The organism is Planctomicrobium stercoris, assembly GCF_051465655.1.
Classification (GTDB): Bacteria; Planctomycetota; Planctomycetia; order Planctomycetales; family Planctomycetaceae; genus Planctomicrobium.
On record NZ_CP195791.1, the window covers coordinates 5,691,992 to 5,806,871 of the forward strand.

The 114,880-nt window shown below is 58.4% G+C and carries 109 protein-coding genes and 1 tRNA gene (2 of these 110 cut by a window edge); 51 read left to right on the top strand and 59 right to left on the bottom strand.

The window, feature by feature from the left end:
* The 15 genes from SH661x_RS23040 to SH661x_RS23110 form a co-directional block, all read right to left on the bottom strand.
* A protein-coding gene (locus SH661x_RS23040) for a DUF1549 domain-containing protein (protein WP_437226480.1) crosses the window boundary here: on the bottom strand, positions 1-505 show its start. The gene continues 2,528 nt to the left of window position 1, outside the view; only the first 505 of its 3,033 coding nucleotides appear in the window; it begins with the start codon at positions 503-505; its stop codon lies beyond the left edge, outside the window.
* A gap of 583 nt (positions 506-1,088) precedes the next feature.
* A complete protein-coding gene (locus tag SH661x_RS23045) occupies positions 1,089-2,591 on the bottom strand; it encodes an NADH-quinone oxidoreductase subunit N (RefSeq protein ID WP_437226482.1) in 1,503 nt (500 codons plus the stop codon).
* On the bottom strand, positions 2,575-4,242 hold the full coding sequence (locus tag SH661x_RS23050) for a complex I subunit 4 family protein (protein WP_437226484.1): 1,668 nt from the start codon (positions 4,240-4,242) through the stop codon (positions 2,575-2,577). The genes SH661x_RS23045 and SH661x_RS23050 overlap by 17 nt, the downstream gene beginning before the upstream one ends.
* 85 nt (positions 4,243-4,327) lie before the next feature.
* On the bottom strand, positions 4,328-6,319 hold the full coding sequence (nuoL, locus tag SH661x_RS23055) for an NADH-quinone oxidoreductase subunit L (RefSeq protein ID WP_437226486.1): 1,992 nt from the start codon (positions 6,317-6,319) through the stop codon (positions 4,328-4,330).
* A 119-nt stretch (positions 6,320-6,438) separates the two neighbouring features.
* On the bottom strand, positions 6,439-6,912 hold the full coding sequence (gene nuoK / locus SH661x_RS23060; protein ID WP_437226488.1) for an NADH-quinone oxidoreductase subunit NuoK: 474 nt from the start codon (positions 6,910-6,912) through the stop codon (positions 6,439-6,441).
* Positions 6,912-7,640, bottom strand: coding sequence for an NADH-quinone oxidoreductase subunit J family protein (locus SH661x_RS23065; RefSeq protein ID WP_437226490.1), 729 nt, complete (start codon positions 7,638-7,640; stop codon positions 6,912-6,914). The genes nuoK and SH661x_RS23065 overlap by 1 nt, the downstream gene beginning before the upstream one ends.
* Positions 7,640-8,311, bottom strand: a complete 672-nt coding sequence (locus tag SH661x_RS23070; protein WP_437226492.1) for a NuoI/complex I 23 kDa subunit family protein — start codon at positions 8,309-8,311, stop codon at positions 7,640-7,642. The genes SH661x_RS23065 and SH661x_RS23070 overlap by 1 nt, the downstream gene beginning before the upstream one ends.
* 107 nt (positions 8,312-8,418) lie before the next feature.
* Complete coding sequence (gene nuoH / locus SH661x_RS23075; RefSeq protein WP_437226494.1) at positions 8,419-9,663, bottom strand: NADH-quinone oxidoreductase subunit NuoH; 1,245 nt, start codon at positions 9,661-9,663, stop codon at positions 8,419-8,421.
* On the bottom strand, positions 9,660-11,339 hold the full coding sequence (locus tag SH661x_RS23080; protein WP_437226496.1) for a molybdopterin-dependent oxidoreductase: 1,680 nt from the start codon (positions 11,337-11,339) through the stop codon (positions 9,660-9,662). Before SH661x_RS23080 ends, nuoH begins: the two co-directional genes overlap by 4 nt.
* Before the next feature lie 12 nt (positions 11,340-11,351).
* Positions 11,352-12,686 carry an NADH-quinone oxidoreductase subunit NuoF gene (nuoF, locus tag SH661x_RS23085; RefSeq protein ID WP_437226498.1) on the bottom strand — a complete coding sequence of 445 codons (1,335 nt, stop codon included), beginning with the start codon at positions 12,684-12,686 and terminating at the stop codon, positions 11,352-11,354.
* Between the two features lie 121 nt (positions 12,687-12,807).
* Positions 12,808-13,281, bottom strand: coding sequence for an NADH-quinone oxidoreductase subunit NuoE family protein (locus SH661x_RS23090; protein ID WP_437226500.1), 474 nt, complete (start codon positions 13,279-13,281; stop codon positions 12,808-12,810).
* Positions 13,282-13,349: 68 nt separating this feature from the next.
* A complete protein-coding gene (nuoD, locus tag SH661x_RS23095) occupies positions 13,350-14,570 on the bottom strand; it encodes an NADH dehydrogenase (quinone) subunit D (protein WP_437226502.1) in 1,221 nt (406 codons plus the stop codon).
* A 6-nt stretch (positions 14,571-14,576) separates the two neighbouring features.
* Entirely contained in the window at positions 14,577-15,068 is a 492-nt protein-coding gene (locus SH661x_RS23100) for an NADH-quinone oxidoreductase subunit C (protein ID WP_437226504.1), read from the bottom strand.
* Positions 15,061-15,684 (bottom strand): NADH-quinone oxidoreductase subunit B, encoded by a 624-nt coding sequence (locus SH661x_RS23105; protein WP_437226506.1) that lies wholly within the window; start codon positions 15,682-15,684, stop codon positions 15,061-15,063. The genes SH661x_RS23100 and SH661x_RS23105 overlap by 8 nt, the downstream gene beginning before the upstream one ends.
* Positions 15,675-16,049, bottom strand: coding sequence for an NADH-quinone oxidoreductase subunit A (locus tag SH661x_RS23110; protein ID WP_437226508.1), 375 nt, complete (start codon positions 16,047-16,049; stop codon positions 15,675-15,677). Before SH661x_RS23110 ends, SH661x_RS23105 begins: the two co-directional genes overlap by 10 nt.
* A 596-nt stretch (positions 16,050-16,645) precedes the next feature.
* Between SH661x_RS23110 and SH661x_RS23115 the strand changes: the two genes are divergently transcribed.
* The 5 genes from SH661x_RS23115 to SH661x_RS23135 all read left to right on the top strand — a co-directional run bounded on the left by SH661x_RS23115 (position 16,646) and on the right by SH661x_RS23135 (position 23,589).
* Positions 16,646-16,719, top strand: a tRNA-Met gene (locus tag SH661x_RS23115).
* 638 nt (positions 16,720-17,357) lie between these two features.
* Positions 17,358-17,840, top strand: a complete 483-nt coding sequence (locus SH661x_RS23120) for a DUF2924 domain-containing protein (RefSeq protein ID WP_437226510.1) — start codon at positions 17,358-17,360, stop codon at positions 17,838-17,840.
* Positions 17,837-19,396, top strand: a complete 1,560-nt coding sequence (locus tag SH661x_RS23125; protein WP_437226512.1) for a recombinase family protein — start codon at positions 17,837-17,839, stop codon at positions 19,394-19,396. Before SH661x_RS23120 ends, SH661x_RS23125 begins: the two co-directional genes overlap by 4 nt.
* The gene (locus SH661x_RS23130) at positions 19,393-19,773 is read left to right on the top strand and encodes a hypothetical protein (RefSeq protein ID WP_437226514.1); all 381 of its coding nucleotides are present in this window, start codon (positions 19,393-19,395) and stop codon (positions 19,771-19,773) included. Before SH661x_RS23125 ends, SH661x_RS23130 begins: the two co-directional genes overlap by 4 nt.
* A gap of 90 nt (positions 19,774-19,863) precedes the next feature.
* Positions 19,864-23,589 (top strand): AAA family ATPase, encoded by a 3,726-nt coding sequence (locus SH661x_RS23135; protein ID WP_437226516.1) that lies wholly within the window; start codon positions 19,864-19,866, stop codon positions 23,587-23,589.
* Here the strand turns inward: SH661x_RS23135 and SH661x_RS23140 are convergent.
* A complete protein-coding gene (locus SH661x_RS23140) occupies positions 23,578-24,312 on the bottom strand; it encodes a hypothetical protein (protein WP_437226518.1) in 735 nt (244 codons plus the stop codon). The genes SH661x_RS23135 and SH661x_RS23140 overlap by 12 nt on opposite strands.
* Complete coding sequence (locus SH661x_RS23145; protein WP_437226520.1) at positions 24,302-24,883, bottom strand: hypothetical protein; 582 nt, start codon at positions 24,881-24,883, stop codon at positions 24,302-24,304. Before SH661x_RS23145 ends, SH661x_RS23140 begins: the two co-directional genes overlap by 11 nt.
* A gap of 12 nt (positions 24,884-24,895) precedes the next feature.
* Between SH661x_RS23145 and SH661x_RS23150 the strand changes: the two genes are divergently transcribed.
* The 6 genes from SH661x_RS23150 to SH661x_RS23175 all read left to right on the top strand — a co-directional run bounded on the left by SH661x_RS23150 (position 24,896) and on the right by SH661x_RS23175 (position 28,952).
* Positions 24,896-25,048, top strand: coding sequence for a hypothetical protein (locus tag SH661x_RS23150; protein WP_437226522.1), 153 nt, complete (start codon positions 24,896-24,898; stop codon positions 25,046-25,048).
* A 129-nt stretch (positions 25,049-25,177) separates the two neighbouring features.
* Positions 25,178-25,516, top strand: coding sequence for a hypothetical protein (locus tag SH661x_RS23155; RefSeq protein WP_437226524.1), 339 nt, complete (start codon positions 25,178-25,180; stop codon positions 25,514-25,516).
* Entirely contained in the window at positions 25,513-26,547 is a 1,035-nt protein-coding gene (locus tag SH661x_RS23160; protein WP_437226526.1) for an AAA family ATPase, read from the top strand. Before SH661x_RS23155 ends, SH661x_RS23160 begins: the two co-directional genes overlap by 4 nt.
* 315 nt (positions 26,548-26,862) lie before the next feature.
* The gene (locus SH661x_RS23165; RefSeq protein ID WP_437226528.1) at positions 26,863-27,027 is read left to right on the top strand and encodes a hypothetical protein; all 165 of its coding nucleotides are present in this window, start codon (positions 26,863-26,865) and stop codon (positions 27,025-27,027) included.
* A gap of 240 nt (positions 27,028-27,267) precedes the next feature.
* The gene (locus SH661x_RS23170; protein ID WP_437226530.1) at positions 27,268-28,581 is read left to right on the top strand and encodes a DNA modification methylase; all 1,314 of its coding nucleotides are present in this window, start codon (positions 27,268-27,270) and stop codon (positions 28,579-28,581) included.
* Positions 28,578-28,952 (top strand): DUF1937 family protein, encoded by a 375-nt coding sequence (locus SH661x_RS23175; RefSeq protein WP_437226532.1) that lies wholly within the window; start codon positions 28,578-28,580, stop codon positions 28,950-28,952. Before SH661x_RS23170 ends, SH661x_RS23175 begins: the two co-directional genes overlap by 4 nt.
* Positions 28,953-29,023: 71 nt before the next feature.
* On the opposite strand, the gene SH661x_RS23180 is transcribed toward SH661x_RS23175, so the two are convergent.
* The 4 genes from SH661x_RS23180 to SH661x_RS23195 form a co-directional block, all read right to left on the bottom strand.
* Positions 29,024-29,278, bottom strand: a complete 255-nt coding sequence (locus SH661x_RS23180) for a hypothetical protein (RefSeq protein WP_437226534.1) — start codon at positions 29,276-29,278, stop codon at positions 29,024-29,026.
* Positions 29,279-29,302: 24 nt separating this feature from the next.
* Entirely contained in the window at positions 29,303-29,599 is a 297-nt protein-coding gene (locus SH661x_RS23185) for a hypothetical protein (protein WP_437226536.1), read from the bottom strand.
* Between the two features lie 9 nt (positions 29,600-29,608).
* The gene (locus tag SH661x_RS23190) at positions 29,609-29,965 is read right to left on the bottom strand and encodes a winged helix-turn-helix domain-containing protein (RefSeq protein WP_437226538.1); all 357 of its coding nucleotides are present in this window, start codon (positions 29,963-29,965) and stop codon (positions 29,609-29,611) included.
* Between the two features lie 207 nt (positions 29,966-30,172).
* Positions 30,173-30,388 (bottom strand): hypothetical protein, encoded by a 216-nt coding sequence (locus SH661x_RS23195; protein WP_437226540.1) that lies wholly within the window; start codon positions 30,386-30,388, stop codon positions 30,173-30,175.
* Positions 30,389-30,586: 198 nt separating this feature from the next.
* On the opposite strand from SH661x_RS23195, the gene SH661x_RS23200 reads away from it, so the two are divergent.
* From SH661x_RS23200 to SH661x_RS23285, 18 genes are all read left to right on the top strand, one after another.
* Positions 30,587-31,261, top strand: coding sequence for a terminase gpA endonuclease subunit (locus tag SH661x_RS23200; protein WP_437226542.1), 675 nt, complete (start codon positions 30,587-30,589; stop codon positions 31,259-31,261).
* Positions 31,258-31,437: an NrdR family transcriptional regulator gene (locus SH661x_RS23205; protein ID WP_437226544.1), complete on the top strand. Its 180-nt coding sequence runs from the start codon at positions 31,258-31,260 to the stop codon at positions 31,435-31,437. The genes SH661x_RS23200 and SH661x_RS23205 overlap by 4 nt, the downstream gene beginning before the upstream one ends.
* A gap of 197 nt (positions 31,438-31,634) precedes the next feature.
* Entirely contained in the window at positions 31,635-32,081 is a 447-nt protein-coding gene (locus tag SH661x_RS23210; RefSeq protein ID WP_437226546.1) for an excisionase family DNA-binding protein, read from the top strand.
* Entirely contained in the window at positions 32,078-32,671 is a 594-nt protein-coding gene (locus tag SH661x_RS23215; protein WP_437231239.1) for a PIN domain-containing protein, read from the top strand. The genes SH661x_RS23210 and SH661x_RS23215 overlap by 4 nt, the downstream gene beginning before the upstream one ends.
* 140 nt (positions 32,672-32,811) lie before the next feature.
* Positions 32,812-33,009: a hypothetical protein gene (locus SH661x_RS23220; protein WP_437226548.1), complete on the top strand. Its 198-nt coding sequence runs from the start codon at positions 32,812-32,814 to the stop codon at positions 33,007-33,009.
* A gap of 2 nt (positions 33,010-33,011) precedes the next feature.
* Positions 33,012-34,475 carry a phage portal protein gene (locus SH661x_RS23225; RefSeq protein ID WP_437226550.1) on the top strand — a complete coding sequence of 488 codons (1,464 nt, stop codon included), beginning with the start codon at positions 33,012-33,014 and terminating at the stop codon, positions 34,473-34,475.
* Positions 34,435-36,357 (top strand): phage major capsid protein, encoded by a 1,923-nt coding sequence (locus tag SH661x_RS23230; protein WP_437226551.1) that lies wholly within the window; start codon positions 34,435-34,437, stop codon positions 36,355-36,357. The genes SH661x_RS23225 and SH661x_RS23230 overlap by 41 nt, the downstream gene beginning before the upstream one ends.
* 20 nt (positions 36,358-36,377) lie before the next feature.
* On the top strand, positions 36,378-36,584 hold the full coding sequence (locus tag SH661x_RS23235; RefSeq protein ID WP_437226553.1) for a hypothetical protein: 207 nt from the start codon (positions 36,378-36,380) through the stop codon (positions 36,582-36,584).
* A 3-nt stretch (positions 36,585-36,587) separates the two neighbouring features.
* A complete protein-coding gene (locus SH661x_RS23240) occupies positions 36,588-38,618 on the top strand; it encodes a phage tail tape measure protein (RefSeq protein WP_437226555.1) in 2,031 nt (676 codons plus the stop codon).
* Between the two features lie 15 nt (positions 38,619-38,633).
* Positions 38,634-39,422, top strand: a complete 789-nt coding sequence (locus SH661x_RS23245; protein ID WP_437226557.1) for a hypothetical protein — start codon at positions 38,634-38,636, stop codon at positions 39,420-39,422.
* Positions 39,423-39,425: 3 nt separating this feature from the next.
* Positions 39,426-42,131: a hypothetical protein gene (locus tag SH661x_RS23250; RefSeq protein WP_437226559.1), complete on the top strand. Its 2,706-nt coding sequence runs from the start codon at positions 39,426-39,428 to the stop codon at positions 42,129-42,131.
* 140 nt (positions 42,132-42,271) lie between these two features.
* A complete protein-coding gene (locus SH661x_RS23255; protein ID WP_437226561.1) occupies positions 42,272-42,925 on the top strand; it encodes a hypothetical protein in 654 nt (217 codons plus the stop codon).
* The gene (locus SH661x_RS23260) at positions 42,915-45,008 is read left to right on the top strand and encodes a glycosyltransferase family 2 protein (RefSeq protein WP_437226563.1); all 2,094 of its coding nucleotides are present in this window, start codon (positions 42,915-42,917) and stop codon (positions 45,006-45,008) included. Before SH661x_RS23255 ends, SH661x_RS23260 begins: the two co-directional genes overlap by 11 nt.
* Positions 45,005-45,874, top strand: a complete 870-nt coding sequence (locus tag SH661x_RS23265) for a polysaccharide pyruvyl transferase family protein (protein ID WP_437226565.1) — start codon at positions 45,005-45,007, stop codon at positions 45,872-45,874. Before SH661x_RS23260 ends, SH661x_RS23265 begins: the two co-directional genes overlap by 4 nt.
* A 189-nt stretch (positions 45,875-46,063) precedes the next feature.
* The gene (locus tag SH661x_RS23270) at positions 46,064-46,540 is read left to right on the top strand and encodes a transposase (RefSeq protein WP_437226567.1); all 477 of its coding nucleotides are present in this window, start codon (positions 46,064-46,066) and stop codon (positions 46,538-46,540) included.
* Positions 46,507-46,899 (top strand): transposase, encoded by a 393-nt coding sequence (locus tag SH661x_RS23275; protein WP_437226569.1) that lies wholly within the window; start codon positions 46,507-46,509, stop codon positions 46,897-46,899. The genes SH661x_RS23270 and SH661x_RS23275 overlap by 34 nt, the downstream gene beginning before the upstream one ends.
* Positions 46,900-47,367: 468 nt before the next feature.
* Positions 47,368-48,123 (top strand): AAA family ATPase, encoded by a 756-nt coding sequence (locus SH661x_RS23280; protein WP_437226571.1) that lies wholly within the window; start codon positions 47,368-47,370, stop codon positions 48,121-48,123.
* 104 nt (positions 48,124-48,227) lie between these two features.
* On the top strand, positions 48,228-50,750 hold the full coding sequence (locus SH661x_RS23285) for a S8 family peptidase (RefSeq protein WP_437226573.1): 2,523 nt from the start codon (positions 48,228-48,230) through the stop codon (positions 50,748-50,750).
* 24 nt (positions 50,751-50,774) lie between these two features.
* On the opposite strand, the gene SH661x_RS23290 is transcribed toward SH661x_RS23285, so the two are convergent.
* From SH661x_RS23290 to modA, 8 genes are all read right to left on the bottom strand, one after another.
* Entirely contained in the window at positions 50,775-51,689 is a 915-nt protein-coding gene (locus SH661x_RS23290; protein ID WP_437226575.1) for a plasmid partitioning protein RepB C-terminal domain-containing protein, read from the bottom strand.
* Entirely contained in the window at positions 51,686-52,579 is an 894-nt protein-coding gene (locus SH661x_RS23295) for a plasmid partitioning protein RepB C-terminal domain-containing protein (RefSeq protein WP_437226577.1), read from the bottom strand. The genes SH661x_RS23290 and SH661x_RS23295 overlap by 4 nt, the downstream gene beginning before the upstream one ends.
* Entirely contained in the window at positions 52,576-54,132 is a 1,557-nt protein-coding gene (locus SH661x_RS23300) for a recombinase family protein (RefSeq protein ID WP_437226579.1), read from the bottom strand. Before SH661x_RS23300 ends, SH661x_RS23295 begins: the two co-directional genes overlap by 4 nt.
* Positions 54,133-54,286: 154 nt before the next feature.
* Positions 54,287-54,787 carry a helix-turn-helix domain-containing protein gene (locus tag SH661x_RS23305; RefSeq protein WP_437226581.1) on the bottom strand — a complete coding sequence of 167 codons (501 nt, stop codon included), beginning with the start codon at positions 54,785-54,787 and terminating at the stop codon, positions 54,287-54,289.
* 348 nt (positions 54,788-55,135) lie between these two features.
* On the bottom strand, positions 55,136-56,068 hold the full coding sequence (locus SH661x_RS23310; RefSeq protein ID WP_437226583.1) for a MerR family transcriptional regulator: 933 nt from the start codon (positions 56,066-56,068) through the stop codon (positions 55,136-55,138).
* Between the two features lie 119 nt (positions 56,069-56,187).
* Positions 56,188-56,850, bottom strand: a complete 663-nt coding sequence (locus SH661x_RS23315) for an ABC transporter ATP-binding protein (RefSeq protein WP_437226585.1) — start codon at positions 56,848-56,850, stop codon at positions 56,188-56,190.
* On the bottom strand, positions 56,847-57,695 hold the full coding sequence (locus SH661x_RS23320) for an ABC transporter permease (RefSeq protein WP_437226587.1): 849 nt from the start codon (positions 57,693-57,695) through the stop codon (positions 56,847-56,849). The genes SH661x_RS23315 and SH661x_RS23320 overlap by 4 nt, the downstream gene beginning before the upstream one ends.
* A complete protein-coding gene (gene modA, locus SH661x_RS23325; protein WP_437226589.1) occupies positions 57,692-58,495 on the bottom strand; it encodes a molybdate ABC transporter substrate-binding protein in 804 nt (267 codons plus the stop codon). Before modA ends, SH661x_RS23320 begins: the two co-directional genes overlap by 4 nt.
* A gap of 270 nt (positions 58,496-58,765) precedes the next feature.
* On the opposite strand from modA, the gene SH661x_RS23330 reads away from it, so the two are divergent.
* Positions 58,766-59,710 carry a hypothetical protein gene (locus SH661x_RS23330; RefSeq protein ID WP_437226591.1) on the top strand — a complete coding sequence of 315 codons (945 nt, stop codon included), beginning with the start codon at positions 58,766-58,768 and terminating at the stop codon, positions 59,708-59,710.
* A gap of 15 nt (positions 59,711-59,725) precedes the next feature.
* Here SH661x_RS23330 and SH661x_RS23335 read toward each other — a convergent pair whose 3' ends face one another.
* The gene (locus SH661x_RS23335) at positions 59,726-60,694 is read right to left on the bottom strand and encodes a sensor histidine kinase (protein WP_437226593.1); all 969 of its coding nucleotides are present in this window, start codon (positions 60,692-60,694) and stop codon (positions 59,726-59,728) included.
* A 63-nt stretch (positions 60,695-60,757) separates the two neighbouring features.
* On the bottom strand, positions 60,758-61,585 hold the full coding sequence (locus SH661x_RS23340; protein ID WP_437226595.1) for a 3'-5' exonuclease: 828 nt from the start codon (positions 61,583-61,585) through the stop codon (positions 60,758-60,760).
* A 418-nt stretch (positions 61,586-62,003) separates the two neighbouring features.
* Between SH661x_RS23340 and SH661x_RS23345 the strand changes: the two genes are divergently transcribed.
* The 3 genes from SH661x_RS23345 (at position 62,004) to SH661x_RS23355 (ending at position 64,254) form a co-directional block, all read left to right on the top strand.
* Positions 62,004-62,234, top strand: a complete 231-nt coding sequence (locus SH661x_RS23345; protein WP_437226597.1) for a hypothetical protein — start codon at positions 62,004-62,006, stop codon at positions 62,232-62,234.
* Positions 62,235-62,739: 505 nt separating this feature from the next.
* Entirely contained in the window at positions 62,740-63,303 is a 564-nt protein-coding gene (locus SH661x_RS23350) for a DUF309 domain-containing protein (protein WP_437226599.1), read from the top strand.
* Positions 63,304-63,390: 87 nt separating this feature from the next.
* Complete coding sequence (locus tag SH661x_RS23355; RefSeq protein ID WP_437226601.1) at positions 63,391-64,254, top strand: hypothetical protein; 864 nt, start codon at positions 63,391-63,393, stop codon at positions 64,252-64,254.
* A gap of 95 nt (positions 64,255-64,349) precedes the next feature.
* On the opposite strand, the gene SH661x_RS23360 is transcribed toward SH661x_RS23355, so the two are convergent.
* Positions 64,350-64,739, bottom strand: coding sequence for a hypothetical protein (locus SH661x_RS23360; RefSeq protein WP_437226603.1), 390 nt, complete (start codon positions 64,737-64,739; stop codon positions 64,350-64,352).
* Positions 64,740-65,226: 487 nt separating this feature from the next.
* Here SH661x_RS23360 and SH661x_RS23365 point away from each other — a divergent pair, with 487 nt between their 5' ends.
* Entirely contained in the window at positions 65,227-65,430 is a 204-nt protein-coding gene (locus tag SH661x_RS23365; RefSeq protein ID WP_437226605.1) for a CsbD family protein, read from the top strand.
* 79 nt (positions 65,431-65,509) lie between these two features.
* Here SH661x_RS23365 and SH661x_RS23370 read toward each other — a convergent pair whose 3' ends face one another.
* Positions 65,510-65,779 (bottom strand): hypothetical protein, encoded by a 270-nt coding sequence (locus SH661x_RS23370; RefSeq protein WP_437226607.1) that lies wholly within the window; start codon positions 65,777-65,779, stop codon positions 65,510-65,512.
* The gene (locus tag SH661x_RS23375; RefSeq protein WP_437226609.1) at positions 65,776-66,234 is read right to left on the bottom strand and encodes an SRPBCC family protein; all 459 of its coding nucleotides are present in this window, start codon (positions 66,232-66,234) and stop codon (positions 65,776-65,778) included. The genes SH661x_RS23370 and SH661x_RS23375 overlap by 4 nt, the downstream gene beginning before the upstream one ends.
* 264 nt (positions 66,235-66,498) lie before the next feature.
* On the opposite strand from SH661x_RS23375, the gene SH661x_RS23380 reads away from it, so the two are divergent.
* The 3 genes from SH661x_RS23380 (at position 66,499) to SH661x_RS23390 (ending at position 68,829) form a co-directional block, all read left to right on the top strand.
* The gene (locus SH661x_RS23380; RefSeq protein WP_437226611.1) at positions 66,499-67,431 is read left to right on the top strand and encodes a hypothetical protein; all 933 of its coding nucleotides are present in this window, start codon (positions 66,499-66,501) and stop codon (positions 67,429-67,431) included.
* Between the two features lie 171 nt (positions 67,432-67,602).
* Positions 67,603-68,256 carry an adenylate kinase family protein gene (locus tag SH661x_RS23385; protein WP_437226613.1) on the top strand — a complete coding sequence of 218 codons (654 nt, stop codon included), beginning with the start codon at positions 67,603-67,605 and terminating at the stop codon, positions 68,254-68,256.
* A 30-nt stretch (positions 68,257-68,286) separates the two neighbouring features.
* The gene (locus SH661x_RS23390; protein WP_437226615.1) at positions 68,287-68,829 is read left to right on the top strand and encodes a macro domain-containing protein; all 543 of its coding nucleotides are present in this window, start codon (positions 68,287-68,289) and stop codon (positions 68,827-68,829) included.
* A gap of 7 nt (positions 68,830-68,836) precedes the next feature.
* On the opposite strand, the gene SH661x_RS23395 is transcribed toward SH661x_RS23390, so the two are convergent.
* The 4 genes from SH661x_RS23395 to SH661x_RS23410 form a co-directional block, all read right to left on the bottom strand.
* Complete coding sequence (locus SH661x_RS23395) at positions 68,837-69,481, bottom strand: bifunctional 4-hydroxy-2-oxoglutarate aldolase/2-dehydro-3-deoxy-phosphogluconate aldolase (protein ID WP_437226617.1); 645 nt, start codon at positions 69,479-69,481, stop codon at positions 68,837-68,839.
* Between the two features lie 96 nt (positions 69,482-69,577).
* A complete protein-coding gene (locus SH661x_RS23400; protein ID WP_437226619.1) occupies positions 69,578-70,063 on the bottom strand; it encodes a hypothetical protein in 486 nt (161 codons plus the stop codon).
* A gap of 224 nt (positions 70,064-70,287) precedes the next feature.
* A complete protein-coding gene (locus SH661x_RS23405; protein WP_437226621.1) occupies positions 70,288-71,298 on the bottom strand; it encodes an NAD-dependent epimerase/dehydratase family protein in 1,011 nt (336 codons plus the stop codon).
* A 163-nt stretch (positions 71,299-71,461) separates the two neighbouring features.
* On the bottom strand, positions 71,462-72,181 hold the full coding sequence (locus SH661x_RS23410; protein WP_437226623.1) for a metallophosphoesterase family protein: 720 nt from the start codon (positions 72,179-72,181) through the stop codon (positions 71,462-71,464).
* A gap of 228 nt (positions 72,182-72,409) precedes the next feature.
* Between SH661x_RS23410 and SH661x_RS23415 the strand changes: the two genes are divergently transcribed.
* A complete protein-coding gene (locus tag SH661x_RS23415; RefSeq protein ID WP_437226625.1) occupies positions 72,410-72,712 on the top strand; it encodes a hypothetical protein in 303 nt (100 codons plus the stop codon).
* 129 nt (positions 72,713-72,841) lie between these two features.
* On the top strand, positions 72,842-75,757 hold the full coding sequence (locus tag SH661x_RS23420) for a protein kinase domain-containing protein (protein ID WP_437226626.1): 2,916 nt from the start codon (positions 72,842-72,844) through the stop codon (positions 75,755-75,757).
* Positions 75,758-75,833: 76 nt separating this feature from the next.
* On the opposite strand, the gene SH661x_RS23425 is transcribed toward SH661x_RS23420, so the two are convergent.
* Entirely contained in the window at positions 75,834-76,577 is a 744-nt protein-coding gene (locus tag SH661x_RS23425) for a hypothetical protein (protein ID WP_437226628.1), read from the bottom strand.
* Between the two features lie 676 nt (positions 76,578-77,253).
* Between SH661x_RS23425 and SH661x_RS23430 the strand changes: the two genes are divergently transcribed.
* Positions 77,254-77,838: a cob(I)yrinic acid a,c-diamide adenosyltransferase gene (locus SH661x_RS23430; protein WP_437226630.1), complete on the top strand. Its 585-nt coding sequence runs from the start codon at positions 77,254-77,256 to the stop codon at positions 77,836-77,838.
* A 52-nt stretch (positions 77,839-77,890) separates the two neighbouring features.
* Here the strand turns inward: SH661x_RS23430 and murB are convergent, their stop codons facing one another.
* From murB to SH661x_RS23445, 3 genes are read right to left on the bottom strand one after another with little or no spacing between them, the layout of a single operon-like run.
* Positions 77,891-78,769, bottom strand: a complete 879-nt coding sequence (gene murB / locus SH661x_RS23435) for a UDP-N-acetylmuramate dehydrogenase (protein WP_437226632.1) — start codon at positions 78,767-78,769, stop codon at positions 77,891-77,893.
* The gene (murC, locus tag SH661x_RS23440) at positions 78,753-80,144 is read right to left on the bottom strand and encodes a UDP-N-acetylmuramate--L-alanine ligase (protein ID WP_437226634.1); all 1,392 of its coding nucleotides are present in this window, start codon (positions 80,142-80,144) and stop codon (positions 78,753-78,755) included. Before murC ends, murB begins: the two co-directional genes overlap by 17 nt.
* Before the next feature lie 31 nt (positions 80,145-80,175).
* Positions 80,176-80,373, bottom strand: a complete 198-nt coding sequence (locus SH661x_RS23445; protein ID WP_437226636.1) for a hypothetical protein — start codon at positions 80,371-80,373, stop codon at positions 80,176-80,178.
* A 382-nt stretch (positions 80,374-80,755) separates the two neighbouring features.
* Here SH661x_RS23445 and SH661x_RS23450 point away from each other — a divergent pair, with 382 nt between their 5' ends.
* Together SH661x_RS23450 and thiO are read left to right on the top strand one after the other, a co-directional pair.
* The gene (locus tag SH661x_RS23450) at positions 80,756-82,615 is read left to right on the top strand and encodes a c-type cytochrome domain-containing protein (protein WP_437226638.1); all 1,860 of its coding nucleotides are present in this window, start codon (positions 80,756-80,758) and stop codon (positions 82,613-82,615) included.
* Entirely contained in the window at positions 82,615-83,703 is a 1,089-nt protein-coding gene (gene thiO, locus SH661x_RS23455) for a glycine oxidase ThiO (RefSeq protein WP_437226639.1), read from the top strand. Before SH661x_RS23450 ends, thiO begins: the two co-directional genes overlap by 1 nt.
* Here the strand turns inward: thiO and SH661x_RS23460 are convergent.
* The gene (locus SH661x_RS23460) at positions 83,690-84,097 is read right to left on the bottom strand and encodes a hypothetical protein (protein ID WP_437226640.1); all 408 of its coding nucleotides are present in this window, start codon (positions 84,095-84,097) and stop codon (positions 83,690-83,692) included. The two genes, thiO and SH661x_RS23460, sit on opposite strands and share 14 nt — an antisense overlap.
* A gap of 253 nt (positions 84,098-84,350) precedes the next feature.
* On the opposite strand from SH661x_RS23460, the gene SH661x_RS23465 reads away from it, so the two are divergent.
* Positions 84,351-86,324: an AAA family ATPase gene (locus tag SH661x_RS23465; RefSeq protein WP_437226641.1), complete on the top strand. Its 1,974-nt coding sequence runs from the start codon at positions 84,351-84,353 to the stop codon at positions 86,322-86,324.
* A gap of 32 nt (positions 86,325-86,356) precedes the next feature.
* Here the strand turns inward: SH661x_RS23465 and SH661x_RS23470 are convergent, their stop codons facing one another.
* From SH661x_RS23470 to SH661x_RS23500, 7 genes are all read right to left on the bottom strand, one after another.
* Positions 86,357-87,607, bottom strand: coding sequence for a hypothetical protein (locus SH661x_RS23470; protein WP_437226643.1), 1,251 nt, complete (start codon positions 87,605-87,607; stop codon positions 86,357-86,359).
* A complete protein-coding gene (larE, locus tag SH661x_RS23475) occupies positions 87,604-88,467 on the bottom strand; it encodes an ATP-dependent sacrificial sulfur transferase LarE (protein ID WP_437226645.1) in 864 nt (287 codons plus the stop codon). The genes SH661x_RS23470 and larE overlap by 4 nt, the downstream gene beginning before the upstream one ends.
* A gap of 154 nt (positions 88,468-88,621) precedes the next feature.
* Entirely contained in the window at positions 88,622-91,273 is a 2,652-nt protein-coding gene (gene mutS, locus SH661x_RS23480) for a DNA mismatch repair protein MutS (RefSeq protein ID WP_437231240.1), read from the bottom strand.
* Positions 91,274-91,729: 456 nt separating this feature from the next.
* The gene (gene pyrE, locus SH661x_RS23485; protein WP_437226647.1) at positions 91,730-92,287 is read right to left on the bottom strand and encodes an orotate phosphoribosyltransferase; all 558 of its coding nucleotides are present in this window, start codon (positions 92,285-92,287) and stop codon (positions 91,730-91,732) included.
* A 271-nt stretch (positions 92,288-92,558) separates the two neighbouring features.
* Positions 92,559-93,584 carry an arginine N-succinyltransferase gene (locus tag SH661x_RS23490; RefSeq protein ID WP_437226649.1) on the bottom strand — a complete coding sequence of 342 codons (1,026 nt, stop codon included), beginning with the start codon at positions 93,582-93,584 and terminating at the stop codon, positions 92,559-92,561.
* Positions 93,585-93,596: 12 nt separating this feature from the next.
* Positions 93,597-94,997, bottom strand: coding sequence for an aminotransferase class III-fold pyridoxal phosphate-dependent enzyme (locus tag SH661x_RS23495; protein WP_437226651.1), 1,401 nt, complete (start codon positions 94,995-94,997; stop codon positions 93,597-93,599).
* Between the two features lie 73 nt (positions 94,998-95,070).
* Positions 95,071-96,321: a hydrolase gene (locus SH661x_RS23500; RefSeq protein ID WP_437226653.1), complete on the bottom strand. Its 1,251-nt coding sequence runs from the start codon at positions 96,319-96,321 to the stop codon at positions 95,071-95,073.
* Positions 96,322-96,658: 337 nt separating this feature from the next.
* Between SH661x_RS23500 and SH661x_RS23505 the strand changes: the two genes are divergently transcribed.
* The 3 genes from SH661x_RS23505 to SH661x_RS23515 all read left to right on the top strand — a co-directional run bounded on the left by SH661x_RS23505 (position 96,659) and on the right by SH661x_RS23515 (position 99,428).
* Positions 96,659-96,970 (top strand): hypothetical protein, encoded by a 312-nt coding sequence (locus tag SH661x_RS23505; protein ID WP_437226655.1) that lies wholly within the window; start codon positions 96,659-96,661, stop codon positions 96,968-96,970.
* A gap of 452 nt (positions 96,971-97,422) precedes the next feature.
* Positions 97,423-98,700 carry a serine/threonine-protein kinase gene (locus SH661x_RS23510; protein WP_437226657.1) on the top strand — a complete coding sequence of 426 codons (1,278 nt, stop codon included), beginning with the start codon at positions 97,423-97,425 and terminating at the stop codon, positions 98,698-98,700.
* A gap of 203 nt (positions 98,701-98,903) precedes the next feature.
* Positions 98,904-99,428 (top strand): DUF1643 domain-containing protein, encoded by a 525-nt coding sequence (locus SH661x_RS23515; protein WP_437226659.1) that lies wholly within the window; start codon positions 98,904-98,906, stop codon positions 99,426-99,428.
* A 71-nt stretch (positions 99,429-99,499) separates the two neighbouring features.
* On the opposite strand, the gene SH661x_RS23520 is transcribed toward SH661x_RS23515, so the two are convergent.
* The 4 genes from SH661x_RS23520 to tilS all read right to left on the bottom strand — a co-directional run bounded on the left by SH661x_RS23520 (position 99,500) and on the right by tilS (position 104,417).
* Complete coding sequence (locus tag SH661x_RS23520) at positions 99,500-100,243, bottom strand: Bax inhibitor-1/YccA family protein (protein ID WP_437226661.1); 744 nt, start codon at positions 100,241-100,243, stop codon at positions 99,500-99,502.
* A 100-nt stretch (positions 100,244-100,343) separates the two neighbouring features.
* A complete protein-coding gene (locus tag SH661x_RS23525; protein ID WP_437226663.1) occupies positions 100,344-101,906 on the bottom strand; it encodes a hypothetical protein in 1,563 nt (520 codons plus the stop codon).
* A gap of 125 nt (positions 101,907-102,031) precedes the next feature.
* Positions 102,032-103,219: an ADP-forming succinate--CoA ligase subunit beta gene (gene sucC / locus SH661x_RS23530; RefSeq protein ID WP_437226665.1), complete on the bottom strand. Its 1,188-nt coding sequence runs from the start codon at positions 103,217-103,219 to the stop codon at positions 102,032-102,034.
* A gap of 205 nt (positions 103,220-103,424) precedes the next feature.
* Positions 103,425-104,417: a tRNA lysidine(34) synthetase TilS gene (gene tilS, locus SH661x_RS23535; protein ID WP_437226667.1), complete on the bottom strand. Its 993-nt coding sequence runs from the start codon at positions 104,415-104,417 to the stop codon at positions 103,425-103,427.
* 238 nt (positions 104,418-104,655) lie between these two features.
* On the opposite strand from tilS, the gene SH661x_RS23540 reads away from it, so the two are divergent.
* From SH661x_RS23540 to SH661x_RS23550, 3 genes are all read left to right on the top strand, one after another.
* The gene (locus SH661x_RS23540) at positions 104,656-105,402 is read left to right on the top strand and encodes a lipoyl(octanoyl) transferase LipB (RefSeq protein WP_437226669.1); all 747 of its coding nucleotides are present in this window, start codon (positions 104,656-104,658) and stop codon (positions 105,400-105,402) included.
* Between the two features lie 76 nt (positions 105,403-105,478).
* Positions 105,479-106,372 carry a lipoyl synthase gene (lipA, locus tag SH661x_RS23545; RefSeq protein WP_437231241.1) on the top strand — a complete coding sequence of 298 codons (894 nt, stop codon included), beginning with the start codon at positions 105,479-105,481 and terminating at the stop codon, positions 106,370-106,372.
* A 498-nt stretch (positions 106,373-106,870) separates the two neighbouring features.
* The gene (locus SH661x_RS23550) at positions 106,871-108,256 is read left to right on the top strand and encodes a porin (RefSeq protein ID WP_437226671.1); all 1,386 of its coding nucleotides are present in this window, start codon (positions 106,871-106,873) and stop codon (positions 108,254-108,256) included.
* A gap of 33 nt (positions 108,257-108,289) precedes the next feature.
* On the opposite strand, the gene SH661x_RS23555 is transcribed toward SH661x_RS23550, so the two are convergent.
* The 3 genes from SH661x_RS23555 to SH661x_RS23565 all read right to left on the bottom strand — a co-directional run bounded on the left by SH661x_RS23555 (position 108,290) and on the right by SH661x_RS23565 (position 111,127).
* The gene (locus tag SH661x_RS23555) at positions 108,290-108,727 is read right to left on the bottom strand and encodes a helix-turn-helix domain-containing protein (protein ID WP_437226673.1); all 438 of its coding nucleotides are present in this window, start codon (positions 108,725-108,727) and stop codon (positions 108,290-108,292) included.
* 272 nt (positions 108,728-108,999) lie between these two features.
* A complete protein-coding gene (locus tag SH661x_RS23560) occupies positions 109,000-110,427 on the bottom strand; it encodes an ammonium transporter (RefSeq protein WP_437226674.1) in 1,428 nt (475 codons plus the stop codon).
* Between the two features lie 358 nt (positions 110,428-110,785).
* Positions 110,786-111,127 (bottom strand): hypothetical protein, encoded by a 342-nt coding sequence (locus tag SH661x_RS23565; protein WP_437226676.1) that lies wholly within the window; start codon positions 111,125-111,127, stop codon positions 110,786-110,788.
* 660 nt (positions 111,128-111,787) lie between these two features.
* On the opposite strand from SH661x_RS23565, the gene SH661x_RS23570 reads away from it, so the two are divergent.
* On the top strand, positions 111,788-112,318 hold the full coding sequence (locus SH661x_RS23570; protein WP_437226678.1) for a hypothetical protein: 531 nt from the start codon (positions 111,788-111,790) through the stop codon (positions 112,316-112,318).
* Between the two features lie 277 nt (positions 112,319-112,595).
* Here SH661x_RS23570 and SH661x_RS23575 read toward each other — a convergent pair whose 3' ends face one another.
* Entirely contained in the window at positions 112,596-112,877 is a 282-nt protein-coding gene (locus tag SH661x_RS23575) for a Sec-independent protein translocase subunit TatA/TatB (protein WP_437226680.1), read from the bottom strand.
* Between the two features lie 161 nt (positions 112,878-113,038).
* Positions 113,039-113,320 (bottom strand): Sec-independent protein translocase subunit TatA/TatB, encoded by a 282-nt coding sequence (locus SH661x_RS23580; RefSeq protein ID WP_437226682.1) that lies wholly within the window; start codon positions 113,318-113,320, stop codon positions 113,039-113,041.
* A 325-nt stretch (positions 113,321-113,645) separates the two neighbouring features.
* Between SH661x_RS23580 and SH661x_RS23585 the strand changes: the two genes are divergently transcribed.
* Positions 113,646-114,880 carry the 5' portion of an alkaline phosphatase family protein gene (locus SH661x_RS23585; RefSeq protein ID WP_437226684.1) on the top strand. It continues 142 nt past the right edge of the window, so 1,235 of the gene's 1,377 nt are visible here — the first part of the coding sequence; it begins with the start codon at positions 113,646-113,648; the stop codon falls past the right edge of the window.

Genomic DNA, 114,880 nt, shown 5'->3' on the forward strand with positions numbered 1-114,880 from the left:
GGCGAACGTAGGCCTGAGCATTCTCGCGATCTTCCTGCATCGCGAAATAGGCGTTGTCCACAGCCTTGATGAACTGGCCTTTCTCGAAGAACGAGTCCGACCGGAACGTGTACCCCATTGTGCGGAGATAGACGTTGCTATCTTCACGGCCGGGAGCTTTGATCGCTTCGTCAAAATCCTTCAGGGCAGCGTCAAAGTCCTTCTTCGCATTCAATGCGAGTCCGCGCGCAGCGTAGGCCGTAAAACTCGCTGTCGGAGCTGCGGTAATGGCGTCGGTACATTCCTTGATGACCTGATCAGCCTCTCCGGCAGCAATCCGTTTTTGATATTTTTCGATGTCCAGCTGAGCCTGACTTGGCTCTTTGACCTTTTTTTCATCAGCTTCGGCCGCCACCAGCGGCTTCGGGGCCAGAATCGGCATGACCCCCAGCGTCAGCGCGACGCAAGTGATTGTCAGGAAGGTGCTCTCGCTTCGGCAAAGTCTGCTCTTGCCCGGTTGGCGCATCGTGAAACCCTGTCCTAAGTGATTGAATCGCTGAAATTGAAGACATCGCCGAACAGCGTGCCTTCGCCAATCGATTCCGCAAACAACGTGACACCTGCCTGCTGATCGAATGGTCAATCTTCAGAAACAGCCCTGTTGCCGGCGGCGAAACGCTTTTTCAGATTCCCTCAAGATGGAATTCGACCGAAAACGTCAAAGACGACCGAACTGTTACAGGAAAAATCAGAGTTTTTAACAAAACACCAGAATTCTTCTTGGCAATCCGCATCGTCACCTTCGCAATGGCCTCACCGTTTTTCAGGTGCCAGACGATCGAAAACAATCTGACAACAATCTTATCGTATCGGTGTAGTGCGATCCATACTACGCCCGGCCGAATTTGTACGCCTGCGCACGATTCAAAGCACATCAAGCCGCTTTGAGGAAGAGAGCCCCTGTCTCAGGGGCAGATGGCGGCGACTCGGGCGATCCGGACAGCCCTCAACCGATTGTCCACAAACTGCGTGAAAAATCGATCAGGGGCCGCCCCCATCCAACGACCTCCCCAAGCAGGGAGTCCGCCATGCGACTACGCCCGCGTTCTTTATGTCGACGCTTTCAGGACAGCGTCCCACAACCACTGTGGAGCGACGAACAAGGCAATCGTCGCCAGTGTGCACAAAACCCCAGCCAGACCGGCGGTCGGCTCCATACGTGATTCCACATCCTCTTTTGGTGATTCGAGATACATCACCGCCACGAGCCGGAGGTAATACCACGCTGCAATCAGGGCGTTCACTGCCAGGAGGCCAGCCAGCCAGCGTCCCTGTTCCGTCCCTTCCGACCAGGCGGCGAAGAACAGATTCAACTTGCCCAGCAGACCAGCTGTGGGAGGCATTCCTGTCATACTGAACAGGCAGACAGACAAAAGGAGTGCAATCGCAGGATGGGTGCGGCCAAGTCCAGCCAGATCGCTGATGTTCTGGAGCGGACGGCCCGGCTGTGCGGCGCTGGCGATCAGCGCAAAGGCACCCACCGTCATCAGGCCGTAAATCGGGAGATAGAACAGCAGGGCAGAAATCCCTTTGACCGTCGTCCCGCCGTCACCGATCGTGAATCCGACCAGCATGTAGCCGGCGTGAGCCACGCTGGAATAGGCCAGAAGGCGCTGCAGGTTCGTCTGTCGAAGAGCCAGCAGGTTTCCACCAAACATCGTCACGATGGCCAGGATGGTGAGCAGGCACTCCAACGAGCCGACAGGCGCCCATTCCGCTGCGGTCAGCCCCCCGGATGCCAGGGGAATCAGGCGCAGCAGGGCCGCGAAGCCGACCACCTTCGGAATGAAAGAGAGCATGGCTGCCATGGAAGTGGTTGCTCCCTGGAACACGTCCGGGGCATAGAACTGAAACGGGACAGCTGTGATCCGGAAACCGAGACCGGCAATCAGCATCGCCAACGCCAGTTGCAGCATTCCGGAGCTCTTCGTCCCTTCAGCTCCTTTCAGAGCCGTTGCGATCCCTTCCAGATTGGTGGTGCCAGCCGCGCCGAACAGCCAGCTCATTCCGTACAGCACCAGGGCCGCGGAGAAGATGCTCAGCAGGAAATACTTCACGGTGGCTTCGCGCATCGCCCGATCGCGTCGTGGGAGGTAGAGCAGGACATAGGTTGGAATGCTGACGAGTTCCAGACCGAGAAAGAGTCCGACCAGGTCGTTGGCCAGAACCGTCAGATTCGTTCCTGCGATGATCGCCAGCAGACAGGCATGCGATTCCGCAGCGTGTGCGTCGCTGGTCTGATTCCACAACAGCAGCACGAGTAAGCCGCCGAAGAGCAGCGTGATGCCGCGGATGTAGCAGACGAATTCATCAGCGCGGAAAGGGCCTGTTCCAACTGCCTGAGGGTTCGTTCCATACCAGACCCAGCCGGCCACGCCGAGTGCCAGAAGTGACAGCACACCCCAGCGATGGCGCAGCCCGGACGAAGCCTGATTGGACTCGCCGACCAGAAACGGGCCTGCGAGAAACATCACGCATACGGTCGCCAGCAGGATAATTTCCGGAACGATCAAGCCTGCTGCGTGGTTGATCTGTTCAATTGCCGTTGCCACTGAGCAAACTCCTCTGAGCCTTCATCGGATTCGATGCCTGCGTGGCAGCCACCGAATGATTAAGAGATTGATCCTGTGCAAGCTCTGTCTGGACAGGCTGCTGATAAAGTGCTGTGACGGACTCGATGTCCGGACGAATGAGATCGACGAGGGGCCCGGGCTGAACGCCGATCCACAGGCATGCCAGTGCCAGCGGCAGGAAGGCACACATTTCGCGAAGATTCATATCGGTGATATTCGGCTCACGATGCTCCGACTCCTTCAGCGGGCCGAAGAAGAACACCTGAAGTGCGGAGAGCAGGTACCAGGCTCCCAGCACCACTCCCAGTGCCCCGAAGACTGCGTAAATCGTGTGTTGTTTGAACATCCCGCCCAGACAGAGGACTTCACCGACGAAGCCGTTCAATCCCGGAAGACCAATGCTGGCCATACTGATGAAGACCATGCTGCAGCCGATGAAGGGCAATCGACCCGCCAGTCCACTGAGTTCATCCAGCTGTCGTGTGTGGTAGCGGTCATAAACCATGCCGACCAGCAGGAACAGTGCCCCGGTCGAAAGGCCGTGATTCACCATCTGCAGGACGCTTCCGGTCACACCTTCAACGTTCAGTGCGAACAGCCCCAAGGTACAGAATCCCAGGTGAGCCACGCTGCTGTAGGCGACGAGTTTCTTCAGGTCACGTTGAGCCAGAGCACACAGCGAACCGTAGATAATGCCGATCACCGACAGGAATCCGATGGCAGGCAGTCCCAGAGAGAGGCAGGCTTCCGGGAACATCGGCAGACACAGACGCAGGAATCCGTAGGTCCCCAGCTTCAGCAGCACCCCGGCGAGCAGAACGCTCCCTGCGGTAGGAGCTTCCACGTGAGCCAGCGGCAACCACGTATGAAACGGGAAGACCGGAACCTTGATCAGAAACCCCGCCGAGATGGCCAGGAACAATGCCGTCTGCCATTCCGGTGAAAGAGGATGAGCCTGCAGCCAGGACGCGAGGGCCGGGATGGAGCAGGGAGTTGTCAGTCCGGCAGCGGAAACATGCAGGATCAACGAGATCACTCCCAGCAGAGTCACAAGACTCCCTGCCAGCGTGTACAGGAAAAACTTGACGGCTGCGTGACGGCGCTCGGTTCCTCCCCAGATCGCAATCAGGAAGAACAGCGGAATCAGTGTCAGTTCGAAGAAGACGTAGAAGAGAACGACGTCAAAGGCGCAGAACACCCCAATCAGTCCGGCTTCCAGAATCATCAACGCGGTATAGAACTCCGCTGCACGGTCCCGAATCACTTCCCAGGAAATCAGGATCGAAGAGCAGGTGAGCAGAGTGGTCAGAACGATCAGGGCGACGGAAATGCCGTCGAGCCCGAAATGCAGTTCCAGCTGGACCTGCCCCGCGCCTTCGGCATTGGGGGTCCCCAGAGTCAACCACGGGTGCTGATACTGCACCTGCGGCTGAATGGGCGCCCCGGGGGTGACAGTCTTCGGCAGCTGGGTGTAGCTGTTCAGCAACTGCAGCGACACAAACAGCGTTGCCACCGCCCCGACAAGTGCCGTGGCGCGGGCTCCACTGGGCGTCAGCGAGCTGCGGAACAGCATCAGCGAGAGTGCCGTCAGCAGCGGAATTGCCAGCGAGATGAACAGGAGACTGACCATTTTTGATGAACCTGTATTTTCGAAAGGGTCAGGACCGCTTGAACACGAATTCCTGAATCCTGGTTTCTATAGACTTCTCTTCGCCCTACGACCCCAGCAGATTGAGCATGAGGACCACGCACACAATCACGCCTCCGAACATGCACAGGGCATAGGTCGGAATCACACCGTTATGCAGTCCTCGGGGGACCACGCTGACCGCCCGGGGAATCATCGCGACAAACGCAATCAGTCCGTCGATCACATAACGATCGAACAGGGTGCAGAGCTTCGCGAGCATCTTCAGGGGCCAGACGAGGATGCCGTAATCGATCTCGTCCAGATAGAACTTGTTGAGTGACAGTTCATGCAGCGGACGCAGAGAGTTCTTCATCTGCACCGACAGATTCGGAGACTTCAGATACATCAGCCAGGCTGCTCCGATTCCGACCACAGCGATGATCGTACTCAGGATCATCACGCCGATGTGCATGCCGTGGGATTCAACGTGAGTCAGTCCCGGGGTCTGCTGCAGATAACCTGCGAACAGATGAGTCGGTCCGACAACGAGTCCGATCAGCACAGCGAACAGCGAGAGAATCCGCAGCGGCCAGGCCATGATCGGAGGAGCATCGTGAGGATGATGTCCCGCTTCTTCCGGGAACTTCTCTTCACCCCAGAAGGTCATGAAGTAAGCGCGGAAGGTGTAGAAGGCAGTCAGCAGTGCACTGAAGCTCGCGACAATCAGAATCACAAAGAAGTATGTCCCGTGGGCTTCATGATGCGAAGCTTCGGTCAGGACGGCGAGAATATCGTCTTTACTCCAGAAGCCTGCCAGCAGGGGGAAGCCTGCCAGGGCTCCGGCACCGCACAGGAACGCCCAGTGCGTAATCGGCAACGCATGTCGCAATCCGCTGAACCGACGCATGTCGATGACGTCTCCCATGGAGTGCATCACACTTCCCGAGGAGAGGAACAGCAACGCTTTGAAGAACGCGTGTGTGAACAGGTGGAACATGGCTGCTGTCACAGCGGGTGTTGCCAGTTCCGGAACGCCTGCTCCGGCCCCCAGTGCCATGAACATGAATCCCAGCTGACTGACGGTCGAATACGCCATCACGCGTTTCAGGTCGTATTGAGTCAACGCGATGAGTGCTGCCAGGAGTGCCGTTGCTGCTCCAATTCCCGAAACGGTCATCTGTGCGACCGGTGAGAGCACAAACAGCGGGGTGCAGCGGGCGACCATATAGACACCGGCGGTCACCATGGTTGCAGCGTGAATCAGAGCACTGACGGGGGTCGGACCTTCCATCGCGTCCGGCAACCAGACATGCAGCGGGAACTGAGCCGATTTCCCCATCGCACCGACGAACAGACACAGGCAGATCAACGTGATCTTCCAGGGTTCAACCTGAGCGACCGCTGCCAGCAACTGCGGGTCGCCCAGCACATCGGAAAAGTTCATGGAACCGAATGTGGTCCAGATCAGGAAGATTCCGATCAGGAAACCGAAGTCCCCGATTCGGTTGACCACGAATGCTTTCTTGGCAGCGGCTGCTGCACTCGGCTTGCGGAACCAGAATCCGATGAGCAGGTAGCTGCACAGACCCACAGCTTCCCAGAAGGCAAAGAGCATCAGGAAGCTGCCGGCCAGAACCAGCATGCACATCGAGAACACGAACAGGGACACGGCTGCGAAGAAGCGGGCGTACCCCGGGTCTCCGTGCATGTAGCCAGAGGCGAACAGTGCCACGAGGAAGCTCACTCCTGTCACCATGCTGAGCATGATGGCGGACATGGCATCCGCACGCAGATCAATCCGCACATCGAACGAACCGACCTTCAGCCACTGGAAACCGGGGGCCACGACGGAAACAGCTTCGTGGCCGTGTCCGTGAGCGTCCGGAGTCGAGGCACCGGGAATGATCACCGTCAGCAGGATCAGCGAACAGATGAATGAGGTCAGCAGGGCCAGCCAGCAAGGCCAGTGACTGCGGGACTTCATCACTTTCGGGCCGAAAAACGCGGTGACTGCCGCTGAAATCAGCGGTGCACACGGAATCAGCCAGAGTACGAGATGTTGCGTCGATTCGGACATGGATGATCTTGATCGATACTGATGAATTTGAAACGTTGATGATCTCGGGGAGCAGGTGCTGCGTTAATGGCCTGAACTGTCACCCTGCGATCATGAACCTCGTCGAATAGGAATCCTGATTACGTCACTGGTCCGGAGGTTGTCGTCCGGACGCCGCTTCGCAGTGCTGTCGGCAATTCCCCGTCGTTGATGACAGGTGCCCGTCCAGCTGGAGCCAGTCGCGGGAATTCCTGCTCATCTCCCGCCGGGAGCGTGGATGCTTGTTCCAGTTGCGGCCCCGGCAGATCCGGTTCACGCAGGCTGGACCAGAAGTCGACATCCAGCGTTTTGGATTGCTGGAAGAGTGCGAGAATCAGTGCCAGTGCCAGTCCCGCTTCGCAGGCGGCCACGGTCAGTGCAAAAATGGTAAATGCCTGACCTTCCAGCGTGTTGTGCAGGCGTCCGAACGTCACCAGCGTCAAGGAGACGCCGTGCAGCATCAGTTCGGCTGACAGCACGATCATGATCAGATTCCGGCGTGTCAGAAAGCCCAGGGCTCCCAGCACAAAGAGTGCTGCTCCGACAACCAGATAGCGTTCAGCGTCGCCCCCCATTATGTCACTTGTCCCTTCCGCGGCGCCACGATGATCGCTCCGATGCTGGCGATCAGCAACAGCGTTCCCGCGAGTTCCACTGCAAACAGATAATCACCAAAGAGAGAACGTCCCAGTCCCTGCAGGCTGCCCAGGGCTTCATCGCCTGTGGGATGACTGAGTGCGTTCGTTACAATGACATCCGCACTCGCCTGTTGAGTTTCAGCAGCGACGTGCAGATCGGTTTTTTCGATTGTTGCCAGAAGTGCGCCCAGCAGGACAAAGGCAGCACAGGTGGCCAGAAACGGCTGCCGTGAACGCTGATCGTAGATCGAAAGCCCGCTCTGCTGAGCGAGCATGATCACGAACAGGAAGGTTACGATGATGGCCCCGGCGTACACGATCACCGTGGCTGCCGCCAGAAATGGCGCACTCTGCAGCAGAAACAGGCCGCAGACCGACAGGGTCGCCAAGGCGAACCACAAGGCCCCGTAAACCGGATTGTGACTGCTGAGCATCAGAACGGCACTTCCGAGCGCGATGCCGCTGAAGAGATAGAACAGAAAATCTTCCGTCAGCGGGGTGCGGTCCGGAGCCAGAGTCGCCGCAAGGGAGACACCCCCAGCCAGGACGAGCAGCCAGCCCAACGGACGGGGAAGTGCTGCACGTTTCGGCAGGAGAATGAAAACCCCTGCCGCGCTCAGCACCAGTGCGGTCACCAGTAAAATATGTGCTGCGAACCATTCCATTATTTACGCCCCTTCGCAATCGAGTCCGGAGTCGGAGCGATCACCCCGCCGGTCGGTGCCTTGGCGGAACGGTCATAGGATGCCACCTGGGTGGCGGGAGCGAGCGGAGGGAGTGCCGAGAACGCCGCTGCAGGACCCAGCTTGCCGCGAGCGGTACGCACTGGATCTTTCGGATTGTTCTTGGTCTGATCGAAGACGCTGAGCAGCTTCTCGCGATTGAAGACCATCGACTCGCGGGAAGAACCGGTCATATCGTAGATGTGCGTCAGTTCGATTGCATCCACCGGACAGGCTTCTTCGCACATTCCGCAATAGATGCAGCGGAGTTCATCCAGCACGAAGGACTTCGGAAACTTGTCGCGGTCCGGCCATTCCGGAGGAGCTTCCTGAGCTTCAATGCTGATGCAGTGGGCCGGACAGACGGTCGCGCACAGCATGCAGGCGACGCACTTGACCCGGTCCTTTTCATCGCGATTGAGGCGATGCACACCACGGTAGTTCAGCGGCAGGTCCGGCTTCACTTCCGGATACTGCTGGGTCACCGGTTGCCGATGCGTGACGTGGCGAAACGTTGTCTTCAATCCCTCGACAATCGCGGGGACAAACATCGCTTCCCAGAAGTTCATCTCGGGTTCTTCAACCCAAGTCACGTCTTTGGATGAAATTGCCATATACAACTCGGACCGTTAATCAGGTCGAAACTTCAAGGCCAAGAACCCTCAGCCTGAAACCGAAATGTAAACCTTTATTGAACTCGCTGAGCCGGGGCTGATCACGTCTAGTGGCTGGCCAGTTCGGCATGGACCCCGTGAGAGTGCCCGATCGCCGGATGTCCACCTGACTCTCCGGAGGAATGATGTGCACGCACCCGGTGCTTGAGTTCTTTCTGCTTCGAGCTCACGCTGATCACGCTGGCGATGCCGATCAGGGCCAGCGAGCTTGGGAACAGCCACCACTTGCTCCAGTGGAACTGCAACACAGTCATGACCAGCAGAACGTTGCCCAGTGCCAGCGGAATCAACACCTTCCAAGCCAGACCCATCAGCTGGTCGAACCGGAATCGGGGAATCGTCCAGCGAAGGAGCATGATCAACACAATCACCAGACCCACCTTGGCGAGCAGGACTCCCACCTTCACCAGCCACGCACCAGCGTAGACGCTGGTCGGTTCGGCGATCCACGGGAAACTCCAGCCGCCGAAGAACAGAATCACGGTGAGGAAGGCTCCGGTGATCACATGGGTGTACTCACCCAGGAAGAACAGACCGAACTTCAACGCACTGTATTCCGTGTGGAATCCGCCGATCAGTTCCTGTTCGCATTCCGAAAGGTCGAAGGGAAGACGATTCGATTCCGCGAGAGCACTGATGAAGAAAATCAGACAAGCCAGCGGCTGAACCCAGACGTTCCATCCAGCGATCCCGGCATTCGCCTGATTCATCTGGATCGTTTCGAGATTCAATGTGCTGTTGAGCAGCGCGATCCCCAGGATCGACATTCCAAGAGGAAGCTCGTAGCTGATCACCTGGGCACTGGCTCGCAAGGATCCCAGAGCACTGTATTTGTTGTTGGACGCCCATCCCCCGAGGATCACCCCGTACACCGCCAGACTGGTGATGGCGAAGATAAAGACGATTCCGATATCCACTCCGGGAGCGATGATGAACCGGATCCATGGCGGGGAATTTGTCAGATCGCCGAAGGGGATCACCGAAAAGGCCAGGAACGTGGTGAAGACGGTGATGGTCGGAGCCATCACGAACATCACCTTGTCCACATGACCGGGGATGACTTCTTCTTTCAGGAGGAACTTCAGACCGTCAGCGACAGGCTGCAGCAGACCGAAAGGCCCCACGCGGTTGGGACCGATGCGGTCCTGCATCCAGGCGGAGAGCTTTCGCTCCAGATAGATCAGATACATACATGCGGTCAGGATCGCACCCATGACGATGGCAATCGCCAGCAGGGTGAGCAGATTGTCCTTCCCGACAACTTCAATCAGTTTATTCAGCAGGTCGATCACGCTTGCACCACCGGAATCTGAGCTGTGGTTTGTGTCGAGTTCAGGGGAACGCCGAGCTCACCGAGCTTGCCCGGCGTCAGTGCGGCGAGGGCAGGAATGGCATTTCCGATTTCCACGCGGAGATTCCCTGCGTGGAAGAGCCCTGTTCGTCCGGTCAGCTCCCAGAGAATACGGCCGTCCGGACGGGCGTTGCCGGGCGAACGAATGGACCTGTGAATCTCCTGCGCGAGGCCGGAGTGATTCACGAAGGTGCCGTCCCGTTCGGCGAACGAACCGCCTGCGAGCACGAAGCTGGCCTGCGGGAGAACGGGAGAAGCAAGCAGGTCCTGCACGATCAGAGTCTTGACCTTGCTGAACGCTTTGGCTTCCGTTTCGGAGATCCAGCCGGCCGGGTCACCGCCAACCAGGTACACCGCATCGTACTTCCCGTCTCCTGCTTCGCTGACAACTTCAGCAAACGGTTTGACCTTGCCTGCGAAGTGCTGCAGGACGTGTCCGACCCCTTGATGATTCGGGCACTTCTCGGAGCGGATCGTGAACTTGGCCGGCTGCACCGGTTTGCCGTGAACGTCCTTTGGATACGTATCGTCTTCGCCAACAACGCGTACGTGTCCCAGCGCCAGAGTCACCTGCGGCGAGAGCTTCTTGAGCCAGCTGGCGAGCAGATAGGCTTCTTCCACCGTCATCCACGGCGAGAGAACAGCAGCCACGCGTTGCGGCGACTTCTTCGCCGCCTGCACGATGGCTTCACGGGCTGCGTTGAGCACGACCGCCCAGTCACCGACAATCGAGTTGCCGTCGGTCCGCTGTTCCGGGCGGGTCAGACGTTCTTCAGCGTGAATGTACTTCCAGCCGAAACGACCTTCATCGCACATGAACGGGCCTTGAGCCAGCGGGTTCTCACGCGGCTTGAGGCGGTAAACTTTCTCTTCGTTCTGGTCGACGTTCACGCTGCAGCCGGTGCTGCAGTTGGGGCAGACGCTCTTGGCCGAATTGAGCCACCAGACACGCTGCTTGTACAGGAAGTCTTTGCTGCAGAGTGCTCCGACCGGACAGATATCGACGACGTTTCCGGCGAGCTTGTTGTTGCAGGGGTCGCCCGGGAAGATGTCGATTTCCTCGTGGGTCCCGCGATTGATGACCTGCAGCTCTGCAGTTCCGCTGATTTCCCGGGTGAACCGGACGCAGCGGGTACACATCACACAGCGATCGGTGAACAGGGTGATCTGATCGCCGATGTGTTCCTTGTCCGGCTTGATCTCTTTGGGCTCATCGAGACGGCTGTAGCTGCGACCGTATTTGAAGCTGTAGTCCTGCAGGAAACATTCGCCTGCCTGATCGCAGGTGGGGCAGTCCAGCGGGTGGTTGAGCAGAAGGTATTCCAGCGTCGCCTGCCGGGCGTCTTTGACCTTCTGGCTGTCGGCGACGATGACCGTCCCCTCTTTGACCGGCGTCTGACAGCCCGGAACGAGCTTGGGCTGCATGGCGACGGTGCCGTCCGGTTTGGTTTCGCCGACTTCGACGAGACACATCCGGCAGCTGGCCACCACGCTCAGCGAAGGGTGCCAGCAGTAGGCGGGAATTTCGACTCCGACACGGGCAGCCGCCTGAATGCAGTTCAGACGCTCTCCGGGAGCGAGTTCGACTGGCTTCTGATTAACTAAGGCTGTGGGCATCGTGCAATTGCTTCAGTGAGTGGCCATCAGTTCCTGGGCGGGGGTGATCGACCGGCGACCCTCGCGAATATACTCTTCAAACTCGGGACGGAATTTGGCGATGGCGTTCTTCACCGGCCAGGCGGCACCATCGGAAAGTCCGCAGATTGTCGTGCCCGGAATGATTCCCATCGATCCCGCGACTTCCTGCAGAAGATTCAGGTCTTCCAGCTTGCCGTTGCCGGACCGGATACGTTCGAGAATCTTCCGCATCCAGGACGTTCCTTCACGACACGGAGTGCACTGCCCGCAGGACTCGTGTGCAAAGAATCGGCAGCAGTTGTACAGCACATCCACCATGCTGGTCTGGTCATCCACGACGACAACCGCAGCCGTTCCCAGACCCATGCAGCCCACTTTTCCAGGACCGGCGAAGTCCAGCGGTGTATCCAGCTCGTCCGCAGAAAGGAATCCCATGCTGATTCCACCGGGAACGACAGCCTTGGCCTTCCGGCCTTTCCAGACTCCGCCCCCATGCACATCGATCAGTTCGCGGGCGGTGACACCCATCGGAAGTTCGACGCAGCACGGCTTATTCACATGTCCGCTGATGCAATACAGCTTGGGACCATAGCTCCCCGGATCGCGAGGATTCTTCGGGTCCGGTGGAACTCCCATCGACTTGAACCAGTCCACTCCCTTGTCGAGGATGTGGGTGACGCAGCACAGGGTTTCGACGTTATTGACGATGGTCGGTTTGCGGAAGAGACCTTCGATCGCTGGAAACGGCGGCTTGATTCGCGGCCAGGCACGCTTCCCTTCCAGACTTTCGATCAGTCCGGTTTCTTCACCGCAGATGTAGGCTCCTGCACCGCGGTGCAGCTGAATATCGAGATTGACGCCGGTTCCCAGAATGTTCTTGCCCAGCAGACCAGCGGCGTAACACTCCTGCACGGCCTGATAGAGAACGCGGTAGCTGCGACCGTATTCGTACCGGATGTACAGAAAGGCTTTTTCAGACTTGATGGCGTGGCAGGCGATCGCGATCCCTTCGATCAGCTGATGCGGATCCTGCTCCATGAGAATGCGGTTATTGAAGGTTCCCGGCTCGCTCTCGTCGGCATTGACAGCGAGGTAAATCGGTCCGGGATGATCTTTGGGAAGGAACGTCCACTTCAGTCCGCAGGGGAAACCGGCACCTCCGCGTCCCCGCAGTCCGGAATCCATCACCAGTTTGGTGACGTCGGCCGGAGCCATCCCCAGTGCTTTCTTATAAGCACTGTAGCCGCCATCCGCGCGATAGCCTTCCAGCGATGTGGAATCCGCTTTGTGAATGCGGGCCAGAAGGACAGGTTCAAATTGAGGCATGGGCCGAACTCTGGAATGATTATTTGTCATTTATCATTGGGGATTTGTCATTTGTCATTTTTGAAAATCCTCAATGACAAATCCTTAATCCACAATGACAAATCATTTAGTAAACAACGCTCTACAGCTTCTCAATTAACTTCGCGGCCGACTCTTCATTCAGATTCACGTGACACTCATCGTCGACAAGAATGCAGGGTGCCCCTTCGCAGGCCCCGAGGCATTCCGCGTATTCCACGGTGATTCTTCCGTCTTCGGTCGTTCCGCCCGGATGCACGTGCAGCTTCTCACACATGCTCTGCATCAGTTCCTCGCCCCCGCGGAGCATGCAGGAAATACTGCGGCAGAACCAGACGCGGCGTTTTCCGTAAGGATTCTCTTCAGTCCGGAAGATCCCGTAGAAGGACATGGTGTCATGCACTTCGGAGGGGTGCAGCTCCAGCAGCTCTGCGATCTCCCGGATCGCCGGAAGTGAAACCTGATGCAGAGCGTGATGCACAATGTGCAGCGCCGGAAGCGTGACGGCACGCTTGTTAGGATAATTCGGGAATTCCGCCCGAATCTGCTCGCGGATTTCTTCACTTAACACAGGCATCTGCGATTCCGGATTACAGTTATCAGTTCTCAGTCTTCAGTGCACAGCGATCAGCCATCGATGACAGCTTATCGATCCAGTTCAGCTGCAATGATGTTGATACTTCCCAGCACCGCCACAACGTCGCTGAGCAGATGCCCGCGGATCATATGGGGGAACAGGGAGAAATGAACGTACGATGGCGGTCGGGTACGGGCACGATACGCCCGGGTCGTGCCGTCTCCGACGATATAGAATCCGAGTTCGCCGTTGGGAGATTCCGTCGCAGCATAAATCTCTTCATGCGGAACGGTATAACCCCGGTTGGGCATCAGCACTTCAAAGTGCTGAATCAACCCTTCGATACTGCGGTAAACCGCAGGCTTGGCCGGCAGCACGATATCGCTGGAGGCATCAATATTGACCGGACCGGACGGGATATTCTCGATCGCCTGCTCGATGATCTTGATACTTTCGAGCAGTTCCCGCATACGCACGAGGTAGCGTGCATAGCAGTCGCCGCCCTGAGAGCAGATCACGTTGAAATCGAAGTCCGCATAGGCCAGGTAAGGTTCATCCTTACGCAGGTCCCGGACGACACCGCTGGCACGGGCAATGGGGCCGGTGGCGCCCATGTTGATGGCATCTTCCTTCGTCAGGATGCCGATCCCCTTGGTCCGCTCGATGAAAATTCGATTGCGGGTCAGCAGCTTGTCCACTTCGTTATAGACGGGACGGAAGCCCTTCACGAATGAGCGAACCTTCTCAACCCAGTCGAGATTCACATCGAACAGCACCCCGCCTACGCGGGTGTAACTCGTGTGAAACCGCTGCCCGGAAGCGTACTCGACAATGTCGTAAATCAGTTCGCGCTGCTGAAACGCGTACAGGAACGCGGTGAACGCCCCCAGGTCCAGCCCCGTCGTCCCGACGTTGAGCAGATGGTCATGCATCCGCATGAGCTCAGCGAGAATTGTCCGCAGGACTTTGCACCGGGGAGTCAGATCGATCCCCAGCAGCTTCTCGACCGCATTGTGCCAGGCAATCTCATTCGCCAGTGGCGAGAGATAATTCATCCGGTCGACAATGGTGACGTACTGGTTGAAGTCCAGGTGTTCGCCAAGTTTTTCGAAACCGCTGTGCAGGTATCCGATATCGGGAACCGCGTTAATGACGCGTTCACCATCCAGCGTCAGCACCAGACGGAGCGTGGTGTGCGTGGCGGGATGCTGCGGACCGAAATTCAGTGTCCACTGAAAATCCTGATCCGGCGACTCGGGTGGTGCGGTATCGAGCTGGGTGAGTGGCATCGCTGATCAGCTCTCCGCTCGGGTGATAACAGGGAAGTTGTGACGTTCGCCAATTCCCTTGAGCGGGTAATCTTTCCGCAGCGGGAAGGCGGTGAATTCTTCGGGCATCAGAATCCGACGCAGGTCGGGATGTCCCGGGAAAACAATCCCGAACATGTCGTAGACTTCGCGCTCCAGCCAGTTGCAGCTCTTCCAGAGCGGATAAACCGAAGGAAGTTCGGCATTCGGCGGATTAACGAAGGTCTTGACGATCAGCCGTTCGCCGTTTTCCGTATTCAGGAGGACATAAACCACGCCGAAGCGGTCGGTCGCTCCTTCGAACTCCAGGTAATCGACAGCTGTCACGTCGATCAGGGTGTCAAATCCCTGTTCAACCTTCAGACACTCAAGAACCGGATAGATCGAATGGGCCGGAACGACGATACGACGATTGTCACGGAACGTCGATTCGGTGATCTGATCACTGAACCGGGACCGCAGGATTGCGAGGTCAAACACGTTTGGCCCCCTGCTGAACCGCCTGCTCAAGGGTCGGCGGAGTGTAGATGTCGAGATTCACCAGGGGCTGCATTTCGCGAATTCGTCGCAGCTCATCCAGGTCGAACGGGGAAGGACCGGTGGGAGTCGTACGGCGATCAAACTCGCCTCCCATGATGGTCCCGGTCTGTTTGATGCGATTCTGCATTTCGATCAAAGCGGCCAGCAGCTGTTCCGGGCGAGGTGGGCAGCCGGGGACATACAGATCGACGGGAATGAACCGATCCACCCCCTGCACCACGGCGTAGGTGTCGAAGACACCGCCGGTACAGGCACAGGCACCCATGGAGATGCACCATTTGGGTTCGGGCATCTGCAGCCAGATTCGCTGGAGAACCGGCATCATTTTCATGACGACGCGGCCGGCGACGATCAACAGGTCGCACTGACGGGGGCTGAACCGCATCACTTCCGCACCGAACCTGGCGATATCGTGACGGGAAGCAGCGGTGGCCATCAATTCAATACCGCAGCAGGCTGTGGCAAACGGCATGGGCCACAGGCTGTTGGAGCGAGCCCAGTTGGCTGCGGCATCCAGCTGCGTGAGAAACACATTTTCGGGCAGACCTAACGCCATCGAAACACTCCCTTCCGCCACGCGTAAGCGTAGGCGACCACCAGCGTTCCCATGAACACGAGCATGACGCCAAAGACCGTATCTCGCAATTCCACGGGAATTCCCGCTTCACCGAAGGCACTGACCGCCCACGGATAAAGGAACAGCAGTTCCACATCGAAAACCAGAAACAGGATCGCCACCAGATAAAACTTGACGTCGAATGGCTGGCGGGCGTCTCCCACCGGATCCATCCCCGACTCATACGGCATCTGTTTGACTGCCGTTTTCTTGCGCGGACCGATGGCATGCGCAAGAATCAGATTGGTGATCACGAAGCCGACCAGAATGCCGGCGTAGATCAAGAGAGGTGGAATTGTGTCCATACTCAAGTATCGGATCGTTGGATGGAATGGAGGAGTTCACAGGGGGAGTTGCAGCTTCACCGCCTGGGGGGCAGCATCCACTGCAACGGTCACAAGATCGACTTCGAGTTCGTCAAAATCGACCTTATTATGCGGCTGGACCCGTGCTCATTTCACGGCCGCAAAGGAGGAATGAGTCATGCAGCACGGCCGAGCGACCCTGGGATCGATGGCCAGGATATCGACAGAAATCCTAATTCCGACCTGACAATCCACAAGAATCTCGAACGGGCTGAGGCTTTCTCACAACCCTGTAGGGGGGTCGATAATAGGCAGGGGAATTGGCGTCAGCAAGGGTGACTTTCCCGTTCTTGAAAATGGGCATCCAATTGTCGATTCCCGGACGTAAACAAAGACAACCGATCAAGTTTCGCTTGCGCAATGTCGCCGAATTGAACGTCCGGATTTGATATTCTCGTCCTCCCCCGAGGTTCATGGCGAGCCCGGCGGCGGCAGCGGAGAACCCCCTTCCACAAAGTTTGTCACAACTTCGGAAAAATTGACTGAATGACTGGGTCGACAATTCCGGGACGGTCGATAACATAGGCCTCTCATGACGCGGGGTGGAGCAGCCCGGTAGCTCGCGAGGCTCATAACCTCGAGGTCGTCGGTTCGAATCCGGCCCCCGCCACTAAAACCCCACGGAAGCGAAATTCGCGACCGTGGGGTTTTCTTTTGCGCCCCGCCGGAGACACGTGGCAGTATCCCAAGTGTTCGCCACGTGTTGCGACACTCGACGCCATCTTTCCGGCCTCCCCCTCGCCACCACAGAGACAATTTCGGTCGGCCAATCTACGCCGGATTGCCCCGCTCCAGCCCCGAAGTCTCTCCTTCCGGGCAGAGACAACCCGTTCGGGTTAAGTGGTGGTTCGCTTCGCTCGGGCAGTTTCCGGTTTTCGAAGAAGGGTTAGAAAAGCCCATCCTGCCGGGTTATCAGAACTGCGGACACCAAAGGTTTCGTTGGCATAGGTAACGAGAGACGCGACGACATGTGGCCGTCGCCGATTGAGTCTCTCCGAGCGCCAGTTCCGCCATGCCAGAAACTTCGACGTGGGCCGACGATCTCTCGCCCGAACAACGCATCCGCAACCTCGCCGCCATTCTTGCGGAAGGTGTCCGCCGTCATCGGAAACTGGCCCGCCGCACCGATTCCAGCGAGCCCAACAAATCTGCGGAATCAGGCGGCACATGCCTTGAGGCTCTCCGCGAAACGAGGCTCAGTGTGTCTCGTTTCCAGGGTTAACGGCTTTGAGCCAGAGAGGTATGTCCATGAACGTTGAAGAGGATCTCGCTGCGCTGCAGGAGATGACGACCGACGAACTCCGTGAACGGTACGCGGAGATCTTCGGGGAGGAACCCCGTTCGCGCCACAAGGCGTATCTGATCCGCAAGATCGCCTGGCGGATTCAGGCCGAGGCGGAAGGCGATCTGAGCGAACGGGCTCGCCGCCGGGCCGCAGAACTCGCCGTGGATGCTGAGGTGCGGACGACGCCACCGCGAACGCGCAGCGAGCGGAGTGCAAATAAGCCACGGACTTTGAAGAAAGTCGAGGTCTCCCGCGATCCACGCCTGCCGGCTCCGGGGACCGCGATCACCCGAAAGTACAAGGGGCGAACGCTGGAGGTCCGCGTGCAACGGGACGGATTCGAATACGAGGGCGAACGGTACAAGACGCTGTCTGCCGTTGCCAAGGCCATCACCGGATCGCACTGCAACGGGTTCCGGTTCTTCAAACTGGCGGAGGACAAATGATTCAAGCCAATGATTCTTCGCCCAAGATCCGGTGCGCCATCTACTGCCGCAAGTCCACGGAAGACGGACTCGAGCAGGAATTCAATTCGCTCGATGCCCAGCGGGAGGCCGGCGAAGCGTTCGTCACCAGCCAGAAGAACGAGGGCTGGGTGTGCCTGCCGGACCAGTACGACGACGGCGGATTCTCTGGCGGCAATATGGACCGTCCGGGAGTCCGGCAACTGCTGAAGGACATCGAAGCGGGCCACATCGACTGTGTTGTGGTCTACAAGGTTGATCGTCTGAGCCGTTCGCTGATGGACTTCGCCCGCATCATGGAGACTTTCGAGAAGCACAACGTCTCGTTCGTCTCGGTCACCCAGCAATTCAACACGACCCACTCGATGGGCCGGCTGACGCTCAACATTCTCTTGTCCTTCGCCCAGTTCGAACGCGAGATCATCGGCGAGCGTATTCGCGACAAGATCGCCGCCCAACGCCGACGAGGCCGCTGGGCGGGCGGGATTCCCGTGCTGGGCTACGACGTGGACCGAACCGGTCCGAGCCCGAAACTCGTTATCAATCCAGCGGAGGCGGTCCGCGTCCGGGAGATCTTCGATCTGTATCTCAATCTCGGATCGCTGCTCCCGGTCGTGGAAGAACTCCAGCGCCGCGACTGGCGGAATAAAGCGTGGACCACGAAGAAGGGCCGGCCCAAAGGTGATGGGTCGTTCGACAAATGTAGCGTGCATGCCCTGCTGACCAACCCGATCTACATCGGGAAGATTCGGCACAAGTCGGAATTGTTCGACGGCGTCCACGAGCCGATCGTTTCCGAGGACGTCTTTCGCCGCGTGCAAAAGCAACTGCAGCACAACAGCCGGACGGGTGGTGTCGAGGTCCGAAACCGTCACGGAGCGCTGCTGAAAGGCCTGCTGGTCTGCAAATCCTGCGACCGATCGATGACGCACACGTTCACTGGTAAAGGATCAAGACGATACCGGTACTACACCTGCACGCAGGCCATCAAGAACGGACGTCGAAGTTGCCCGAGCGGTTCCCTTTCTGCGCCGGAGATCGAACAGGCGGTCGTCGACCAATTTCGTGAGCTTGCCGCCAGCCCCGTTCTGCGGGCGGAAGTCTTGAAGCAGGCGGTCGACGCGGCAACGGCGGCGTCGGCTGCATTGAAGAAAGAACGGGAGCAACTGACGCGGCAGGTGGCTGCACACCACGCGGCAATTCGCCGGCTGGCGGTTTCCGGGGCCAACACGCCGGCGACAACCGCGGCAATCGCCGACCTGCACGACCGGATCGCTGCCGGAGAAAAGCGAATCGCGGAACTGGCCGATCAGATCCAACAGAACGAAGCGGAACGGCTCACGCAGGACGACGTGGACGCCGCGTTTGCAGACTTCGATGGCATCTGGAATACGCTCAGCCCGCGGGAGCAGGCACGATCGCTCGCCCTTGTCATCAAACGTGTTGAGTTTGACGCGGCAGACAGCAGCATTTCGATTGAATTCCACCCGGCAGCCATCAAGGCGCTGGCAGACAAACGACTGGAAGAAGCAGCATGATCAAGGTGAAACGAAAGGTAGAGATACGGAGGGGGCAAGGCCGCCGCACGCAGAAACGCGACGAGGAACGCCCGCAGGGGCGCATCCCACGCGTTTCCAGATTGATGGCACTAGCAATCAAGTTCGGCGGTCTGATCAACGACGGCACCATCGCCGATCAGTCAGAACTCGCCCGCCTAGCCCACGTCACTCAGCCCCGCATGACGCAGATCATGAACCTGATGAACCTCGCTCCCGACATTCAGGAACAGCTGCTCTTCCTGCCACGAGTGACCAACGGGCGCGATCCGATCCACGAAAAGATGCTGAGGCCGATCGCAGCTCAAATCTTATGGCACAAGCAGCGACGTGCGTATCGCAAACTGGTGGGTCACTAAATCGTGCGATGACCCCTCGGGGCATTTGTTTGGCTCATTCCCACGGGTTATGATGTCTCGTTCACTGTTCCGTAAACATGGACGAGCCCCATGCCACAGAAATACCCGCTTCGGCATCTATCCGTTCGCGTCCCCTGGCACGATACAGCATGGGATGGCCGCGTCTGTGCACAGCCTCACCTGAATGATTCATGCTTGCGTCTCAAGCGAATTGCCCAAAGCCGAGACGACGCCGCGGAATGTGCGGTTGCAGGCCAGTCGATTCAGGAACTGTCGGAAAACAAATGGCCGTGTTGTGTGGATGAGCGAGTCAGCTTCATGGCTCCCTTTGAATTCACAAAGCTGAAGAACCATCCCTACAACTACGGCGGCGACTGCGCGCATGCGCATTTTGACCCGACACCGCTGAGGCATCCCGCATACTCAGCGGCGGCGATCCCATTCGCATGGATGCTTGCCGACGCGATGCCGGCGCTCGGTGAAGAACACGGAATTGATGTTCAGGCAGAGCGCGAGCCGGATCTGGGTTTCCGGACGCAGTGGATTCAAGATTACCGGAACCATAAAGCGCTGCTGGACTGTTTTCGCGACCACATCGTGCCAGAGACGTCTCTCTGCTTCTTCTATGCCAAACAGGTTCCGTTCGTCGAAGACGCTGGCCTGAGCAGAATTCTGATAGGCGTTGGTCGTGTCATGCACATCGCACCGTGCCAGGAATACCGGTACTCGACGAAGGATCTGGACGACAAACTTCGTTCGATGCTCTGGGAACTGATGGTGCAGCATTCCATCCGACCAGGCTTCAAGGACGGATTTCTGCTTCCCTATCACGAGGCGATTGCACTCGCCGAACAGGATCCCGAATTCAACCCGGCTGACATAGCGGCCTTCTCCCCGGATGACCGAAGTCTTGAGTTTTCTCATGTGTCACAGCTGGTGACGCATGACGGGGCAATTGCGTGTCTGCTCGCATGTGCCGACTCACTGCGGAAGGCCAAGGAGAGGATTCCCGGCCCATGGGATGAGTGCCTGGCGTGGCTGGACCATCGCCTCGACGAACTCTGGAAGGTTCGGGGACCGTGCCCAGGTCTCGGGGCGGCTCTTTGCGCGTTCGGGCTCGAGCTGGGGACGTTTGTCGCACGGGCAATCGCCGACAAAGCTGGCGAAAACGTCAACCCATGGCCACTCGTTGACAAGGCCTTCGACGCTCCCGATAAGGTGCTTCCAAGTGATCTTGCCGGCGGCATCGGGAAAACGCTCCGAGAAAAATGGAAACGTCTGATTCCGGAAAAGCGAGCACTGTTGGAACTTCTCAGTCGCTTCGAGATCACCAAGGTGCAGGCAAAGACTCTGTACGATCCATTGGATCGCAAGAAAGCGGACATTGACCTCAATGAACAAACCCTTCTTGCCAACCCATATCTGATTTTCGAATCGACGCGACTGACGTCAGATCCAATCAGCATCTGGACGGTGGACCGAGGCGTATTTCCGGAGGAGACAATCCGAAAGAAACATCCGATCCCGGAGCCCAGTGCGCTTGATGCCGGTACGGATGCCAGACGGGTCCGTGCGCTGTCGGTCAAGGCTCTCGAAGACGCTTCTGGTTCTGGGCATACGCTCCTCCCGCAGGACAACGTCGTCGAGCGAATTCGCAGTCTAACTTTGAAACCTGGCTGTGACGTTGATTCAGACCTGATCGATGTTGCTAAGGACGACTTCGGTGACGCGATCGTCGAAGTGCCCATGGCAAACGATGAACCAGCGCTTCAGCTCGGTCGACTGGCGGACATGGGGGCAGTAATCCGCACGTCCATCACGAAACGAGTCTCCGGTGCGCGGCTGAAAGTTGACGCCGACTGGCGTGCCTTGCTCGATGAGCACCTGAAACGGAAAGGTGCCAAAGGGACTGACGAGCTGGAAGAAAAAGCCCGAGAGGAGAAGACGGCGGCATTGAAGGAACTCGCGGAGTCCCGCGTCTCGGTATTGATCGGACCAGCCGGAACAGGAAAAACAACTCTGCTTTCCGTGCTCTGTTCACAGCCGGAGATTGCCAAGGGCGGAGTTCTGCTTCTGGCTCCGACGGGCAAAGCTCGCGTGCGGATGGAACAGTCGACGCAGGATCTCAAGTTGAAGGGGTACACGATTGCACAGTTCCTCAGCCCCCACCGCTACGACGCTGCCACTGGACGATACAAGTTGTCCGACAAAGCAGCCGAAGCGGGAGCACGAACCGTTATTATTGACGAATCGTCGATGCTCACCGAAGAGATGTTCGCTGCACTGATTCAAGCATTGAAGGGAGTTCACCGGCTGATTCTCATCGGCGATCCTCGGCAGCTGCCTCCGATCGGCGCAGGCAGACCGTTCGTTGATATTACCAATCACCTGGCTCCCGAAGGCGGAACCGAACTTTTCCCACGTGTAGGCCCGGGTTACGCAGAACTCACCATTCGACGACGGCAGGCCGGTGAACAGCGAGAAGACCTGCAGCTGGCTGAATGGTTTAGTGGCTCCGCAATTGCTCCGGGTGAGGACGAGGTTTTTGATACGGTTGTGCGAGCCGGAAGCAGCGAGCACGTCCGGTTCGAGCAGTGGGATTCACCAGACGAACTTCGTGAGAAACTGATCGAGCTTGTCGTCGACGAATTGGCTCTTGATGGCCCCGACGACGTGGTCGGATTCGACAGGAAACTCGGCGGGACAGAATGGAACGACAAACGCTTCTTCAACTTCGGGGCTGCAGAGGCGTCGGAGTGCTGGCAAATTCTGTCACCGGTGAAGACGGGCCCACACGGAGCACCTGACATCAACCGCCAGATTCACAAGCAGTTCCGACAGCAGATGATTGATGAATCGCGGAAGCAGCGAAACCGCAAATACCCGAAGCCGATGGGGCCCGAAGAAATCGTCTACGGCGACAAAGTCATCAACCTGGCCAATACCGATCCCACACAGTGGTGGAACCGTCATCGCAAGGTGTTCCCGGAGAAGGAGAATCCGTACATCGCCAACGGCGAAATTGGGATGGTCGAAGGCTTCTTCTGGAAGAAAGGACTCCCCGACTTCCGGTGGAAACTGGAGGTCGAGTTCTCATCCCAGCCTCGGTTCAAGTATGACTTCACGAGTCGCGATTTCTCTGAGGAAGGCAACCCGATTCTCGAACTGGCCTACGCACTCACCGTCCACAAGTGCCAGGGGAGCGAGTTTGGGATTGTCATCCTGGTGATGCCCAATCCCTGCCGCGTCTTGTCACGCGAGATGCTCTACACCGCGCTCACACGACAGAAGGACCGGGTCGTGATCCTGCATCAGGGACCGCGGAGTGAGCTGCGAAAGTATTCTTCGGACGACTGGTCAGACACTGCCCGGCGATTGACGAATTTGTTTGTCGCGCCATCGCCCATCATCATCGAAGGGCGAATGTTCGAAGAGAACCTGATCCACCGCACTTCGAGCGGCTACATGGTCCGGTCGAAATCAGAGGTCATCATTGCAGACCATCTTGCTCGTCGTGGAATCGACGCTCTTTACGAGCATCCGCTGACGATCGACGGTGCGACCCGGTATCCCGACTTTACGATCGAGGACATTGAGTCCGGGTTGAACTACTACTGGGAGCATTGTGGGATGCTGCATGTCCCCAACTATCGGAAACGCTGGGAGAAGAAGCTGGCCTGGTACAAGGAGAACGGCATTCTGCCGCTGGAGGAAGGCGGCGGACCAAACGGGACGCTCATCATCACGCGTGATGAAGCCAATGGCAGCATCGACTCGGCACGAATCGAAAAACTGCTTGATGAATTAGGGCTTTGATTTCTTTCCTCGGGGAGCTTTCCCGGCAGGTCTGCGCAGCTGAACGGCAACAGTTTCCAGCAAATAAGTCAGAGCGCCGGCGGAGGTCAGGCTTTCGTTTTCAGCGTCATCCAGCGTGAAGACCGGCTGGCGGCGGTTGAGGCAACTCAGGGTCGTTGCCTCAACTTTTCCGCCTTGTGACGCATGGGGAACCAAAACGACCGTAGCCAGCGCGGCGACAAACTCGTTGCGCAATTGGGCGGTCTCTTTGCTTGCGCGACGGACATTTTCGGCAAAGGGGGACAGCAGGAGCAGCCGACCGGCATTCAATGCCCGCTTCCAGTCACTGCTGAAACGAGACGAAGGCGGATGCCGTGCCGGGCACACGATCACCGGCTGCTCTCCGCGCAGCAGGAAGTCGAGGCATTCCTGTTCCATCGGGGAATGATACCCGCCGGCGACAACAACTCCGGCGTCGCGCAGTTCGCGGACGGCATCAAAGGTTCGGATGACGATGCTCCCCGGGCATTTCACGGAGCACATCAGTCCCACGCAAGGCGACTGTAGAATCTCGGGGTTGCCGTATCCGTAGATCGTCCGCCAGCTTGCCGATGACGGATGGGACAGGATTTGGCCTGGAAACCCCGCGTCGGACACAGTGCGTGTCCAGATGTTGCCAGAATCGACTTTGGCAGGCGCGGTGGATGCGGTCTTTGGCGAACTCGCTCGCGTCTTACGCTTCATCGCCTGACCTTCCCGCATCTCGGTCCTGTCTCAGGAACACCAGCAAATCAGTGCGGGAAAACCCATAAGCGGTCAGCACACGACTGAGCACGTCACGGATACTGTTCGCGGAAAGGTTGCATTCGGCGTACAGGCCGGGGACGACTTCGAGAGACTTCCGCAATCGTTGCGAGTCGCGCGTGAATGTCGGATTGCCACGGTTGGTCGTGAAGCCGGGGTGCTCACAGAGACCCTCGAACTTGCCCGCATCACGCTCGTGCAGGCCGCGCAGCACCAGTTCGTACAGTCTCTGCCAGGTCGTGATGCCGTGGGTTCCCTGGCCATCCAGAATGAATCCATGCGGCCGCTTGTAGGTGAAGTCCTCATCCAGATGATGCGGCTCCTCACGATTCAACTCGGCGATGATCCGCTCGTTCGTCACCTGGTCGGTTCCACCCGATTGCTCGGACTCTTCCAGGTTAACGCTGGTGTATTGCTGAACGAGGGACGACAATTCGCTGGCCACGACGTCGAATGCCGCTGCTTTCGCATTGTAGTCCCGCTTGAACTCGACCGGGATGCTGCAGACCACGCCCTCGATGAGATGCCCGCGCCGCTCCGTGACGTCTGCCGACGAGTGATGGGGGGATCGATCTCATCGGCCGCCCGCGAACTGGGGCGCTCCCGTCGCCAGATTCGCAACGCCCTCTTTGAAGCACGGGCTTACTTCGAGCGGGCCGGTTTCGGGGATTCGTGATCTCGTCGGACACCATGCCTGCAAACGGCATAGGTAACACCCGGAGCTGATGCGAAAGCGCCGGTGAGACGCCGAGACGAATGTTCGATTCGCCTGTGACATCAGTGAGTCACTCATTGTGAGGTTGCCATGACTCTGAATTGCTCTTCCGCCGACCGCACGTCCGCTGTGGTGCGGTTCCGGTTTGACGAAACAGTCAGCCTGGCCGACGCGGAAATGTCACTGCATCTGGCGATGTTCGCCGTCGAAGGCCTGTTCGGTCGAGCCCGCGTCCGTCTGGATGCGGAGTACGAACTGATCGAACGGGACCACTGCATCGACGTCGATGGAGGCACCGAAGTCGGTGCCATGATCGTCCGCGTCTTCACCGGCCTTTTGCTCCGCGAGTTCGGCGAGGACTCGTTTCGCATCGAACGCATGACACCAGCCAACCAACACACCGAACCTGAAAGGACCGCTTGCGCATGAGTCTGTTGAAGAAAATCCAGCGAGGCAAACAGCCGCTGCCGCCCCGACTGATCCTGTATGGAACCGAGGGCATCGGCAAATCGACCTTTGCCTCGGAAGCCCCGTCGCCAGTTTTCATTCAGACCGAGGACGGACTGGCAGAAATCGACTGCGACAAATTCCCACTGGCCACGCGACTGGAAGATGTGCAGGCCGCACTGCAGGAACTGATCTCTGAACAGCATGATTATCCGATGCGCCGCAAGGCCGGCAAGGAACCACCGGGAGTGATCGACCAGCCTTGTCTGGTGGTCTATGGCACGGCGATTCCGACACATTACTACGGTGCGTTGTCGGAGCGGATGCTGACGAACGGCTTCTTCGCCCGGATGCTGATCGTCGAAAGCGGCCGCCGCAGTGTCGGGCAGGATCCGGGGATCATCGATCCGCCGGCACACCTTATTAATACGGCGCAGTGGTGGGCCGATTTCTGTCCTGGAACGGGAAATCTGGAGAACTGGCATCCTCAGCCGAAGGTCGTGCCGGCGACCGACGCCGCGCGGTCACTGCTGCGTGATTCGCGTGTGCAGGCTGAGTCTGAGTATTCGGCATCGGAAGCCCGCGGTGATCCTGTCGGCACAACGGTCTGGGGACGCGTCCATGAACAAACCCGCAAACTCGCGCTGCTGTATGCGGTCAGTGAGAACCACACCGATCCGGTCATCGACACGCCGGCTGTGTCCTGGGCGAGCGAATTCGTCATGCACCAGACGCGGCGGATGTTGTTCATGGCGCACGGTCATGTGGCGGAGAACCCGTTCCACGCCGAGTGCCTGAAGCTGATCAAGAAGCTGCGGGAAGCGCCGGACCAGACCCTGCCCCACAGCACGTTGCTCAAACGGATGAAGCTCGACTCGAAGAGCTTCGCTGCGTTGATCGACACGCTCTGTCAGCAGGGGGAGGTTCAGGTGGTCACGACTCCACGCGCCGGCTGGCCCGTGCGAGCGTACCGATTACTCGACGGTGAAACATGTCCCAGAGGTGAACCATGAACTTGAATCACGCCGTTTTGGAGGGTCATGTTTCCCTTGATTCCCCCAAGGTTCACCCACCTACGGTGAAACATGAGAACGCAGCAAACAGCCGTATTTATAGGAAAAAGAAGAACTCTCTCTTCATGTTTCTCTCGTCCACCCCCACCCATCCGCGCAAGGCCCGCACCCGCGTGTATGCGCGAGGTGGGGGTGAAAGGGTGAAACTTGAATGGTTCCTTCCCGGCCGAATCTGACGGAAGAGGCCCGCGGGAACAGTCGCCATTCCCACCAGAGTTTGTTTTGACAGTCCGAGTCCCAATGGAGAACCCACCCATGTCCATGCTGCCTGATCGTGATGATCACTCAACTGACGAACCCTACCTGTTCTGGAAGGAGGTCGTCTGTCCGACCGCCCGCCGGCTGGAGACGTTCTTCTGGAACCTGCTGTGGTTTCTCGTCATCGCCTGTTTGCTGTTTGGCTACAACCCGTTTTGCTGAGGAGGACGGCCATGACTGTGACGCAGAAAGAACAAACACAAGTCCGACACTGCCGGCGATGTCGGGCCGTCATGCGGGAGGATGAATGGGATCGTTTTTGCGACCGTTGTTTTCTCGCGACCTGCCGCCGTTGTGACGAATGCGGAGAACCGCTGATTCCCAACGTAGAACGATCTGGCATCTGTTTTCGATGCGAGCCGGACTCGGATTTCTGGATCAAACACCACATGGAGGATGACCATGAAGATTGAACAGCGAATGCTGAAGGATGTGCAGCCGTATGAAAACAACCCCCGCATCAATGACGACGCGGTCGCAGCAGTTGTGGCATCGATCCGGGAATTCGGATTCCGACAACCGATCGTCGTCGACGAAGACGGCGTGATCATCGTCGGCCACACCCGCTACAAGGCGGCGCAGCAACTCGGCCTTGAGAAAGTGCCGGTGCATGTCGCCAAAGGCCTGTCACCGGCGCAGGTCAAGGCGTACCGCATCGCCGACAACCAGACCGCGACGCTGGCAGAATGGAACTACGACCTGCTGCCGATTGAACTGGCCGACCTGCAGGGACTCGATTTCGATCTCGACCTGCTGGGGTTCGACACCGATGAACTGGCGAAGATCCTCAGCCCGGAGTTGAAGGACGGCCAGTGCGATCCGGACGACGTCCCAGCTCCACCGGATGAGGCCACCACGCAGAAAGGCGATCTGTGGCTGCTCGGCGAGCATCGCCTGCTCTGCGGCGACAGTTCCTCGGAGGCTGATGTGGACCGACTGCTCGACGGTCAGCCGATCCATCTCTGTAACACCGATCCCCCGTACAACGTCAAGGTGGAACCGCGCAGCAACAACGCCATCGCCGCCGGCCTGTCGTCGTTTCAGGGAACGACCCATCACCAGAAACTCGATGTGGAACGCCATCCCGAGAAAGCAAAACCGACCGCCAAGAAGCTGCGCGCCAAGGATCGACCGCTCGCGAACGACTTCGTCACCGACGAGCAGTTCGACGGACTGCTGGATGCCTGGTTCGGCAACATCGCCCGCGTGCTGGTGCCGGGACGCGGGTTCTACATCTGGGGTGGGTACGCCAACTGCGCGAACTACCCGCCGTTCCTGAAGAAGCATGAGCTGTACTTCTCCCAGGCGCTGATTTGGGTGAAGGAACATCCCGTGTTGACCCGCAAAGATTTTATGGGCAACCACGAGTGGTGCTTCTACGGCTGGAAAGAAGGCGCAGCGCATGTCTACCTCGGACCGAACAACGCGACCGATGTCTGGTCGGTGAAAAAGGTCAACCCGCAGTCGATGGTGCATCTCACCGAGAAGCCAGTCGAATTGGCGGTCCGTGCGATGCAGTACTCATCGCGGGCCGGCGAGAACGTGCTCGACCTGTTTGGCGGCTCGGGCAGCACGCTGATCGCAGCTGAGCAGACCGGTCGTAAAGCATTCCTGATGGAACTCGATCCGTTGTACTGCGACGTGATCGTGCAGAGGTACGAGAAGTTTACAGGACGAAAGGCGGAGCGGGTCGCAGCAGAAGAAGTGGCGGCATGATTTACCTGGCCAGCCCGTACTCACACCCGTGCCCGACCGTTCGCGAACAGCGGTTTCATGCTGTTTGCCGGATGGCGGCCGCGATGATGCGGCAGGGAAATGTCGTGTTCGCGCCGATCGTGCATGGTCATCCACTGGTCGATCATGGCCTGCCCACCGAATGGCCGTTCTGGGAGCGATTCGACCGGGAGCATCTACGGCGGTGCGACGAACTGGTCGTGCTCACGCTGGACGGCTGGCGGGAATCGGTCGGTGTGACAGCGGAGATCCGGATTGCCGGTGAACTGGGGAAGCCAGTCCGGTATCTGGGCCCGGAGGACGGCCACAGTTGGCCCACGTTGGCCCGTGTCGCGAAGGAGGCGGAAATTTGAGCAAGCGTCCGAGCCACGAGAAAACGCCCGCACGGTGGCCACGTGGGGCGTCGACACGAATCGCGCCGAGGTCAGCCGTCCTGTCGGCGAGCCTGCCATTCGGCCTCCCGCGCCAGCATTTCGTGATGCCAGTGCCAGAGGTCGATCTCGGCATCGGTGGCGTGCCGGACCGTCAGGATGTTGATCGGCACGTCCCGCCCGTAGCGTTCGCGGAGGTCGGCGTACAGGTCATACAGCGCGGCCTGCCCGAGTTCGCGGGCGGTCGATTCGTCTTCGGCTTCCACCAGCACGTACCGTGCGAGCGTGGCCACCAACCAGGTTGTCATTGTTCGTCTCCTCGTGATGTCATCTCATCCCACCGACGGGTAGATCGTCCCGCAGGCGTCGCACTGCACGAATTCGTCGTCGAGCCAGATCAGGCGATCGGCGTCGGCCTCACCGCATTCCGGACAGGCCAGGCCCGGAGCCACCTGATTCTGTTCGGGCGGCTCGATGGGCGGATCCAACCGGTCGGCGATCGCGAGGAGCACCTCGACCAAGTCATCGGCATCGATGGCCCGGGATCGGTATCCCTCGTCAATCGCCTTCTGCACCGAGGCTGTTACGTCGCGGATCGCATCGGCCAGTTCGTGTTTGGGATTCTTCATCGCGACACCTCAGGCGGTGAATTGACCGCGGTCAGTCTTCTTGAATCGCGATTCGTTCCCCCTCTTCGCGATCTCGCGAATGATCGCGGCGTACAGCGTCGAGTGGGGCGTCTTGCCGCCGGGGCTGGTCCAATACCCTTTCGTCGCCATCGCTTCGATCATCGCCTTGGCGGTCAGCGGTTCGCCCGCTTCGGCCAACACCTTCGCCGCCGCGTCGAGGGCGCTCATCTTTCCGTCCCGTTTGCCGCCGGCCTTGGGCTTCTTTTCCGCCGCTGCCTTCTTCGTGGTCGCGGGGGCTTTCTTCGCCGCCTTCGGCTGGGCGGGCTTGCAGGTCTTCGTCGTCGTGGTGGTCCTCTTCGTCGCCATCGTGTTGCTCCTGTGAAAAAGGAAGTCTGGAAAAAAGAACAGCCGGCGGGCGCCGTCCGCAGGGTGGCCTGGCCGGCGGGTCATGCCTGGTTGATGCGGCGTCTCGTGACGCCGACGGTGAGGAGTGCCTTCACGGCCGACTCGATCGCGAAGTGGTCGTTGGCGTTCCTCATGGTCGTCTGCCTCTTGGTTGCGCTGTGGGTGTTCTTAGCAGGGGAACCCGAGTTCGCGGGCTTCGTCTTCCTTGACCACCCCCAGTGCGAAGGCGGCGTAAACCGTCCAGCGGAGGGCATCGTGCGTCTGTTCCGCGTGCCCCCAGTTCAGATCTCGTCGCTGCGGCATCTCTGCGGCGGCGGTCTGCATCCGGTCCAGCAGGTCCGTCAGCGTTTGGGCGTGTTTTTCGGCGCTTTGTCGGGCGTTCATGGTGGGTCCTTTCGGAAATCAAATGATCGTTGTGACATGACATGAGTTACCTCGGGTGTCGAACGACATCCACTCCGTTTCGCATCAATTTCGATCTGATCTCAGAGGTTTTCAGGATGGCCGATGACCGCGAAAAATCGCTCCTCAGCCCGACTGCGATGTCGCTCCGGGACGCCGCGCGGCTGTTGACGCGTACCGGTGGCGAAAGGGACCGGACTGGAGGGATCGATCTATGCCGGACTGGAAGCGTTGACCGAGGATCGGCTGTCACACAGCTGGCGACGCGATGACGGTGCGGAACTGAGGATTGACCGCTGTCTGATCGACGCCAACTGGGGATCATCGACCGATGTGGTCTACCAGTTCTGCCGGCAATCGAAACATGCCGGGATCGTCCTCCCCTCGCACGGTCGGTTCGTGGGCGCATCCAGCCGACCATTCTCTGAATACAAACGAAAACCCGGAGAGCGCGTCGGGCTCAACTGGCGGATGACGAACGCCAGCGGCAAGCGAGCGGTCCGGCATGTGATCTACGACACGAACTATTGGAAGTCATTCGTGCAGGCCCGGCTGGTCGTGGCACAGGGCGACCCCGGTTGTCTGTCATTGTTCGGTACCAGCGCGGAGTCGCACCGGATGTTCGCCGAGCATATGACCGCCGAATACCGCGTGAAGACTGAGGGACGCGGTCGCACGGTGGACGAATGGAAGATCCGTCCCGAGCAATCCGACAATCACTGGCTCGACGGCGTTGTGGGCTGCGCAGTTTCAGCGTCCATTCAGGGCTGCGTGCTGTTTGGAACCGATGTGCCACAAGGCCCCGCGCCACCACGCGTCCGGCTCTCCGCGTTGCAGAGGAGCAAACGGGGATGAGCTGCCAGAAGACCGATCCCGAACCGAAAGGTCTCGTCTGCCCGAACTGCGGCTGCCGGCATTTCTACGTCGTCTACACACGACCGCGGGCGGAGAAAATCGTGCGGCGGAAGGAATGCCGGTACTGCGGGCGTCGAATCACAACCACCGAAACAGCCATGGGTTGCCGCAAATAGGTGGCCTCTTGGTCGAACTTGCGGATATTTCACCTGTTGCGTTTGTTTCGTTTAGACGATATACTTTCCGTGCGACGAATAAAGTCTGTGAATCAACTTCTGCAGTGATCGACTGCGGACCCATTGAAGCTGCGCCGCTCCTTCGGAATCTCGTCTTGGGAGCGGGCCTTCCACTCTCAATCCAGGGTGGCCCGGAAATGACGACACTGGCAACGAATGAACCGGTTTCACCATCGGTGGAAGACGTCCGGCTGGCGAAAGCGTCCAGCCGACGACTGGCCCCGTTTCAGAACCACAATTTGAAAGTCCGGATCGCCGAGACCCAAGAACAGGTCGAACTACCGGCGGTGGCCGTCCGTCTGCTGGTCGATCTGCTGTCTGCGATGGCGGAAGGGCACGCGGTGACGCTGATTCCGATTCATGCCGAACTGACGACCCAGCAGGCGGCTGACCTGCTCAATGTCTCACGCCCGTTTCTGATCCGGCAGCTCGAAGAGGGCGTGATACCGTATCGCAAGGTCGGAACGCATCGCCGAGTGCTGTTCAGTGATCTGATGGAGTACAAGCACAAGACCGACAGTGAGCGGCATGAAGCTCTGGACGAACTCGCAGCCCAGGCTCAGGAACTTGAGATGGGCTACTGAACGAGGATCGGTCACGGACGAAGGCAACGTTTACCGCACTTTATGACGCCTGCGTACTCTATCCCGCTCCGCTGCGCGACCTGCTCATGCGACTGGCGATGACCGATCTCTTTCGGGCACGGTGGACGGACCAGATCCATGAGGAGTGGATGCGGAACGTGCTGGCGAACCGTCCGGATTTGACTGCCGCGCAGTTGGACCGAACCCGCACCCTGATGAACGCACATGTCCGCGACTGTCTCGTAACCGGCTACGAATCGCTGATCGACGGATTGGTCCTGCCGGATCCTGACGACCGACACGTCCTGGCGGCTGCGATTCGAACCCGCGCGTCCGTGATCGTGACGTTCAATCTGGATGACTTTCCGAGGGAAACTCTGGAGCCGCTCGGGATTGAAGTCCAGCATCCCGACGAGTTCATTACACATCTGATCGACCTGAATCCCGGTGCCGTGTGTGCCGCCGCAAAACGCCAGCGGGCGAGCCTGAAAAATCCGCCCCGCAGCGTGGACGAGTTTCTGGAAACACTCGCTCAGCAGCGGCTCCCTGAAACGGTTACGCATTTGCGCGAATTCGCGGAGCTGATCTGAACTGCTGGGCGTCTCCCCGACCGGAAAGTTCCAGATCTGGAACTTTCTCCGCTCGTTTTGAGTCTCGACGGACACTCCGCATCTCCACGGCATAAGTCTCCTCGCAGACGACGTGTTGTCGTCGCTGATGGAGACCCGCTGTGGCCGACGACCTCGACCAGTCGATCCGTGAGAACGCTGATGGGCCTGCCAAGGCCGCCGGCGATTCCGGCAGCATGGAGCAGCACAAGCTCTCCGAGCAGATTGCCGCGGATCGGTATCTCGCCTCGAAGCAGGCGGCGAAGTCCAAGCGCCTCGGTCTCCGGATCACGAAGATTGTTCCTCCGGGTTCCGAGTGACCATGCTGAGCTGGCTGCAACGCACTCTGTTTGCCTCCCAACCGGATGTCCGTCTGACGCGTCGGTCGGCACGGTTGCTGCGCGGAAAGTACGACTCGGCCCTGACGTCCAACAATAACCGGCGTCATTGGTCCAACGCGGATGGTCTGTCGGCCAATGCCGCCAACAGCCCGGAGGTCCGACGTATCCTGCGGAACCGTGCCCGCTACGAGGTGGCCAACAACAGTTATGCCCGCGGGATTGTGCTCACGCTGGCAAATGACATTGTCGGCACGGGTCCCCGGCTACAACTGCTCACCGAAGATGCTCAAGCCAACCGGCAGATCGAACTGGCCTTCAACCAGTGGGCCAAAGCAGTCGGCCTGGCAGAGAAACTTCGTACGTTGCGGATGGCTCAGACGCAGGATGGCGAAGCGTTCGCCGTTCTGATCAGCAATCCCCGTGTCGAAACTGATGTGCAGCTCGACCTGCGGCTCGTTGAAGCCGAACAGGTCACCACACCCGATCTGCGCTGGAACGATGCCCGCGCTATCGATGGCATCGTGTTCGATGCCGCCGGCAACCCGGTCGAATACCACGTGCTGCGGGAGCATCCCGGCGGCGGACACTCGTTCGTCAAAGACTACGACCGCATTCCGGCCGACGCCGTACTGCATCTGTTCCGCGTCGATCGCCCCGGGCAGAGTCGCGGTATTCCCGACATCACCCCGGCGCTGCCCCTGTTTGCGATGCTGCGGGACTATTCACTCGCCACGCTCGATGCGGCCAAAGCGGCTGCTTATTACGCCGGCATCATTTACACCGACGCGCCTCCGCACGGCGAAACCGATGCCGTCGAACCGCTCGATCCGATCGAGCTGGATCGCAACACGCTGCTGACCATGCCGGGCGGATGGAAGATGGCTCAGCTCCATGCGGAGCAGCCAACCGGAACTTATGCCGAGTTCAAACGGGAAGTTCTCAACGAGATCGCCCGTTGTCTGAACATGCCGTTTAACATCGCGGCCGGAAACAGCGCCTCTTACAACTACGCCTCCGGTCGTCTCGATCATCAGACTTACTTCAAGTCGATCCGCATCGACCAGTCGCGGATCGAAACGATCGTGCTCGACCGCATTCTGGCCGCCTGGTTCGACGAGGCGGTGCTGGTGGACGGCCTGCTGCCGTCCGGCCTCGGGCCGATAGCCGAATGGTCCCATCAATGGTTCTGGGATGGCCACGAACATGTGGATCCCCAGAAGGAAGCCAACGCCCAGGCGACGCGGCTCGCTTCGCACACCACCACGCTCGCGGATGAATACGCCCGCAAAGGCCAGGACTGGGAAGCCCAGCTCCGGCAGCGTGCCAAGGAACTCCAGTTGATGAGCGAGCTCGGTCTCGCCGTTGCTTCACCTACTTCTTCTGCTCCCACGGAGGACGACGCGGATGTCGACCAAGACGAAGAAACCCCGGTCAGCGCCGAATGATTCCCCCACGCTGCCCGCTCCCCTGAATCTCACCGCGACGGCCCACATCGAAGTGGAAGCCGGCGGCGACGGCGAAAGCACGGCGCTGCCCCGCTTCCAGATGGTGGCCTACACCGGCGGTGCCATGCGCATTGCCGGCTGGAAGTTTCCGGTGGTCATTGATCTGGCCGGAATGTCGATCCCCGCACAATCACGGCCGATCCGGTTCGGGCACGACCCGCTCTCGGGCGTCGGGCACACCGACTCGATTCGCGTTGAGCAGGGAAAGCTGATGGCTGCCGGCGTCGTGTCGCGAGACACGTCCGCTGCCCGCGAAGTGGTGGCCAGTTCGAAGAACGGATTCCCCTGGCAGGCCTCGGTCGGAGCCAGTGTGGAAGAGTTCGAGTTCATCAAGGCCCAGCAACAGGTGACCGTCAACGGTCGCCAGTACGCCGGGCCGATCAACGTCGTCCGCAAATCAACGCTGGGCGAGATCAGTTTTGTGGATCTCGGGGCGGACGGTGAGACCAGCGCCAGCGTGGCCGCCAGCGCGGCTCAGGAATCAGGAGACCCCGACGTGACGGATCATGACAACGATAACGACGAACCGAACACGCCGACGAGTCCGCCGGCCGCTCCCGTGGCCGCCAGTGCTGCGACCATAAGTGACATCCGAGCGGAAGCGGCGGCCGAGATCGAACGGATCGCTGCTGTTCGCCGCGTCTGTGCCGGTCGCCACCCGCAAATTGAAGCCCGCGCCATCCGGGAAGGCTGGGACTCGCAACGTACCGAACTGGAAGTGCTCCGCGCGACGCGGCCAACCGCTCCGGCGGCACATGTCCCGGACAACACGGTCAACGGAAACGTGCTGGAGGCTGCCTGTCTGCTCACAGCGAAGGCGTCCAACGTCGAGGACGCGTTTGATCCCCAGACACTCGATCTGGCCGCACGCCGGTTTCGCGGTGGGATCGGTCTGCAGGAACTGCTGCTCGAAGCGGCATGGGCCAACGGCTACACCGGTCGCAACTTCCGCGACAACCGGGAGGTCCTGCGATTCGCATTCGGTCGCGGCATCGAAGCGGCTGGATACTCGACCATCGACATCAGCGGCATCCTGTCGAGTGTCGCCAACAAGTTCCTGCTGGAAGGGTTCTTCAGTGTCGAGCGGACCTGGCGAAACATCTGCGCCGTTCGCAACGTGAGCGACTTCAAGACGGTCACCAGTTACCGGCTGATCGGCACCGATCAATACGAACTGGTTGCGCCCGGCGGAGAACTCAAGCAGGGAACGCTCGGCAGCGAGCAGTACACCAACAAGGCCGACACGTACGGTCTGATGCTGGCGATCGATCGGCGGGACATCATCAACGATGACCTCGGCGCGATCACGACCGTGCCTCGTAAACTGGGGCGAGGTTCCGGCCTGAAGATCAACGATGTGTTCTGGACGACGTTCCTCGCCAACACCTCATTCTTCACCGCCGGCAAAAACAACTCTCTGACCGGTGCTGACACGGCGCTGTCGATCGATGGTCTGACGAAGGCGGAGGTCGCCTTCATGGATCAGGTCGATTCCGACGGCAAACCGATCGGCATTCTGCCGGCCCTCATGCTGGTTCCGACGGCGCTCTCCGCGGTCGGGTCGCAGCTCTTCAAATCGATGGAGCTGCGGGACACGACCGCCAGCAACAAGTACCCGGTCTCCAACCCGCACCAGGGCAAGTTCCGCGTCGAGGTCAGCCGGTATCTGGCCAACTCCAGTTACACCGGCAACTCGGCCAAGGCGTGGTACCTGCTCGCCGATCCGACCGATCTGCCGGTGATCGAGGTCGCGTTCCTGAACGGTCAGGAGTCCCCCACGATCGAAACGGCCGACTCCTCGGCATCGACCCGCGCTTCCTGACGCTGCGGGAACTGGTCTGGATGGCGGAGGCCCGCAGCCATCACGACTGGAACCACACGGCGGCCGTCATGGCACTCCTGGCGAATTGCCACCGTGACCCCAAGAAACACAAGACCTTCAAACCGACCGACTTTCATCCCCATGCCCAACGCCACTCGGAACGGATGCCGACCGTTCCGGTCAGCGTGCTCAAACAGGTGTTCGTGGATCGGCAGACAGGGAAGTGATTGATGGCCACCGCATCTGGAATTCGTGCTGGTCGGGCCTTCGTAGAGCTGTTCGCCGATGACTCCAAGCTCGTGCGCGGACTGAACGCGGCCAAGAAGCGGCTGCAGGCGTTCGGCTCCTCGGTGCGGGCCATTGGAGCCCGGATGTTTGCCGCCGGCGCGTTGGTAGCCGGTCCGCTCTCGCTGGCGGTTAAAGCGGCCAGTGACATGGAAGAGACGATGAACAAGTTCAACGTTGTGTTTGGCGACAACGCTGATGCGATGAAAGCCTGGGGAGATCAGTTTGCCGGGCAAATGGGTCGCTCGAAGAAGCAGATCGCCGACTTTCTGGCCGGGACGCAGGACCTGTTGGTCCCGATCGGGTTCGAAGCGGGTGCCGCCCGCGAAATGAGTCAGCAGCTGACCGGTCTGGCAATCGATCTGGCCTCGTTCAACAACATGGCCGATGCCGATGTACTCCGCGATTTGCACGCAGCGCTCACCGGATCAGGCGAAGTGATGAAGAAATACGGCGTGCTGGTCAACGAGGCAGCCGTCAAACAGGAACTCCTCAACCAGGGAATCGACAAGAATAGTGCCAGTGAACAGCAGAAGGTGCTGGCGCGGCTGGCCATTATTCTTCGCGGCACGACGGCCGCACAGGGCGACGCCGCCCGGTCGGCCGGTTCGTTTGCCAATCAGATGAAGGCCCTCAAAGCAAAAATTGACGATGCGGCGGTCGAGATTGGTTCCGCTCTCCTCCCGGTCGTCACCCCGCTGGTCACGAAACTCGCCAGCGCTGTGCAGATCGTGGCGGACTGGATCAAACAGAACAGCGGTCTGGTCGTCGGCATCGCCAAGATCGCGGCGGTCGTGGCAGCCGCCGGTGTGGCGTTCATGGTGATCGGGACAGCTGTTTCCGGGTTTGGAGCCACGCTGGGAGCCATTGCGACAGTCATCACAACCATTGGCAGTGCCATCGGTCTGGTCGGTTCGATGATTGGAGCCCTGCTCTCGCCGATCGGGCTGGTGATCGCCGGCATTGCGGGTCTGGCCACTTACCTGTTGACCTCGACGCAGGCTGGGGGCGAAGCGCTCTCCTGGCTGGGGAACCGGTTCACGGCACTCAAAGATACAGCACTGGCCGCGTGGAAAGGGATTGGCGATGCGCTGGCTGCTGGGGATCTGGGACTGGCAGCCAAGATCCTATGGCTGACGCTCAAGATGGAATGGCAGAAGGGGGTCAACGCCCTCAATCAGGTCTGGGTCAAGGTGAAGGAGTTCTTCCTGGCCACCTGGACCGAAGCAGTGTTCGGAGCGGCAGCGATCGCCACCAACGCGTGGGCCGGACTGCAGACCGGCTGGACCGAGACCGTCGATGTGCTGCGCGATGCGTGGTCGATGTTCACGACGTTCATCGCCAAGAACTGGAACCGGGTGGTCGGATTCCTCAAGCAGGCGTGGCAGAAACTCAAGTCGCTGGTCACTGGTGAAGACTCGTCCACCGTGCAAAGTCAGATCGATTCCGAAACCGCCCGGATGAACCAGCAGCTTGATGATCAGCACAATCGCGACATCTTCGATCGCGAACAACAGCGTCGGTCCCGTCTTTCCGAAATCGAAGGCCAGCGGACTGGCACCCTGGCTGAACTCGATCGCCAACGGGAAGCCGAACACGATCGTCGCCGTGATCAGTTTGCCGGAGACCTTGAACAATCCGAGTCCGCGCTGGCCCAGGCGAGACGGGAATGGGAACAGGCGATCGAAATGGCGGCTCGTAAGCGGGATGAGTCGGCTGCTGACGATTCCGCACCTGATCGACTCAAGAAACCGGATGAACTCCTGCAGCAGCTGCAATCCCAGCTCAAAGGTGCGGGAGATCAACTGCAGCAAACGCAGGACAAGGTCAGCGTCAGTGGGACTTTCAATGCCGCTGCGGTCCGGGGACTTTCCGGGGTGGGTCCTGAGGAACGGACCGCGAAGGCAACCGAAGAGACCGCCAAGAACACCAAGCGGCTCCTGGATGAAGCCCGTTTCGGACCGGCATTTACCTGAGTCGGATGAGTAGCAATGCCGATCGAAGTCTTTGAAAAGTGGGATTCCCGCGAATCGATGATCTCCGAGAACTCCTCGATCGATCTGCGGTTCCTGATTCGCGGGACTGCTGATGATGCGGAAGCCCGCGATGCCCTGGTGGCTGCCTCCCCCGTGCTGTACGGCGGACTGATCCGGCAATCAGCCCATACGGAACGGATCGCCGAAGACGCGTGGGAAGGGACGGTCCGCTACGGGGTACAGGAACCAAAACAGGTCGGTGACTCCGCGTTCTCGTTCGATACGGGCGGGGGAACCCAGCATGTCACTCAGGCGCTGGCGACCGTCGGGGCGTACTCAGCCTCAGGACCAGCTCCCAACTTCCGAGGAGCGATCGGCGCCACACCCGATGGGGTCGAGGGAGTGGACATCACCGTCCCGGTCTACAACTTCGCTGAGACGCATTACCTCGCTTCCGACCTGGTGACGGAGGGTTACAAGTCCACGCTGTTTCATCTGACCGGCACGATCAACAACGGGTTCTTCCGCGGGTTCAGCGCAGGAGAAGTGCTGTTCCTGGGGGCGTCCGGATCCAAGCGGGGAGTTGAGGACTGGGAGATCACCTACCGGTTCGCAGCCAGTCCCAACGTCAGCGGACTGGTGGTCGGTTCAATCAGCGGAATCACCAAGCGGGGCTGGGACTACCTGTGGGTGCGGTACGAGGATGCGGAAGACACCGCTGCCCGGGTACTCGTGAAACGTCCCGTGGCGGTGTACGTCGAGCAGGTCTATCCGATGGGGAACTTTGGAGGTTTGGGGATCTGAGCTATGAGCGACCCATTCCAGAAGGTGCAACGTGGCGACCCACTCCGGATCCCAGCCGAGACGTTTAATACGCTCCTGGATGCCGCCCGGGATTACAAATCCCGCCAGCAGTCCACCCATCGAAGCCCGCTGACGGGTTCTCGCTCGACGGGCCAGACCCGGGTCCGGAACCAGACCGGCAGCGACCGGAACCTGTTCGAAGTGGTGCAGCTCGCTGGTCCCCTGATCGGTCCGGCTGCCAACCTTCCGGAGTATCTGCATCAGACGAGTTTCAGCGGCGTTCCCATTGAAGAGGAGGGGGAAGACCGGGTCGCCATTCTCCAGGAACCGTGTCCCGCCGGGGCGATCCGATCTGCGGTTCATGCGGGAGTGAGCATTGTCCGGCTCACGGGAAAGACCGGAAAATCCCGGGCCACGACAGTTCCCGGTGCCTATGCGCTCCGCTCCGGCAAGACCGGACCGTTCGTGATTCTGCACGATCCCGGACCGGAAGGGGAGGAACGGTATGCGGTGGTCCGGTTTGGAGATCTCCCGCAGAACGAAACCGTCCTGTTCGAGATCGAAGGCCTTTGCGGACCGGGGGGCGGAGGCGAAGAAGAAGACTGCGATTGTGGCCCAGGCTGCTTCTATTCCGTAGTGCTGTATGAATCGTGCGGGACACGGACGCCGGATCAGATTCGGGTGTACGACTTCGCGGGCTGTCATTTCGAAGGGGATCCCGAGGAACTGATCGGTCGCCGGGGGATCGCCATCAAACTGCAACATCACGGGAATCTGTTCGGTCTGGCAGGGGAACCCTGTTGCTGCTGGGTGGTCGTCTCCCTCTGTCCGCCCGGGGAAGATTCGTGGTGGGACTCTTCGGGGGATTCATCGGCGGACAGTTCCGGCGGGAGTTCCGGAGAAACGTCCGGTGCGACGTCGGAAGGGACCGGCAGTGGCGATGGCCCTTGGGAGACCGAAGAATCGGGAACAGACTCGGGGTCAGGCTCCGGTTCCGGAACGGAGGGTTCGGGATCAGGAACAGGATCTGGCTCGGATGACCAATCTGGAACCGGTGAAGGTCCCTGGGGGACCGACGAATCAAGTTCGGATTCGGGATCCGGCTCGGGGACTGGCACCGATGAGACCGGGAGTGGAACCGGAACAGGCTCGGGAACCGGCACCGATGATCAGACCGGCACCGGGACCGGTTGGCAACCACCCCCGCTCACCGAGGGGTCCGATTCCGGCAGCGGGAGCGGTAGTGGGACGGATGATCAGAGTGATGAGGATTCCGGGACCGGCTCCGGCAGCGGCGATGACTCGGGCACCGGTTCTGACGGAGATTCCCAGCCTCCGCCTCCGGGGACCGATCCGGGAACGGGCACCGGGGATGAGACCGGCACGGGCGGCGATTCCGAACCGGAGGATGGGACGGGTGATGGAACCGGCACCGGCGATGGCACAGGAACCGGTGGCACTGACGGCTCCGATGGGACTGGGGGCACTGATGACACGGGAGGCACCGGAGACACGGGCGGAACGGGTGACACCGGGGGGACCGGTGACAGTGAAGAACCGACCGGGCCGCTCGAGTGCCTCCGGCCTCAGCAGTTTCATCTGGCGCTCGGGACCGGCAGCGGCTGGGAAACCGTTCACATCCCGATGGCCCTCATCGAGCCGGGGGGCGCGCACGATGACCTGCTGAACAACTGGAGCGGGCCCGCCTACACCGATCTCTGGTACGGACAGCATGTCGTCTCCGAGTCCCAGGTCTGGCATGTGGTGTTCGGGGGACCGCATCCCTCGCAGCCCAGCCCGAATCCGAACAACATCCAGCAGTACGGCGTCCACGCCTGGATCACCACCAGCGAGGAGATTCCCAGTTCCGGTCCCGGCACAGGGACGGTCACCACCAACATCTCCACCCGGGGGGACTCGGTCTGCGAGGATTGCTGGTCAGCGGAATCAACCTACTTCTGCTGCAGTGCCTGGTTCTGGCGGAGAACGGTCGGAACGAGTGGACCCGGACACCGGCAACTCGTGTCCGTCTACCCCCCGGAGTCCGTCTCCCGGAATGCGTTCTGCGATTCCGGAAGCGATCCCGAAAACTGCTGCCAGGAACAGATCGCCAGCCTCGAACCCGGCGGCATCCCCTGGCCGTATGCGTTCAATTGTCAGGACTGCCCCGATCCCCTCCCGCTCTGCATCAATCCCGAGGACATGGGGTCCTATTACTATGGGGGGGATTCTCCACCGGTTTTCCATCCTCCCAAGATACTGACCGCGAGTATTACCTACCCACACGGAACGCAGGGGGGACTCTCGTTCTATGGAGTCCCGCTGGGGCAGACGATCGAAGTCAGCCTCCAGTTCGGCGATTGGATGCTGAACGGCTATCAATCGCTGTGGAGCTTTCGGGGCTGGCTCGGATCGTGGTACGGCCCCCCCGATGGGGAACCGCCGCAGGGACCGTTTCGGTTCGGGATCAGCGGTTGTTCCGGCGGCTACCGGGGGTATTTCAATGCCAGTCGAGGAGTCTGGGACTACGGGGACTATTACTACTATTACGACCCAATTCTGATCGACCCCTGTCAGCCGACCGGCGGGTTCGACAACTTTCTGGGGTTCTCCAACCAGCAACGGTCGTGCGATCCGTTCCTGCTCACCGGCAGTCTGCAGCGGACCACCGGTCAGTTCGGCCGTCTGGACTTCGTGGTAACGGAGTGATGGGAGGCCGGAGACCGAAGGCTGGAGACGGAAGGAAATGTCTTCGACCCACATTGTCACCCAGTCTTTCATGAACTCATTGACTGCACCTCTGTTTTGCTTCCTCCAGTCTCACGCCTTCAGCCGAAAGCTTCCCTCCCATGGCGCTCATCACCGACAACCTCTGCTTCTTTCACATGCCCAAGACCGGCGGTCTGTGGATCCGATCGGTCCTGAAATCGACATTTCCCGAGACTCGGGAACGGGGGCATGTGCATGCTCCCCCGGATGAGGTTCCGCTTCGAATTGAACAGCCGTTGCTGCGGTTCTGTTTCGTGCGGAATCCCCTCGCCTGGTTTCCGAGCCTGTGGTCCCACAAACAGCGAGTCGATCCCCAATGGCTGCGGCCGTTCGCTTCCCACACCGTCCTCCGCGGGCGATTGCTGCTCGATCTGGGACAGACAGCAGAGTCTTTTTCACAGTTCATGGACCGGTATCTCGATCTGGGAATTCCGATCCTGAGTGAAGAATTTCAGCGGTACAGCCGGGGCTGCGACCGGATCGGCCGGTTCGAATCGCTCGAACAGGATCTGCGCACGATCTGCGCGGAGGCTGGCCTGCCGCTCCCGGAACGTCTCCCGCCCGCGGTGAACAGTTCGCCCCTGGAACATTTGGCAGAGTGTGTCTGGACTCCCGAGCAGATCGATCGGCTGCGGGAACTGGAACGCGGAACATTCGAACGGTTCGGATATGGAACATCCGGGGAATCCAGAGACCGGACCCTCCAGGAAAGGACTCTCGATCATGCTCATTAACCCCGTACCGGTGCTCCCATCTCCTGATCCCGACTCGCAGCCTCTTCTGCAGTTGACGGGTCGTCCGCTGAAAATCGCGGCGGGAGAGACACCGCTCCCAGTGGAGAAGGTTCGTCAGTACCGGGAACGGTTCGCTGACCGGGGCTACCTCCTTCCCGAATGGGATGAGACCCGCAGCCCAGCGGCATCTCCCGAGGAGCCCCCCGTTCCCGCGCATGGTCCCGGAACAGAACTCAAGAAATTGATCGACCTGCTCAAACTCCCTCCCAAGAGTGGCTGTTCGTGCAATTCTTTGCGAACCACGATGGACCGGCTGGGAGTGGCCGGCTGCCGCAAACACCGGGACCGGTTGATCTCGCAGTTGCAGGCGAACTACAAGCTGTTCGACTGGAAGGAGAAGCTGGCGGCGGGCATGCAGGCGGTGATCTCCGGTCTGGCGTTCCGAATCGACCTGACCGATCCAATCCCCGCCCTGTTCGATGAAGCCGTGCGGCGTGCCGAACAGTCCGAAGACCAGAAGGGGGAATTGGAAAGGCTTCAAACAGCAGACACCGAACTCCCTTCTTCCGCCGTCAGTCTCCCGCCTGCGGTCTCATCTCCCCATCCCCTCGCGAAATCGGTCACCCGGTTCATCGTCGGCATCACCTCCGCTCCCCGGAAGTCTCCCACGCTGGCCCGCTGTGTGGAATCGGTCATCGCAGCCGGTTTCGCGCCGACCGTCTATGCCGAACCGGGAACTGATGTGGGGGGACTTCCCTGCCCGGTGGTGGTCCGCCCCGAACGACTCGGTTGCTGGCGGAACTATGTGCAGACGCTGCGGGATCTGCTGGCGGCTGATCCTTTGGCCCAGGCGGTGGTCATTTTCCAGGATGACATCATCATCGCCCGCGAAACCCGGGAGTTCCTGGAGCATGACCTCTGGCCCAGCGACCGGGTTGGTGCAGTCTCGCTCTATTCCCCCGACTTCAACCGGTATGAACTTCGCCGGCCGCAGGGGTTCAACCGGGTGCAGAGCAAGTGGATCATGGGGGCCTGCGCGATGGTCTATCCCCGCGCTGTTGCGGAATCCCTCGCCCGGCACACAGACTGGCGCGGCGGGGCAAAGTCCGTCATCGAAGATCCCGTCAAAAAGAAAGCGGTCGACACCTGGATCGGGCACGTTCTGCACGCCGAGAAGAAGCACATCTACTATCCGAACCCGTCGCTCTGTCAGCACATCGCCAAAACCTCCTCCATCGGGCATGGGGGAAACAACTCCCTGCGGAAGGGTCGGCACTTTCGACGATCGGGCAAGTTCGCCGGGGAGGAGACCACGCCGTTCGAACTGTTCACCAATAGCCTACCTTACGTCCGGTACGACAGCGAGGGGAGCATGCGACTGGCGGAACCGCTCTCCGTGATCATCCCCGCCTGGAACTGCTTTGACCTCACCCAGAAATGCCTCACCGAACTGGCTGAAAATGCAGGTGTCTCCCCGCTGGATGTCATCTACATCGACAACGGCAGTGATGCGGGGGTGGTCGATCAGGTGCGGAACCTGGCAGAGAAGCTTGCGCTACCGCTCCGCACGGTCGAGTTCCCAGAAAACCGGGGGTTCGCCATCGCAGTCAACGCGGGACTGGAAATTGCAACAGGTCATGTCCTGCTGCTGAACAATGACTGCTACGTCCACAAAGGCTGCCTGCCCGCCCTGCTGCGGCATCTGCTCAGCGATGACCGGGTCGCCAGCGTCGGACCTCTCACCGCCGATCAGGGATCACAGTCCATCAAACGGCATCGGGACATGGCGAAGCAGAAAGGAAAACGGAAATCACTGGAACGCAACATGGTCGCGGGGTTCTGCCAGTTGAAACGGAAAGAAGCGATCGCCCAGATCGGACTGCTCGATGAGAACCTGCCACACGGCCTGGGGACCGATGATGACTGGTGCCACCGCGCCCGGGCTACTGGTTGGAAGATCCTGCTGGCGCTCGATGCATTCGCCGACCACGATCACAAGTCAACGTTCCACAGAAGCGGCCAGGATCGTCGGCAGCTTCAACTTTCTGCCCGAGAGTACCTGCGGGAAAAGGGAGTGTTGTGACTGTCGACCTGATTTGTGCTGATTCATGGCTCTGCAATGCTGGTGATGTCGCTTCCGCACTGGCGACCGCCAACGGCCTGGCCGAGCGCGGAGTTCCGGTCTGTCGAGTCCCAGATTATCGAGGACGCCAGACAATCATCGGTGGTGGGGATCTGCTCGGCGCCGGTCCCAACGCGGACCTGTTTTGCCCACGCGGGCCGCACTCCCTCAACGCGGTCAGTGTCCGGGCCGATCCCGGAGACCTCTCGTATCTGCAGGATTACCGCTATCTCTCGTTCCGGGATCACACTTCTGTCGAGAAGGCGGGCCTGACCAATGTGCACGTTGTCCCCTGTCCGACCGTGTTGCTCTCCCCGCTTCCCTGGAACGTCGCCTGTGCCGTGCCTCGCTGGGGTCATCTGCAACACCATCGTCCGAAGAACTATGTCGTGATCCACGCCCGCGCGGAACTGAGCGGACTGGCCAACGGTTGCCCGGATGCAGTGATCGCCGTCGAGCCCGCGCCCTATTGCTGGCACCCCTGGGAGGCGAAAGGGTGGCGATTGCCGATGACGCACAGCCCGGAACTGATCCTCACCGTGATCGCTGGCGCGAAAGCGGTTATCACCCTCAGCCTGCATCTCTCGATTCTGGCCTGCGCCGTTGGCACTCCTTTTTGTGTCCCTCTCCGGGGAAACCCACAACAGTCCGCCAAGGTCGCGGCCTACTGGCAGAGAGCGGGGCTTCCCGAAGTGGTCTATGATGGTGACCGCCCAGTGCGGCATGCCCTCAGACTGCAGAAGCGGATCGGCCAGGTGCGAAAAACTGAAATGGTTGCTGCAAAAGGGCATCTGGATCGGCTGGCGGCGGCCATCGCACCCGCTTGAGTGCATTCGGACACGGCCCGCGTTCATGAACCTAGACTAGACCAGCAGAGTTGTATGGGAGGAGTTCGAATCGAGCGATTGTGGCCTGAAGCGATGGAATGACTGGAGGCTCCGCCAAAACCCTTAGGTTGCTGAACGGATTGGCCTGCAAGTTGCATTCCTGTGTCTTCCGAAAGGAGGGCACAGCCCATGTTGACGCCTGCGTCGTTCCCTTCGCTGGAACAATACGACGTGGCGTCCAGGACGGATGACCGCAAGCAACTCTCGGACGAGCAATGGCTTCTGATTGCAGACCTGTTTCCCTGGCAGCCTCCCGCAGAGTTCGGCGGGCGGCCCGTCGTCCCCCCCCGGGCGGTGCTGGAAGCGTTGTTATGGTTACTCAGAATCGGCGGCCGTTGGCAAGATTTACCAGACTGGGCTCCCTCCGAGTCCACCTGCCGGCGGCGCCTGCGAAAGTGGGTGGAGTCCGGCCTGCTCACCGAGGTCTGGGCTCGATTGATCGACCTGTCGAACGAACTGGGAGAGATCGACTGGGAGCACCTGATCGCCGACGGAACCTTCTGTCGAGCGAAAAAGGGGGGGATTTCGTGGGGTACGGCCACAAGGGGAACGGCACGACTGCCATGGTGCTCATGGATGGCGACCGCACCCCCTTGGGCGTGTTGATCACGGCCGCCAACGAGAGCGAAGTCAATCACATTGAGCGACTGCTGGAGACGTCGGTGATCCCGTTGCCCGAAGAGAACCGGCTGATCTATGACGGTGCCGCCGATAGCGACCCGCTGCGCGAGCGGCTGGCCGCACAGGGCGTGGAACTGATCTGTCCCCATCGCTGCAATCGGGTGAAACCAGCCACGCAGGACGGGCGCAAGCTGCGTCGCCGACGGCACCGCTGGAAAATCGAACGCACGAACGCCTGGCTGCAATGCTATGGCCGCATCGCCATCCGCAAAGATCGCCTGGGCGTGATGTTCCTGGGCTGGGCTCAACTGGCCTGCCTGTTCACAGTACTGAAGAGGTTTTGACGGAGGCTCTGGCCATTTCGACGGAATCTGACCAGGCCATTCTCAGTCCTTCGACTTCCAATGCCGTCCCGCGTGAGATGTGACTTCAGGAAGGATATGATGCCTACAGGGGATTTGCGGGCGATGACACGCCCCGCGAGCCGATAACCAAAGAAACACAAATGGTGCAATCCGACGGAATACGCTGGACCTGGAGCTGGCGGCTCCCGGTTCATAGGTGGTGATATGAAAGCTGAAATCCTGAAAAGACTGGTTCGGGCCATTGCGGCGGGGTCGCAGGATGACCTGGATCGGCTGGCAGGTTTGATCGTCGAGACCGAGCGAAAGAGCGGTCATTCCCGTCTCGCACGCGAATTGGAGTCGATCCTCGAGGACAAGCCGAAGGGGAAGCGTTCGGGTCGAACCGGAATCGATTCCGATCGTGCCATTCGTGAGCTGCCGATCAGTCGGCGGCATCACGAAATGCTTGTGAGCTTCATCCCACATGATGCTCTGGAGCACCACATCGTGCTGCGTCGTGACGTGGAGGATCGCTTCGATCGAATCGAAAAGGAGTTCGCTGCACGAGAACGGCTTTCGGCCTACGGGCTGAATCCTCGAAAGAAGGTTCTTCTGTATGGCCCTCCCGGCTGCGGAAAAACACTGGGTGCAAAACGAATCGCATGGAACACCGGGCTGCCCTTGATGAAGGTCCGGTTTGATGCCTTGGTTTCTTCTTACTTCGGCGAGTCAGCCTCAAACCTGCGAGCAGTGTTTGACGCCGCCCGAGAGCAGCCATGCGTCTTGCTTCTTGATGAATGCGACTTCATTGCGCGTTCGCGTGTAGCGTCCAAAGATATCGGCGAAGTCGCTCGGATCGTCAATACACTGCTGCAACTGATGGAAGAGTACGATGCCCCCGGCCTGCTTGTGGCGACGACGAATATTGAGGCGTCACTCGATGAGGCTCTTTTCCGGCGGTTTGACGACGTTTTTCAAGTGCCGCCACCCGGGAAGGAAGAAATCGGAAAGCTTCTTACATTGACGCTTTCAAGTGTTGAACAGTCTAATTTGATCAACTGGGACAAGATCATCGCTGAGCTTGAAGGTGTGTCTGCTGCCTATGTTGTGCGCGTCGCACAGGCAGCCGCCAAGACAGCCGTCCTTTGTGGAAAACGTGTTGTCGAGCAACAACACTTTGACGCCGCAATTCGGGAAGTGAAGCGGCCGGATGGGAACGTCTGACGAAGTAGGAATCAATGCCGAACGGACACAATTTTCAGCACCTACCATTACTTCGTCGAGAACGTGGGCCAGCCCAGTTGGGACGCCCCCCACATGCGTCGCAGGTGACGCAAGCCAATCGGGCCAATCGAACGGCGCACAGCAGCGGCCTGAGTGGTAGTTCGTCCACGGTCGTCAGCCATCGCAAGTCAGCCGACGCGAACAGGGCAGCGGAATCGCTTCCTACTTTGCCCGCTGGGATTCCGCTTTTACTTCAGGTCGACACGAGCCTCGATCTGGACAAGCTCCGTCACCACTTCGACTTTGAAATTGTGGCAGAGGAGGAAGACGGATACGTCATTGTGGCCAGCGCGGATATTGACCTTACGAAATTCACGAATGCAGTCAGTGGCTTTGCCAGTTCAACCCACGGTACCGGAATCATCGCCAGCGTTCATCGTCTCGACGACGACCCGGACCAATCTCAGCGGCTTCAACTGATTCTTTCAGAAGCCTTATTCGATTCGTGGCCAACGATCGACGACAACACGACTTTTCAGGTCGACATCGGGGTCACCTGCTTGGGCACAGGGCAGATTCCGAACGAACCCAAACGCCAGAAACGCGAATCAGACGCCGACTTTGCACGACGAAACAGCCAGTGGGCGAATGCGCGCATAGAGGTTTACGACACTTGGTACGACCTGCAGGATGAGCGGATCGGAGAAGTGCGCCGAATTATCGTGGAAGGTTACGGCGGTTCAATCGACAGCATCACGCACGATGAACCAGCGGTCTCGCTTCCCGACAGTTTCACCATGCGAGTGCAAGTCAGCGGGAAAGGCCTGAAAGACTTTGTTCTCAACTATCCGTACCTGTTTGAAGTGGTCGAACCGGACGATGTCTTCATACCAGAGAGCAAGCCGACTCCGGGGCCGGAAGAGCGGCTTGTTCCCCCAACTCCACCCGATGATGATGCTCCGGCCGTCTGCGTGATTGATAGCGGGATTCAGGAAGAGCATGTGCTTCTTGAGCCAGCCGTCGACAAAGCTTCGTCATTCTGTTTTCTGCCGCCGCCGGAGTCATCGACCGATATTGCCGATCACGTGCGACCTGCAGGACACGGAACTCGCGTCGCAGGTGCCGTGCTCTATGGAGAGAGTGTTCAGCGCGACGATTTTTTTCAGCTGCCCTTCTGGATTCAAAATGCGCGAGTTCTGGATTCCGCAGCATACATGCCGAAATCCATGCTGCCGGCCGCCTTGATACGAGCAGTCGTGCTTCGATATCACAATGGCCCACGCAATACTCGCATTTTCAATCACTCCATCAACGCCGACAGTCATTGTAGACTGCGGCACATGTCGGCCTGGGCAGCCGAAATCGATATGCTGTCGAACGAACTCGACGTTCTTGTCGTCCAGACAGTGGGTAACCTGCGCGAGCGAGCGACTGTTCCCAGCTCGGGGATTCTCGATCACCTGGATGCGGGTCGTCCGTATCCGGATTATCTCATGGAGAGTTCCTCGCGAGTCGCAAATCCGGGGCAAAGTCTACAGGCTCTGACGGTGGGGTCCGTCGCGTACCAAATGTATGAGTCCGCCGGCTGGCGAAGTTTCGCATCCCAGCCAGGTCATCCCTCAAGCTTCAGTCGATCAGGCCTTGGCATCTGGGATGTCATCAAGCCAGAAGTTGTCGAGTTTGGCGGCGACAACCTCAGATCACCCGGATCTCCGACATTGCTGGGCACGCCCACCGAAGGACGGGATTGCTATCCGGAACTTGTTCGATCGACAATGTATCCTCCAGGACCATCGATCGATCGAGCTGAAATAGGCACATCTTTCGCCGCCCCCAAAGTCACGCACATCGGAGCGCAACTTCAGCGAGTGCTACCGGACGAACCATGCCTTCTTTATCGAGCGTTGATCGTGCAGTCAGCTCGCTGGCCGGAATGGACACAATCAAGCGGCGTTGACACCAATCTGGTGATCCGAACCATCGGATACGGCATTCCGAATCTGGAACGGGCCACAACAAATACAGATTACCGCACGACACTGATCACATCGGGTGAGGCAGGCCTCAAAGCCGGTGATTGCGATCTGTATCAGGTGCCGATTCCCGAATCGATGCGTCGACAAGCCGATGACTTTGACATTCTGATTGAGGTGACATTGTCTTACGTCGCGGAACCTCGCAGAACGCGACGGAATCTACGGCGGTACCTGTCAACGTGGGTCGACTGGAAGAGCAGTAAACTCGGTGAGTCGCTATCTTCATTTCGCGCGCGGGTGTTGAAGCAGGAAGAAGCCGAAGAGAACGCTGCGACTGGTGACACGTTGCGTTGGACGCTCGCGACTCGATCGGATCATGGAGACGTCGAGGGAGCAAAACGCAACTCAGGTACCGTTCAGAAGGATTGGGCCGTCGTCAAGTCGTTTCAACTACCGGAGAGCTTCTGCATTGCCGTCATGGGACATCAGGGCTGGAACAAGGATCCCGATTCAGAGGCGAAATATTCGCTTGCCGTGAGCTTTGAAGTCATTGGCCGAGAAATTCCGATTTATGATGATTTGCGAGTCGCGGTCGAAGAACTGCAATCTGAGTTGGAGGCAGAAGCCGAAGTGGAAGTGGATGTCGAGTAGAGGGTTCCCTGTTTAATCACGCACTCACCCGTTGCCATGGGTCTGGTCCGGAGAATCCTCCGCGAGATTCCGTGCCTCAACCAGCTTCTGAAATTCCGTCAGGATCTCCGGGTGGTTGCGCGACAGGAATCGCAGGACGCGCGCATTGTCGAGCAGTTTTTTCAGGTAGCCCACGACGATCACCAGGTTGAGCACGTTCTTGCCGTGGGATTCCTCAATCGTCTTGAAGTCTCGCTCGAGCCCCTCCATCTCATGCTCGATCCGGGCGATGTCCTCTGCAGAGAGCCCGCGGATTTCTTTTTTCTGCTCGTCGTCCACCAGTTGGGCCTGCGGCGTGGCTGCCAGCAGGCACTTTGCATACGCCACCGAGAAATTCCACGACGCGATCATCAGCTCGGCCATTTCGATCTGACGCAGCGGTTTCACCTTCCGCATCTCGCGGATCGCACCGCCGCCGATTTTCTTGGTCTTCAACAGTTCAACGGCTTCTGGACAGATCCCTTCCAGTAGGTCGCGTTTTTTGCGGATGCTGGCGACATCGACGTTGAGGCTTGTGGCGATGCGCTGTTCGGAGGCTCCCTTCTTGATCGCGCGAGTGATCATGAAATGTTCCTGGATCGCCGAGAGCCGGTTGACCTTATGGTTGTACGTGAACGCTTCGTCGTCCGTGGCAACGAGGCACTCGACCGTCTGTGCTCCGGCATCACGAACGATCTGGAACCGAATGTGGCCATCAAGCAACATGTAGACGCCACGTTGTCCCTGCTGCGGATAGACCACCAACGGTTCAATAATCCCAATTTCCCGGATCGAAGCCGCGATGCACTGGTACTTGGGCGACTTTCGGATCGTCGGGCTGAGATGCTTCAACGGCAGGATGGATGCGACGGACAGGGATTCGATTCCCGGCTGGCAAGCGAGTGAAATTTTTCGGCTCACAGGGCACCTCCTGCATCATTGACTTGCGTGACGAGGTAGTGCGGCAGCGTGTGGAGTGACTCGGCCCGTAACAGGTTGACGAAGTTTTCATCACTCAGGAGTTGCTTGAGCGCGGAAACTGCGAACAGCAGGCGGGTCTCGCCGATCTTGGCTTTCTGGATGACCATCCGCTGTCGCATCGTCTCTTGCTGATAAGTACGGAGCAGATCGTCGGAAGACACCTTTTTCTCCGCCTGAGGTGCCTGGGAGTGACCGGACTTGCCATCGAGCCGGCGTTTCTCGATCAGCCTTCGAGCGGAGATCAGCTGCTTCCCTCGGAGGTCATTGCTTTCATAGGCTTCCGCCAACGCCTTCTGAATGGCTTTGTCATCGGAGCGGGAGATCGTGATGGCGATCGTGATCGGAATCTGCCCGGACTCAACAGCCGCCACCAGCCGTTCTTCCCCCTTCTTCAGCAGCTGGAGAATGCCCTGGACGTACCGCGCCGTGAGGTCTGTCTTCTCGGCGATCTGCGAGAAGCTGTACCCGCGCTCGCTCAAATTGCGAATCTCTCCGACGAGTTCCACAGGAGAGTGCTGCCGGCGGGCGAGATTCTCCGCCAGACTCATCAACAGGAAGTCTTCGCGTGTCCCGTTAATAACGACGGCGGGGATCTCCTTTTCGCCCAGCGCCATGAAGGCTTCGAGCCGTCCCTGTCCGCACACGAGCAGGTAGTCAGTCTCCACAATACCGTTTTCGTTCCGGGCGACTGTGATGGGGCGCTTCAATCCCAGTTTGGCGATGTTGTCCACGATCTGTTTGAACTTCTGCTTGCCGCGCACGCGCGGGTTCAGCACGGTGATCTGATCCACGGGAATCATGTGGACGTTCTGGTCTTCTCTGTCGATCATGCAGCCACCTCCAACCCGTCGCGGGCGGCAAGCTGTGCGAAGTAGTCGAGCGAGTCGAAACGGTAGGTGTCGAGGAACGCTCCGTTTGATTCGCACAACAGAAAGGTTGGCGAATCAATATCCATGATGGGAAGAAAGTAGAAGTCTGATGAGTCCTGATTCGTGGGGTCCATGCGGATGAGGATCGTGATGTCGGGGGCCAGGCGTTGATCGATTCTGACATACCAGCGGAGCGAACCGACCGCTGTCTCACGGCAGCGAGATAGGACGACTGATGCGCTGTATTCTCCATTGATCATGAGGAATCCCGATCCGAGATCGTGGCTGACCGTCGCTCCCACAGTTCCCAGTCGGTCTACGAGGTCGTCCAGATAATGCGGACGCAGAGAGCGAAGTTGTCGATTGATGTCGATGTAACTGTAATCCCGGTCCGGCGTGTGACCGGCAAGGCGGTACGCTTCGACCAGGCTTCCGAAACGAGTGCGATAGGCGGCACTCGAGGGGAGGCCGTCAGCAGCATCGATCAAAGAGGCAGAGATGGTCGCGTTCTGATCAACCAGCGACCGCAACCGTATGAGCATCTCCTCATTCGAGAATCGTCGGTTGCGCTCGAGAAAGATGCCTCGCGCCATGTAAAACAGATCCGGCGGCACGATCGAGTCGAAAGCTCCATCCTTCCGGACCCACATGTCCGGAGAATTCTGGACGTGCTTTTTCTTCAGCTTAAATGACGTTCGATTGTAGACATTGTTGCCAATGTATTTTTCGTTGCTCAGGACCTCGCGGACGGTGCCGCGGGTCCAGGGACGGCCAAGGTCGGTCGAGACGCCGCGGGAATTGAGCAACTCGGCAATCTGCGATTCCTGTTTCCCATCCTGGGTGAAAAGCCGGTACATCCAGTGAACCGTTTCCACTTCCTCCGGCGGGCCAGGGACCAGGACGACACGATCGGTCTGAATGCTTTTGCATTCCCCGCGATTGAGAGCCGACTTTGGCTGGCCGGTATGATCGATCAGCATCCTGCGGAGACCGAAGCCTGCCGTTCCGCCCTGGCGATAGCCAAGTTCGATCAGACGGCACTGGCCCTGAAAGACCTTCGTCGAGAGTTCCCGGCTGTATTCGCCCGCCATCGCCCGCTTGACGCTCTTGATGATCGTCGATGTGGGACGCCCGTCGTTCTCAAACTGTTCCGCGCAGTAATGCACATCGATCCCGGCCCGCTTGCACAGGTACTCGTAGTACGCACTTTCGTCGGCGTCCTGAAACCGTCCCCAACGACTTACGTCGTAGACGAGAATTGCCGAGTAATCGGCGTTCCCACTTTCAACGTCCTCGATCAGTCGTTTCAGAGATTCCCGGCCCTCAACTCGCAGGCCGCTCTTTCCCTCGTCAGCGTACGTTCTGACGATCTCGAAGCCGCGGCGGGCTGCGTAGTCACAAATCATGTCACCCTGATTGGCGGTCGAGTACTGCTGGTGTTCGGTCGACATGCGGATGTACTGGGCGGCGCGAACCGGCGGTGTCGCGGAGGGGGCGTTTGTCGGATGGTCCATGTTTCATCAACTCCACATTTTCTGCAGCCTCCCTGCCGTACTGTGAGTGAAATGGGGCACGTTACACATGATGCGTTTCCCGTTGATGTGAGAAGTCTGTCACGCCGCTGTTTGATTCGGCGTGAAACCGCTGTTTGATTTCTGTTTGATTTTTCTACTCGCTGACTGGGGACCGCAGGATGTAGTAGCCGGCAGTGCTCCCGTCTATTGCATTCGCGACCTCAGCCATTCCGGTCAGGACGAGGCGATCACGAAGCCGCTTGGCCACATTTCGAATTGACGATTCCGAGCGTTGACCGCCCCAGACTTCATCCAGGAGTTCGCTGTGGGCGAAGTACCGGTTCGGGCGACGGGAGAGGGCCTCAAAGAATCGAAAGAGCAGCGTGTTGCCAAGGAAGCACGACTTCCCCTGAAAGACGACGGACAACGTGGAGCGATCGGCCACGGGGCGAAACGCCGACGAGGGAGGTGCGACATCGACGTCGATAGCGAGTACGGAATCAAGCCAACCGGCGTCTTCGAGTTCGAGTTCCCGGCAGAGCGTTGCGAGCGTTTCTTCCATTTGACGCTCGAGCTGTCGAACGGTCCGCACGTACGTGGCAGCGAGGAGTTTGAGAGAAGCGGAGATTTCTTCTTTTCGGCGTTTCCTGTTCATTGGTCGGGCCTCCTTCAGAAAGGGTGAATGGATGAATGTCCAAACACCCGATCGTCTCGAGGCCGATCGATGCCGTGGTTCTCAATCCCCCCAGCCATGGGTGCGAGAGAAAAAGCGGTCTCTTCAGTACCGGTTCATGCCACTATTCCGGTCCCGACCGTCACCGTCTGGACCGCTCAGGTTTGCCGAAATCATCCGTGTCTCTGTCTCTCGTTCGAAGACGGTTGGCGTCACACCACTTTCAGTGACGTGTCAAACTCTTTTGACCCGCGTTTGAAGCAGCAAGAGCCGAGGAACTCAGTTTGAGTCCCTCGGCTCTTCGCATTTCCAAGCAATTTGCAGACGACATTATCGCTCCGCATCCACAGCCCCCTCAGGAACTTCTGCGACAACCGCGTCCGCTTCACCCCGAGGGGCCTGAGGAAGAATCTCCCGGGCGAACGATTCAAGCTGACGGAAATTCTCACAGAAGCGCGTGAACTGCATCCGCTCCCGGACTTCCGGGGTGAGTGCTTTTCCGCTGATCACCAGCTCGATGCTGTTCTGAGACGCCAATTCCGAAACTCGAGAAAACTCCCTGTAAAACAGTTCGTGATCCCGAATCACTGAGATGGTCAGCCAGCACAGGCGGGGCCGCATATCGCACATCGCCTGCCGCAGACACAAAAACGGAAGCATGTTCCCTAGTGACGACGCCCGCCAGCCGTCTTCCCTCAACACCAGCTCCATCATCAACGAAGCCAACGTGTTCGGATCACCGTCAATCGTCCCTCCGATGGCAATTGGAGCAGCAGGGCTGATTTCCGGAAGTGCCCGTCGCACCTCCAGCATGACGCGGTGACAAAGTTCGCAGGATCGACGCTCGTGGTAGATCGCAGCGTCTCCGCAACCACATTTGGTTTCAATCTCTTCCAGAGCTGGTACGAGAACCTCATCGCAGATGGTGCTCAGCGAATTTCCGGCCAGATACAGGTTCAGAACGACTTCCACGCAGACCTGTTCATCCCCCTGCACCATGGCCTCAACCAGGCGCATCCGCTCCGCCTGCAGCTTCCGTTCTCGTCCCCCCTGGGTGCAGGGAGGGAGACCGAGCACTTCCGGATTCACCAGCTGGTAGCCGGAATGGCGGAGAAAACTCAGGACGCCATTGACGGGCATGCGGCGGTGCCCGCCGGCGGTCCGGACGGTCGGGATCAGCCCCTGATCGCACCAGCGTTTGAGTGAGGACTCGCTCACATCAATTGCCTGCGCCACCTGCCGGGGTGTGACTAGATCTTTCACGGAGAATCACTTCTGAAATCGGCTCACAGAGAACTCGAACGACCGAGTGCCCGCACACTTCCTGCATTCTAGACCATTTACGCTGCTCTCCAAGGATTTCTGCAAAACTGCCCGCCCGTTCAGTCTTCGGAAACAGGCATCTCCTTGCTGATCCGCACCTTTCCGTCTTCGAGCAGATAGAGCTGATCCGCCAGAATCCCCGCCTCGTCCCGGCTGTGAGTGACGTGCAGAACTGTCACGCCCGTCGCCTGCTGAACCTCTTTCAACAGGCTTTGAATCTGGCTGCGAGTCTCTTCATCCAGGGCGCTGAGCGGTTCATCGAGCAGGAGAATTTCAGGACGAAAGGAGAGGGCCCGCCCTAACGCGACCCGCTGAGCTTCCCCCCCACTCAGCCCCCGCGGCCGACGGGGCAGTAATCCGTCCAGGTGCAGCAACTTGGAGAGTTCGCGAACCCGGGCCTGCCTTTCCGCCTGAGACACCCGTCTCAGACGCAGTGCAAATTCCAGATGCTCCTGAACAGTCATGGTCGGGAAGAGCGCGAGGTCCTGCGGGACATACCCCAGTTCCCTTTCAGCCGGCGAAGTGCGAGTGACAACTCGCCCGTTCAACGAGATCTCTCCGCTCAAAACGGGACGGAGGCCGCAAATGGTCTCCAGCAGCGTCGTTTTGCCGGTCCCGGTCCGTCCCATCAACACCGCATAACACTGGGCGGGGAGACTGAGACTGAGGTTCGTCAGGGAAAAGTTCCCCGACCCAATCGTCACATCGTGAAGTTCAATCATCGACGCTCTCCTGTTCCCAGCAGCCGGAGCATCAGAAGGATCACGAGAGAGAGACCGACCATCAGCAGCGAAACGGCCACAGCTGCTTCGAGGTTTCCAATTCCAAGTTCCAGGTAAACCGCGGTCGAAAGTACCTCGGTGCGAAACGGAGTTGTTCCCGAGAAAACCAGAATCGGGCCGAACTCTCCCATCGCTCGCGCCCACGCCAGAGTGAAGGCCGCAATCACGCCGGGAATCGCCTGAGGAAGGCAGACCTGAAAGAAGGCCTGCCGTCGATTGCACCCCAGCGTCCTCGCAACATCTTCCGCGCGAGGATCGATTCGGTCGAATGTCACCCGCAGCGTGCGGATCGCGAACGCAGCTGAGACGACAAACTGTGCGAGGATGACCGAAGGGACGAAGTAGGTGACCGGGAACTTCAAGTCCCGCCGCAGCCAGCCCTCCAGCTGCCAGTCACCAATCGGAAGATGAAACAACAACAGCAAACTCAGCCCCAGCACGAGTGGCGGGAGAATCAACGGGATATCGACAATCGTGTCGATGATCGCCCTTCCGGGAAAATATTGTCGCGACAGCAGGTAGGCCAGCGGCAAGCCGATCCAGATCGACAGGATCGCCGACAGCGTACACGACTTGAGTGTCAGGAGAATGGCGGCCTGAATCTCCGGCTTTGCCAGTGCCTCGACAAAATGACGGGGTGTCGTACGCATCAGATTGGCTGCGAGAAGCAGCACGATCAGCAGAACGTAACTGCCGCCGAGCCCCCACATCGTTCCAAGGAACGGGAGATCAGTCCTGGCTGCGGTGGGAACTCGATGACGATGGTCCGGCCCGCGCTTGTTCATGGGGCGGAATCTCCCGACCACGGTTCTCCTTGAACAGGAGTGAAACCGAAGTCCGCGTACCGTTTCAGTCCTCTGTCACTGGCTGAGAGATATTTCGCGAAGTGAACAGCACGAGCCTGCTGCCCGCTGGTTTGAATGAGTCCGATGCGGATATCCGCGAAGGTCTCCTGAAACTCCGGAAGCAGGACCGCTTCGAGTTTCGGGGACGTCGTCACGACCGCATCATAAACGACGGCAACATCCGCAGCCCCTGCCTGCACGCTGTTCGCCGCTTCCGTCACGGAAGAAACAAACGCGGATGTGTGCTGATTCAGAGCGTCCCATTTTCCCTGACGCGTGAGTGCATCGCGAGTGAGCTTCCCCACAGCTGCCACTTCGGGATTCGCCTGCACCACCCGGACACTCTCCTTCAAGAGATCGTCGAACGCGTGAATATTGAGAGGGTTCCCTTTCGCCACTCCCAGAACGACCTGCATCTTTGCCAGTGGAAACTCCAGTCCGGTCACTCCGCGGGATGCAGCTGACTCGAGGTAGCTGGCGTCAGCAGGAAGATAAAGGTCCCCTGTCCCACTCGTTTCGATCGAAGAGAGTAATGTCTGCGACGGACCGAATTGAAACTCAACCGGAACGTCGAACTCTTTGCGATAATCCTCAGCAATCGCCTCCATCACGGCCCGATTGCTGGCAGCGCAGAATACCACAAGCGGAGATTGCGGAGCTGGTGTTTCCCAGGAGAGCGAAAGTCCCAGCCCGATGGCCACCGCGATGGAGCCGGACAGCAACAAGACAAGTCGGGTCATAAAAGTGGAACTTTCCAGAGTTCTCGGAATGAGACAATCTTAGAGGAGATGCACGTCGCTCGCGAGCAGAGCGATTGTCTGAAGCGGTCCAGAGTCTCGAGACGAGAGTCCAGAGCAGGACAATGGACCTGCCAGACGCTTTCGGCTACGTGAATTCCGTGAAAGTGCTTTCGAACTTCCGGGAGAACTGTACTTCGAGGTTGCCGGGTGCGAATATGAACCTGTCGACGAGAAACCTGTGCCGCCTTCCTGAACCGATTCACTGTTTTCATGAACTCCCCCTTGGCTTCCACAGCTTCTGCCGCCATCCAGCAGCGAGCCCCTTCGCTCAACTGGGAACAGGTTCCACTCCCCTGGATGCCCGGTGCGTATCTGTGGGTGTGGTTCAAGCCGGCGCAGGCCCCCGGTGACATCGTGGTCCGCGTTCCGGATGAGCTGTGGCCGGCCCTCGGTGCTTCGCTCACCATGCGGCACCTTCTTGCAGCCTTCGGATTGAATGCAGCGGAGATTCAGTTCTGGGCGACGCAAGGGGTGACGCTGGATTCTCAAGGGGGAATGAACCCCATCCTCGATCAGCTCCTGCCAGCTCCGGTCCCCTGGGCAGATTCCTCCATCACGATTCGACTGGCTGGATTTGAAGCCGGTATCCCACAGCCCGCCCCGTTTGCATCCAGCGGAACGGCATTCAGCACCGCAGCCACCGCCATGACTCCTGAAGCGGAGATCGCCCTGGCGGCGATGGATGCGGACTGGCAAGCCATTCTTCAGCTGGAAACACAACTCGGACAGTTGAGGAAGCAGCTGAACGTCATTCAGGGACGCCTGCAGTCGATGAACCGGGACTTCACCCCGGATGAGCGGCAGGCAGCCGATTCGAACGACGTGAAAGCCTGGCAGGATGCCCGCCGATTTCTGAGAGATGCATCCGGGCATGTCTCGCGATACATCCGCGAGCACGATGTCGGGGTCACCAGTGCTGCAGGGCAGAGAAACCGGTTTGAAGAGATCTACAAATCGAATGTCGCCCCGAAGAAGGCGTTCGAAGGGATCACCGTCGCCCAGCATGAGCTGGAAGTCTATCGCAAACAGGTGCAGTCCTTGCTGGCCAAGATGCAGACAGCCCTGTCCAACGCCGGCAGCAATGGCGAACAGCGTGCGCAACAGGTGCTCAACCGCATCAACGCGAAGATGAGAAAGTCACGAAACAAGGATTGAATCGACTCACAAAGCTCAGCGAGAAGAGGATGCCGACACGTCTGTGTGGCGATGAGTCGCCTCCGGCATCCCTTCAGAATCGACACGGTCTGGCAGTTCCAGTTCGAAGGTGCAGCCGGGTTTGCCGTCGAAGCGGTCGTGCACGCTGACACGGCCGCGAATCTTTCTCACCAGCGTGTACACGATGTACAGCCCCAGACCTGTCCCTTTGCGCCGACGTTCCAGTTCGCTCCCACCTCGGTAAAAGATCTGAAAGATCTTCTTTCTTTCATCGCGGGGGACACCTGCTCCGTTATTACTGATTCTCAACTGAACACGGTTCTTGCCCAGCTTTTTCAACTGCAACCAGACCTCAGGCGAATCGCCCGCGTATTTGACCGCGTTTTCCACCAGATTGCTGAGAATGAGGTCGATCACAATCTTTCGGGCTCGAATCACGAGCGGCTGAAGGTCCAGCACAAAAACGTCGTTCCGATTGACCTTCCACTGCATGCAGACCTTGTCGGTGAACTCCTCCAGCAGCGGCTTCAAATGAATGTCCTGAGGATCTTCATTGTCTCCCAGAGCATCCAGCTGTCCCACTTCCAGCAGTTGATTGATCAATCGATCCAGTCGATGCAGTTCACTCGCCATGATCGCATGAAACTCATGCCGTTTTTCTTCGGTCAGCGTTCGCAATGACAGGGTTTCCAGATACAGCTGCAGGGCTGCGATGGGAGATTTCAACTCATGCGTGACGCTGTCGACAAAATTGGCCTGCCGATTGTTCAGGGCAATCTCTTTCAGACTCAACACCAGCCACAGCGACAACCCGGCCAGGATCATCGAAAAGGCGACCACACCGATTGTCAGCGTCGTCCACCAGTTGCTCTGTGAGAGAATGATGATCCAGCAGACCATCAGCGTGACACACAGCACCATCAGACTCACGCTGAGCGTGATGGGGATCCTGATCTTGCTGCGGCGACGGAAATAGGTGGACATGGGAGGAGAGGAAAAAGGGTAAAGGGACAGGGAAGAGGAACGTCCTTTCGCCGCCAGATTCAGTCATGTGCTGCTTTCCGCGGGTGGACTCCAGTCTCCCCATGCGGAGAGGTAATTTGCAAAGGCCGGAATCTGCTCGCGCCGTTCCTCCAGCCAGGCGCGTGTGCCTGCCACCAGTTCATGCTCCCGCTCCAGACTGATCTGCCCGAGCAGCACCCGCGACCTGAGGAAGACGAAATACGTATCGAGGACATCCGCCCGGCAGTAGTCATTGATCTCCTTGACCTGACCAGCGTCGTACATGTCCTGAACCTGCGAGCCGTCGATTCCGGACTTCCCCGGCTTTCCGATGAGGTTCGCGAGCAGGTTGAGTCCCCCGGGCATGCGAGTCGCTCCAAAGTTGCTGAACAGGTCCATCAGATCCAGATGCGAGGTTCGATTATACCGATTCCGGAACTGTTCATATGCGGGAGCACTCGTATTGAACCAGTCGGGCAGGGGAATTCCGAAGCGGAAAGCTGCCAGTTCCAGTACCGGCAGGTCATAGCCCCGCCCATTGAATGTGACGAACGTCGGTCGCCCGTAATGCCGCCATCCCTGCCAGAATCCCTGGGCGATGACATGGGGTCGGTACTGGGGATCATCCAGGACCGCGACATCCAGCAGTTCGAACGTCGCACTCACTTTCGCCACCGCAACAGAGATCGGCAGCACGAACGTATACGGGAGAACGTCCTTCCCGGTCTGCTCGAGCAGTTCGTCTCGAAACTGACGGAGAGCCTGTGCTGGACTCAGGCCCAGAGAGGAGTATTTGACCTTCGAAATCAGTTCACCGTCTCCGACCGTTTCAACGTCGAAGATCAGGTAAGCCACTTCCGATTTCTGCACCATAAGAGAACTCTGATTCCACCCTTGAGAGAGCATGTCCAAAAGGTCATGACAATCGCCTGAAATGACACAAATCGCGGCGACGTTTACCGTTATTACATATTCATCAACTACGACCTCAGCACAGAATAACGATTGAACATGCTGGGCCTATTTCGCTGCGAGGGATTGTTAAAAATGAGCAAACAGGCGCTTGGATTCGTCGGAAAAGCAGGTTACCATCTTCTGCGATTCAGGGATGGCAGCGTGAAATTTCCGTCCCGGAGAACCATCTGAGTCTATGCCAACTGCATAGAGTATTCGATGTTGCGTTCGAATTCCCGAGGGAATCGCGGAATTGAAAAGGATCGGCTCCACGGACCTGTTCTGGCGGTCGTTGCCGGGATGCCAACGAATCAGCCAATAAATGGACATCACCAGGATGGCGACACTTTCTGAACTTCGACGCCGTTTTGAACATTCTCCTGACTGCAAACTCGTTTCGCCCGATGTCTATCTCGAGCGTCTGACGGGTCACCAGAACTGGGTACGGGCTGATGAGCCCAGCGCCAATCTGGTCGGCTTGAAGGACAAGAGCACCGGCGCCCGCATTCTCGTTCCCGTCGAAGAGCTGAGCCGGCAGAGCTTGACCGGGATTCGACGCTTCAGCTGATTTTTCTCGCAAACAGTTCTGAGAAGAACACTTGCAACGGACCACGTCGTTATCGTGCCGGGAGAGACACCCTCGCTGGATGGTCGGCGAAGTTGATTGAATTCGTTGCTGCTTGCCGCATTCGCACGATCGTTTCGTTTGACAGCAACACCGCCAACGTGGGAAATTCTGCAAAAATCGGTCTACCCATTCCCCGATTCAGGTGATCTAATAGATTTCGCTCAGGGAGTTGGTCTCACGCAGATGGAGAGCGATTGCAGCTCTGTTCTCCGCGTTCGAGATCATTTGAAGGACTCAGCGATCGCTGGCATGTGATTGTCTCCACCGGCCGAGCCAAAAAGTCATCGCCGTTGCAGCTCAAGGTCTGCGAGGGTTTGATGCAACTCCCGATATATCAATGAGTAATCAGAGATTGCACTGAAAATGCAAGCGTGATGATGACCCGTTCCGCCGAGCACCACTGACCGGTGCTGACGTCGATCGGATTGAATCAAGAAGGGCAAAGATGCAAATGCAACAGACAGCGAAGTTCGTCCGGCTCCTCCCGAGCATGGAAGTCCCCCGCTACGCTCACGTCCCGGGCTCCGGGACTCCCCACCCTTACCGCGACCCTCGCGGACACAGCTACAGCAAGCGCCCTCAGACTCCCAAGGGACTCAAAGAGACCCAGTGGGCGGAAAATCGCAGCTACCTGATGGCCCTGGATTACTTCAATCTGGGCTTCTACTGGGAAGCTCACGATGAGTGGGAACGGCTGCTTCGCGCCACCGGTGCGGATACCCTGTGTGGACTGTTCCTCAAGGGACTCGTCAAAATGGCTGCCGCGGGAATCAAGGTCCGCGAAGAAAGCATCCACGGAGTGCGTCGCCACGCAGCCTCTGCCGGGGAAGTCTTCGCCGATGTCGCTGCCGAATCCGATCAGGATCGGTTCTGCGGTCTGAGCTTCACGTTGCTGCAGTTCGCAGCGGATCGTGCAGCCCAATTGGCCTACCCCACAGAGTTGGAACCGGGACGCCCGCTGCGGGTGTTCCCGTTCATCCTCATGCCCGAACCAGTCCCGCTGGTTTGATGCCTTGAACTGATACAGACCTCACACTGTCCCGGGAAGTTCCTTGGGACAGTTTTCTTTTCGGCCCCTCACAAACGTGGCAGCTCCATGATGTCCAAGCCGGCCCTGGATCGCGAAGAATATGTCGAGCAGGCTTATTTCTTCCGCGTCATTCGGGAACGGATTGAAAATGGAACTCCCATTCAGGAAATCCTCTCTGGTGTTCGGGAAGAGATCCTCGCGACGACCAAGCTGCCGATGGCCATTGACTTCCTGATCGGAGAGTTGCAGCTGCGAGGAAAGTTCGGCGAAGGGATGGGGCGGCTGCTCCATTACTTCACCCCGTTTCAGGCCTTCATCATGAAGAAGGCCGAGGACGACGCTGCCCGACTCGACTTTCAGATCGCCGTCAAAATCCTCGAGAGGGAAGCGGAATTCCGCAGCAGTCCAGACCTTCAGCTGGCTGCCCTGTTCATCTACCAGTTCGAATGCCTGTCGCGAAACCGCCTGGGTTACGACCAGGGCATGATGGCGATCGCGGGAGATCCGCTGTACACGGAAGAATGGCGTGAGTGGATTAAACGGATCCGCTTTGACCTGGGGAGTGTCGACTTCGCGTCGCTGGTCTACCTGCAATCTCAGCAGCATCTGGATGAGATTCGACTCAAGCGCCGCGACCCCGATTATGCACCCGATTACCTGATCCTCTTCAACGCACAGGCCGGCAGAATCGCCCGGGCAAATCGTGGCAAAGATCCGCTGTATTTCTTTGCGGCGTTGCAGCGTCAACTCGGTTATCCGGTCGTCCCGAGATCGATTTCGAATTTCGTCTCGAATCCATTTTCACCTCAGGTGGAATCTCGGTTTCAGCGCATCGAAGGTCGCCTCGCACTGCTCGAGCAGGAACAGCGAGGTGGGCTGGATCTCAGCAAGTTCTATAAACCAGACGAGTCGCCCGGCGCTTCGAGCTGATCGGAACAGCAGATTTCGCTGTCCTCAGATTCAAAGAAAAAAGACCGGTCACGGAATGAAATCCGCAACCGGCCTTGCTGAGAGCCGACAGTCAATTATTTGTTGGCTTCGATGGCGTCAGCTTTGTTCTCGCCAGCGTTCTCAATCGCGTCCGCTTTGTTCTCACCAGCTTTTTCGATAGCGTCAGCTTTCTTTTCGCCGGCGTCTTCAATGGCGTCAGCGCGATCTTCCGCTGCCTTCGACTGAGCTGCACCGGTGATGGTCTTTCCATCCGCATTGCGGATGCTTTCCGCTTCGTGCTGCGTGGCGTTTCTCACGTTGTCAGCAGCTTCGTCACTGCGGTTCCGAACTTCGTCGGCATGCTGTTCAGTTTGCTTGCGAACCTCATGAGCTTCCCGATCAGCGGGAGTGTCGGCACAGCCCGAAAATCCCAACACGGGCAAGCCAAGAATCGCAACAGCAGTCGTCCAGTTCAAAGTCTTCATGTTTCGCTTCCCCTTACGGTTCGTTCTCGGCCCGCTGGATCCGCACCCGCGTCTCTCAGTGAAAGCCATCGAGGTGATCTCGATTTGTGTGGTGCCAGGGAATTGCGAATGCCGTACCAGTTTCGACGTCCAGCCGGTTCCAGAAGCCAATCTCCGCCGCCTGAATCCGCCGACTTCTGCGTTGAGGACGAATCGTTAAGCGTTCACACGCGGATACTTACAATCGAACAACTCTCCAGCGAAGAGTCTTCTTCACCCCGGGGGATGCGCCGACATCCAATGTGTGTCGGGGTGAAGAGACCGCTCACAAATGGATGGTCTGTCTGCAACCAGCGTGTCCGTTCAACGTTCACTTGTGCAGGGAGATTTCCCGATGGGCCGTCAGTAAAACGCGTGGCGACCAGTTGCACGCCGCAGGACTCTTCGCGGCACGTCAGGTGCAGGAGTCTGGGAAGTTCCCCTTAGACACTTTCTGGAGACGACCAGCATGCAGAAACATTCGAATCCTCTCTCGGCAGCGAAAATTCAGGAGCAGTGGGACGACCTCACGGATGCTGAGGTCGATCGGATTGATGGAGATGTCAATCTTTTGATTGATGCCCTGACGGCCAAGTACGGTCTCTCCCGCGACGAAGCAGCCCGGCAGGTCGACGACTTTCTCCGCAACGAAAATCATCTCACTCAGGGATGACCGCTGGAACCGGGACCGGTGAATCGCAACTGGACCATTCAGACTCCCACTGGGCCTGAAACTCAGCTGAGACGCAGCATCAATCGTTTTCGGGGTGACGGCTTTCCGTCGATTCTGCCGGCGGCTGTGAAATTCGCGTCAGCCACCGGCCCCACGTGAAATAGTGCAGTGTGACAAAACCGCCAAACGCGCTCAGGACAGTCAGCAGCCCAAAGATGTCAGGCATGACCATGGAGATCAACGCGAGGATTCCCCCGATGACACTGACGACAAGGATCATCGCCAGCCACGTTCCCCCATTCCGCTGCCGGGCCGGGGTCGCGTCTGCCTTCGGGAGACGAACACTCATGCGAGTTCCCCTTGAGCGATCAGATTTTTGAGCTTCTGCTCGCGGTAGAAGAACCCGTCTTCAAGGTGATCCCGGACTTTCGATTCACTGAGCAGAAGTCCGATCAGACCGCCCGGCAACTGAAAATCGACGATATCCCGCATGAGAACACCCTCGGGAATTGCAGTGTATTCGTGGGTGTGAGTCCAGGATTTCATCGGGCCGGTGATCTGCTGCTCGACGACAATGCGAGGCCGTTCGAACTGCACGATCTGATGAGTTGATTTCACGACCTGCCCGAACGTGATGATCTGAAAATCGAGACGGGACCCCATCTCAATGACGTCGGGGGCCGAAGTGAACGTAATCCCCAGCTTGGGATCGGTCACCTTCGGAACGTTTGTAAGATGGCTGAGAAAATCGAACAGTGCTTCGGGCGAACAATTCAACCGTGTTTCGTATTCAGCAATAGCCATGGAAATCCGCTGCCGGGAAGTTCGAAAGAGAATGGGAGCATCACGATCGATGACTGTAGCGAAATTCAGGAATTCCCGGGAGCCCGTTCGCCCCCCCGGAGAGATCAGGTGCTGCGAAGTTCGGGAAGTTGCAACGATTGCAGCAGGATAACTTTGGGAAGAGTGAGCTGGGGACGAGAGCTGCGAATTGACCCGCTGCGGGGGACAAGCCTAGACTGAAAGTGACGAATTCGTGATGTTCTCCTCGTTCGAAAGTCCCTTCTCATGCATCGCGTCGCTTTCGCTGCCCTGCTCGGGCTGACTGTGATCTGTTCCGGCTTTTCAGCTTACGCTCAGGAGGGTGGACGGCACGAAGTTCTGCGAGCCAAAGACGGCTTCCCGATCCACATCACCTATTATCCGTTCGTGGAAAGTAAGGACGCTCCGGGGGCAACTGCCATGAACGCGCCCGTCGTCGTTCTGTTGCCGGGGGACAAGGAGAACCGGCTGCTCTGGGACAAGAGCTCTTCTCCACGCGATCAGGATCCATTTCCGATCCTCCTGCAGAAACGGGGTTACGTCGTCATCAGCGTCGACCCCCGTAAGCATGGCGAGAGCATGATCAACCCGGATGACCGCGTGCAGCCGAATGACTATTCGGCCATGGCACTGGCGGACATGGGTGCCGTCAAGGATTTCATTTACGCTGAACACCAGGCACAGCGACTGAACATGCAGCGGATGGCGATTGTCGGATCGGGGACTGGGGCTGCGGTGGCAGCGGCATTCGCCGAGTTCGACTGGAGCCGCCCACCGTACGATGACGCTCCACTGCCCGCAGAACGAACTCCACGCGGACAGGATGTCAAAGTGCTCATCCTGATTTCTCCTGAATCGACAGCAGGGAGAATCAAAACGTCTTCCGCCTTGCGTCCTCTTCGCGGTCCCGCCATCAACCTGGGCCTGCAGGTGATCGTGGGAGCCGACGACAATGCCGACAAGCGCCAGGCTGCCGGGATCTACGACAGTTTTGTGACCGCAAACAAGGGGGGAGCGGAGAATACGCGGGTTGTGCTTCTGAAACCCGAGTTGAAAGACCGGGGAATTTCGATGATGCGACAGAAGGTCCCGTACGGTTACGCCTTCAAGTTTCTGGAAGACAACCTGAAGACAATGGACATTCCCTGGCAGGATCGACGCAGCCGACTGGAGCGCTGAACCGGAATTGCCGGGATCGGGAAGATTGGATTTTTCGTCGACTCTCCCTGTCAGATTTCCTTAAACTCGACTTGAGGCAACTCCAGGAAACTACACCGAAGCCTGTTCACCAGAACTGCGGCTTTGTGTATTTCGAACCATCCATGAGTTCTTTTTAGAGACTGCGAGTCGATGGCACTCAATCCCGCTAATCGCCCGAATCTGATGGGGAAACCCAAATACCCGTATCCCGCCGCACTGATCTTCGGTGTTCCCGGAGCAGGCAAAGGGACGCAAGGTGAGATCCTGACACGGATCCCCGGTTTCTTTCATCTCTCCAGCGGCGTGATCTTCCGTAAGCTCGACAGTCACAGTCAGGAAGGTCGTATCGTCAAGGAATACAGTGCCAAGGGGGAACTGGCCCCGGATGACGTCACTGTGAGAGTCTTCCTCAACTGGCTCGAAGCACAACGGGCGGCCGAGCGGTTTCGTCCCCGTGAGCACCTGCTCCTGCTGGACGGGATTCCCCGCAACATCCACCAATGCGAGATGCTCAGCAAATACATCGACGTGAAGCTGCTCCTGCATCTGACCTGCGATGATGAAGAAGCAATGATCGAGCGAATCCGCCGTCGTGCTGCCCTCGAAAACCGGATCGATGACGCCAGTGACACCGTCACCCGCAAGCGGTTCGAAGTGTATCGCCAGGAGACTGCACCGGTCCTGAACTACTACCCGAAAGAAGTGGTCCGGGACATCGAGTCGACAGGGATTCACGCTGAAGTGCTGCTGGAATGCCTGAAATATCTGGTGCCGGTCCTCAACGAGAATTTTCCGCGAGATTGAACCCGATGTGCGGGTCGATGGAAGTCCGGAATGCGTCGCCGCATTGCAGAGTCGATACTTGAACTGACGCAGGGTGACATCACCCGTCAGCAGGTCGACGCGATCGTGAACGCCGCCAATTCCCAGCTGGCGGTCGGGGGCGGAGTGGATGGAGCGATCCACCGCGCGGGGGGCCCGTCCATTCTGGAAGAGCTCTCCCGCCAGTACCCGCAGGGATGTCCTGTCGGAAGCGCCGTCCCCAGCGGAGGGGGAGATCTATCGGCACGCTGGGTGTTTCATGCCGTCGGTCCCCGCTGGCAAGGGGGTCGGCAGGGAGAGCCGGAGCAACTCAAATCTGCCTACCAGACCTGCCTGGAACTGGCGGTCGAGCACAATTGCCGTTCCATCGCTTTTCCGGCCATCAGCACGGGGATCTATGGATACCCCGTTGACCGGGCAGCGATGGTCTCGCTGTCATCCGTGATTGAATTCCTCAAGCAGCTGGAAACCTCGCTCCACGTGCGCTTCGTCCTGTTCGGACCGGGCGCCTATGGAGCGTTTTCGAGAGTTCTGGAAGAACTGCTGCCCGCGTGAATTCGGCTTACTTGCGGCACTCTTTGATTTTTGCCACGTATGCGGCAGCGAGCGTTTCGATCCGATTCATATCGCCCCGGGCCAGAGCATCTTTCTCGACGAGGGATGATCCCAGTCCGACAGCACAGGCGCCGGCCTGAATGAACGCCGGCAGCGTCTCCAGATTGACTCCCCCGGTCGGCATTAACCGGACCTGCGGCAACGGCCCCTGCAATGCCTTCAGGTATCCCGGCCCGCCCAGTTCCCCCGGGAAGAGCTTGACGATTTCTGAACCTGCTTCCCAGGCGGTGAGAACTTCAGTCGGCGTGAAGGCTCCGGTCAGACAGGGAATCCCGTAACGCCGGCACATCTCAATCACTTCGACTCGCACCACCGGGGTGACGATGTATTCCACCCCCGCAAGAATCGCAGCACGTGCCGTCTCAGCGTCCAGAACAGTCCCCGCGCCGAGAACGATTTTGTTTCCAAGTTCCGACTTCACTCTGGAAAGAGTTTCCAGCACGTTCGGGATCGTGAACGTGGCCTCGATGATGTCGATGCCGCCGGAGATCAGGGCTTTGGACACATCGAGAAGCTGATCGCTGCTGGGAGCGCGGATAATCGCCACGAGCCCCTGATCCAGAACTTTCCCCACCACGTCTGTCTTACTCATCGATCGCTTTCAAAGATTTAACAGCTCGACCACTCAGAAACCTGCAAGTGTCTTTGCAGAGTGGTGTCAGGACAGTATCCAAAGAACTGGCGCCGATCAATTGGCCGCAGCGTACAGTTCGGCAAACTCAAGGACCCGGAGATCGATGATTTCCTTGAACGCGTCGAGATCGAATTCGCCCAGCTGCTGATACTGCTTACGATTCAGCACTTCGCGATTCCGCACCGTCCCCTTGACGATCACTTCCAGAATGCCGACCGATCCGAAAGGGGGAATGAGAACCTCGAGCCGGCTGTAACGCGACTCCGCGGACCGGCCCGGAACGAGGTGCAGGTCATCGCGAGAGAGTCGGCCTCCCCAGCCTTCCTCGCTCATCACGCTTTGAAACTTGAAGCCGGGAACGTGGTCCGCCAGTTTCTTCAGGCACTGCTCGATGTGTTCGGACAGCTCGAGCCGGTAGCGGGAATGGAGTGAACGGAGTTCTTCCTGTGACAGCTCCCGCTCCAGCGCAGCCCGTCCGCGTGCATCGCGGGTTTTCTCTCCGCGTTCGAGAGCCTTACGCAAACGGTCGTCGAAACTCATCTTGATGAATCAATCTGAAAAAGAGGTAAATCTGCAGATCAGACGGAGCAACTGCCCCGGAAGATTGATTCTACGACACAGCAAGGCCAGCGTGAAGTGCCTGCCTGGATCGGATTTGCTCAGGTACTGATCTCGCACTCTCCGAGTGCGATTCATGTAAGCCGCACTCTCCGAGTGCGGCAAAACGGCCTCACTTCTCAATCCTCAGCGACTGCTCCTCTTGCTCAGTTCAATTTTCCGCGAGCGAGAGCCTGGACTTCCGGCGCGATTCTTCTCATCCCCTCGAGATAGCTGACCTTCGGGTCGTAATTGAAATCGTCACGGGCCCGCTGAACGGAGTAGGTGTGGGACTGACTGAGCTGCGAGGCCAGAAAGCGCGTCATCGGTGGGTCGGTCTGCCGACCAAGAAGCGTGTAGATTCCCTCGCAGCCGGCCCCGATCAAGCGAGCCAGTCCTGGAGAAATGTATCGCCGGACAGGTGGCAGCTGGGCCAGAGCCAGAATCTCATTCACCCACATCCAGAGCGAAACCGGTTCGGGCTCGTTGATGAAGTAGGCTTTCCCGGCACATCGATCCCCGGCCTGAAGGGCGTCATGCGCCTGCAGATGGGCTGCTGCAGCATTCTCCACATAGGACATGGAGACCAGATTATCTCCTTTTCCAACTCGGATCAGACGACCGGCCTGTGCACGCTGAATCAGCCTGGGGATCAGGTGGTTATCACGCGGCCCCCAGATCAGATGCGGTCGCAGGGCGACTGTCTTCAATCCCCCTTTGCCATTCGCTTCCAGCACAGCCTGCTCTGCCAGTGCCTTGGAGCGGGGGTAATGGCAAAGGTACTTGTCCGGGTATGGGAGCGATTCATCGGCATTCAAATGCGGCTGACCGTCGTAAACAACGCTGGGCGAACTGGTGTAAATCAGACGCTGCACCTTGTTTGACCGGGCAGCCTGAATCAGATTCAGAGTCCCCAGCGTGTTGGTTTCATAGTAGGTCTGCCACTTCCCCCAGATCCCGGGAATGGCAGCGACATGAAAGACTGCCTCGACTCCCTGCATCGCCTGAGCGAGGCGACTGGAATCACGCAGGTCCCCCTGATGAACATCGACTCCAGCATTCACGAATTCCGGATAGGCTCCACGTGAATAAACCCGGACAACATCTCCTCGAGCCTGAAGCTGTTCGACGATGTAGCGTCCAAGAAAGCCCCCGCCGCCAGTCACCAGTGCCAACATTTTAAGTCCAGAGTCCAGAGAGGTGAGTCGAGACCAGTTTGGTCTATCATGTGCAGGCGATTCAGGATTTTCACCGCATGAAAGTCCATATTATCGCCTGCGGAACGTAATTGATTATTGGCAAAACGGCTCGAGAGCCAGAAGGGATCGCTACGAGATTGATTCATTGAAACGAATCCATCTCGTCTTTGGAGAGTCCTCCTCCGCTGCGCAGGACAGCTTCGGAGAGCGAAACGGCCCATCGGGGGACAGCTGATTCGGAGATCTGTTTCAGGCAGGCGTCCAGATCGTATTCAACCCGCTTCAAGCTGACGTGACCGTCTTCGATAATGGCGTAGCTTGCTCGCCAGTCGCCGTCGCGGGGCTGACCGACGCTGCCGGGGTTCACGACCTGAATCTCCCCCAGGTCGAGATGAAACGGCAGATGAGAATGACCGACGCAGACAAAGTCGGCCTGGATTCCGGAGAGTCGCTGTCGCCAGGCATCTTCATCGGCAGCGAGGTATTCATCCATGGGATCGCGAGGCGTGGCGTGAATCAGAAACAGGTTCTGTTGTTCGACGCGAAAGAAGGCGGAGACGGGAAGTCGGGCCAAAAACTTCAGTCTTTGGGAATCGAGCAGATCCCAGTGCAGGGGACGCGTGGCTGCAGCCAGTCGACGATACCCGGTGGTCCCGACCGGGGCGACTCTCTGAGCGACCGCATGATCGTGATTTCCCCGGATGGAAGCATCCGCATGTTTGCGCACCCAGTCGATGCAGGGAAGTGGATTCGTTCCGTAGTCGACAATGTCCCCGATAACGACGCAACGATCGAACTCTTCGCGAATTGCGCTCAGGGCGGCCCAGTTCGAATGAATGTCTGCAACGACCAGAATTCGCATAGGTTTTTATCAAAAGCGATTGACGATCGGGCAGTCCGGGACGTTATACTGCGGGTCGGTTCCCGGTGCAGTTTCCGTGACACATGAGGATGTCACTGAAGCAGCAGATGTCCGGGACCTGGCCAGACGGTATTATGGGTGCTTCAATTCTGATTGAACAGTTGGTAAGCAATTTCCACGCACGACTTCGGCCGTGCGAGCCTGATTCCGCCAGCATTCGGACGGTTCATGACCAGCGAAAGCCTGGAGAGCCTGACCCTCAGACAGAAACTGAGTCACGCAGACTTGGTGGCGCGTGAGATGCTCGAATTGTTGGAACACGGATTGATTCCAAAAACGCACATTCTCAAGCGAACCTCCCAGCAAGGAATGGATTCTCTGGAACAGGGAGAAGTGACAGATTTAACAATTCGCAGCACAGTCGAGAACGTTTTGAACTCAGGGAAGTTTGCTCGTCAAAACGCCGATCAACTGATGTCATTATTGAATTCCATCGATGGGGATATCCAGCGCGTCTTTCGAGGACGTTAACTGCCTGTCCCCCAGCCGTTCCGGCGATTCCCCCAGCCTATCACCCGTTTTCAAACAACTCGAAAAGGACGTTTCCCGCTCTTCCCGAACCGGTTCGTGGAGGAGAGTCGGCAGCAGTGAACCAGCGCAATGTCTGAACTGGGCTTTCAACAATCGACCGGCTCCAGCAACATTGGTCTGACGTTTATCAGACCAATGCCGCAAGGGGGAAGCGCGCCTACGGCTCAGGATATTGAAGGGTCTTCCGTTCGCGGACATGCCCTGAGTCTCTCCGATCGGCTTTTCCCGCCACGCGGGCTCGAAGAGTCTGGGGCAGCTCCGCCCGTCGCCGGCGTGGAACTCGGTCACTTCGTTATGGAAGAACGGATCGGCCGGGGAGGAATGGGAGCGGTCTTCCGGGCAGTCGACAAACGTCTTGGACGCGTCGTCGCCATCAAAGTCCTGACTTCGGAACATTCCGCCGACCCTGAAGCCGTTTTGCGGTTTCAGAACGAAGCCCGTGCCGCGGCCCGACTCGATCACGAAAATATCGCCCGCGTTCACTACATCGGCGAAGAGCATCACCTGCACTTCATCGCCTTTGAATTCGTGATGGGGGAGAACGTCCGCAACCTCATTCAGCAGCGGGGTCACCTCACGCCGTCCGAAGCGGTGAACTACACGCTGCAGATCGCGGAAGCTTTAAGACATACCAGCGCTGCCAATGTCGTTCATCGGGACATCAAACCGTCGAACATCATCATCTCCCCCTCAGGACGGGCGAAGCTGGTCGACCTGGGACTGGCGCGGCAGAGCAACCTTGATGTTTCGCGCGAGCTGACGACGGTCGGCACTGCTCTGGGAACATTCGATTACATCGCTCCTGAACAGGCTCTGGACGCCCGAAATGTGGATGTCCGCAGCGACATCTATTCGCTGGGCTGTACGCTGTATCACATGTTAATTGGCACGCCGCCCTATCCAACCGGAACCATGTTCGAGAAGGTGATGAATCATCACCGTCCGGTTCCCCCGAATCCATCAGAGAAAAATCGGCACGTCTCTCCGCAACTGGCGAAGATCGTTCAGAAAATGATGGCCGCCAATCCAGACGAGCGTTACGCCACTCCGGATGACCTCATCGACGATCTGGTGTCCGTCGCGGTCTCGATGGGACTTCAGCCCACTGTTCCGGATGCGAAGATCTGGCAGGCTCCCATTGCAGACCAGCAGCGTGCCCGCTGGAACGGATTCAGAACGTGGAGCACGGTGGCGCTGCTGCTGGTGGTGATCGTTCTCGCAGATCGAATTCGATCAATCCCCGCCCCCCGATACAACACGCTCCCGGGAGAAACGATCGCCACCGTCGACCGGAATGACGACTTCAAGCCGGCGAGCCGTCCTGGACCGTCTCAGGCCCCGGAGCTGACCACGCTAGGTGAAGTCGTCCCTCCGGTTTTCGACCTGCCAGCGAAGGTTCCCGGAATCATGCCGGACCTGGGCCTGGGGACGGTCGACCCGATTTTCAGCGACGATGACAACCTGATCTCACCACTGGTGAATCCTCCAGTCGCGTCCTCGGCCTTGGGTCTGAAACCACGTCTCCCCGGCACTTCCGGAGAACCGATAACTCCCCCGGCCCTGGAATCCACTGGTAGAGTTCCCAGCAGTAGCAGCAGCGTGCCGACTGAAACAACGGCAACCCGGACGGGCCCAGCCATGGAACTCCCTGTGAGTCCGCCTGCCTCGCGACCGATGCCGACCGCTGAGCCGATGCCAATGCCCGTCGCTGAAGAGCCATCACGTGCCTCCATGTTCGCGGTGGTGAAGCCGGGAAGTCGAGACAATCCGGATGCAGAAGAGCGATTCTTCTACCCAACGCTCGCAGCAGCCTGCGCACAGGCAAAAGATGGCTGGGCAGTGGAACTGCCGCTCGACACCAAGGCGCTGACACTTTCTGAAACCATCGAGATCAACGATAGGAAGATCAAGATTCGTCCTTCGCGGGATTTCCGTCCGGGAATCGACCCGCGTCCTTTCCTGCGCGTGGACCTCACTTCGCAACTGGCGATGCGATCCTTTTCTGATGCCGCTCAGATGCTGCAGATTCGTCGCGGCGGAGTGGAACTCTCCGATCTGGATATCGAGATGATCGTCGATCCGACCGCGACGGAAGACTGGTCGATCGCCACACTGGAGAACGGTTCGCGACTGGCTGCCCAGGGAGTTTCGTTCACCATGGTGAACCCGGGGAACAGCCGGGCTGCGCTGGTATATGTTCCTGCTTCAGAGGTTTCAGAAAGCGCGGACCTCATGCCGGACCGTGTTCCGTCCGCTCAGAATCAGGTCGAATTCAAAGACTGCATCTGCCGGGGACAATTCGATTTCGTCGTCCAGGAGAACAGCCCGCTAAGCGTGCTTCTGCAGAACACCGCCCTGGCACTGTCCGGCTGCATGATCCGTATTGACGGTTCCGAGCCCTATCTCCGGGGAATGGAAACCGAAGAAGGACGCGTGACCGACCTGCGGCTGGACCATGTCACACTCGTGGCAGCACGGGGCCTGTTGAACGCCAACTCCGGAGATCACGGTTCTCTTCCGCAGATTCAGATTGAAATCAACGACAGCGTCTGCATTGTTTTCAGCGATGAACAGATGCGTCAGCCGCTTCTCGAGGTCTCCGGTCACGAAGCCTATGAAGTGCTGCTGGACCAGATTGTCATCAAAGACAATCGCGAGGCCAGTTTCATTCAGCTTTCCGGCCCTTTCAGTCTGGTCGACTCAACTCAGACTCAACTGGCCGGGCGGGAGAGAGAGCTGAAGCCCGATCAGCTGGGTGTCCGCAATTTGCGGATGGAAAGCAACAACCTATTGCAGTTGCCCACTTCACTCAAGCTTTCCGACTGGCACCGGGTCCAGCAGGCTGATCTGGAATTGCGACCGGACGACGATAATCCGGCCATCGGAGTTTCCGGCAGCTTGAGGAATGCGGGTGTCGACTGGCACTCGTCCCGTCTCCCTTCCATCCTGTCCGGAAATCAGAAGAACGAACCCGCTCCGCACTGAGAAACCGCCTGCCAAAACACAAACGAGCGACGATCTACTGATCGTCGCTCGTTCATTTTGAAATCGGTCAGTTCACTCACCAGACCTGCAACGGTCCGGCCAGCGGGACCATGACGGGGCGAGAGTCATAGGGATTCACCGATCGCCGGACCGAGCGAGGAGGAATATCCGAGCTCGGTGGCGGGAGAATCGTTGGATCGCCCAGTGACGACTCGCAGTCGTGACACGGCGGAGCGGGAAGAACCGGGTGACTGGCCGCTGGAACAGGTGACTCGTACAACGGTGCCTGCAGGGGAAGTGAGCCGCAACAGGGTTCAGGACACCCAGGAGTCGTGCACGGATGAGCCTGATCACAAGGGCCGGCACCGCAGGGAGTCTGTCCACACGGAGCAGGACCGCAGGGGACCGAATCACAGGGTGCAGGACCACAGGGGGACGGGCAGGCCGGTAGGACCGGGGCTGCAGGAATCACACAGGGAGCTTTCTCGACGAAGGTGGAACACCCGACGATGTGATCTTCCACCACGATGTCCAGTTCCGATCCCGGTTGCCGGAGCTGCGGATCCAGATATCCGGAACCTGCCGTCCAGGAAGTAAATCCAGTTCGAGTGCGACAGCCGAGCATTCCCCCGTAGCGGTAGGACTGGTCGACATTGCGGAAGGCATTGGCCAGGTCGGTCATCTCGCCGCCAATTGAATCGCGGACCGCCACCAGCATGACGGTCAGTCCGAGAACGGCCACGGTGGCGATGATCACCAGCTCCGCGGACAGAATAAATCCAGCTTCATCAGCCCACAGGGCTGTGATCAGGCGTTTCATGATTGCGCTCCCCGGGAACAGATCTGGCGAGCGGGAGAAAGCGAAAAGCCTCGAGAAACCGGGAGTCTGGCTCAGCAGCGAGCCGCATTCGTCTTCCACGGAGACATGCCGACTCCGTTGCCTCGACGCTGACGCAGCATCGAAGTGAAGACGAATGTCTCCCGATTTCGCGAGGTTCCGGACGGATCACTCCGTCTGAGGCGATGTCTCAGGTCGCCACACATGCTCTCGCAAAGCTGCCGCGACAATCGCTACAGCCGCTTCAATCGCTCCAACCCCTTCAAAAGGATTTTGTGATACAGGCCATTGCATCCGTGCAATCGTTATCATCCTGATAATCGGCACTCACGGCAGAACCCATACCATCGCTACAACCGGACCTCCCGGATCTCGGGGAGATTTGTGGTATCCTCAGAAGCAGAGAGAAGTTAGTGGCCGAAATAGAAAGAGCCGGCTCGGCCAGGCGACGAGGAAGGCTGTTCAGAAAGCGAAGCACCCAACGTTCAGGGCGCAAAGAAACCGAAACACCACCTGAACATCTCGCGAAAGATCTGTTGTGAGCTGGGTCCCGCCGATCGGTCATCGATGACAATTGACAAATGACCAGTGACAATTGAGAAATCACCTCTCACACTTCGCGCCGTCTCCTGAACCCCAGGTTCTGATCGAGTGATCCATGGTCTACCTCAATCGCATTTACACCCGGTCCGGAGACGCTGGGGAAACAGGTCTGGGGGACGGTTCCCGGGTGGCGAAGACGCATCCCCGGATCATCGCCTACGGCACGGTCGACGAGCTGAATTCCTCAATCGGAGTGGCGATTTCGCTGGGGGAACTGCCGGAGGAGATGCGGCAGCAACTTCTGAAAATCCAGAACGATCTCTTCGATGTCGGGGCGGATCTATGCGTCCCGGAATCCGATGTGCCGCCGGAATATCCCCCCTTGAGAGTGACGGCATTCCAGGTGGAGCAGCTGGAAAAGAGGATCGATGAATACACGTCGCAGCTGCAGCCGTTGACGAGTTTCATCCTCCCGGGAGGGACCCGTGGAGCGGCCCTGCTGCATCAGTCTCGGACAATCTGCCGTCGCAGCGAAATCGAAGTTCTCAGGCTCGTGGCTGTGGAAGCGATCAACCATCAGGTAGCGATCTACCTCAACCGGCTCTCCGACCTGCTCTTCGTCATGGCACGGAGTGCGAATCACAACGGCAAGAATGACATCCTCTGGACCCCGGGCGGGGATCGCCAAGAATCTTTATAGTCGGCGTCATTCGTGCGCAGCGAGGCCCGTTAAAACGACTCGGCGGAGTCTGCTACCAGATCGTAATTTCGCTTTCGAGTTCCAGGCCGTGCTTCTCTCGCACGCGGGAACGGATCAGGTCGATCAGATTGAGGACGTCCGTCGAAGTGGCGCCGCTGTGAGTGATGATGAAGTTTGCATGACGGTCGCTCACTTCCGCACCGCCGATCCGGGTCCCTTTCAGGCCGGACTGTTCGATCAGGGCCCCGGCACTCAGACCGCGAGGATTCTTGAAGATACATCCGGCGGACTGGAACGAAAACGGCTGCGAGGCCTTCTTGGTGATCCACAGCTGCCGCATGCGGCGGGTGATTTCGTCGATATCTCCCTGACGAAGTTCCAGTTCGACGCTGAGAATCACGAGTTCATTGATGCCGCTGAAGCGGTATTCGAAGACCAGTTCATCGCCGCTGCGGGAGAACCGTTCGCCGCGACTGGTCATGACATCCACGGAACGGACATGATCTCCGATTTCACCATGTCGGCCGCCGGCATTTCCTTTGACCGCGCCGCCGATCGTGCCAGGGATCCCGACCAGTGTTTCCAGTCCGGAAAGACCTTCCGAAACCGATTGTGAAATGACGTTCGACAGGGAGGCTGCTCCTCCGGCGCGAACAATCGTGCCGTCGACTTCGACTTTGGTGAATGCCTCGCCTGTGAGTTTGATGATCAGCCCGCTGACCCCTTCGTCGCGGATCAGCAGATTGGATCCACCCCCCAGCATGCGGACCGGCAGCCCTTCGGCGTCCGCAGCCCGGACGAGTTGCTCCAGTTCCTCCACGGTTCGCGGCTCGGCGAACATCTGGGCGGGGCCTCCCACTTTCAGCCACGTGTGAGGAGCCATTGGCTCGTTCATGCGCACGATGTCGCGCAGATCATTCAAGGTCTTCATGATGAATGCGAGACAGACTTCCCGCTCCTAAAGTCAGTATTACGGCATCGTTGCCTGCCTCAGTCTGGACTGTTCCCCACACCTGGTCAAGTGCCATTAGGAATGCTCCGGGAACGGTCAATCGGCGGACCAGTTCCCGGGACAACTCCGCCTGCACTTCGCCGCTGTTTTCCCGGGCGGCATAAACCGGAAGGAGATAGACCCGGTCGGCCAGACTGAGCGACTGGGCAAACTCGCCAAGCAGGGCGGATGTGCGAGAAATCTGATGCGGCTGAAAAATGCAGATCAGGCTTTTCCCGGGAAAAGCCTCCCGAGCCGCCTCCAGCGTTGCTCGAATTTCCGTGGGATGATGGGCATAGTCGTCGACAACCTGAGCCACGTATCTGGTCCCCAGAACTTCAAAACGACGCCGAAGTCCCTGGAACGCCTCCAGTCCCGATGCAATCTGCTCCATCGATAGTCCCAGAGCATCCGCACAGGCTGCGGCTGCCAGTGCGTTCTGAATGTTGTGACGTCCGGGAACCTGCAGCGTGATCACGCGGGACGTGCGGTCTCGATTCTGCAAGCGAAACCGGTTTCCACGAGGAACGCTCTGCCGATCGATCACCTGCCAGTCGGCAGCAACGTCACTCAGGGAGAACGTGATTCGCGGAGCAGAAGTCGTTTCCAGCACCCGCAGAGTGACAGGGCAATCGGACCGGGCGATCAGGGTTCCTTGCTCCCGAGCGACATTCCCAGCCAAGCCGGCGTAGGCTGCCTCTGCATCAGCGAGTGTCGGATAACAGTCGAAGTGGTCCGGCTCGATTCCCAGAAGGCATGCGATCCGGGGATGAAGCTGAAGGAAGTGTCGGCGGAATTCACAGGCTTCCACGACGAGAGTAGAACCGGTCCCTCCCCAGCCGCTTCGCCCGAGACTGACGCTCTCTGCACCGCAGATGACCGAGGGGGAAACGCCGGCGGACTCCAGAATCTGCCCGAGCATGGCGGTCGTCGTGCTCTTGCCATGTGTCCCGGCAATGGCCACCGCGTGACTGGACTGCGTGAGCTGCGCCAGAGCTTCCACGTATGAAAACTGCGGAATTCCCCATTGGGCAGCCAGGGTCCGTTCGCTGTTCTCCGGACGAACGGCTGCACTGTAGATCAGCACGTCAGGACGATTCTGAAGATGGTGCGGGGAATGCCCCGTCTGAACCGAGACTCCGTTGCGAGCGAGTACCTGAACGACACCCGGATCGGGATCACCGTCACATCCGGAGACTTGCCAGCCTCGATCGATCAGGTACTCCGCCAGTGCTTTCATCCCGGCGCCGCAGATCCCGACCAGATGAGCGCGAGAGCCGGTCGAAGCAGGAAGCCAGAGTGAAGGAGACGACATCGATGTCACGGTTGTGGTGAACGGCAGAAAGTCAGTGGCCTGAAGTCGCCCGTGTGAAGCTGGAAAGGAAGAACTGAAACCCGCACATCACCGCCGCCAATCCACCACCGACCAGCACAGCTGCTGCCAGCAGCCGGCGCCGTGTGGTTCCCAGTTCCGCTGCCAGCCGATCCACCCAGGCATTCCCTCCCGCCAGAATTCCGATCGGCAGCAGCAAGATCAGAAGCAATGCGAGTAAACTCAAAGGGAACCTTTCCGGGATGTCGACGTGAAAAGAATATCAGGTCCGGCGATGGGCGTGCAGTGCACCCCGGGTTGCTGCACTCGGAGAGTGCAGCGTACGTATCTCGCACCCTCCGGGTGCGAGGTTCAGCGTTCATCTCCCTGAAAGCCGAAAACCTCTTCGGCCTTCGTCGCAGTCGATTCGTCGACGTGCTTTCTTCCGTTTCTATCACCACTTATACTCAAAAAGGGCTCCCATCCGCAGTGCGAGTAGCAGGAGCAGCAAGATTCACGGGGTTTTACAGCGAACATTGCTCACCGTAACGAGGTGTCCAGATCGCGGGCCCGGATTCTTTGCAGCGGCAGGCAGGCAACGGCGAGGTCAATCGATGTCGAGATTCTGGATAATCGCGATCCTTCTGGGAACGTTCTTCGTTTCTGGCCTCAGTTCCACTGCATACGCCCAGCTGACTCCGGAAAACCGCAAGCAGTTGAATGAACTGTCCAAGGAGGCGACCCGCGCCGGGACGCTCATCAAGAAGAAAGAGCTGGATGAAGCTCAAAAAGTTCTGGCAGAAGTCGAGCTGAAGCTTCAGGAGATTTCTGCCTCCGCCATGGTCCCAGCCACCGATCCGGCCATTCGCCGCGTTGCCACTCTTCTGGGCAAGCAACAGGTCGCACTGGAAAAGGCTGCCGGAAAAACGAAACCGGACGGCCCTGAAGATGCGGTCAGCTTCATGAAGGATGTCGCTCCGCTGATCGTCGGCCGCTGTGTGCAATGTCATGGGGAGGACAATCCTCGCAACGGACTGCGGCTGGACCGATTTATCGGCTGGCGGACCGGCGGAAAAAGCGGTCCACTGCTGACTCCCGGGAATGCGTTGCGCAGTCTGATCACCCTGCGGGTGAACGCTCCGGAAGGGAAAGGTCGGATGCCGGCCAACGGAGCAGCCTTGACGGCTGAGGAAAAAGAGGTCCTGACCAGCTGGATCAATCAGGGAGCGAAGTTCGACGGAGCCAGTGAAGAGACCTCGCTGGCAAATCTGATCTACGAGGAAGAAGCGAAGAACGTCAAGATTCCCAAACCCAAAGGGGGCGAGCAGGTGTCGTTCACTCGGGACATCGCTCCGTGGTTCTCGAACCTGTGTCTGAATTGTCACAACTCGCGCCGCCGCTCCGGCGGACTCTCGGTCGAAACTTTCTTCGACATCATGAAGGGGGGCGAGAGTGGCGAAGTGGTGATCCCCGGTGACATGAAGAACAGTCGCCTGTTTCTGCTCGTGGGAGGGAAAGAGCTGCCGAGAATGCCGCAAGGGCAGGCCCGCATCACCCGCAAGAACTATGAGGATCTGGTCAAGTGGTTCGAAGAAGGGAACACCTACGACGGAGCTGACCCCCGCACCCTCATTTCGACATTTGTGCCATCGGATGCCGAGATGGCCCAGCAGAATCTGGGTGCTCTTTCAGATGCCGATCTCCAGAAACTGCGTCAGGAGCGGACCGACGAGCAGTATCGCAAAGCGATCTCCGGAGACGGCAAAGCAACGCTCACGACCGACAATTTTCTTCTGGTCGGCAACGTCGACGAACCGCGGCTGACACAGATTCAAGGGTGGGCGGATGAGCACCTGCAGACTCTGCAGAAGGCATTCGAAAACACCCAGAAGCCGTGGCGCGGTCGGCTCTCGATCTTCGTCATGAAAGACCCGTTCAGCTACAACGAATTTCTGGAAGTGATCGAACGACGTCGGCCCGACCCCGATCTGACCGGCCATTCGAAGGTCACCGTCGGACAGGAAGACGCGTACATCGTGCTGCAGGATCAACCCGGAAACGATTCCGCGATGCAGGCCTCCGTCATCGATCATCTGACCGGGGCGTACATGCAGAAGTCCGGCAAAGCGCTGCCGGTCTGGGTGGTCCGCGGGGCAGGTCTGGCCATGGCGGATGCAGCGATCCCCGACCGACAACGTTCTGATGCACTGGAAAAAACTGCAGCCCAGCTGCTTCCTTCACTCACTCGCCCGGAACAGGTGTTTGCCGACGGGACGTTCTCTCCCTCTGGGTCTGCTGCTGTCGGTTATACACTGGTGAAGTTTCTGCTGAGTTCAGGCGGGCCGAAGAAGTTCTCGCAGTTCATCAAGGCGATCGAAGGAGGAGCGACGGCAGAAGCAGCTTTGCAGTCGACGTACGGCGCTCCGCCCGCGACGATCGCCAACGGATATTTATCCAAAGTGAAGAGCCGCTGATGCAGGACGTGGTGATTGTCGGCGGTGGAGTCATTGGACTCTCGATTGCATGGGAACTTGCGGGGGAGGGGCTGCGGGTCAGCGTACTCGACCAGTCCGCGCCAGGGCAGGAAGCCTCCTGGGCCGGTGCGGGAATGATCCCCCCGGGGGACCTGCTTCATGCGCCCACCCATGAATTGGCCGTGCTGAGTTTACAGCGCTGGCCGGAATTGAGCGCCGCTCTCCGCAGCGAAACCGGACTTCAAAACGAGTACAGCCGGTGCGGAGGCCTCCTGCTGCCGGACGACACCACAACGGAAGAACTGGCAGCGGCGTGGCGAGCATTGCATGTCACCGCCGACGTGCTGAACGCTTCCCAACTTCGAACCCGCATTCCCGGTTTGAGTGCAGACGTTTCTTCTGCAGTCTGGCTGCCGGACATGGCCCAGGTCAGGAATCCCCGGCATCTGAAAGCCTTGGAAGCCGGCTGCCGTGCCCGCGGTGTGGAACTTCTGTCGGGCCAGCAGGTGATTCAGTGGGACAAAAAGAACGGTCGACTGCTGGCTGCCATCACCCAGAACAGCCGATTTGAATCGGCCGAGTTCGTCGTGGCAGCGGGAGCCTGGACTCCGCAGGTTCTCGCTGGGTTCGGCTTGAATCTTCCGATTCAGCCGGTGCATGGACAGATCGCCCTGCTGCAGTCGCAGCACAGAATCTTTCCATACGTCATTGAACAGGGGCGACGCTATCTCGTCCCGCGCCAGGATGGTCGAGTTCTGGTGGGTGCGACAGAAGAACGAATCGGATTCCAGAAACGAAATACCGAGGAAGCGATTTCCGACCTCTTACAGTTCGCACATCATCTCATCCCGGAACTCGCCACGTGTCCCGTGGAAAAGATGTGGTCGGGTCTGCGTCCGTGGAGCGGTCTGGGACATCCGACGCTGGGACGGGTGGAAGAATTCAGCAATCTCTTTCTGGCTGCGGGGCATTACCGCGCGGGCCTGTCAAATTCCCCGGGAACGGCACTGGTAATGCGGCAGTTGATTCTGGGGGAACCGCCGACGATCGACCTGTCAGCGTTTCGACCGGAAATCAGCACGCCATGAAGTACGCGCGCAGCGTCCACAGCATCCGTTTCGATTCCCGTTCAAACTCCTCCTGCGACCAGCGCGGAGAAGACGAACGAATGGCAACGTCGATTGTGCAGTAGCTATTGCTGGGACGATTGAACCGCTGATGATTCGGCTCTTCCTCCTTGTTCAACGGATTGATTGACAGGCAGATCTCCAGCGGCTTGTTTCCGAACGCAAAAAGTCCCTCATACCACAACGATCCCGTGCGCACTCTCAGTAGCGTTTCCGAGACTTCGAGGATCTTTGCCTGGTGGTCCTCAATGAATCCACAGGCTTTCAGAACCAGAGTGCTCCCCACGCTCAAGGAAACAAACCGGTCGGTCGTCAGCCTGCCCGCTGTCACCGAAATCAAATTCAGAAGCCCCAAAATGATTGCGCTCCATAGATGCCAATTGTCGAGGTACTCTCCCTCTTGCGGAATTCGTACCAACCGAAGTGTGGTTTTTACTGAACCTCACCGGACGGCTTGCTACTGCTTCTGCAGACAGCACTTGTGGCAGAATTGCGAAAACGCGAGTGAGGATGGCTTTCGCCCAGCGAGGCTTATCGGCATCATGGCATGAGGTAAATCGTCAACACCCGGCAGTCGTCTGATCACCCAGCTTGAATCAGGATTTCCCATGAATACGGCCACCGCTCTGGAAGATCTCCGTCTGCGCATTCTGGCTGGTTACCCGATTCTGTTACTGCAGACCTATGAGGAACAGAGGTGGGAAGATGAGCTGGCGAATCTGGCGCTGGAGATCGAGCGGGGGCTGGTCACGTGGTCCGCGACAGCCGGCCCGCTCCCCATCCTCGAGAGCGAACCGCTCCCCACGGTCCCGGGAGAATTTCTCGCACAGATCGCGAAGTACCCGGACGACCATCTGTTTCTGCTCAAGGACCTGCATCTGCACCTGAACGAACCCGGAGTGATCCGCAAGCTGCGTGACCTGCTTCCCCATCTGGTCTCCCATCGCAAAACATTGCTGTTGATGTCACCACTGGAAAATCTTCCGGTCGAACTGATCAAGGACGTCACTGTGATCGAGCTCCCTTTTCCAGGGATCGATGAAATGCGGGGACAGCTGCACTCCCTGCTGGCAGCCGATCGAGGAGAACGGGGCACAACGATCGATCCGAGGCTCGAGGACCGTCTGGTGCAGGCGGTGCTGGGACTGACGTTAACCGAGGCTCGTAACGCGTTCTCGAACGTCCTGCAGGGGAGCGAAGAGATTACCGAAGAGCTGTTCCCCAAACTGGTCGCGGAAAAACGCCATCTGGTTCAGGGGTCCAACTTGCTTGAGTTCTTCGATCTGGAAGAAGGGCTCGGCGACATCGGCGGGCTCGACGGGCTGAAGGAATGGATTCAGCAGCGGGCCAACGCCTTCACATCAGACGCACAAAGCCGGGGAATCACCAGTCCCCGCGGGGTGCTGCTGGCTGGGGTGCAGGGATGCGGAAAAAGTCTGAGTGCCCGCGCGATCGCCAGAATCCTGGGCTTTCCTCTGATGCGGATGGACATCGGGGCCTTACTCGAATCGACACGCGGAACGTCCGAGCAGAACATGCGGGACGTTCTGAGACTGATGGACACGATCGCTCCCGCTGTGCTGTGGCTCGAAGAAATCGACAAGGCATTTGGAGGCTACGACACCGACGCCGGTGGCGACGCAACGATGTCGCGACTGGTGGGACGGTTCCTCACCTGGCTGCAGGAACACACCGCGCCGGTCTTCGTCGTCGCCACTGCAAATAAGGTCTCTTCACTCCCGCCCGAACTGCTGCGACGCGGCCGATTCGATGAGCTCTTCTTCGTCGATCTTCCAAACTTTCAGGAACGATGCGAGATCTTTCGTATTCATCTTTCGAAACGGGGATGGAAGCCCGAGAAGTTTGACATCGAGGAACTTGCAGAAGGGAGCGATGGCTACAGCGGAGCCGAAATCGAAGAGATCGTCAATTCTGCCATTATCGAGTCATTTGCCCAGAATCGCATGCCGACCCAGAAGGACCTCGATGATGCCCGTGAACGGACGGTCCCGCTGTCGGTGACGATGGAGGATGAAATCTTTCATCTGCGGGAATGGGCGAGAACACGCTGTCGCGCCGCCACCACGGAATCCCGCGTCATGGAAGTGCTCGAAGAAGAACATCGACGCGGCGAACTCCCGCAACTGGATGAACGCCACGTTCCCAAGTGGGTCGAACTGGCTGAGCATGGACAACTCGCAGCAGCGATTGTGGAACATGTGCGACTGCTGGATCATGTTTCGTGGCCTCAGTTGCTGCAGGATTTTTCTCCGTATGCGGACCTGCGTGGGGAGCACGGACTTGTGTTGCGAGCCGACCCGAAGGTGGCGATCTGCATTCGAATCAGCCGCGAGCTCGCGGATATCCTGTGCGAATATATTGACGGTCGTAGGCTCTACCTGCACCCGGTCCCGTTGATGGAAGTCGCCCCGTCAGAGCGACCGCAGATCCCGGCGATTGAAGCACTCCCGCCCGATCGCGTGAACAAACCAGTCTGGCTTCCGACCAAGCTGCGACTGGTTCCGCCACCGACCGGCAGCGGCCGGATGGCACATGTGGCCCGCATCAAGATGGGGAAGTAGCCGTACCCACTCTCCTCATCGCCCGCTGAGATTCAATTCCGCGGGCGAGTGTTGAACCAGTACTGACCGGCTTTCGTCTTCAACTCATGAATGCCCTTCAACTCCATGACAGCCCTCTTGCCTGACCAGCGATCGGGGGTTGAACGGATTTCGACCGTCAATGCTTCGTCCGGCAGGGAATTCTCCAGCAGGGCAAGGGCGAGTGCGATTCGATATCGCTCCTGTGGGTAAACGGGGCAATACGACCTGGTGAATGACCACGCATCGAGGCTCAGCGGAATTCTGTCGTCGAGCGGAGCAGGTGTCCCAAGGAGCTTTCGCAGGTCTTCCGGAAGTTGATTCGCTGCTTCTTCATCGATGAGGATGTCCACCTGCTCGGGGCGCGAACTGTAGACTGCCCACGCTGGCCAGTGATCGCAATCACCGATTACCTCGAGTCCCGGATAGAAGACTGCGATCGCGGTGAAACCGATCGCCAGCGGCGAATGGCGAGTTGATTTCTCTTGCTCGCTTTCAGGTTCAACAACAGTCCTTTTGCAGTCGGGCCAGAAGAGAACGAGGTTCTGCACGATGAAATACATGTTCCAGATCAGCACTCCCCATTCGTGACGCAGCCCGACCCCGAGCGTCCAGAGCAGCAACAGATGCATGAGGATCGACAACGGCAACCCGTAGCGTCTCGCACGGCGAGACAGGAGCAACAGACCCACAATGAATTCGCCGGTTGGAAACGTCGCCACCAGCAGCCACTTCGAACGGGGCGACCAGAAGTCGAGTGGCACTCCGAGGGGATTGAGCATCCCATTCAGAAGCAGTTGGCCATGGGATGTCATAAACGAAGCATCGAACTTTGAGACGGCGGACCACAGGTAAATGCTCGCGACGATCAACTTCCAGCAGTTGATCCCCTTGAGATTCGGCGAGATCAGAAACAGTCCCGCAAACAGCAGATCCATGCAGACCCACGGTTGCAGGCGATGTTGATCCAGCAACACCAGAATCATGAGGCCCGACAGGAAGCATGCCAGACTCAGTCGCTGCTGATGTGGAGTCCGCAGCCCCCAGAGCATCGTCACCAGACCAACGACGACGGCCGCCAGGGCGATGATGTCCACCCAGCCGGGAACGCTGCACAGCACGGAGAACCAGGGAATCTGAACGAGTCCGCTGCTCGCACTGCTCCACAGCGGCCATGTGGAAAGCATCAATGCCGCTGTGAAGAAGGCAACCACCCGCTGTAACTGAATGAGGGAGCCGGAAACGACCGGATGAAGCGAGTTCATGGCAGACGCGGACTGGCCGGAGACCGTGTTTCCAGCGAAACCAGCGGAAGAGCACTGTTCAGACTTCCCGAACGAAACCCCTGCAGATCCAGCGTCACATAGCGAAACCCCTGAGCCTGAAAATGAGCCACGACCTGCTGGTGGACGTTTTCAGCCGTCAGCAGTGAGAGAGCATGCACAGGCACTTCGATTCTCGCGAGGTCATTCTGCTCAAGCCGTACTCGCAGTTCCTGTAGGTTCAACAGGTCTTTGAGGAATCGTTCACACTGATCGACGCGGCGGACGCGTTCGGGGGTCACCTCCACACCGTAGGCGATCCGGCTTGAGAGGCAGGGGGCGGCTGGCTTGTTCCAGACCGGAATCTCCCAGTGCTTCGCAAGATCGCGGACGTCCTGTTTCGTGAACCCCGCTTCGATCAGGGGGCTGCGAATCTGACGTTCGGCCGCCGCGCGCATCCCGGGCCGGTGATCTCCCTGATCATCGAGGTTCGCACCGTTGCAGATAACGTCCAGATTCCATTTGGGAAGAGCTGCAATCAGTTCTTCGTACAGCTCGCTTTTGCAGTAATAGCAGCGGTCCCCGGCATTGGCCTGATACCCCGGAACGCTGAATTCCTGGGTGCGGATCACTTCATGGCGGATTCCCATCTGCTCCGCAGCCTGCCGGGCGATCTCCAGTTCCCCCTGGGCCAGCGACGGACTGACGGCAGTGACTGCGATCGCCTGATCTCCGCACGCCAGAGCAGCAGCCTTGGCGACCAGTGCACTGTCCACGCCTCCGGAAAACGCCACCGCGACACGGCCGCTGTCCCGCAGCAGCGTGAGGAGAGCATCGCGTTTTTCTTCGAGCGAGTGATTCATTCCTCAATCTTATGCTGAGGCCGCACCGGACGGAATCATGACGGAACTTCTATTCTGGGCTTTCACCTTTTCGAAGTTGGGAGAAGTCGAGGGTCGAGTGACGAGAGCCCAGAGAAGGAGATCTCACAATTCTCCGCCGCTTCATTCTGAACTTCTATTTGAGCTGTCCTTTGAGGGCATGCAGTTTCTGCAACGCGGCCAGCGGGGTGAGCTCGTCCAGATTCATCCCGCGCAGTTCATCCAGCAACGGGTGTTCCGGCTCTGCGAACAGACTGAGTTGCCGTGAGTTCTGTTTTTTCCGGGCAGGGATGGTGACTTTTCCTCGCTCATCATGGTGATCTGACTCGAGGGTTTCGAGAATCACTCCCGCGCGGCCGATTACTTCTTTCGGCACCCCTGCCAGTCGGGCAACGTGAATCCCGTAACTGCGATCGGCAGCCCCCGGAACGATCTTGTGGAGAAACACGACATCCCCGTTCTGTTCATGAACAGCGACGTTCCAGTTGCAGACCCGGGAGAGTGACTGCGGGAGTTCCGTCAGTTCATGATAGTGTGTGGCAAACAGCGTCCGGCAGCAGGGATGGTCGTGCAGGTATTCAGTGATCGCCCATGCGAGCGAAATGCCGTCGTAGGTACTCGTCCCGCGTCCGATTTCATCCAGGATGACAAGGCTGCGGGACGTCGCGGTGTTCAGAATGCGGGCCGTCTCCGTCATCTCGACCATGAACGTCGACTGACCTTTGCCAAGCTCATCACTCGCGCCGACCCGTGCGAAGATGCGGTCGGCAATTCCGATCGTGGCCGACTCCGCGGGCAGGAATGAACCGATCTGCCCGAGAATCGTGAGCAATGCTGCCTGCCGAATATAAGTACTTTTACCGGCCATGTTGGGGCCGGTGATCAGTGCAATCACAGGAGGAGCTGCGGTCGAAGTGTCCCCTTTGGAAGAGTTGGAACTAACGCCGAGCAGCACATCGTTGGGAACAAACTCGCCTGAAGGTTTCAACCGGTCCAGCACCGGGTGACGGCCGTTGCGAATCTCCAGGCACGCTTCTTCAACGATTTTCGGACGACAGTAATTGGCGCTCACGGCGAGGTTGGCGAGATTCGCGAGCACATCCAGCGTTGCCAGAACTTCAGCGGTCTGCTGCAGGCGCCGGCATTCTTCCGCAACACGCTCACGCAGTGCCTGAAACAGTTCCTGTTCGAGCGCCTTGGACTGATCTTCAGCCCGCAGCACCCGGTCTTCATATTCCTTCAATTGCGGTGTGATGAACCGCTCCTGATTCTTGAGAGTCTGCTTGCGGATGTAATCCTCGGGAACCTTATGCATCTGGGCGGCAGTCACTTCAAGATAGTACCCGAAGACTTTATTGAAGCCGACCTTGAGCGTGGAGATCCCTGTCCGCTCCATCTCCTGGGCCTGATATTCCGCAATCCACTTCTTCCCGCCCCGCGCCAGATCACGCAGCTCGTCCAGTGAAGAATGCCAACCTTCGCGGATGATTCCGCCATCGGTCGTTGACAGCGGAGGCTCGTCAGCCAGTTGCTGTTGAATCTCCTGACGGACTTCCGCACAGAGCTCCAGTCGGGCTTCGAGCATCGTGATGAGGTTCGATGATCGACCTGCCAGCCGGGCCTTGAGTTTTGGAAGAATCGACAACGTCTGCGCCAGTGCCGCCAGATCACGCGGCGTCGCCCGCATTGTGGCAACGCGAACGGAGAGCCGCTGCAGGTCGTAGGCTTCCTGCAGCAGTTCGCGCAGATCACGGCAGAGTTTGTGATCACGCACCAGCTCTTCGACAGCGTCCAGCCGACGCTCGATGGCGACCCGATCCGTAAGTGGATTCGAGAGCCAGTCCATGAGCAGCCGTGCCCCCATCGGGGTACAGGTCTCATCAAGGACGCTGATCAGCGAGCCTTCGCGTTGCCCTTCCCGCTGAGTGCGGGTCAGCTCGAGGCTGCGTCGCGTCGTTTCATCGATCAGCAGACTGGTCCCGCGTCGGTACGGTTCCAGTCGCGCGATGTGACTCAGCGATGACTTTTGCGTTTCCTGAACATACTCGAGCAACGCTCCCGCAGCAGTGATCCCAGCAAACTCTTCATCGGAGAGATCGAAACCTTCGAGAGTGGCTGTCTGAAAGTGTTTCAGCAGAATCTCGCGGCACTGCTTGGCTGCGAATGACCACGCGGGCCGCTCGGTGACGATCGTGCCGTCGAGTTCCATGACCGAAGTGAACACACGGTGCGATCGGGCTGAATCGGGCAGCAGGCATTCCGAAGGCCTGACGCGGGCCAGCTCGTCCATAAACTCCGACTGCGGTCCCATCGGTCCCGCATCTTCGTTCGCCGGGACTTCCATGCACTGAAACTTCCCCGTCGACAGTTCCAGCCACGCGATCCCGATTCTGTCTTTCGCGGGACAGACTGCTGCCAGAAAGTTGTTCTCTTTCGGGTTGAGCAGGGCCTCATCGGTAAGCGTCCCGGGCGTGACAATGCGGGTCACTTCACGCCGCACCATCCCCTTGGCAGTTTTGGGGTCTTCCACCTGATCGCAGATGGCGGCCTTGTGTCCAGCTGCGATGAGCTTCCGCAGATATCCTTCCAGAGCATGAAATGGAAACCCTGCCATCGGGACCGGATTGGTCGAACCCTTGTCCCGACTGGTGAGTGTCAGGCCCAGAATCTTGGCAGCGATCTGCGCATCTTCATGAAACAGCTCGTAGAAGTCCCCCATCCGAAACAGCAGGATGGTCCCGGGAGTTTCCGCCTTGACCTCCAGATACCGCTGCATCATGGGAGTCAGTTTGGAATCAGTTGCGGACATGGCTGCTAACTTGGGAGGACGAAGCGGTGAGATCTGTGTCGTGAATGTAAATCAGCGAAGAATCATCGATGAGCTAGACCAGTTTGGTCTATCATGTGCAGGCGATTCAGGATTTTCACCGCATGAAAGTCCATATTATCGCCTGCGGAACGGAATAAATTATTGGCAAAACCGCTCTAAAACATCTGCATTTGGATGACGCTGACCATCTGATGTCGGGAAGAGAGAAAACCACGGAAGGCACGGAATACACGGAAAAAATCTGAATCGCGAATGGAAGAGTGAGCGTCCCAGCGGGGGTATCTGGATGCATTGGCTCATCATCAACTTGAGCATTCGCTGAATTCGCCTGATTCGCGGTTCCTTCTTCCCACCCGCATCCTTCCGTGAATTCCGTGCTTTCCGTGCTTTCCGTGGTTCAAATTTTTGACGTCCCTACGCTGGCACCGGTGGCGTGATTCCGAAATCTTCAATCGTCAGCAGTGACTGGAACGGAAGATTGCGGGCGGCAAAGTTCTTTGCTCCCCCTTCCATGCGGTCGATGATCGTGAGGACCTGAACCACTTCGCAGCCGAATTCCTGAATGCGATCGACAGCCAGAAGCGAACTGCCGCCGGTGGTCACCACATCTTCCACGATGACGACTTTCATTCCGGGCTGCAGCGGACCTTCCACGAACTTGTTTGTACCGTGCCCTTTGGATTCCTTACGCACGAGGACACCAATCAGATCCTGGTTCCGCAAGGCTGCAGCTGAGAGCACGCCCGCAATGATCGGGTCTGCACCGATCGACATACCGCCGACAGCGTCCGCTGCACCGGGTTTCATCAGATCCAGCAGACCTTCGCTTACCAGTTTCAGACCGCGCGAATGGAGCGTAATCTGTTTGCCATCAAGGTAGTACGAAGCTTTCTTTCCGGAGGCCAGGGTGAACTCGCCAAACTTGAGGGCGCGTTCGCGAAAGAGATCGATCAGGGCCTGTTTGTCATACATAACTGTGTCTCAAAATGCAGGAAACGGGAGCGGCTTCATGCTAACGCGTTCGAGGGGAATTGGAAGCCGCCGCCGTGATGGAAACGGGGGAGGGCTGGAGAATCACCACGGAGTACCGGTGGCACGGAGAGTGGCCGGAAGATAAGAGTTTTGCGATGAGCCTTCGCCAGACAGAAATGCCTGGCCCACAGCTTTGTGAAGCAACGCCAAGACATGGTGGCACAGACATTCCTCTCTGTGCTTCGCTCAATTCCCCGACGGGCTGGTCACGTCACCGCGCGGGTTTCAGCGGGACGTACCTGACCGGGTCTCCCACCTCCACCTTCAGTGCAGCGGCGGATTTCGGAGAAAGCTCGACGCCGTCGCCCGTCAACTGAAGCTGGCCACGGATTGCTCGAAACCCGTCTGATTTTGAAGCAATCAGAAACTCTTCACCGGGGGAAATGTTGTCGTGGACTGCAGAAACCCGTCCGGCACGACTCTCCCGGATGCTGCGGATTCGATCCCGCGTGGAGTGCAACATCGGCCCGGCTTCAAAGATGTCCACGTGGTTGCGGAATTCGAACCCTTCCGATTCCAACAGCCGTCGGGCCGGGCGGGTCAGTTCATGAACTTCCCCAATGACCGCCTGTGCTTCTGCGGGAAGTAATGGAATATAAATCGGATACCGCGGCATCAGGTCCCCGATGAACTCTTTGTTCACAATGCTCAGGTAGTCGGCTTTCGGGAACTCGAGATCGAAGAAGTGCTTTCCCAGGGCATCCCAGAACGGGCTGCGGCCCTTGTCATCGATCACCCCGCGCATCTCCGCAATCACATCGGGATCGAACAGCTGTGGATACTCTGCCATGAAGAGAAAGCGGGACAGCGACAGCAGACGGCCGTTACCGCCGTTACGGGCATCCGGATGGAGAAACAGACTTCCGATTTCGCTGGGGCCATCATGATTCTCAGTCAGATGCAGCACCGGAATTTCTTTCCGCACGTCCAGCATCCGGGAAGCGTGATGGCTCGTCTGGATCTCGTACGAATAGAAAGGTTCAAAACCTCCTGTCTTCGAAATGATGCCACACGTCCCCATGACCCGAGACGTTTCCAGATCTTCAATCACGAACAGATACGTCTCTCCGCCAGGTTCATCGGCATCCAGATTGCGGAATGACCTGAGCGATCCTTTGATCCTTTTTTCGAGCAGGCTGCGATCTTTGGGCAGTGTCGTCAGGCCGAAGGAGGTGAGATCGGCCAGTTCCAGCAGCCTGTCGAGATCTTCGGCTTTCACCGGTCGAATGACGTACATCGCTGGTCTCCTTCATTTTTCAGTACAACTCAGCAAGGTCGTTTCAATGATTGAGCAGACTTCATCGATCTGGTGATCTTCAATGACTCCAAATGGGGGGAGCATCCGGATACGGGTCGGGTTCGCTCCCGCAGAAAACGCCATCACCCCCGCATGAAACAGAGCGTCCAGGAATTTCTTCGTCGAGGCATCGCTTCCATCCAGGGCTGTAAAGGCGACCATTCCGCCGATTCCCCACGGACCGGAAATCAGATGCGGACTCTTCTCGCGAATCCGCTCGAAGTGCTGTACGAACCGGGCGTGCATCTGCATGAGTCTTCCCTGCTCGCCGAAGTAACCGCCAGTCTGCAACCGCTGCAGAATGTGACGGGCTGCAAAAATGGAAGAAGTCGCCCCGGTGAATGTCTGGCTGATCAATCCGGGTTTGGGAACGAATTCATCCGTAAAGAACGTCGCACAAACCTGCGTCAGCTTTCCGACCGTGACGACGTCCGCGAACGCATCCAGCCCATAATGCTGAAAGGCGAACGGACGAGTCGTGCGTCCGAATGTCTGAATCTCGTCGAACCAGATCGGGATGCTGCGTTCGCGAAGAAAGCTGCATAATCCGTGCAGAAATTCCTTTGAAGCTGTGTAATAGCCCCCTTCCCCCTGAATCAGCTCCAGGATCATCCCTGCATGGGCGGCCGGGTACCGCTCCAGATGCGTCTGCAAGACCGAAAGCGTTTCTTCGAGGCTGGTGTCCGGACGTTCTGAATTGAAAAACGGAACGTAGTCCACAGCCAGAACAGTGGGGAGACCGACGCGGTTCTTGGCACGATCCGTCAGCTGCGAGGTGGCCATCGTTCGACCGGCGAAGCAGTTGGCGAACGCCAGCATGCGGCTGGCCGGAGAACGCTTCTGAAACAGCAGCTTCAAAGCATTCTCGTTGGCTGTGGCCCCGCTGGTCGTCAGGAAGCAGTGTCGTAGCGAAGCGTCGGACTCGCAGGCCAGATCAATCAGTTCCTGACACAACAAAGACGACTCGACGTTCTGCTGCAGGTTTCCCTGCATGACGGTGTCACTCAAAGCCCCGTGCAACGAAGCCATCAGCAGTCCCGGGTCGCTGTGACCAAACGCATGAACGCCGATCCCGGAAATCATGTCGTATTTGACGCTGCCATCCTGCAGTTCGACCAGCGCACCGTTTCCAAGCCCGCTTCCCAGATAGGGAAAGAAGAGGGACCCGCCGCGCTGATCCGCGAAACGGGCAAGGACGTCGGCATACTGCTGCTGAAGCTCAACACGAGGCGGCTGAGGGGTCGTCAGTTTCTGACGATACTCCATCAGAGCGTCGTGCAATGTTTCGCACGCGAGGGCGACCCGATCATCCGAGCGAAAGGCCGCAGCCAGCAGTTTCGAATCGTCCTTCATGTTCGTTCCTCCAAGCGCTGCAGGGACGCCATTCTCCCCTGAAGCACTGAAGAGGTCGAACGGCAGCCTCCCTCTATTCTACGCGAGAGGGCAGGTGCGGAAGAGGGGGGCTGATCGTTTCATCCAGAAGTTGCATGAGGTAGAGAGCGGTCAATTTTGCCCGCTCGCGAAGACTCTCCAGCACGACAAATTCCTCGTGGCTGTGAATCTGTCCGCCACGCACTCCCAGTGAGTCGACATTGGGAACACCGAACGCTGCCAGCCGATTTCCGTCGCAGGCTCCGCCGCTCGCTGCCCAGTCGATCGAACATCCGACCTCCCGTCCGCACTCATGCAGTTGCATCAACATCTTTTCCGTCGCAGCGTCAAACCGCTTCGGGGGAGCTGCAAAATGTCCGTGCAGATCGAACCGGACTCCGGTGTGACTGGTCACGCCTTCCAGAATGTTCCCAATCGTGTCGAGAATTTCCGCCTCATGTTCCTGCTCGGCATAGCGGATATTCAAACGAATCACACTGACCGGCGGAACCACATTGCTGGGCCCTCCGCCATCGATGCGAGCAACGTTCAGGGTCATTCCTTCCCACTGGCCCGTCAGGCGGTGCAGCTGAGTACTCACCTCAGCTGCTGCGACCACGGCATTGATTCCGTGATGAAAGTCCCGGCCTGAGTGCGCCGCCCGGCCGTGCCCGACGATCGACAGATTCCCGGTTCCCTTTCGAGAGGAGACAAGCTTGCCGTCCGGCAGACTTGGCTCGAACAGGAGCCCCAGATGGACCCGTTGAGCGACTTCCTGAAACAGATGAATCGACCCCGGAGAGCCGATCTCTTCATCACTGTTAATCACCACCTCCCAGCCGAGTGACTGTTTTCCGGTCGCAGTGACATAGCGTTCCAGGGCCCGCAGCGCAAACAGGAGAATGACAATTCCCCCCTTGGCGTCCGCGACTCCCGGACCTCGCAGGGTGTCAGCGTCAAGTTGATCGACAGTCTGGAAGGGGGACTCCACTCCATAAACGGTGTCCATATGAATCGCCAGCAGCACCTGCAGCGGCGCGGATGGACGATGAACGACATGCAGATTCCGGCCTAGCGGGCGGGCATGTGGATGACCGTGGGCATCGATGGTTTCGAAAGTTCCCGCTTCCAGAAGGCTGGTTGTTTCCGAGAACTGACCGAACTCGGCAGCGATCAACTCTCCCAGCGTGGCGAGTCCCGCGGGATTGAACGTTCCCGTGTTGATTCCGGCCCAGCCTCGCAGGAGCTCGGTCATCTCCAGTTGCTGGGAATCAATCCAGTCGAGGATGGGGCGATAACGGTTCATGGGGAGGCGAGCGTCCTGGGTTCGCGCGAGGTGACTGCTTTACTCAAGTCATCGTACAACGAGACTGGTCCCGTGCCCCCGGGACTCATCGAAAATCTGGAATTCGGCGGAGAGCGCCCGAGGGTTTCGATGTCGCCAAGATGATGACAACAATATCACCTGCGCAACATCGGCGGTTTTTGCCGATTCTTACGCGAACCTCCATAACCCATTCACGAAAAGCCATTTACAGATTTGCCACGAGTTTGGCCTTCGAGTTGCTTCATTAAGGAATCGAAAGAATCGGCCAACGTCGGCCGATGGGGACGGGCAAACGACTCAGCCAGGGAGCACCCTCATGAAGACCTTCGCATTCACCACACTCGCCATGCTCGGATTTGTCTTCTACAGCGATCAGACAGCCACTGCCGGGGGCCATTATCACAACTCCTGGGGGCAATACGGAACGAACTATGGCAACCCGTGGTACTCCGGTGGCTGGGGGCATCAGCACCGACGGGGTCATTACGACTATCACGACACCACTCACTACGACTACGTGCCTGACAGAGTTGTTCCTCACGGAAACCACTGGCACCACGTTCCCGGTGGCTACTATCTGCATCAGACCGGCCACTACGACTATCACCGGGGAGGACATCACCACTGATGCTCGTCATGCCCGTGATCCCTCCGTATTGCCTTCGACCGTGAAGGCAATACGGGTCGGAGAGCGAGCAGAGGCAATCGAACTGCTGCATTCAGCTACATCCGCAAAACAGGTCTCAAATTTTTTCAGAGATCTTTTGCAACGCCGCCAGAGCGGGAAATCAACACCCGTCGCCAAGTGGAAACACATAACCGCTACAAGCTGAACTCTTCATCAACCATCAAACCGTCATCAACCCCAAAAGCGATACGACCGCCCCTTTCTTCCCGGGTGTTTCACCTACATGGTGATGATTGCCTCATGCGGAACGAAACACGTCGCATATTTGGCTGGCAGGTCCGTCGCGTACTTTGCGACACAAGAGTCAATTGCTTGACGGCAGAAGTCCATGGGGATGTTTTTCAAGGGTGACCGCAGGCTACATCATTACCCATTCGAGGAAAGGGTGGGCCATGGCTGAAGAGCCTCGCAATCTGGCAGTGGCAACGCCGCAGGAGACGTTCATCGGACTCTCCGAAAACGAATTACGCAATCTGCTCGACCTGGGACACGGGAGTGCCTATCGACGCGCAGAGCCCGCAACGTTGCCAGCATCACTGACACCATTCCAACAGGAATTCATCGACGCGGGCCGCGGCGCTGAGCTGATCGTCGGCCCATACATTCTCGAATCCCGTATCGGGTCGGGGGGAATGGGGGTCGTCTACAAAGCGCAGCACCTGCGCATGGGGCGCACTGTTGCCCTGAAGGTGCTCTCCACCGAACTCCTCACCAGCGAACAGGCAGTCGCCCGGTTCCTGCGGGAAGTGCGCGCTCTGTCAAAGTTGCGGCACCCGAACATCGTAACCGCTTTCGACGCCAAGCTCAGCGAGGATGAACACTACCTCGCAATGGAACTGGTCGAAGGCTCGGATCTGGATCAGATTGTCCGGACTCAAGGGCCGTTTTCGATTCCCGAAGCGTGCGAGATCATCCGTCAGGCTGCCGAAGCACTGGCGTGCGTTCATCAGGCGGGAATGGTCCATCGCGACATCAAGCCATCCAATCTGATGTTGGATACCTCCGGCCAGATTAAAGTGACCGACTTCGGTCTGACGAAGCTGGGATGTGCCGATCAGCCCCACGCCAAACAGGGACTCACCCGGCCGGGAACCATTCTCGGCTCCATCGACTATCTGGCTCCTGAACAGGCGCGAGACTTCAGCATTGCCACACCGGCTGCGGACATTTACAGCCTGGGCTGTACCCTCGGATTTCTGCTGGCTGGGGCTCCTCCGTTCAAACGCTCCAACATCATTGAGACATTGACGGCTCACCAGGGAGCCCGTGTCGAGGCACTGACCAACATCCGTCCGGACGTTCCTCGTGCACTCAACAAGCTCTATCAGGAAATGCTGGCCAAGCAGCCTGACCGCCGACCTTCAAGCATGGCTGAGGTTGCTGAACGGCTGAATGCCTTCACGTCCATTGCCAAGCCGCAATGGTTCCTCAAACGTCGACTGAGCAAGGCGGCACCGCCGGCCAGACCCAGCATCATCCAGACTGCTTCACTCTCCTCGGACGACACCACCAGCACCGAGCCGATGAAGTTCGGTATTCAGCTCAGTACGATTTCGGAAAATCAGCCTCCGCTGAAATTCGCGGATCTCCCACGCCGCAAGTTGTCATTCCAGGAATGGCTGCTGGTGGCTGGTGCGGTGGTCGCCTGCCTGGCACTGAGCCTGAGTTAGAACGCTGCCACGGCAGTTTGGCTGCACGCTTGAAGTGTGCAGCGAACGGTGACTGGATGAACTTTCTTCAGTCCGTGCGGGAGCATCTTCAAGAAGCTTGCTGTAGACTTACGGTGCATCCACTGCGTGAACATCTTCGGGAAACGCCTGAGGAACGCGGGTGATTTTTACAGTACTGCACCAACTGATCATCAGGTCCCCCCTTGGAAGCTCTTGTCTCCGCCCGGCACGTCTGTGACGACGTCTTCAGCCAGGCCACCTACTCCTCCTGCCGGCGATATCGTTTTTCGCTGGTCCGTCGCTTCGGAAAACCGGTTGCGAAGAAGCACGAACGGATCGCCTTTATCGGCCTGAATCCCTCAACGGCAACGGAACAGGTCAATGATCCGACCGTGCGACGATGCATTGGCTACGCCCAGCTGTGGGGCTACCGCGAGTTTGTGATGCTGAACGCCTTCGGGTATCGGTCCACCGACCCGCGTGGCCTGCAAACGATCGAAGATCCGGTCGGTGCAGCGAACAACGAACAGATCAGATACTGGTCCCGCAGAAGCGACGTGGTGGTCTGCTGCTGGGGCGTGCATGCGGTCCTGCAGGACCGCGGAGCGTATCTGGAAGAGCAGCTTCGCAAGTGGAACGTGACTGCCCGCTGCCTGGGAAAGACTCTCGCGGGCTTTCCGAAACATCCGCTCTACTTAAGAAAAGATGCGGATTTGATTGAGCTTTGAAAGTGAAAATTGACGCTGAGCCACACACTTCAAGTGTGTGGCTAAGCTTATCGTTCACGTGATCGATTTCCTCAGTCGCGGCTGCGGATCTTCGAGAGCAGACGCAGGATTTCGATATACAGCCAGACGAGCGTCACCAGCAGGCCGAAGGCTCCATACCATTCCATGTACTTGGGAGCTCCGCGCTGAACCCCTTCTTCGATGAAATCGAAGTCGAGAATCAGGTTCATGGCAGCGATCACCACCACAAACGCGCTGAAGCCGATGCTGATCCAGCCGTTCCCCTGAATAAAGGGAACCTTCACGCCAAAGAAGCTCAGGCCGATCATCACGACGTAAAGCAGTGCAATGCCCCCCGTGGCAGCCGCAATTCCCAGTTTGAACTTCTGGGACGGCTTAATCCATCCGGTCTGATAGGCCAGCAACAGCGAGAACAGAGTTCCGAATGTCAGGCAGACAGCCTGGAAGGCTGCCCCTGGATAACGGGCATTCATCGCTGCGGAAATTCCGCCTAGGGCCAGCCCTTCAGCCACGGCATACAGGGGAGCCGTGATCGGCGACCAGGTCGGCTTGAAGGTGGTGGCAATGGCAATAATCAGTCCGCCGATCGATCCGCCAATCAGCAGCGGAGTCACCAGCGGGCTTCCCTGAAGGAACAGGTTCCAGGTGAAGACAGCTGCCCCCACGACCAGAACCAGCAACGCCATGGTTTTTGTCGCGGTCCCCTGCAGGGACATCGTCGACGTCTGGCCGACGCTGTAGCTGTCAAATCCTTCAAAGGTATTGGCATTCAGTGCGGGGTTGGAAGTTCTCATGCAAGGATTCCAGAGGAGGAGGGACGTTTTCGACTTTCAGGAACTGAAGTATAGCACGCTGCCGGAATGCAGACAGACGAACTTTCTCTGAACGGCAGAGTCACTTCAGATTCAGAATGACGTCGTCGTTGTAGAACTGCCCTGCATCGTCCATCTGGTTGGTCCCCAGGCTGACCAGGCGAGCCCGGTCCTCCCCTTCCACGGTGTAGCTGAACGGTTTGTCGGTAGCGGCATCGACGGGAACAGCGTCCAGATACTCGGGGACCAGCTGCTCGAGCTTCTCGGGAAACTTGCCGTGCTCTCTCTGATAGCTTTCCAGAGCCAGACCGACGGCAATGATGCTCCGCCTGACAGCGTCGCGGTCTTCCGCGAAACGCCTTTGGCGATAGATTGGACGCAGTGACATCGCCATGTTCTCACCGATCCATCGACTCATTCCCGGAACGTCTTTCTGAATCGCCTTGGAGAAGTCTTCTGTCTTCTGGTCGACGGTTGCTTCCCATTGGGCGTAGGCTTCATCGAGCTTCTGGAACAACTCGTTCTGGGCGTTGCGGTCTTTGGTCCGCAGGGCCTGCACGATCAGATCGTGCACTTCGTCAGCCCGCTGAACGGCCAGTTTCCAGTCGGTTTTGTCCAGACTCTTGATCTGGCTGGCATCTTCCTTCTGGTGCTCTGCATCTTCAAAGAAACCGATCCGGCTGTCCTCGTCGGTCTCGAGCAGTTCGATCTCCTGATGAATGATCGCCCGTTCGCCGACGTCCGCAGCCAGAGCTGCAGGGGGCATGGGGGGGATCTGTGCAAACGCCTTGCGTAACTCCGCAAGCTGTTCAGCATTCAACCGCCCACTTTCGAGCATCGTCCTTTCTGCCTGGAAGGCCAGGGCATCGATCACCTGTGCTTTCGCCAGAGAGACGTCAAACGGCGACCCCGATGCCAGCAGGCTGGCGATGCGGTGGCACGTCATCAGATCACTCGTGCAGCCGGTAACGTCATTTTCACCCAGACGCAGCAGGGCCCGGGCGGTCAGCATTCTTGCCAGGAACGGCAGACGACGTTCAATGACGAGCGAAGCGGCCATCAGGCGCGATGGAAGTTCCGGAGCCAGCATCGGAGCGAAATAAGCCGGCTTTTCAGACGCATGTGTCAGCGTCTTCAGTGCCTCTGTGTTGACAGCGAGATATTCTGCAAGTTGCGGATTGTCGGTTTTCGACCAGACCTGCACTCCCGCTTCGAACAGTTGTTCCTGAAGCATGGCCGCCTGCAGGTCCACCTTGTCCGCCGGCACTCCATCCAGCGTCTTGGCGAATTCCACCAGCGAGACAAACAGCGGGGAGGCTGGGGACATCTTTTCGATCCCCAGCATCTCCATCGAAACGTCATGCAGCTCCGGCTCGAAGGCGTCTTCTCCGTAGAGATGGACGAGCCAGACCACAGCATTGTCCTGCGGCTTCACATCTTTGGAGATTCGCTCATTCAGAGTGCGAAGCGTTCCGGGGATCTCATCGGAAACCACGGGCTGCACGAGCACCATGCCTTCCGGGAGATCCTCCGCGTGAATCGGTTCAGCTCCCGTGCTGAACGAATACATCAGTCCGGTGCCGACCAGTGCAGCCACGACCAGACCGGGGAGAATCACATCACGGAACCGCTGCGAACTTGGCATGGCAACCTCGTGAAAGGCAGTATTCCCTCGCGTTCACCATCCAGCATGCACACGAGAAAAAATTCCCGCACTCAGCGAGTGCGGGACAACTTGGCCATGCTCTCCGAGCACAGTCGATCAGCGACTCAGACTCCCAGCGTGGCCACGACTTTCTTCGCAGCGTCGGTCAGGTCGATGCCGGTTTCAATCTTCTTGCCGGACTGAGCCAGCATCTGGCGAGCCTTCTCGACGTTTGTTCCTTCGAGCCGGACCACCAGCGGAACGGTAATTCCGATCTTGTCATAAGCGGTCAGCAGGGCTTCGACGATGGTGTCGCACTTCATGATTCCGCCGAAGATGTTGACGAGAATCGCTTTGACGTTCTTGTCCGCCAGGATGATGCGAAACGCTTCCGTCACCTGCTCCACGTTGGCACCGCCGCCGACGTCGAGGAAGTTGGCCGGCTCACCGCCGTGCAGCTTGATCAGGTCCATGGTGCTCATGGCCAGACCGGCACCGTTCACCAGACATCCGATGTTGCCGTCCAGTTTGACGTAGCTCAGGCCGGTATTTGCCGCCTGAATTTCTGCTGGATCTTCTTCATTCAGATCTCGCAGTTCCAGCAGGTCCTTGTGACGGAACATGGCGTTGTCGTCGAAGGTGACCTTCGCGTCGAGCGCCAGCAACTGGCCGTCGCCGGTGACGATCAGCGGGTTGATTTCCGTCATGCTGGAGTCGCTCTTGACGAAGAATTCGCAGATCTTCGGGAAGAACGTGTTGGCCGACTTCTGTGCGGCGGCATCCAGCTGCAGTGCGCGACACAGCTTGCGAACCTGATACGGCTGCAGGCCGATCGCGGGATCAAACGCTTCCCGGAAAATCTTCTCCGGATGTTCGTGAGCCAGTTCTTCAATCGCCATTCCCCCTTCAGCGGAGGCGATAATCACAGGCATGCCGACTTCACGGTCGACAACAATGGCCAGATACAGCTCGCGGGCGATGTCCAGCCCCTGCTCGATGTAGACGGTATTGACCTGCTTGCCTTCGTCTCCGGTCTGGATCGTGACGAGAGTCGATCCGAGCATGCGGGCGGCATTCTCAACAGCCTGTTCGGCCGACTTCACCAGCACCACGCCTGCCTGCTCCGGATGTTCTTTGAAACGCCCTTTGCCGCGACCGCCAGCATGAATCTGAGACTTCACCACGCAGACTTTGGTACCGAGCTCTTCGTATGCCTTGGCAGCATCCGCAGCATTCTTGATCACGATCCCGCGAGGAATGGGAACGCCAGCCTTCGCAAAGAGGGCCTTCGCCTGATATTCGTGGATTTTCATAGGTCAGATCAAAGTTGAAAGGGTCAAGTGCCGGGAGGCGGACAACTCACGAACGGAACGTTCTGAACTCGCAATTCCGCCTTCACCCGACGCGTTTATGGATTCTGTTGAACCGCAGACTTTTACGGCTCCTCACAAGGCAGGGTTCTGCGAACCTATGGTATTCATTCACGTTCCGGAACGAAACCATTGTGTCTCCACATTCTCAGGACTCGCGGCGGAGTTCGAACACTTTTTCGCGGCAGATCGCCTCGATTCCCCCGGGGAGCGACGCTTTGGCGGGTTTCCCCGTCGTCACCATCTCCACAAGCTGGCTGAGATGAGCAAATCCCCACGACTGCCGCGGCCATCCCTGCATCCGCCAGATCTGGCTGAACGCCTCCCGCAAGAGCGCCGGCGGTCTCCCCTGCAGAAGTTCCCGCTGAAACCGTACGTTTCCGGGCTGCTGGTCGAGAACCGCACCAGTCAGCAGCTCCCGGGCCAGTACCGTCAACGCCAACTGCGCATCAGCTGCCTGTTCACACAACCGGAGCAATGCGTCATCAACACGCGGGTTCAAATCCGCCCGCAGCAACGGAAGAATTTCATTCCGAATCCGGTTCCGGGTGTAGCTGCGGCTTTCGTTCGTGGAATCGGTGCAAAAATCCTGCTGAATCGAAGCCAAAAACGCCAGGATCTCTTTGCGACTCACCTGAAGCAGAGGCCGCACCAGCAGCGGAGTAGCCACGTTTTCACTAAGTGTTCTGAGTGCAGGAATGCCCGACAAACCCTGCAAACCGCTGCCTCGCACGATGTGATGAAAAACCGTCTCCACCTGATCGTCTGCTGTGTGTGCAACTGCAATCCAGCCACACCCTTCCGCCTCAGCCGTGCGACGCAGAAATTCATACCGCAGCGTCCGTGCCTGCTCCTCTGCGAGTCCCGTGCCCTCTCCGCTGCGGTCGCTTCTTTCTGAACGAACCGGAATCCCCAGCGACTGGCCGAGAGTGTTGACCCAGTTGGCGTCCGCTGCGGATTCGGCACGAATTGCGTGGTCGAAATGCCCGACAACGAGCTGCAGCCCTCGATCTGGCGACAGTTCCGCGAGCCCCCGGAGCAGCGCCACACTGTCAGCCCCCCCTGAGACACCGACCAGCATTTTGCCGTCCCGGATTGCCATCGCGTCCAGAGATTGCACCAGACCCGGAATTAACGCCATTAAACGGACTCAACCTTTTTCTTACAAAAGACTTCCAACCCACGAGAACCCGGAGTACCAGTGCTCAAAATCACTTCCTTCAACATGATCCCGGGCGGCCGCCAACCGACTTTTCCATTCGGCATGGGAAACGTTCCATTCACTTGCCTAAAATAGGGCAAACGAGATTGTTTCCAGAGGTTCCTTCCCAAAAAATGAACCTTCCTCGTCACCATCACTGTATTTTGTCCGCCATCGCATGTCTTCCGCACGCACCAGTCCGTCGAGCCTCTCCATTCATGATGGGACGCTCGAGGTGCATCTGCTGGGACTGGTCGATTTCGACGCGACGCTGGGATTACAGGAACAGCAGATCTATGAAATCAGTGGCCGGGATGACAGGAACGGCTCCCTGTTCCTGTGCGAGCACCCGACACTGATCTCGATGGGACGCGAAGCAAGCCGCTCGCAGCTCCTTTTGGACGATGACGAACTCGCCCGGCTGGGGTTGCCGGTTCGATGGGTCGCCCGCGGCGGAGGAGCGTATCTGCACGCCCCCGGACAGCTGGCGATCTACCTGCAACTTCCGTTGCAGAGACTCGGCGTGAGCGTGATTCACTACCGGGCCTTGTTTGAATCCTCCCTGCTGAAGCTCTGTCAGGAACTCAAGATTCCTGCGAAACTTCAGCCTGATCTGGCCGGAATCTGGAGTCGGAACGGACAGCTGGGATTCTTTGGAGCAGCGGTGAAGTCGTGGGTCAGCTGCCACGGCATGTTTTTGAATATCTCTGTCGATCCCCGCATGCTGGAATGGACGTTGTCCAACCCGGCCGGCGTTCGATCGACGACAATGCAGTCACAACGGCTCGATCCCGTTCGCATGCCGCAAGTTCGAGAAGGTTTGATTCGCCACATCGCGGACGCTTTCGGTTATGCTGCAGCGGAAGTCTCGACGGGCCATCCATTATTAAGACGAACATCACAACGAGTTTTGACCCATGCATGAGTTGCCTATTCTCGGCCAGTCGTCCTGTTCTTCTGGGGGATCCGGCCAGACCGGATGCCAGAGCGGCGGGCTGCAGATGCTCGACACGCTGCCGCCGGCAGAACGCCGTCGCTTGCCGAAATGGCTGAAGCGCCCGATGCCCAGCGCGGAGATGATGTTCACCAGCGGAGTGATCGAAGACCTGCGTCTGGAAACGGTCTGCGAAAGCGCGAAGTGTCCCAACCGGACCGAATGCTGGGCACAGAAGACCGCGACGTTCATGATTCTCGGAAACGTCTGCACCCGGCCGTGCGGCTTCTGTTCCGTTCCCCGCGGAAAGACGGAACAGATCGAACTGGATGAGCCGGATCGGGTCGCGGAAGCGGCTGAACGTCTGGGGCTCAAGCACGTCGTGATCACCTGCGTCACCCGCGACGACCTTCCTGACGGCGGTGCCGAACATTTTTATCGCTGTGTTCTGGCCGTCCGTGAGCGGACCGGAGCTGCGGTGGAAGTGCTGACTTCCGACTTCATGGGAAATCGGGCTGCGATCAGCCGGGTTATTGAGGCTCGGCCGGACGTGTTCAATCACAACACCGAGACGGTTCCTCGCCTTTACAACCGGGTTCGTCGCAATGCGGAATACCAGCGGACTCTGAACCTGCTGGCTCAGGTGAAGGAAGAAGCACCAGAAATCCCCACCAAGAGCGGACTGATGCTGGGGCTGGGGGAGACCTTGGAAGAGGTTCTGGAAGTCGCTGCGGACCTGCGCGGCGTCGGATGCGACATGCTGACCATCGGGCAGTACTTGCAACCGGATCCGAAGCTGCTGCCGGTTGAAAAATACTGGACTCCGGAAGAGTTCGATTACATCGGAGAAGAATGCCGCCTGCTGGGCTTCAGCATGGTCGCCAGCGGACCGTTCGTGCGGTCGAGCTACCACGCCGGTGAGATGGCTGATGAAGTCTCCGGGAAGCACTCTGGCGCCTAGCAATTTTGCAGGCGTGATGGCGTCGAGTGCAAACGAATTCGGGCCGCATCCATCGGTCCATTCGTCACAACAGTGTCGTCGCGTTTGGTTGCAAGACTGGGCAAATTGCCGCACTCGGAGAGTGGGGCGTACGTAGCTAGCACTCTCCGAGTGCGAGAATCTCCATGAGGGGTTCGAATTCGCACCGAAGCTTTCGGCATCTTCTGCCGGGGCCCCTGATCGCAACTGCGAGATTAGTAAGACTTGGCAGTTTAGAGGGGCCGTTCTCCCGCCTCACGAATTCTTAACATGAACCCCTCTAGGCTCCCCGGGAAGAGGGCGTCAGTATCCCCGCGTCGTCAGGTTTTTGACGGCCCTGGGCCGCATTCGCCATGCCCTTGAGCCCCCTGCCTATTCGTTTTCATGTCCCGGATTGACCTCCCCCAGTTCTGGCGTCCCTGCTCACGCGCAATCGCGGCTGTGACAGTCGGGCTGGCTTTGTTGATTTCCGGCCCACTCATGGCCCAGGAACCGGACGCGAGCGAATTGGACCTCCCCGGGCTGTTTGAGCTCCCCGACTCTTCCGACATCAAGCTGATTCAGGCGGAAAGCCCCGCCATCGAAGCGACTGTCCCCCCTGCCCCAGCTCCAGCCCGCAGAGACGAAGAAGGGGTGCTGATGGACGGGATTCCTGACCCGTTTGCGGATGACCCATTGCTGGGCAAAGGAAAGGGCGGAGAGAAGAAATGGTACGAGAAGCTGAACATCCGGGGTTATGCCCAGTTCCGCTTCAATGAAGTGACCAATCAGGAAAGCGACTCCGCCCCTCCCAGCTATGCCGGAGACAACTCGGTCGATGATGAACGCAACTTCATTATTCGACGGGCCCGAGTCATCATCAGCGGCGATGTCCATGACAGGGTGTTCGTGTACCTCCAGACCGATTTCGCCAGCGGCGTCCCCGGAAGCCCTGATGCGGACATGTACGCCCAGATCCGGGACTGGTACGCGGACTTCTACATCACCGAAGATCAGGTCCACCGGATCCGGGCTGGACAGTCCAAAGTCCCGTACGGCTGGGAAAACATGCAGTCCAGTTCGAACCGGATTCAACTGGACCGGAACGATGGGCTGAACAGTGCAGTCCGGAATGAACGAGACCTCGGGCTGTTCTACTACTACACACCGGAATGGGTTCAGAACGTCTTCGAGCAGGTGATTGATGAAAACCTGAAGGGATCGGGAAACTACGGGATGGTGGGCCTGGGAATCTATAACGGTCAGGGTGGGTCTTTGCGTGACCGGAATGACGGTTTTCATGTGGTCGGACGCATCACCTATCCAGTCATCTTCAATAACGGTCAGATCTGGGAACTCGGCCTGCAGGGATACACCGGCGATTACGTCGTGCTCGGAGCTCCGATCGAACCCAACGGAGTGGGCCCCCCGATCATCCCGGCTGGGACAGACAACCATCATGGTCAGACCGATCAGCGGCTCGCCGGCTCATTCATCATGTATCCACAGCCGCTCGGCTTTCAGGCGGAATGGAACGTCGGTCGAGGTCCCGCGCTCAACAAAGCTCAGACAGCAGTCCAGGTCCAATCGCTGTACGGCGGATATGCGATGCTGTTCTACAAGTACGACTCACAGCGAGTCGGGACGTTCTTCCCGTTCCTCCGTTACACCCATTTCAAAGGGGGATACAAAGCGTTCCGCAATGCCCCTTATTCAGACATGCGGGACTGGGAACTCGGATGTGAATGGCAGTTCAACAAGGTTGTGGAACTGACGGGTTCTTACCTGTTCGCCAATCGAACCAACCTGAACGCCGTCTCCGCTGGAGAATCGTACCTCCCCTTCATCGGACAAGTGCTCCGATTCCAGTTGCAGGTGAACTACTAGGGAAGCGGTCACTCACAGAGGCGAAAGAACGTCTTATTCCTCGGTCTTGACGCCGTGTTGCTGCAGCATGCGATGCAACGTATTCCGGTTGATCCCCAGCCGGTCCGCCGTGCGGGTCTTGACTCCATCGCACTCCGCGTACACCTGGCAGAGAAGCCGCTCCTCGATGCGACTGACGATCCGTTCATAGAGATCGCAGGCATCGGGTCCCGCATTGGCCACTTCGCGATGCAGCAGATCATCGAGAGTCGCATCCGAGACCGGCTCCGGTCTGACGACATTCAGAATCGTCGACATCACCTTGCTGGCGACCGCATCGGTCACCGTGATCTCGAGCCGGACGGTCCCTTCCCGCTGGGCAAATGAAAGATCGCCGGTAGCGCCGGTTTCCGGAATCCGGTTCGAACCCGGGATCAGTTCGTGAGGAGCGTTTTCCGTGACCGGAAACACCATCGCCATAATCGTCTTCATCTGTGATGTTTCCCCCGGTTGAGCACGCCAGGTCTGCACCAGAAATTGGCGAGCTTGAAAGAGGCCCCCTCGAACAGTCCGTTCGCAGGTCGCCTCAACCCAGCCCGATCCCCATGAATCGTTCTTCAGAAAGTGTTTCAAAGTGCCCGGAGAAGCCTGGCTTCAAGGGAGATCCTCAAAGCCAGGCCACCCTGCCGGGCGAGATCCTGATATCGAACCATCGCCCCGGTTCGCCCTGAAGCAGAGCGAGCCAAGGCCACCACTGCCCGTCATTACTGGAAGATGTAGCCTTCCTCACCATGCTGGGTGAGATCGAGCCCCTGAATTTCGTCTTCTTCGCTCACCCGCAGCCCCATGATGGCGTTGAGGACCAGCAGGATGATGAACGTCCCGACGACCGCCAGCGCCATGGAGGCACCGACACCAATGATCTGGTTGATGAACTGCTGGGTTCCCCCTTCGAGAAGTCCCACATTTCCTTCCGTGACGCTCTTGGTCGCGAAGACGCCAGTCAGGATGGCACCCAGAGTTCCTCCGACACCATGCACGCCGAAGGCATCCAGCGAATCGTCATAACCCAGCGCCACTTTCAGTTTCGCACAGGCCAGATAGCAGACCACGCCGGCAGCCAGTCCCAGATAGATTCCGTGAATCGGATTCACAGCCCCTGCAGCAGGGGTAATACAGACCAGTCCTGCGACAGCACCGGAGCAGGCTCCCAGTGTTGTCGGTTTTCCATGCAGGGCCCATTCCGCAACGGCCCAGGCGAGAACGCCGGCAGCAGCTGCCAGATGTGTTGCAAAGAATGCATTCACAGCCCATTTGTCGGAGGCCACGGCGCTACCCCCGTTGAAGCCGAACCAGCCCACCCACAGCAGAGCAGCACCAATGCAGGTGTAGGTCAGGTTGTGCGGAGGCATCGGCTCTTTGCCGTATCCAATTCGCTTGCCGATGAACAGTGCACACAGCAATGCAGAGACCCCGGAGCTGATGTGAACCACTGTTCCCCCAGCGAAGTCAAAACAGGGAACACTCGCCTTGGGATTGAGAATGTTCAGCCAGCCTGGAGTCGACCAGACCCAGTGTGCAATCGGGCAGTAAACCACCAGCCCCCAGACGACAGAGAACACACACATGGAGCTGAACTTCATCCGCTCCGCGAATGCTCCACAGATCAGAGCAGGAGTGATGATGAAGAACATCCCCTGAAACAGACAAAAGATCATGTCGTTCGTGGCGGCTTCCAGCGTTCGGCTGCCGTCGGCGATCACCCCTTTGAGCATCACGTGATCCAGGTTGCCGATGTACGGGCTGGATCCTCCGAACGCCCAGCTATAGGCGACGACCGCCCACAGCACGGACATCATCCCCATCAGAAAGACGCACTGCATCATGACGCCCAGAATGTTCTTCTTGCGAACAAGCCCGCCGTAGAACAAGGCGAGGCCGGGTGCAGTCATCATGAGGACCAAGGCTGAGGACGTCAGCATCCAGGCGATTTTTCCGGAATCGAGTTCGACAGGAGGAGCTGTTTCCTCCGCTGCGACAGCTTCAGACTGTCCGGTTTCCGCGGGGGCGGGAAGGGTCGTCGCTGCTTCAGGGGCTGCTTCTTGGGCAACAGCCAGATTTCCCATCAGCAGCAACATGATCGCTGCTGTGGACAGGCACATGCGTTTGAAATTCAACACCGTCAAACTCATCAGAAATCTCCAGGATCAGAAGGTTAAGTTCATCCAAAAAAACAGAAACGACTCCATCAACGAATGTCGTCTTCCATGTGCGTGCAGACGCTGCCTCCTGACCTGTTCCTCGGCTTGCTGCGAGCGCGGGACGTGATGAAGAAACCTGCAGAATCCACCTCCAGAGAGAGGGACAAAGCGGTCTCAGCCATCAGCTTCAGCGGCAAGCAGGCAACACGTTCCGCAATGAAATCACAAACCGAATCAGAGTCGGTCCGTGTTCAGCAAAGGGGTGTGTCGCGTTCACCAAGTGGGCTCCAACGAATCTTGTGTTCCACGCAGGAAGTACGTGGAATCCGTTCAAGCGGTGAGGCAGCGTTTAGACCTGCAGGTTGCCTGCGGTCTGCGGTGGCAACTGCGCAGCAGCCATGGCCGTTTCGAAGGCGACCAGTGCGGTCGTCGCAGCGTTCGTCAGCATCTCATGCGTCGTCGAATATTGACGACCATTGCCGGAGAAGCTCAGTTCGAAAGAGCGATCGTCCATCCCGCGAACCGAGAGCAGACCTTCATCAGGCGCGCGATAGACCGGCTCTACAACCGGATCCGCCGACGAAAGCGGATGGCCGTTCACAGAGACTCCTTCTCCCGATGACTCAAATGTGCAGGCTGCGCCAAGCAGCACAGCAGCGATGAGCAGGGAAAGAGTCAGCCGGTACGACATAGCGAAGTTGAAGTCACGGTGTAATCGGGGGGACGATGACGGTTGAGCAACATTTGCACAAATCATTCCATTTTCAGGGCGAACTGCACACTGTTGATGCAATCCCCATTCGCCACGAGATTTAAGGCACCAAAAAACGAAAGATCTAGCATTTCAAAGGAGCGAACTGCCATTCCGCTGCGCAGATCAAGTTCATTACTGCACACGGATCGGGCAGCCGCATGACTCAGAAGCAAACTCTCCGAACGTCACCGATCCAAAGGCCAATCTGAACTGTCTTCACTCGGTGTGACCGGGCGATTGATGTAGATCTGTCAGTGCCGTTTGAAATTGTTTCCAGAACACCGCGCCTAGAGTTCGGAGACCTGTCCGCCAGGAATGATGCCATTTTGCAACATGAACTGGGGTGTTGATTAGGCAATTCAGGCGAAATCTTCCCGCGGAAGCGGCTCTGACGGCATATTGCAAAAAGGCTACAGTTCCCGAGGATCAAAGCTTTGCCAAAGTGGGCGCACGATGTGCAAGGAGTGTTAGGATGGCTTGTCGAATCACAGTTCCTGCAACCGTTCAGGATTCACGGACTGCGTTCACTGGTGTGACCGCCCTGATCCTTTTGTTGTGTCCAGAACAAGTCGGATTCTCCGGCCCATTGAGGTTTCCATGCGTCGTTCACTCATGAATCTTGTCGTGACAGCGGCCGCCTGTGGCGCTCTGTCGAATGCAGCGACGCTGGCCGTCGCCCAAACCCCGACATATGCCCCGACGACTCCACTCGTCGCGCCTGGAGATCCTGTCACCACTCCAGACACCACGACGCTTCCGTCCATGACCATTCCCCCCACAGCGGTCCCGAATTCGAACTCGAGTCCGACTCCAACCTTGGGAACGCCTTATCAGATTCCCAGCGGAAGCACGGTCGATCCCGGAACAACCGTCGTGACTCCGGGAACTGCAATCCCAGCCACCCCATCGACAGGGACGTGGTACCCGGGATACTGGCTCGGATACCGCCCGGGCGCTCCCCCATACGGCGGCGGCCCGGTTCCTTACCGCACAAACTATCAGGGATTCGCACCTTATGGGGCATCTGCACCGGGGGCATGTGGATCCTGCAATACCTGCCCGACTCCCTGTGGACCTCAGAACCTCGAATTCGGTCGCGGCTATGACGGGTTCATGACCGGCTGGTAAGACTCAGCGAATCAAGATCCAGGACACGCGTGAGCGGCATGGCTTCAGTCATGCCGCTCATTTGTTTTCAACATGAGCGGGCGAAAAGATTTGTTTAGCTGCACACTTCAAGAGTGCAGCTAAACGTGACGGGATTGCCGGTATCGACTTCTTGAGTTCTGCGACGGGCTGCAGGACGATTCAGCGTGCAATGCCCTCGATGTTTTCAACACCAGAAAAAAAGAGCCTCGCAGAATGCCTGCGAGGCTCTTTTGCTGACTCAGACAGTTGGAGAAACTCAGGCGTGAGTTTCAGCTTTGGGCTCTGAGGTGGGAGGCTCGAAGCGAGGAGCCTTCCACTGCTGTTCGTCATTGTCGACGCTGGGACGTGAGCTCGAGGTCGTCGAGGTTGAAGACGACCGTCCCGCGTTGTGGACTTCGTCCTCAATCCCGTTCATTCCCTTTTTGAACTCGACAATCCCTTTCCCGAGACTGCGGGCGACTTCCGGCAGCCGCTTCCCGAAGAGAAGCAGTGCAATTATCCCCACAATGATCATTTCCGGAGGGCCAATACCAAACATCTTTTCACCTCATCTGCTTTAGACCAGTCCGGTCTATCGTGGGCAGGCGCTTCAGGATTTTCACCGCATGAAAGTCCGTCTGATCGCCTGCGGAACGTGATCTGTTTTCTATGAAACCATTCTCGAATCTGAAATGCCGTCAATCCAGCAGGAGGAACTGGTTACGACTCGGAACTGCTGGAAGGAGTTTCCCCGTCCGCAAGCCCTTTTTTGAACGCAGGCACGCTTTGCCCCAGGGACAGGAACAGTCCCGGGAGACGTCGGCCGAACAACAGCAGAATGATCACCGCTAAAATGACCAGTTCCGGTACACCCAGTCCAAACATCGCAACCCCCAAAGTATTCTGACGCGGGAAGAAAGCCAGCAACTGGGAAATGGGTGGCGACAGCGAATGTGCATCATCAATGCACGGACGAGTGACGCCCCCGGACCAGCCGGACATTCGACACTCGTTTAGCCCGCGATTGCATGGCGAGCCGGTTGAGCGATCACAATCATACGAGATTGCCAATGAATGTCAAATTCGGATCCGGAAACTTGCCGGGGTCTCGGGTCGCTCCCCCGGCTCTTTCCCGGAATTTCCCACCGATGTCCCTGCAGATGCCATATCCTGTTCCGCTTCCGGAAAAGTGGAAATGACGTGCAAATCTCCCTCTGAAACCCTGAACCGAACCACGGGGTCTGTTACGATTTCACTTCGAGTCCGCGATGGCCGAAAGCCTCGCTGACACCCGTCCGACAGCCTTCCTCAGAATGAAGGGAACACCATGCTCACGTTCCGCTTTCCGCTTGTTTTCACCCTCCTCGTTACGTTCGCGAGCGTCAGCCTTGGGCAAGACGATGGCCTCGCTCAGCATGTCGTCCTGATCAGCGTCGACGGACTTCCCGCAGAGCTGCTGAACGATCCCGCCGTGCCGCTGGACGCGATCCGTGGACTCGCCCTCGAGGGAGTGGCGGCCGAGGGGATGATCCCGTCGAATCCGTCGGTGACCTGGCCCAACCACACAACGCTGGTCACAGGTGCTCAGCCGATTGACCACGGCGTTCTTTTCAATGGCGTCCTGGAACGGACAGGACTGGGACTGCCGGTTCAGGTCAACCCAAAAACAGACGGATCCGAACTGGTGCGAATCCCCACACTGGCGGATGCGTTGCATGCTCAGGGGCGGAAGGTTGTGGGCATCAACTGGCCCTGCACACACAACTCGCCAGCCTATTTCGTGGACTTCCCGGACACCCCCGACATGATGAAGTACACGACCCCTGCCTTCCTGGATGAACTGATTCAGGCAGAACTGGTGGACCCGGATATCCGCAACTCGTTCGCAAAACTTTCGCCGCTCGCGAGAGACCAGGTCTGGACCAGCGCTGCCTGCTATGCCCTGGAAAAATACAAGCCGGCACTCACACTCGTGCACCTGCTGAACCTCGATGCAGTGCACCATCGATATGGATCCGGGACCTGGGCGGGCTACAGCGCGATGGCCTACGAAGACACCCGGGTGCAGAAGATCCTGGACACTCTCGACGAAACCGGCATGCGTCCTCACACGACAGTGATCGTCGTCTCTGACCACGGATTCATGACCATCCCCCAGACAATCAATCCAAACGTCCTCCTTCGCCAGAACGACCTGCTGACCGTTGAAGGAGATCGCATCACAGCAGCCACCGTGCAGGCTTATCCGGAAGGGGGAGTCGCAATGGTCTATCTGACTCGCCCGGACACTGCACAGGCAGATCTCGCGAAAGCGATCCAGATTTTTGAAGGAGCTGAAGGGATCGCCGGGATTCTGACCCCGGAACAGTATCCGGAACTGGGTCTCCCACAGCCGGACGAATACCCCCAGATGGCAGACTTCATTCTCGTCGCCAAAGACGGTTATGGGTTCAGCGGGACAGCGACCGGCAGCGAGTTCATCACCAAAAGCACCGCGACACTCGGTACCCATGGGTTCCTCTCCACCAACCCCCGGATGAAGGCCACGTTTGTGGCTGAGGG

Bases quoted from the DNA above. Each gene is read 5' to 3' on its own strand.
- SH661x_RS23495 (WP_437226651.1), bottom strand. From the start codon at position 94,997: ATGAAGGACGATTCGAAACTGCTGGCTGCGGCCTTTCGCTCGGATGAT.
- SH661x_RS23315 (WP_437226585.1), bottom strand. From the start codon at position 56,850: ATGATTGAACTTCACGATGTGACGATTGGGTCGGGGAACTTTTCCCTG.
- SH661x_RS23150 (WP_437226522.1), top strand. From the start codon at position 24,896: ATGCCCGCGCCGCTCCGTGACGTCTGCCGACGAGTGATGGGGGGATCG.
- SH661x_RS23305 (WP_437226581.1), bottom strand. From the start codon at position 54,787: ATGAACAGGAAACGCCGAAAAGAAGAAATCTCCGCTTCTCTCAAACTC.
- SH661x_RS23340 (WP_437226595.1), bottom strand. From the start codon at position 61,585: ATGGTGCAGAAATCGGAAGTGGCTTACCTGATCTTCGACGTTGAAACG.
- nuoK (WP_437226488.1), bottom strand. From the start codon at position 6,912: ATGGGGGGCGACGCTGAACGCTATCTGGTTGTCGGAGCAGCACTCTTT.
- SH661x_RS23275 (WP_437226569.1), top strand. From the start codon at position 46,507: ATGGATGGCGACCGCACCCCCTTGGGCGTGTTGATCACGGCCGCCAAC.
- SH661x_RS23555 (WP_437226673.1), bottom strand. From the start codon at position 108,727: ATGAAGACGATTATGGCGATGGTGTTTCCGGTCACGGAAAACGCTCCT.
- SH661x_RS23065 (WP_437226490.1), bottom strand. From the start codon at position 7,640: ATGGAATGGTTCGCAGCACATATTTTACTGGTGACCGCACTGGTGCTG.
- SH661x_RS23110 (WP_437226508.1), bottom strand. From the start codon at position 16,049: ATGGACACAATTCCACCTCTCTTGATCTACGCCGGCATTCTGGTCGGC.
- SH661x_RS23565 (WP_437226676.1), bottom strand. From the start codon at position 111,127: ATGTCGTACCGGCTGACTCTTTCCCTGCTCATCGCTGCTGTGCTGCTT.
- SH661x_RS23365 (WP_437226605.1), top strand. From the start codon at position 65,227: ATGCAGAAACATTCGAATCCTCTCTCGGCAGCGAAAATTCAGGAGCAG.
- modA (WP_437226589.1), bottom strand. From the start codon at position 58,495: ATGACCCGACTTGTCTTGTTGCTGTCCGGCTCCATCGCGGTGGCCATC.
- SH661x_RS23125 (WP_437226512.1), top strand. From the start codon at position 17,837: ATGATTCAAGCCAATGATTCTTCGCCCAAGATCCGGTGCGCCATCTAC.
- SH661x_RS23425 (WP_437226628.1), bottom strand. From the start codon at position 76,577: ATGAAACGCCTGATCACAGCCCTGTGGGCTGATGAAGCTGGATTTATT.
- SH661x_RS23505 (WP_437226655.1), top strand. From the start codon at position 96,659: ATGAAGACCTTCGCATTCACCACACTCGCCATGCTCGGATTTGTCTTC.
- SH661x_RS23540 (WP_437226669.1), top strand. From the start codon at position 104,656: ATGTCTTCCGCACGCACCAGTCCGTCGAGCCTCTCCATTCATGATGGG.
- murB (WP_437226632.1), bottom strand. From the start codon at position 78,769: ATGAAGACCTTGAATGATCTGCGCGACATCGTGCGCATGAACGAGCCA.
- SH661x_RS23350 (WP_437226599.1), top strand. From the start codon at position 62,740: ATGCAAATGCAACAGACAGCGAAGTTCGTCCGGCTCCTCCCGAGCATG.
- SH661x_RS23550 (WP_437226671.1), top strand. From the start codon at position 106,871: ATGGCCCAGGAACCGGACGCGAGCGAATTGGACCTCCCCGGGCTGTTT.
- SH661x_RS23225 (WP_437226550.1), top strand. From the start codon at position 33,012: ATGCTGAGCTGGCTGCAACGCACTCTGTTTGCCTCCCAACCGGATGTC.
- SH661x_RS23500 (WP_437226653.1), bottom strand. From the start codon at position 96,321: ATGAACCGTTATCGCCCCATCCTCGACTGGATTGATTCCCAGCAACTG.
- nuoL (WP_437226486.1), bottom strand. From the start codon at position 6,319: ATGTCCGAATCGACGCAACATCTCGTACTCTGGCTGATTCCGTGTGCA.
- sucC (WP_437226665.1), bottom strand. From the start codon at position 103,219: ATGAAAATCCACGAATATCAGGCGAAGGCCCTCTTTGCGAAGGCTGGC.
- SH661x_RS23195 (WP_437226540.1), bottom strand. From the start codon at position 30,388: ATGAACGCCCGACAAAGCGCCGAAAAACACGCCCAAACGCTGACGGAC.
- SH661x_RS23050 (WP_437226484.1), bottom strand. From the start codon at position 4,242: ATGGTCAGTCTCCTGTTCATCTCGCTGGCAATTCCGCTGCTGACGGCA.
- SH661x_RS23320 (WP_437226587.1), bottom strand. From the start codon at position 57,695: ATGAACAAGCGCGGGCCGGACCATCGTCATCGAGTTCCCACCGCAGCC.
- SH661x_RS23090 (WP_437226500.1), bottom strand. From the start codon at position 13,281: ATGCCTGTGTTAAGTGAAGAAATCCGCGAGCAGATTCGGGCGGAATTC.
- SH661x_RS23210 (WP_437226546.1), top strand. From the start codon at position 31,635: ATGACGACACTGGCAACGAATGAACCGGTTTCACCATCGGTGGAAGAC.
- tilS (WP_437226667.1), bottom strand. From the start codon at position 104,417: ATGGCGTTAATTCCGGGTCTGGTGCAATCTCTGGACGCGATGGCAATC.
- SH661x_RS23490 (WP_437226649.1), bottom strand. From the start codon at position 93,584: ATGTACGTCATTCGACCGGTGAAAGCCGAAGATCTCGACAGGCTGCTG.
- SH661x_RS23580 (WP_437226682.1), bottom strand. From the start codon at position 113,320: ATGTCCGGCTGGTCCGGGGGCGTCACTCGTCCGTGCATTGATGATGCA.
- SH661x_RS23385 (WP_437226613.1), top strand. From the start codon at position 67,603: ATGGCACTCAATCCCGCTAATCGCCCGAATCTGATGGGGAAACCCAAA.
- SH661x_RS23560 (WP_437226674.1), bottom strand. From the start codon at position 110,427: ATGAGTTTGACGGTGTTGAATTTCAAACGCATGTGCCTGTCCACAGCA.
- SH661x_RS23375 (WP_437226609.1), bottom strand. From the start codon at position 66,234: ATGGCTATTGCTGAATACGAAACACGGTTGAATTGTTCGCCCGAAGCA.
- SH661x_RS23570 (WP_437226678.1), top strand. From the start codon at position 111,788: ATGCGTCGTTCACTCATGAATCTTGTCGTGACAGCGGCCGCCTGTGGC.
- SH661x_RS23260 (WP_437226563.1), top strand. From the start codon at position 42,915: ATGCTCATTAACCCCGTACCGGTGCTCCCATCTCCTGATCCCGACTCG.
- SH661x_RS23520 (WP_437226661.1), bottom strand. From the start codon at position 100,243: ATGAGAACTTCCAACCCCGCACTGAATGCCAATACCTTTGAAGGATTT.
- larE (WP_437226645.1), bottom strand. From the start codon at position 88,467: ATGAATCACTCGCTCGAAGAAAAACGCGATGCTCTCCTCACGCTGCTG.
- SH661x_RS23240 (WP_437226555.1), top strand. From the start codon at position 36,588: ATGGCCACCGCATCTGGAATTCGTGCTGGTCGGGCCTTCGTAGAGCTG.
- nuoD (WP_437226502.1), bottom strand. From the start codon at position 14,570: ATGCCACTCACCCAGCTCGATACCGCACCACCCGAGTCGCCGGATCAG.
- SH661x_RS23185 (WP_437226536.1), bottom strand. From the start codon at position 29,599: ATGAAGAATCCCAAACACGAACTGGCCGATGCGATCCGCGACGTAACA.
- SH661x_RS23345 (WP_437226597.1), top strand. From the start codon at position 62,004: ATGGCGACACTTTCTGAACTTCGACGCCGTTTTGAACATTCTCCTGAC.
- SH661x_RS23415 (WP_437226625.1), top strand. From the start codon at position 72,410: ATGACCAGCGAAAGCCTGGAGAGCCTGACCCTCAGACAGAAACTGAGT.
- SH661x_RS23135 (WP_437226516.1), top strand. From the start codon at position 19,864: ATGCCACAGAAATACCCGCTTCGGCATCTATCCGTTCGCGTCCCCTGG.
- nuoF (WP_437226498.1), bottom strand. From the start codon at position 12,686: ATGCCTCAATTTGAACCTGTCCTTCTGGCCCGCATTCACAAAGCGGAT.
- SH661x_RS23360 (WP_437226603.1), bottom strand. From the start codon at position 64,739: ATGAAGACTTTGAACTGGACGACTGCTGTTGCGATTCTTGGCTTGCCC.
- SH661x_RS23250 (WP_437226559.1), top strand. From the start codon at position 39,426: ATGAGCGACCCATTCCAGAAGGTGCAACGTGGCGACCCACTCCGGATC.
- SH661x_RS23170 (WP_437226530.1), top strand. From the start codon at position 27,268: ATGAAGATTGAACAGCGAATGCTGAAGGATGTGCAGCCGTATGAAAAC.
- SH661x_RS23180 (WP_437226534.1), bottom strand. From the start codon at position 29,278: ATGACAACCTGGTTGGTGGCCACGCTCGCACGGTACGTGCTGGTGGAA.
- SH661x_RS23465 (WP_437226641.1), top strand. From the start codon at position 84,351: ATGAATACGGCCACCGCTCTGGAAGATCTCCGTCTGCGCATTCTGGCT.
- SH661x_RS23300 (WP_437226579.1), bottom strand. From the start codon at position 54,132: ATGGACCATCCGACAAACGCCCCCTCCGCGACACCGCCGGTTCGCGCC.
- SH661x_RS23205 (WP_437226544.1), top strand. From the start codon at position 31,258: ATGAGCTGCCAGAAGACCGATCCCGAACCGAAAGGTCTCGTCTGCCCG.
- SH661x_RS23390 (WP_437226615.1), top strand. From the start codon at position 68,287: ATGCGTCGCCGCATTGCAGAGTCGATACTTGAACTGACGCAGGGTGAC.
- SH661x_RS23235 (WP_437226553.1), top strand. From the start codon at position 36,378: ATGGCGGAGGCCCGCAGCCATCACGACTGGAACCACACGGCGGCCGTC.
- lipA (WP_437231241.1), top strand. From the start codon at position 105,479: ATGCTCGACACGCTGCCGCCGGCAGAACGCCGTCGCTTGCCGAAATGG.
- SH661x_RS23400 (WP_437226619.1), bottom strand. From the start codon at position 70,063: ATGAGTTTCGACGACCGTTTGCGTAAGGCTCTCGAACGCGGAGAGAAA.
- SH661x_RS23165 (WP_437226528.1), top strand. From the start codon at position 26,863: ATGTCCATGCTGCCTGATCGTGATGATCACTCAACTGACGAACCCTAC.
- SH661x_RS23190 (WP_437226538.1), bottom strand. From the start codon at position 29,965: ATGGCGACGAAGAGGACCACCACGACGACGAAGACCTGCAAGCCCGCC.
- thiO (WP_437226639.1), top strand. From the start codon at position 82,615: ATGCAGGACGTGGTGATTGTCGGCGGTGGAGTCATTGGACTCTCGATT.
- SH661x_RS23335 (WP_437226593.1), bottom strand. From the start codon at position 60,694: ATGTCCACCTATTTCCGTCGCCGCAGCAAGATCAGGATCCCCATCACG.
- SH661x_RS23175 (WP_437226532.1), top strand. From the start codon at position 28,578: ATGATTTACCTGGCCAGCCCGTACTCACACCCGTGCCCGACCGTTCGC.
- SH661x_RS23155 (WP_437226524.1), top strand. From the start codon at position 25,178: ATGACTCTGAATTGCTCTTCCGCCGACCGCACGTCCGCTGTGGTGCGG.
- SH661x_RS23510 (WP_437226657.1), top strand. From the start codon at position 97,423: ATGGCTGAAGAGCCTCGCAATCTGGCAGTGGCAACGCCGCAGGAGACG.
- SH661x_RS23070 (WP_437226492.1), bottom strand. From the start codon at position 8,311: ATGGCAATTTCATCCAAAGACGTGACTTGGGTTGAAGAACCCGAGATG.
- SH661x_RS23270 (WP_437226567.1), top strand. From the start codon at position 46,064: ATGTTGACGCCTGCGTCGTTCCCTTCGCTGGAACAATACGACGTGGCG.
- SH661x_RS23355 (WP_437226601.1), top strand. From the start codon at position 63,391: ATGATGTCCAAGCCGGCCCTGGATCGCGAAGAATATGTCGAGCAGGCT.
- SH661x_RS23255 (WP_437226561.1), top strand. From the start codon at position 42,272: ATGGCGCTCATCACCGACAACCTCTGCTTCTTTCACATGCCCAAGACC.
- SH661x_RS23370 (WP_437226607.1), bottom strand. From the start codon at position 65,779: ATGAGTGTTCGTCTCCCGAAGGCAGACGCGACCCCGGCCCGGCAGCGG.
- murC (WP_437226634.1), bottom strand. From the start codon at position 80,144: ATGTCGTCTCCTTCACTCTGGCTTCCTGCTTCGACCGGCTCTCGCGCT.
- SH661x_RS23330 (WP_437226591.1), top strand. From the start codon at position 58,766: ATGAACTCCCCCTTGGCTTCCACAGCTTCTGCCGCCATCCAGCAGCGA.
- SH661x_RS23470 (WP_437226643.1), bottom strand. From the start codon at position 87,607: ATGAACTCGCTTCATCCGGTCGTTTCCGGCTCCCTCATTCAGTTACAG.
- SH661x_RS23430 (WP_437226630.1), top strand. From the start codon at position 77,254: ATGGTCTACCTCAATCGCATTTACACCCGGTCCGGAGACGCTGGGGAA.
- SH661x_RS23230 (WP_437226551.1), top strand. From the start codon at position 34,435: ATGTCGACCAAGACGAAGAAACCCCGGTCAGCGCCGAATGATTCCCCC.
- SH661x_RS23450 (WP_437226638.1), top strand. From the start codon at position 80,756: ATGTCGAGATTCTGGATAATCGCGATCCTTCTGGGAACGTTCTTCGTT.
- SH661x_RS23405 (WP_437226621.1), bottom strand. From the start codon at position 71,298: ATGTTGGCACTGGTGACTGGCGGCGGGGGCTTTCTTGGACGCTACATC.
- SH661x_RS23140 (WP_437226518.1), bottom strand. From the start codon at position 24,312: ATGAAGCGTAAGACGCGAGCGAGTTCGCCAAAGACCGCATCCACCGCG.
- SH661x_RS23295 (WP_437226577.1), bottom strand. From the start codon at position 52,579: ATGATCGACAGAGAAGACCAGAACGTCCACATGATTCCCGTGGATCAG.
- SH661x_RS23410 (WP_437226623.1), bottom strand. From the start codon at position 72,181: ATGCGAATTCTGGTCGTTGCAGACATTCATTCGAACTGGGCCGCCCTG.
- SH661x_RS23420 (WP_437226626.1), top strand. From the start codon at position 72,842: ATGTCTGAACTGGGCTTTCAACAATCGACCGGCTCCAGCAACATTGGT.
- SH661x_RS23080 (WP_437226496.1), bottom strand. From the start codon at position 11,339: ATGCCCACAGCCTTAGTTAATCAGAAGCCAGTCGAACTCGCTCCCGGA.
- SH661x_RS23525 (WP_437226663.1), bottom strand. From the start codon at position 101,906: ATGCCAAGTTCGCAGCGGTTCCGTGATGTGATTCTCCCCGGTCTGGTC.
- SH661x_RS23575 (WP_437226680.1), bottom strand. From the start codon at position 112,877: ATGTTTGGTATTGGCCCTCCGGAAATGATCATTGTGGGGATAATTGCA.
- SH661x_RS23160 (WP_437226526.1), top strand. From the start codon at position 25,513: ATGAGTCTGTTGAAGAAAATCCAGCGAGGCAAACAGCCGCTGCCGCCC.
- SH661x_RS23105 (WP_437226506.1), bottom strand. From the start codon at position 15,684: ATGGCGTTAGGTCTGCCCGAAAATGTGTTTCTCACGCAGCTGGATGCC.
- SH661x_RS23395 (WP_437226617.1), bottom strand. From the start codon at position 69,481: ATGAGTAAGACAGACGTGGTGGGGAAAGTTCTGGATCAGGGGCTCGTG.
- SH661x_RS23380 (WP_437226611.1), top strand. From the start codon at position 66,499: ATGCATCGCGTCGCTTTCGCTGCCCTGCTCGGGCTGACTGTGATCTGT.
- SH661x_RS23120 (WP_437226510.1), top strand. From the start codon at position 17,358: ATGAACGTTGAAGAGGATCTCGCTGCGCTGCAGGAGATGACGACCGAC.
- pyrE (WP_437226647.1), bottom strand. From the start codon at position 92,287: ATGTATGACAAACAGGCCCTGATCGATCTCTTTCGCGAACGCGCCCTC.
- SH661x_RS23245 (WP_437226557.1), top strand. From the start codon at position 38,634: ATGCCGATCGAAGTCTTTGAAAAGTGGGATTCCCGCGAATCGATGATC.
- SH661x_RS23130 (WP_437226514.1), top strand. From the start codon at position 19,393: ATGATCAAGGTGAAACGAAAGGTAGAGATACGGAGGGGGCAAGGCCGC.